The organism is Nostoc sp., from assembly GCF_036917135.1.
Lineage (GTDB): Bacteria > Cyanobacteriota > Cyanobacteriia > Cyanobacteriales > Nostocaceae > Nostoc.
The window spans coordinates 1-115,343 of sequence record NZ_JBALEA010000073.1 but is presented as its reverse complement, the minus strand read 5'-3'; the positions used below and the strand labels follow the sequence as shown (position 1 = coordinate 115,343).

The 115,343-nt window shown below is 41.9% G+C and carries 94 protein-coding genes, 2 tRNA genes, 1 other RNA gene and 2 pseudogenes (1 of these 99 running past the window's edge); 53 read left to right on the top strand and 46 right to left on the bottom strand.

Annotation, left to right across the window (positions count from 1 at the left end; all coding sequences use genetic code 11):
- Nucleotides 1–270, top strand: the final stretch of a protein-coding gene (locus tag V7K50_RS22950) for a pseudouridine synthase (protein ID WP_334964023.1). Its footprint begins 489 nt before the window's first position; 270 of the gene's 759 nt are visible here — the last part of the coding sequence; its start codon lies beyond the left edge, outside the window; its stop codon occupies nt 268–270.
- 29 nt (nt 271–299) lie between these two features.
- Nucleotides 300–1,112 carry a helix-turn-helix domain-containing protein gene (locus V7K50_RS22945; RefSeq protein ID WP_334964021.1) on the top strand — a complete coding sequence of 271 codons (813 nt, stop codon included), beginning with the start codon at nt 300–302 and terminating at the stop codon, nt 1,110–1,112.
- A 143-nt stretch (nt 1,113–1,255) separates the two neighbouring features.
- Here the strand turns inward: V7K50_RS22945 and malQ are convergent, their stop codons facing one another.
- Complete coding sequence (gene malQ / locus V7K50_RS22940) at nt 1,256–2,764, bottom strand: 4-alpha-glucanotransferase (protein WP_334964019.1); 1,509 nt, start codon at nt 2,762–2,764, stop codon at nt 1,256–1,258.
- A 184-nt stretch (nt 2,765–2,948) separates the two neighbouring features.
- On the opposite strand from malQ, the gene V7K50_RS22935 reads away from it, so the two are divergent.
- The 4 genes from V7K50_RS22935 to V7K50_RS22920 all read left to right on the top strand — a co-directional run bounded on the left by V7K50_RS22935 (nt 2,949) and on the right by V7K50_RS22920 (nt 5,333).
- Nucleotides 2,949–3,380: an NUDIX hydrolase gene (locus V7K50_RS22935; RefSeq protein WP_334964017.1), complete on the top strand. Its 432-nt coding sequence runs from the start codon at nt 2,949–2,951 to the stop codon at nt 3,378–3,380.
- 77 nt (nt 3,381–3,457) lie between these two features.
- Nucleotides 3,458–3,634: a hypothetical protein gene (locus V7K50_RS22930; RefSeq protein WP_334964015.1), complete on the top strand. Its 177-nt coding sequence runs from the start codon at nt 3,458–3,460 to the stop codon at nt 3,632–3,634.
- Between the two features lie 6 nt (nt 3,635–3,640).
- Entirely contained in the window at nt 3,641–4,585 is a 945-nt protein-coding gene (locus V7K50_RS22925) for an SMP-30/gluconolactonase/LRE family protein (protein WP_334964013.1), read from the top strand.
- A 187-nt stretch (nt 4,586–4,772) separates the two neighbouring features.
- The gene (locus tag V7K50_RS22920; RefSeq protein WP_334964042.1) at nt 4,773–5,333 is read left to right on the top strand and encodes an antibiotic biosynthesis monooxygenase; all 561 of its coding nucleotides are present in this window, start codon (nt 4,773–4,775) and stop codon (nt 5,331–5,333) included.
- Between the two features lie 21 nt (nt 5,334–5,354).
- Here V7K50_RS22920 and V7K50_RS22915 read toward each other — a convergent pair whose 3' ends face one another.
- From V7K50_RS22915 to thrB, 4 genes are all read right to left on the bottom strand, one after another.
- Nucleotides 5,355–5,960, bottom strand: a complete 606-nt coding sequence (locus V7K50_RS22915) for a Uma2 family endonuclease (protein ID WP_334964011.1) — start codon at nt 5,958–5,960, stop codon at nt 5,355–5,357.
- A 130-nt stretch (nt 5,961–6,090) separates the two neighbouring features.
- Nucleotides 6,091–7,704 carry an NAD(P)H-quinone oxidoreductase subunit 4 gene (locus tag V7K50_RS22910; protein WP_334964009.1) on the bottom strand — a complete coding sequence of 538 codons (1,614 nt, stop codon included), beginning with the start codon at nt 7,702–7,704 and terminating at the stop codon, nt 6,091–6,093.
- Nucleotides 7,705–8,169: 465 nt separating this feature from the next.
- Nucleotides 8,170–8,679, bottom strand: a complete 510-nt coding sequence (locus tag V7K50_RS22905) for a hypothetical protein (protein ID WP_334964007.1) — start codon at nt 8,677–8,679, stop codon at nt 8,170–8,172.
- 29 nt (nt 8,680–8,708) lie between these two features.
- Nucleotides 8,709–9,623 (bottom strand): homoserine kinase, encoded by a 915-nt coding sequence (thrB, locus tag V7K50_RS22900; RefSeq protein WP_334964005.1) that lies wholly within the window; start codon nt 9,621–9,623, stop codon nt 8,709–8,711.
- 106 nt (nt 9,624–9,729) lie between these two features.
- Between thrB and V7K50_RS22895 the strand changes: the two genes are divergently transcribed.
- The 5 genes from V7K50_RS22895 (at nt 9,730) to V7K50_RS22875 (ending at nt 13,798) form a co-directional block, all read left to right on the top strand.
- On the top strand, nt 9,730–9,855 hold the full coding sequence (locus V7K50_RS22895; protein WP_334964003.1) for a hypothetical protein: 126 nt from the start codon (nt 9,730–9,732) through the stop codon (nt 9,853–9,855).
- 333 nt (nt 9,856–10,188) lie between these two features.
- A complete protein-coding gene (locus V7K50_RS22890) occupies nt 10,189–11,067 on the top strand; it encodes a M48 family metallopeptidase (protein WP_334964001.1) in 879 nt (292 codons plus the stop codon).
- A gap of 308 nt (nt 11,068–11,375) precedes the next feature.
- Complete coding sequence (locus tag V7K50_RS22885) at nt 11,376–12,308, top strand: hypothetical protein (RefSeq protein ID WP_334963999.1); 933 nt, start codon at nt 11,376–11,378, stop codon at nt 12,306–12,308.
- A gap of 22 nt (nt 12,309–12,330) precedes the next feature.
- The gene (locus V7K50_RS22880) at nt 12,331–13,476 is read left to right on the top strand and encodes an alpha-hydroxy acid oxidase (RefSeq protein WP_334963997.1); all 1,146 of its coding nucleotides are present in this window, start codon (nt 12,331–12,333) and stop codon (nt 13,474–13,476) included.
- A gap of 238 nt (nt 13,477–13,714) precedes the next feature.
- A tRNA-Leu gene (locus V7K50_RS22875) sits at nt 13,715–13,798 on the top strand.
- A 387-nt stretch (nt 13,799–14,185) separates the two neighbouring features.
- Here the strand turns inward: V7K50_RS22875 and V7K50_RS22870 are convergent.
- Nucleotides 14,186–15,442, bottom strand: a pseudogene (locus V7K50_RS22870) (IS4 family transposase); the annotation flags it as partial.
- Between the two features lie 1,300 nt (nt 15,443–16,742).
- Here V7K50_RS22870 and V7K50_RS22865 point away from each other — a divergent pair.
- Nucleotides 16,743–17,540, top strand: a complete 798-nt coding sequence (locus V7K50_RS22865) for a WecB/TagA/CpsF family glycosyltransferase (protein WP_334963995.1) — start codon at nt 16,743–16,745, stop codon at nt 17,538–17,540.
- A gap of 421 nt (nt 17,541–17,961) precedes the next feature.
- Nucleotides 17,962–18,033, top strand: a tRNA-Gln gene (locus V7K50_RS22860).
- 91 nt (nt 18,034–18,124) lie between these two features.
- Here the strand turns inward: V7K50_RS22860 and V7K50_RS22855 are convergent.
- The gene (locus V7K50_RS22855; RefSeq protein WP_334963993.1) at nt 18,125–18,604 is read right to left on the bottom strand and encodes a hypothetical protein; all 480 of its coding nucleotides are present in this window, start codon (nt 18,602–18,604) and stop codon (nt 18,125–18,127) included.
- 688 nt (nt 18,605–19,292) lie between these two features.
- On the opposite strand from V7K50_RS22855, the gene V7K50_RS22850 reads away from it, so the two are divergent.
- Nucleotides 19,293–20,471 (top strand): EcsC family protein, encoded by a 1,179-nt coding sequence (locus tag V7K50_RS22850; RefSeq protein WP_334964039.1) that lies wholly within the window; start codon nt 19,293–19,295, stop codon nt 20,469–20,471.
- 95 nt (nt 20,472–20,566) lie between these two features.
- On the opposite strand, the gene V7K50_RS22845 is transcribed toward V7K50_RS22850, so the two are convergent.
- Nucleotides 20,567–21,601 (bottom strand): pentapeptide repeat-containing protein, encoded by a 1,035-nt coding sequence (locus V7K50_RS22845; protein WP_334963991.1) that lies wholly within the window; start codon nt 21,599–21,601, stop codon nt 20,567–20,569.
- Nucleotides 21,602–21,669: 68 nt separating this feature from the next.
- Nucleotides 21,670–22,491, bottom strand: coding sequence for a pentapeptide repeat-containing protein (locus V7K50_RS22840; RefSeq protein ID WP_334963989.1), 822 nt, complete (start codon nt 22,489–22,491; stop codon nt 21,670–21,672).
- Between the two features lie 1,158 nt (nt 22,492–23,649).
- Here V7K50_RS22840 and V7K50_RS22835 point away from each other — a divergent pair.
- The 4 genes from V7K50_RS22835 to fabD all read left to right on the top strand — a co-directional run bounded on the left by V7K50_RS22835 (nt 23,650) and on the right by fabD (nt 28,548).
- The gene (locus V7K50_RS22835; protein WP_334963987.1) at nt 23,650–25,131 is read left to right on the top strand and encodes a leucyl aminopeptidase; all 1,482 of its coding nucleotides are present in this window, start codon (nt 23,650–23,652) and stop codon (nt 25,129–25,131) included.
- A 300-nt stretch (nt 25,132–25,431) separates the two neighbouring features.
- Nucleotides 25,432–26,454, top strand: a complete 1,023-nt coding sequence (gene plsX / locus V7K50_RS22830; protein ID WP_334963984.1) for a phosphate acyltransferase PlsX — start codon at nt 25,432–25,434, stop codon at nt 26,452–26,454.
- Between the two features lie 85 nt (nt 26,455–26,539).
- Nucleotides 26,540–27,532: a beta-ketoacyl-ACP synthase 3 gene (locus V7K50_RS22825; protein ID WP_334963983.1), complete on the top strand. Its 993-nt coding sequence runs from the start codon at nt 26,540–26,542 to the stop codon at nt 27,530–27,532.
- A 134-nt stretch (nt 27,533–27,666) separates the two neighbouring features.
- Nucleotides 27,667–28,548 (top strand): ACP S-malonyltransferase, encoded by an 882-nt coding sequence (fabD, locus tag V7K50_RS22820; protein ID WP_334800990.1) that lies wholly within the window; start codon nt 27,667–27,669, stop codon nt 28,546–28,548.
- A gap of 526 nt (nt 28,549–29,074) precedes the next feature.
- On the opposite strand, the gene V7K50_RS22815 is transcribed toward fabD, so the two are convergent.
- Nucleotides 29,075–34,504, bottom strand: a complete 5,430-nt coding sequence (locus V7K50_RS22815) for a trifunctional serine/threonine-protein kinase/ATP-binding protein/sensor histidine kinase (RefSeq protein ID WP_334963982.1) — start codon at nt 34,502–34,504, stop codon at nt 29,075–29,077.
- A gap of 114 nt (nt 34,505–34,618) precedes the next feature.
- On the bottom strand, nt 34,619–40,066 hold the full coding sequence (locus V7K50_RS22810) for a trifunctional serine/threonine-protein kinase/ATP-binding protein/sensor histidine kinase (RefSeq protein ID WP_334963980.1): 5,448 nt from the start codon (nt 40,064–40,066) through the stop codon (nt 34,619–34,621).
- A 273-nt stretch (nt 40,067–40,339) separates the two neighbouring features.
- Between V7K50_RS22810 and V7K50_RS22805 the strand changes: the two genes are divergently transcribed.
- The 7 genes from V7K50_RS22805 to V7K50_RS22775 all read left to right on the top strand — a co-directional run bounded on the left by V7K50_RS22805 (nt 40,340) and on the right by V7K50_RS22775 (nt 48,165).
- Nucleotides 40,340–40,978: a lysophospholipid acyltransferase family protein gene (locus V7K50_RS22805; protein ID WP_334963978.1), complete on the top strand. Its 639-nt coding sequence runs from the start codon at nt 40,340–40,342 to the stop codon at nt 40,976–40,978.
- A gap of 260 nt (nt 40,979–41,238) precedes the next feature.
- A complete protein-coding gene (locus V7K50_RS22800) occupies nt 41,239–41,547 on the top strand; it encodes a DUF2288 domain-containing protein (RefSeq protein ID WP_334964037.1) in 309 nt (102 codons plus the stop codon).
- A 106-nt stretch (nt 41,548–41,653) separates the two neighbouring features.
- Nucleotides 41,654–44,155: an endonuclease MutS2 gene (locus tag V7K50_RS22795; RefSeq protein ID WP_334963976.1), complete on the top strand. Its 2,502-nt coding sequence runs from the start codon at nt 41,654–41,656 to the stop codon at nt 44,153–44,155.
- A gap of 14 nt (nt 44,156–44,169) precedes the next feature.
- Nucleotides 44,170–44,397: a hypothetical protein gene (locus tag V7K50_RS22790; RefSeq protein WP_334963974.1), complete on the top strand. Its 228-nt coding sequence runs from the start codon at nt 44,170–44,172 to the stop codon at nt 44,395–44,397.
- A 791-nt stretch (nt 44,398–45,188) separates the two neighbouring features.
- Nucleotides 45,189–45,794, top strand: a complete 606-nt coding sequence (locus V7K50_RS22785; RefSeq protein ID WP_334800976.1) for a DUF3038 domain-containing protein — start codon at nt 45,189–45,191, stop codon at nt 45,792–45,794.
- A gap of 233 nt (nt 45,795–46,027) precedes the next feature.
- Nucleotides 46,028–47,671 carry a DUF4335 domain-containing protein gene (locus V7K50_RS22780; RefSeq protein WP_334963972.1) on the top strand — a complete coding sequence of 548 codons (1,644 nt, stop codon included), beginning with the start codon at nt 46,028–46,030 and terminating at the stop codon, nt 47,669–47,671.
- 209 nt (nt 47,672–47,880) lie between these two features.
- Nucleotides 47,881–48,165, top strand: a complete 285-nt coding sequence (locus V7K50_RS22775) for a YiaA/YiaB family inner membrane protein (RefSeq protein ID WP_334963970.1) — start codon at nt 47,881–47,883, stop codon at nt 48,163–48,165.
- 372 nt (nt 48,166–48,537) lie between these two features.
- Here V7K50_RS22775 and V7K50_RS22770 read toward each other — a convergent pair whose 3' ends face one another.
- From V7K50_RS22770 to V7K50_RS22760, 3 genes are read right to left on the bottom strand one after another with little or no spacing between them, the layout of a single operon-like run.
- Nucleotides 48,538–48,999 (bottom strand): ferredoxin, encoded by a 462-nt coding sequence (locus tag V7K50_RS22770; RefSeq protein ID WP_334963968.1) that lies wholly within the window; start codon nt 48,997–48,999, stop codon nt 48,538–48,540.
- A complete protein-coding gene (locus tag V7K50_RS22765) occupies nt 48,999–49,385 on the bottom strand; it encodes a DUF1257 domain-containing protein (protein ID WP_012406942.1) in 387 nt (128 codons plus the stop codon). The genes V7K50_RS22770 and V7K50_RS22765 overlap by 1 nt, the downstream gene beginning before the upstream one ends.
- A gap of 39 nt (nt 49,386–49,424) precedes the next feature.
- Nucleotides 49,425–49,634, bottom strand: a complete 210-nt coding sequence (locus V7K50_RS22760; protein ID WP_334963966.1) for a DUF2997 domain-containing protein — start codon at nt 49,632–49,634, stop codon at nt 49,425–49,427.
- 733 nt (nt 49,635–50,367) lie between these two features.
- Between V7K50_RS22760 and V7K50_RS22755 the strand changes: the two genes are divergently transcribed.
- Together V7K50_RS22755 and V7K50_RS22750 are read left to right on the top strand one after the other, a co-directional pair.
- Entirely contained in the window at nt 50,368–50,955 is a 588-nt protein-coding gene (locus V7K50_RS22755) for a protein-tyrosine phosphatase family protein (protein WP_334963964.1), read from the top strand.
- 192 nt (nt 50,956–51,147) lie between these two features.
- Nucleotides 51,148–51,837 (top strand): SAM-dependent methyltransferase, encoded by a 690-nt coding sequence (locus V7K50_RS22750; RefSeq protein WP_334963962.1) that lies wholly within the window; start codon nt 51,148–51,150, stop codon nt 51,835–51,837.
- A 54-nt stretch (nt 51,838–51,891) separates the two neighbouring features.
- On the opposite strand, the gene V7K50_RS22745 is transcribed toward V7K50_RS22750, so the two are convergent.
- Nucleotides 51,892–51,996 carry a hypothetical protein gene (locus V7K50_RS22745; protein WP_334964035.1) on the bottom strand — a complete coding sequence of 35 codons (105 nt, stop codon included), beginning with the start codon at nt 51,994–51,996 and terminating at the stop codon, nt 51,892–51,894.
- A 364-nt stretch (nt 51,997–52,360) separates the two neighbouring features.
- Between V7K50_RS22745 and V7K50_RS22740 the strand changes: the two genes are divergently transcribed.
- Both V7K50_RS22740 and V7K50_RS22735 read left to right on the top strand, forming a co-directional pair.
- Entirely contained in the window at nt 52,361–52,615 is a 255-nt protein-coding gene (locus V7K50_RS22740) for a DUF4160 domain-containing protein (RefSeq protein WP_334963960.1), read from the top strand.
- Nucleotides 52,578–52,847 (top strand): DUF2442 domain-containing protein, encoded by a 270-nt coding sequence (locus V7K50_RS22735; RefSeq protein ID WP_334963958.1) that lies wholly within the window; start codon nt 52,578–52,580, stop codon nt 52,845–52,847. Before V7K50_RS22740 ends, V7K50_RS22735 begins: the two co-directional genes overlap by 38 nt.
- Before the next feature lie 145 nt (nt 52,848–52,992).
- Here the strand turns inward: V7K50_RS22735 and V7K50_RS22730 are convergent, their stop codons facing one another.
- From V7K50_RS22730 to V7K50_RS22720, 3 genes are all read right to left on the bottom strand, one after another.
- A complete protein-coding gene (locus V7K50_RS22730; protein ID WP_334963956.1) occupies nt 52,993–53,238 on the bottom strand; it encodes a hypothetical protein in 246 nt (81 codons plus the stop codon).
- A gap of 110 nt (nt 53,239–53,348) precedes the next feature.
- Entirely contained in the window at nt 53,349–54,722 is a 1,374-nt protein-coding gene (locus tag V7K50_RS22725) for a GTP pyrophosphokinase (protein ID WP_334963955.1), read from the bottom strand.
- Nucleotides 54,709–54,897, bottom strand: coding sequence for a DUF6888 family protein (locus V7K50_RS22720; RefSeq protein WP_334776064.1), 189 nt, complete (start codon nt 54,895–54,897; stop codon nt 54,709–54,711). Before V7K50_RS22720 ends, V7K50_RS22725 begins: the two co-directional genes overlap by 14 nt.
- Before the next feature lie 208 nt (nt 54,898–55,105).
- Between V7K50_RS22720 and V7K50_RS22715 the strand changes: the two genes are divergently transcribed.
- The 8 genes from V7K50_RS22715 to V7K50_RS22680 all read left to right on the top strand — a co-directional run bounded on the left by V7K50_RS22715 (nt 55,106) and on the right by V7K50_RS22680 (nt 63,663).
- The gene (locus V7K50_RS22715) at nt 55,106–55,957 is read left to right on the top strand and encodes an ABC transporter ATP-binding protein (RefSeq protein ID WP_334963954.1); all 852 of its coding nucleotides are present in this window, start codon (nt 55,106–55,108) and stop codon (nt 55,955–55,957) included.
- Entirely contained in the window at nt 55,914–56,768 is an 855-nt protein-coding gene (locus V7K50_RS22710) for an ABC transporter permease (protein ID WP_334963953.1), read from the top strand. The genes V7K50_RS22715 and V7K50_RS22710 overlap by 44 nt, the downstream gene beginning before the upstream one ends.
- Before the next feature lie 19 nt (nt 56,769–56,787).
- Nucleotides 56,788–57,252 (top strand): MarR family winged helix-turn-helix transcriptional regulator, encoded by a 465-nt coding sequence (locus V7K50_RS22705; RefSeq protein ID WP_334963952.1) that lies wholly within the window; start codon nt 56,788–56,790, stop codon nt 57,250–57,252.
- Nucleotides 57,218–58,486 carry an MFS transporter gene (locus V7K50_RS22700; protein WP_334963951.1) on the top strand — a complete coding sequence of 423 codons (1,269 nt, stop codon included), beginning with the start codon at nt 57,218–57,220 and terminating at the stop codon, nt 58,484–58,486. The genes V7K50_RS22705 and V7K50_RS22700 overlap by 35 nt, the downstream gene beginning before the upstream one ends.
- A gap of 307 nt (nt 58,487–58,793) precedes the next feature.
- On the top strand, nt 58,794–59,627 hold the full coding sequence (efeU, locus tag V7K50_RS22695) for an iron uptake transporter permease EfeU (protein WP_334963950.1): 834 nt from the start codon (nt 58,794–58,796) through the stop codon (nt 59,625–59,627).
- Nucleotides 59,628–59,657: 30 nt separating this feature from the next.
- Nucleotides 59,658–60,845 (top strand): iron uptake system protein EfeO, encoded by a 1,188-nt coding sequence (gene efeO / locus V7K50_RS22690; RefSeq protein ID WP_334963949.1) that lies wholly within the window; start codon nt 59,658–59,660, stop codon nt 60,843–60,845.
- A gap of 253 nt (nt 60,846–61,098) precedes the next feature.
- Nucleotides 61,099–62,358 (top strand): iron uptake transporter deferrochelatase/peroxidase subunit, encoded by a 1,260-nt coding sequence (efeB, locus tag V7K50_RS22685; protein WP_334963948.1) that lies wholly within the window; start codon nt 61,099–61,101, stop codon nt 62,356–62,358.
- Nucleotides 62,359–62,412: 54 nt separating this feature from the next.
- On the top strand, nt 62,413–63,663 hold the full coding sequence (locus tag V7K50_RS22680; RefSeq protein ID WP_334963947.1) for an adenylate/guanylate cyclase domain-containing protein: 1,251 nt from the start codon (nt 62,413–62,415) through the stop codon (nt 63,661–63,663).
- Nucleotides 63,664–64,063: 400 nt separating this feature from the next.
- Here the strand turns inward: V7K50_RS22680 and V7K50_RS22675 are convergent, their stop codons facing one another.
- Nucleotides 64,064–64,456 (bottom strand): hypothetical protein, encoded by a 393-nt coding sequence (locus V7K50_RS22675; RefSeq protein WP_334963946.1) that lies wholly within the window; start codon nt 64,454–64,456, stop codon nt 64,064–64,066.
- 897 nt (nt 64,457–65,353) lie between these two features.
- On the opposite strand from V7K50_RS22675, the gene V7K50_RS22670 reads away from it, so the two are divergent.
- Entirely contained in the window at nt 65,354–67,078 is a 1,725-nt protein-coding gene (locus V7K50_RS22670) for an ABC transporter ATP-binding protein (RefSeq protein ID WP_334964033.1), read from the top strand.
- Nucleotides 67,079–67,218: 140 nt separating this feature from the next.
- Nucleotides 67,219–68,607, top strand: a complete 1,389-nt coding sequence (locus tag V7K50_RS22665; protein WP_334963945.1) for an LCP family protein — start codon at nt 67,219–67,221, stop codon at nt 68,605–68,607.
- Nucleotides 68,608–68,930: 323 nt separating this feature from the next.
- On the opposite strand, the gene V7K50_RS22660 is transcribed toward V7K50_RS22665, so the two are convergent.
- The gene (locus tag V7K50_RS22660; RefSeq protein ID WP_334963944.1) at nt 68,931–70,937 is read right to left on the bottom strand and encodes a S9 family peptidase; all 2,007 of its coding nucleotides are present in this window, start codon (nt 70,935–70,937) and stop codon (nt 68,931–68,933) included.
- A gap of 198 nt (nt 70,938–71,135) precedes the next feature.
- On the opposite strand from V7K50_RS22660, the pseudogene V7K50_RS30800 reads away from it, so the two are divergent.
- A pseudogene (locus V7K50_RS30800) lies at nt 71,136–71,231 on the top strand (Txe/YoeB family addiction module toxin); the annotation flags it as partial.
- A 177-nt stretch (nt 71,232–71,408) separates the two neighbouring features.
- Here the strand turns inward: V7K50_RS30800 and V7K50_RS22655 are convergent.
- Nucleotides 71,409–72,887 carry a protein adenylyltransferase SelO gene (locus tag V7K50_RS22655; RefSeq protein WP_334963943.1) on the bottom strand — a complete coding sequence of 493 codons (1,479 nt, stop codon included), beginning with the start codon at nt 72,885–72,887 and terminating at the stop codon, nt 71,409–71,411.
- Nucleotides 72,888–73,009: 122 nt separating this feature from the next.
- On the opposite strand from V7K50_RS22655, the gene V7K50_RS22650 reads away from it, so the two are divergent.
- Entirely contained in the window at nt 73,010–73,684 is a 675-nt protein-coding gene (locus V7K50_RS22650; protein ID WP_334963942.1) for an SMI1/KNR4 family protein, read from the top strand.
- 83 nt (nt 73,685–73,767) lie between these two features.
- Here the strand turns inward: V7K50_RS22650 and V7K50_RS22645 are convergent, their stop codons facing one another.
- The 7 genes from V7K50_RS22645 to V7K50_RS22615 form a co-directional block, all read right to left on the bottom strand.
- On the bottom strand, nt 73,768–74,160 hold the full coding sequence (locus tag V7K50_RS22645; RefSeq protein ID WP_334963941.1) for a hypothetical protein: 393 nt from the start codon (nt 74,158–74,160) through the stop codon (nt 73,768–73,770).
- Between the two features lie 268 nt (nt 74,161–74,428).
- On the bottom strand, nt 74,429–75,004 hold the full coding sequence (gene rimJ, locus V7K50_RS22640; RefSeq protein ID WP_334963940.1) for a ribosomal protein S5-alanine N-acetyltransferase: 576 nt from the start codon (nt 75,002–75,004) through the stop codon (nt 74,429–74,431).
- A 581-nt stretch (nt 75,005–75,585) separates the two neighbouring features.
- Entirely contained in the window at nt 75,586–75,753 is a 168-nt protein-coding gene (locus tag V7K50_RS22635) for a hypothetical protein (protein WP_334963939.1), read from the bottom strand.
- A gap of 62 nt (nt 75,754–75,815) precedes the next feature.
- Nucleotides 75,816–78,347: a cell division protein HetF gene (gene hetF, locus V7K50_RS22630; protein ID WP_334963938.1), complete on the bottom strand. Its 2,532-nt coding sequence runs from the start codon at nt 78,345–78,347 to the stop codon at nt 75,816–75,818.
- Between the two features lie 1,526 nt (nt 78,348–79,873).
- Nucleotides 79,874–80,608: an FHA domain-containing protein gene (locus tag V7K50_RS22625; protein ID WP_334964031.1), complete on the bottom strand. Its 735-nt coding sequence runs from the start codon at nt 80,606–80,608 to the stop codon at nt 79,874–79,876.
- Nucleotides 80,609–81,239: 631 nt separating this feature from the next.
- Nucleotides 81,240–82,844 carry a serine/threonine-protein kinase gene (locus V7K50_RS22620; RefSeq protein ID WP_334963937.1) on the bottom strand — a complete coding sequence of 535 codons (1,605 nt, stop codon included), beginning with the start codon at nt 82,842–82,844 and terminating at the stop codon, nt 81,240–81,242.
- A 466-nt stretch (nt 82,845–83,310) separates the two neighbouring features.
- Complete coding sequence (locus tag V7K50_RS22615) at nt 83,311–84,138, bottom strand: phytoene/squalene synthase family protein (RefSeq protein WP_334963936.1); 828 nt, start codon at nt 84,136–84,138, stop codon at nt 83,311–83,313.
- Nucleotides 84,139–84,921: 783 nt separating this feature from the next.
- Here V7K50_RS22615 and argS point away from each other — a divergent pair.
- The 3 genes from argS to V7K50_RS22600 all read left to right on the top strand — a co-directional run bounded on the left by argS (nt 84,922) and on the right by V7K50_RS22600 (nt 87,864).
- Nucleotides 84,922–86,676 (top strand): arginine--tRNA ligase, encoded by a 1,755-nt coding sequence (gene argS / locus V7K50_RS22610; RefSeq protein ID WP_334963935.1) that lies wholly within the window; start codon nt 84,922–84,924, stop codon nt 86,674–86,676.
- 125 nt (nt 86,677–86,801) lie between these two features.
- On the top strand, nt 86,802–87,365 hold the full coding sequence (locus V7K50_RS22605; RefSeq protein ID WP_334963934.1) for a Uma2 family endonuclease: 564 nt from the start codon (nt 86,802–86,804) through the stop codon (nt 87,363–87,365).
- Between the two features lie 37 nt (nt 87,366–87,402).
- A complete protein-coding gene (locus V7K50_RS22600) occupies nt 87,403–87,864 on the top strand; it encodes a cobalamin biosynthesis protein (RefSeq protein WP_334963933.1) in 462 nt (153 codons plus the stop codon).
- A gap of 123 nt (nt 87,865–87,987) precedes the next feature.
- On the opposite strand, the gene V7K50_RS22595 is transcribed toward V7K50_RS22600, so the two are convergent.
- From V7K50_RS22595 to V7K50_RS22555, 9 genes are all read right to left on the bottom strand, one after another.
- Nucleotides 87,988–88,341 carry a phage holin family protein gene (locus V7K50_RS22595; RefSeq protein ID WP_334800335.1) on the bottom strand — a complete coding sequence of 118 codons (354 nt, stop codon included), beginning with the start codon at nt 88,339–88,341 and terminating at the stop codon, nt 87,988–87,990.
- A 300-nt stretch (nt 88,342–88,641) separates the two neighbouring features.
- Complete coding sequence (locus V7K50_RS22590; RefSeq protein WP_334963932.1) at nt 88,642–89,640, bottom strand: peptidoglycan-binding domain-containing protein; 999 nt, start codon at nt 89,638–89,640, stop codon at nt 88,642–88,644.
- A gap of 154 nt (nt 89,641–89,794) precedes the next feature.
- Nucleotides 89,795–91,066 carry a M16 family metallopeptidase gene (locus V7K50_RS22585; protein WP_334963931.1) on the bottom strand — a complete coding sequence of 424 codons (1,272 nt, stop codon included), beginning with the start codon at nt 91,064–91,066 and terminating at the stop codon, nt 89,795–89,797.
- Between the two features lie 217 nt (nt 91,067–91,283).
- Entirely contained in the window at nt 91,284–92,549 is a 1,266-nt protein-coding gene (locus V7K50_RS22580; RefSeq protein WP_334963930.1) for a M16 family metallopeptidase, read from the bottom strand.
- A 144-nt stretch (nt 92,550–92,693) separates the two neighbouring features.
- Entirely contained in the window at nt 92,694–98,132 is a 5,439-nt protein-coding gene (locus V7K50_RS22575; protein ID WP_334963929.1) for a trifunctional serine/threonine-protein kinase/ATP-binding protein/sensor histidine kinase, read from the bottom strand.
- A 113-nt stretch (nt 98,133–98,245) separates the two neighbouring features.
- A non-coding RNA gene (gene ssrS, locus V7K50_RS22570) (6S RNA) lies at nt 98,246–98,429 on the bottom strand.
- 60 nt (nt 98,430–98,489) lie between these two features.
- The gene (locus tag V7K50_RS22565) at nt 98,490–99,644 is read right to left on the bottom strand and encodes a 5-(carboxyamino)imidazole ribonucleotide synthase (RefSeq protein WP_334964029.1); all 1,155 of its coding nucleotides are present in this window, start codon (nt 99,642–99,644) and stop codon (nt 98,490–98,492) included.
- Nucleotides 99,641–100,132 (bottom strand): pentapeptide repeat-containing protein, encoded by a 492-nt coding sequence (locus V7K50_RS22560; protein WP_334963928.1) that lies wholly within the window; start codon nt 100,130–100,132, stop codon nt 99,641–99,643. The genes V7K50_RS22565 and V7K50_RS22560 overlap by 4 nt, the downstream gene beginning before the upstream one ends.
- Before the next feature lie 487 nt (nt 100,133–100,619).
- Nucleotides 100,620–100,772 carry a lmo0937 family membrane protein gene (locus tag V7K50_RS22555; RefSeq protein ID WP_334963927.1) on the bottom strand — a complete coding sequence of 51 codons (153 nt, stop codon included), beginning with the start codon at nt 100,770–100,772 and terminating at the stop codon, nt 100,620–100,622.
- Nucleotides 100,773–101,247: 475 nt separating this feature from the next.
- Here V7K50_RS22555 and V7K50_RS22550 point away from each other — a divergent pair, with 475 nt between their 5' ends.
- Nucleotides 101,248–101,571 carry a hypothetical protein gene (locus V7K50_RS22550; protein ID WP_334963926.1) on the top strand — a complete coding sequence of 108 codons (324 nt, stop codon included), beginning with the start codon at nt 101,248–101,250 and terminating at the stop codon, nt 101,569–101,571.
- Between the two features lie 118 nt (nt 101,572–101,689).
- Here V7K50_RS22550 and V7K50_RS22545 read toward each other — a convergent pair whose 3' ends face one another.
- Entirely contained in the window at nt 101,690–102,175 is a 486-nt protein-coding gene (locus V7K50_RS22545) for a protein tyrosine phosphatase family protein (protein WP_334963924.1), read from the bottom strand.
- 648 nt (nt 102,176–102,823) lie between these two features.
- Here V7K50_RS22545 and V7K50_RS22540 point away from each other — a divergent pair.
- Together V7K50_RS22540 and V7K50_RS22535 are read left to right on the top strand one after the other, a co-directional pair.
- On the top strand, nt 102,824–103,318 hold the full coding sequence (locus V7K50_RS22540; protein WP_334963922.1) for a GNAT family N-acetyltransferase: 495 nt from the start codon (nt 102,824–102,826) through the stop codon (nt 103,316–103,318).
- A gap of 113 nt (nt 103,319–103,431) precedes the next feature.
- Nucleotides 103,432–104,040: a TetR/AcrR family transcriptional regulator gene (locus tag V7K50_RS22535; RefSeq protein ID WP_334963920.1), complete on the top strand. Its 609-nt coding sequence runs from the start codon at nt 103,432–103,434 to the stop codon at nt 104,038–104,040.
- Nucleotides 104,041–104,054: 14 nt separating this feature from the next.
- On the opposite strand, the gene V7K50_RS22530 is transcribed toward V7K50_RS22535, so the two are convergent.
- Nucleotides 104,055–104,753 (bottom strand): gamma-glutamylcyclotransferase, encoded by a 699-nt coding sequence (locus V7K50_RS22530; RefSeq protein ID WP_334963918.1) that lies wholly within the window; start codon nt 104,751–104,753, stop codon nt 104,055–104,057.
- A gap of 295 nt (nt 104,754–105,048) precedes the next feature.
- The gene (locus V7K50_RS22525) at nt 105,049–105,798 is read right to left on the bottom strand and encodes an SDR family NAD(P)-dependent oxidoreductase (RefSeq protein ID WP_334963916.1); all 750 of its coding nucleotides are present in this window, start codon (nt 105,796–105,798) and stop codon (nt 105,049–105,051) included.
- Between the two features lie 127 nt (nt 105,799–105,925).
- Between V7K50_RS22525 and V7K50_RS22520 the strand changes: the two genes are divergently transcribed.
- Entirely contained in the window at nt 105,926–108,148 is a 2,223-nt protein-coding gene (locus tag V7K50_RS22520; protein ID WP_334963914.1) for an FdhF/YdeP family oxidoreductase, read from the top strand.
- Between the two features lie 293 nt (nt 108,149–108,441).
- On the opposite strand, the gene V7K50_RS22515 is transcribed toward V7K50_RS22520, so the two are convergent.
- Nucleotides 108,442–108,891: an orange carotenoid protein N-terminal domain-containing protein gene (locus V7K50_RS22515; RefSeq protein WP_334963912.1), complete on the bottom strand. Its 450-nt coding sequence runs from the start codon at nt 108,889–108,891 to the stop codon at nt 108,442–108,444.
- A 341-nt stretch (nt 108,892–109,232) separates the two neighbouring features.
- Between V7K50_RS22515 and V7K50_RS22510 the strand changes: the two genes are divergently transcribed.
- The 3 genes from V7K50_RS22510 to V7K50_RS22500 are packed head-to-tail and all read left to right on the top strand — an operon-like array spanning nt 109,233 to nt 110,575.
- Nucleotides 109,233–109,922 carry a Uma2 family endonuclease gene (locus V7K50_RS22510; protein ID WP_334963910.1) on the top strand — a complete coding sequence of 230 codons (690 nt, stop codon included), beginning with the start codon at nt 109,233–109,235 and terminating at the stop codon, nt 109,920–109,922.
- Between the two features lie 25 nt (nt 109,923–109,947).
- Nucleotides 109,948–110,286, top strand: coding sequence for a type II toxin-antitoxin system RelE/ParE family toxin (locus V7K50_RS22505; RefSeq protein ID WP_334963908.1), 339 nt, complete (start codon nt 109,948–109,950; stop codon nt 110,284–110,286).
- Complete coding sequence (locus V7K50_RS22500) at nt 110,279–110,575, top strand: helix-turn-helix domain-containing transcriptional regulator (protein ID WP_334963906.1); 297 nt, start codon at nt 110,279–110,281, stop codon at nt 110,573–110,575. The genes V7K50_RS22505 and V7K50_RS22500 overlap by 8 nt, the downstream gene beginning before the upstream one ends.
- Nucleotides 110,576–110,699: 124 nt before the next feature.
- On the opposite strand, the gene V7K50_RS22495 is transcribed toward V7K50_RS22500, so the two are convergent.
- The 4 genes from V7K50_RS22495 to V7K50_RS22480 form a co-directional block, all read right to left on the bottom strand.
- Complete coding sequence (locus V7K50_RS22495) at nt 110,700–110,954, bottom strand: type II toxin-antitoxin system RelE/ParE family toxin (protein WP_334963904.1); 255 nt, start codon at nt 110,952–110,954, stop codon at nt 110,700–110,702.
- A 60-nt stretch (nt 110,955–111,014) separates the two neighbouring features.
- The gene (locus V7K50_RS22490) at nt 111,015–111,281 is read right to left on the bottom strand and encodes a prevent-host-death family protein (RefSeq protein WP_334963902.1); all 267 of its coding nucleotides are present in this window, start codon (nt 111,279–111,281) and stop codon (nt 111,015–111,017) included.
- A gap of 164 nt (nt 111,282–111,445) precedes the next feature.
- On the bottom strand, nt 111,446–111,964 hold the full coding sequence (locus V7K50_RS22485; protein WP_334963900.1) for a GNAT family N-acetyltransferase: 519 nt from the start codon (nt 111,962–111,964) through the stop codon (nt 111,446–111,448).
- Nucleotides 111,965–112,182: 218 nt separating this feature from the next.
- On the bottom strand, nt 112,183–113,364 hold the full coding sequence (locus tag V7K50_RS22480) for a serine hydrolase domain-containing protein (protein ID WP_334963898.1): 1,182 nt from the start codon (nt 113,362–113,364) through the stop codon (nt 112,183–112,185).
- Nucleotides 113,365–113,506: 142 nt separating this feature from the next.
- On the opposite strand from V7K50_RS22480, the gene fdhD reads away from it, so the two are divergent.
- Entirely contained in the window at nt 113,507–114,349 is an 843-nt protein-coding gene (gene fdhD / locus V7K50_RS22475) for a formate dehydrogenase accessory sulfurtransferase FdhD (protein WP_334963896.1), read from the top strand.
- Between the two features lie 113 nt (nt 114,350–114,462).
- The gene (locus V7K50_RS22470) at nt 114,463–114,981 is read left to right on the top strand and encodes a hypothetical protein (protein ID WP_334963894.1); all 519 of its coding nucleotides are present in this window, start codon (nt 114,463–114,465) and stop codon (nt 114,979–114,981) included.
- Nucleotides 114,982–115,154: 173 nt separating this feature from the next.
- Here the strand turns inward: V7K50_RS22470 and V7K50_RS22465 are convergent.
- The coding region (locus tag V7K50_RS22465) for a hypothetical protein (protein ID WP_334963892.1) at nt 115,155–115,343 on the bottom strand (189 nt) is incomplete at its 5' end.

Here is a 115,343-nt window from a genome sequence, read left to right as displayed (position 1 = left end):
AGAAAAACCAGAGCCGCTAAGGTACATCTCATAGAACGTTATACCGAGCAAAGCCTTTTAGAAATAGTGTTGCAGGAGGGAAGAAATCGTCAAATTCGCCGTATAGCCCAACAGTTAGGATACCCAGTAATTCAGCTGCATCGGACTGCGATCGGCGCAATACAATTACAAACTCAAAAAGAAGCCTTTTTGTCAGAGGGTAAATATCGTTTCCTCAACGATGATGAGATTCACTTTTTGCAAGAGCAGATAACGCAACCTAATTATTGATTCAGCAGAGTTAAGGAGAGTCAGCAGGCATGAAATGGCTAAGAAAGAAGAATAATCACCAGCCATCACTTTCATTAGAGGAACAACGAGCCGAAAGGTTGGCAGAAATGGGCGCTCAACTTTGGGCATTGCGGCAAGAACAAGGTTTATCTCTAGAGCAAGTGGTTGCATTAACCAGAATTCCCCAGCGATTATTGCAGGCGATTGAAGAAGGTAATTTAAAGGATCTGCCGGAACCAGTCTATATTCAGGGTTTGATCAGGCAATTTGCCGAAGCTCTAGGCTTGAATGGAGTAGAATTTTCTGGCACTTTTCCGATCAGTTCTGCACAACTGAACCCCGGAAGTATGGGTAATACTTCACCCCTTGCTCAACTACGTCCGATTCATCTTTATTTTCTTTACATCTTGCTAATTGTATGCTCTGTAAATGGCTTGTCTCAGTTATTAAATAACGCTGTACTACAAGCAAGTAATGGCCAAAACCAGCCATATCCAAAACAAAAGTCCGTTGTCAAACCAGAACTAGCCCAACAAAAAGAGTCAGCAGAAATCCAGCCGATCAGCGATACTCTTAGCGGTGTCCAGCAGAGTCAGGCAGTACAGATTGGTGTCACCTTGAAAGCATCATCTTGGATTCGCGTAGTAGCCGATGGCAAAACCGAGTTTGAGGGTACTTTACCAGAGGGAACTCACCGGATTTGGAAAGCCCAAGAACAACTGACAGTGAAAACTGATAATGCTGGTGGTGTGTTGATGAGCGTCAATCAAGAGAAAGCGAAGGAAATGGGAGAGCCGGGGAAAGAGGAAGAAGTTAGGATTGCTGCCAAGCCTAAGTTTTGAGATGAGGGAGATGAGGGAGATGAGGGAGATGAGGGAGATGAGGAGGATGAGGAGGACAAGGAGGCATTTACTGCTCTCTCTCCCTTATCTCCCCCTGCTCCCTCATCTCCCCATCTTGCCCTACCCCATACCCCACTCACTCCTTACTGGGCTTGCGGGGCGCGTCCATTAAGTTTGGTAAGAACTTTTAAGCGATCGCCTAATTCGTCTCTTAAGGCTCCTGTTTGATAGCGCCACTCCCAGTTACCCTCAGCAATACTGGGAAAATTCATTCGTGCTTCGTTTCCTAATCCCAAAATATCTTGCAAAGGAATAATCGCTTGGTTGGCTATGGAACTTAAAGCTAGGCGAATTAAATCCCAGTGGACACCTTCAGGGCTGATACAACCTAAATAAAGCCATAAGTTTTGCTTTTCGTTGTCATTAGCCGTGTTGAACCAGCCGATGGTTGTGTCATTATCGTGAGTACCAGTATAAACTACAGCATTTCGTGAGTAATTAAATGGTAAAAATGGATTAGCGGGATCAGAACCAAAGGCAAACTGCAAAATTTTCATTCCCGGAAATTCGTATTTGTCTCGCAGTGCTTCTACCCCTGGTGTAATTACCCCCAAGTCTTCTGCCAAGACAGGAAGCTTACCCAACTTCTGCCTAATTGCTTCAAAAAAAGCGTCTCCAGGTGCTTCCACCCATTGGCCATTCATCGCAGTTTCTTCACCTTTGGGTACTGACCAATAAGCCTCGAAGCCCCGGAAGTGGTCAATGCGAATTATATCTACATAATCCAGCATGGCCTCAAAGCGCTGTACCCACCATTTAAAGTCTTGTTTTTGCAATTGCTCCCAGTTATAAACTGGGTTGCCCCACAATTGACCAGTGGCGCTAAAGTAATCTGGTGGGACTCCTGCCATTTGAGCAACTTCTCCCGTCTCTTCGTCTAAGCAAAAGATGTCGGGATGGGCCCACACGTCGGCACTATCATGAGCTACGTAGATGGGGATATCGCCGATAATGTCAATGCCCCGCATATTGGCGTAGTTTTTCAGGTTTGACCACTGCCGGAAAAACTGAAATTGGATGAACTTGTAATAAAAAATATCGACCTTGAGTCGGCTCTCTACCTGAGCTAATGCTTCTGGTTCGCGCTTGACAAATGCCGGTTCCCATGCATTCCAGCTTGCACCATTGTTAGCATCTTTCAGTGCCATAAATAAGGCGTAATTATCTAACCAATAGGCTTTACTGTCGCAAAAACCTTCAAACTCTTTATGCTGGATAGGTGTAGCATTGGTTTTAAAGTTTTCACAGGCTTTTTTGAGTAGCCTAATCTTAATTGGCACAACCTGCTCGAAATTTACCTTTTCTACCGGAAATCCTGGTAAATTAGCAAAGTCTTCTTCAGCTAGCAAACCCTCTTCTAGGAGTTTTTCTGGGCTAATCAGCAGGGGATTTCCTGCCATTGCCGAGTAGCACATATACGGAGAATTTCCGTATCCAGTGGGGCCTAAGGGTAAAACTTGCCAATATTGTTGATGGCTCTCTTTGAGAAAATCAATGAAGCGATAGGCTTCTAAGCCTAAATCCCCAATACCAAATCGACTGGGAAAGGAAGTAGGATGCAGCAAAATGCCACTGGATCTAGGAAAAGGCATATTTAACCTGAGTTATGAGAAAGAGCGATCGCATCGAATTTATCATGCTACGTTCAGCTTTGAAAGCTGGTGGTAGTAGGGAGTGGGGAGTGGGGGGCAAAGAGAATAAGTAATGCCCAATGCCCCATGCCCAATTCCCAATCTTTAATTAATCCAAAATCCAAAATCTAAAATCCAAAATTCCATGTCTTACCGAAATCCTACACCGACAGTTGATATCATCATTGAACTAGTAGATCGACCTCATCGGCCAATAGTGTTAATTGAAAGACATAATTTACCCTTGGGTTGGGCTATTCCTGGTGGTTTTGTAGATTATGGAGAATCTGTAGAAGTGGCGGCGCGGCGAGAAGCTGAGGAAGAGACGGGTTTAAAGGTGGAGTTAGTTGAACAATTACTGGTGTATTCTGACCCCGATCGTGATCCGCGTCAGCATACCATTAGTATTGTGTTTTTGGCGACAGCTACGGGGGAAGTTGTAGCTGGGGATGATGCGAAGGGTGTAGGTATTTTTGAGTCTTGGCGTGTGCCTAGTAATTTATGTTTTGACCACGATCGCATTTTGCGCGATTATTGGCGATATCGGCATTATGGGATACGTCCGAGGTTGGGGTAAGAGGAACGAACCGCAGAGGCGCAGAGAACGCAGAGAGTGGAGGGGAGAGGAATATCTGTAATTCCCCAACATCCAGTTTGGGTAAAGGTTCTGTAGAAATCGGTTGGTGTTGGGAGGATGTCAAAGCCAAGATTCTAACGCTAAGGCTTGCACCTGTTGTCGTCTATTTGGCAACACTTGCCGATGGCGGAGCGCAAGGACTGTTTTTTGCAGAGATACGAAAGTTTGGTAGCCTGATTCAATTACAATGGTAGGTTCACATGGGAAATTTCGCAGTTTTACCACCTATTTACGCAGATAAGCCGATTGAATTAGCACCTGCTAAAATTATTACCTCGTTCCCGATCAATACTTTTTTGGAAAATCTAGCGATAGCTGCGGCGGGCTACTCCTACGCACCAGATGGCACAATCTTTGTAACTAATCACGAAGTTGGCGAGATTGTTCGCATTAGTCCAGATGGCAATCAGCAGATTCACGCCACTGTTGAGGGCAAGGTGAGTGGTCTTGCTTTCACTACTAACGGGGGTTTGGTGGCAACAGGCTGGAATGCTGATTCTATACCAGTGGTTTCGTTAGTTGCCAATGATGGCACTGTGGAAACTTTACTGACACTGCCAGATGCCATATTTCTCAATGGCATCACTCCACTTTCTGACACTCAGTATTTGACAGCAGATTCTTATCGGGGTGCAATTTGGCTGATTGATATTGCTCAACGCCGGGGGTCAATTTGGCTAGAAGATCCAATACTTGCTCGTAGCAATTCGGAAAACGTCACTCCGGCGGCAAATGGTTTGAAGCGCTTTGGTGATTTCCTCTACGTTTCAAATACGGAAAAAATGTTGCTATTGCGGATTCCGATTGATGCTGCAAATCAACCAGGTGAGCCAGAAATATTTGTTGAGCAAACTAATATTGACGACTTCGCCTTTGATGTGGAAGGCAATCTTTACGGAGCGACACACATTTATAACAGTGTGATCCGAATTGCAAAGGATGGAAGTACTACTATTATCGCTCAAGCCGAGGCAGGTGTAATTGGCAGCACAGCCGTAGCTTTTGGTCAAGGTGAGAGCGATCGCACCGCGATTTATGTTGTCACCAATGGTGGAATGTTTTTACCTCCACCTACAGGTGTAGTTCCTGCTAATGTTGTTCGGCTTGAGGTGGGAAAAGCTGGATATCCGAATTTTAGATTTTAAATTTTGGATTTTGAATTGAAAAGCATTCGAGTGAGTTGTACTGAGGTTTGTCGAAGTACAAATCACTCGAAGTCCAAAATTTCAAAATGTTTTACAGCAAGCAAATTGATATTCGCTCCCCAAAAAACAAGCTACGCGAAAAAATCTAAAATCTAAAATCTAAAATTGATTGGTATAACTAATGGAGATGGAACAGGACGATCAATTTGTAACCGTAGTTATTACACAAGTTGTCAAACCAGGATGCGAAACCGCTTATGAAGCTTGGTTAAAAGATATTACCAGGGTTTCGAGAACCTATAGGGGTCATCTGGGAACAAATGTGATTCGTCCGCAGCTTGGGGTACGAAACGAATATGTGATCATCTTTCGGTTTGACGGTTATGACAATTTAAAGGTGTGGATGACATCACGCGATCGCGAATATTGGCTGGATCAAGGTAAACATTTGGTTGAATCTGATCCTGATGTTCAAGAAATCTGTGGATTAGAAGCTTGGTTTTCTCTTCCTGGTCAACCATTAAAAACTCCACCGCGCTATAAAATAGCCTTCCTAACTTGGGCGGCTGTATTTGTGTTAATTAATTTGTTGAATACATTTGTAACGCCTCTGCTTCGCGGTTTACCTCCCTTAATTATTTCCTTGATAATTACGATTACTATGGTTTTGCTATTGACATATATTGTTATGCCTAGAGTTAGCCGTTTGTTTAGTAGGTGGCTATATCCTAAATCACGAAAAACTTAGCCATTGAAATGACTTTAACCCCTACCAAACCTGACTTAAATCCAAAACAAACCCAGGTAGCAACGGTTCACCATAAAGTGTCTTAGGATTATCTAATACCTCAACTGCAATATTAGGACGATAAATAAAAACTCGGCGTTGTTTTCTATCAATTAACCAACCAAGTTGTGTCCCATTATCAATATACTCTTGCATCTTGTCTTGCAAAATTCGTAAATTATCGCTTTCAGAACGCAATTCAATCACAAACTCAGGACAAATCGGTGCAAATTTTTTTCGCAGTTCTGCGGGTATCGCTTCCCAGCGATCGCCTTTTATCCACGCTGCATCAGGCGATCGCACTGCACCATTAGGCAAAGTAAACCCACCACTGGAACCAAACCCTACACCTGTACCATCTTGCTTTGTCCATACCCACAACTGCCCAACTAAGTTAAAGTTGCGTTCATCAGTATCGGAACCAGTAGGGGGCATAATCACTAATTCTCCAAAAGCATTACGTTCAATGCGAAAATCACCGTTTAGCTGACAAAACTCATAAAATTGATCGTCGGTTAGTGCGATCGCAGGTTGCAATTGCAAGACCATTGGTATAATTTCTGTGGCTATAGCTAAGTTAATGGTCATAATTCATATTTTGGGGCTTCACCTGTCTTTAGGATATATCTTGGCAAAATTTTAGGGGTGGTTTCGTAACCACCCCTTTATTCCCCTGAATATTTAGAATTTACTTGCAGCCCCTTAATGGGAAGTTAATTTACTCAGAAATATTAATCGAACTTTCAACTTGAGAATTAGCCAATGTTGGTGCAGAGAAAATCCGCGAGTACAGACTTGATGGTTGCTGATGGGCAACAACTGGCAGAACTTGACGAGCATGGGCGGCTAATTCTACTGCCTTCACATCATAAGTCTGCGTTGCCAACTTGGGATAAAACCCAATACCGATGATTGGCAGCAATAAACAAGCGGTAATAAATATTTCGCGGGGTTTGACATCAGATATTACAGCATCCAAGTGCAATTCTTGACTTTGCTCTCCGTAGAACACTTGACGCAGCATCGATAGTAAATAAATCGGTGTCAAAATCACGCCAACGGCTGACAGTAGCACGACTACAACTTTAAAGCTGGAACTGTAAACATCACTGGTGGCGATACCCAGAAACACCATCAACTCACCCACAAAACCACTCATTCCCGGCAAGGCGAGAGAAGCCATTGAACCAATAGTAAATAGAGCAAAGGTTTTGGGCATTACCTTAGCCATACCGCCCATTTTATCCATCATCAAGGTGTGGGTGCGATCGTAAGTCACGCCAGACAAGAAGAATAAGCTAGCAGCAATCAAGCCGTGGGAAACCATTTGTAGCACTGCACCGCTAATACCCAGTTCTGTGTAAGAGGCAATCCCAATCAATACAAACCCCATGTGGGCAATTGAAGAGTAAGCCAAGCGGCGTTTGAGATTGGTTTGAGCGAAGGCACAGCAAGCACCGTAGACAATGTTCACTACACCCAAAATCGCTAACACTGGGGCAAAAGTCACATGGGCATTTGGCAACATTTCCACATTGAAGCGGATGAGAGCATAACCACCCATTTTTAACAACACACCAGCCAAAATCATTGAACCGGGTGCTGATGCTTCACCGTGGGCATCAGGTAGCCAAGTGTGTAAAGGGAAAATCGCCAACTTCACACCGAAGGCAATTAAGAAACCTGCATAAACCAACAATTCCAAGGTTTTGGGGTATTCTTTCATTCCTAGAGTCGCCATGTCGAAGGTGACGGTATCTCCAGAGAAGGCAAGTGCAAAACCGGCAATTAAGATAAATATTGATGCGGCGGCGGTGTAAAGAATGAATTTAGTAGCGGCATAACGGCGGTTTTGTCCTCCCCAAATGGAAATCAGCAGGTAAACCGGCACTAACTCGATTTCCCACATTAGGAAGAACAACAGCAAATCTTGGGCGACAAATACGCCAAGCTGGGCACTGTACATCACTAACATCAAACCATAAAATAATCGCGGCTTGGTAGTAACTTTCCAAGCCGCGAATATTGCGAGGGTATTTATTAAGCCTGTCAGAAGTAGCAAGGGCATCGATAAACCATCAACCCCCACCGCCCAATGCAAACCCAGTTGCGGTATCCAAGGATAGTTTTCTACAAGTTGGAGTGTTGAACTCTGGAAGTCGTACTTATACCAAAAGGCATAAATCATCAGTGCAAAGTCGGCCAAAGCAACTCCCAAACCATACCAACGGACAGTTCTACCTTCTTTGTCTGGGATTAGGGGGATGGCTAAGGCAGCCACCAATGGTAAGAGGATTATGGCTGTTAGCCAGGGAAATTCAATAGCATTCATCACTTCTGACAATCAATTTGCTTTCTCGCTTTTAGTTACATTATATTAAGAAATTTTGACTTTTGTAACCTTTAATGGAGTCTAAAAGATTAAATTTTTGCTTTTCCATAAGAATATATACTCATCGAATGTCACTTTTCCAGGATAAATAAGAATAAATACTTATCGGATTTTGACGTTTTCTATTTTAAATGTAAACTTTTGCAACGTCAACAAAAAACGGTAGCTAAAGCCACCGTTACATTTTATTGGTTAAGCCCAATTGTTTATTGGATGCAAACGAAAAGACTAAATCATTGAAGAAGAATTCAGAAGTCAGAATTCAGGAGTCAGAATTAATGAGTGGGGGATTCAGACCCACCACTAAATCTCCGATTGAGTGGGGGACTTAAACCCGTTTATTCATCCGCCACTCGCACAGAATTCAATTCTTAATTCTGGCTCCTGACTCCTGAATTCTGTTCGTTAAACAATTCGGTTGACAATTGTCCACACTTCCCCATCTGAGCGGACATAGGGGACGGAGATTGTTTTGAACCCGGTAATGAAAGGCTTGTAATAAATCTGCCAATACATTGGACTGAGTTGATTGGCACAAGCTTTCAGAAAACGGACTTCTGTCGCTAGTTCTCCCGCTAGCTGATTAATGCGTTCAGCATGAACCTGTGCGACTTCTTTCGCTTCCTCTAGCTGCTGTTGTTGAATAAGTTGTTTTGATTGAACTTGCGATCGCACTAATTTACCTTGTTTTTGTTTGATCTTGCCTTCTAACGCTGCGATCGCCGCATCTATGCCTTGGAGTTCAACTGATAATTGGGCATTTTCTCTGGCTTGACGGCGGTAAGCTTCAACCATTGCCTGGGGTGAATCATTCTCGCCAGAAATTACATTATTAATAGTGAGTGCAGCGCGTTCTTCTAAAAGAATCTGAATTTGAGAGTTAAGCGCCACCATTTCAGCCTGAATTTGCTCCATAAATCGAGTTCTAAGTGCTGAGTAAAATATTAAAAGCTTTTTGCGCCTTGGATATCGAGAGAGAGCGATCGCACTTCGGCTGTAATTCCTTCTTCTTGCCAAGCAGCTAACATCGCCGCCTCCACAGCTTTCGAGTTTAGTTTATCTGTCAAAGCTAACAGTGTCGGACCCGCACCACTAATTACCATACCATAAGCACCAGCACTAACAGCTGCGATGTTGACAGCATCATAACCAGGAATCAAAGCTTTCCGATAGGGCTGATGCAATCTATCTTGCAAAGCTGTTTTTAACCATTGTCCGTTACCAGTTTCTAAGCCGCGCAACAATAACCCCAAATGTGCTGTATTGAAAATCGCATCGGCGCGACTTACTTCAGTTGGAAGAACGCCCCGCGCCTCGGAAGTGGAAAGTTCAAAATTAGGAATAGCCACAACTGGTACAATATCTTTATGCCAGGGAACATCACAAATTTCCCAAGTTGCACCACTGGTAGCAGCGAGACGACATCCTCCCAAGAAAGCTGGAACTACATTATCAGGATGTCCTTCCATTGCGATCGCTAACTCCATCAACTGCGACTGACTCATCGGCGTACCCTCAAGTTGATTAGCAGCAACCAACCCACCAACAATTGCTGTGGCGGAACTACCCAAACCCCTCGCCAATGGCACACCTAACTTAATGTCTATTTTTACAGTCGGCGGTGTCTGCTCTATATGTTGATAGAATTTGACAAAGGCTTGGTAAAGGAGATTAGTCTCATCGGTTTGGACTCCTTCAGCTTCCGTACCAGTGACATGAATCGTTAGCCCACCCTCTTCTAGGCGAGTGAACTTGAACTCGTTATACAGCTTTAAAGCTGCGCCGATGCAATCAAAACCAGGCCCCAAATTCGCAGTTGTGGCGGGAACAGTAACGGTGATGGCAGAAACAACAGACATTGGTAAAACTCACGAATCATCAACCAGCATCTCATGTATTGGTAGCATTTCGAGCCAAGTTTTTAATTTACTGTTCCTTAATACATCCTCCGAGCTTTGAGTCGTAGTGGTTGTAGCTCAGGCAAAATTCTACTATGGAAATTTAAATAGTTGGATTGTGCGATCGCTCGAACTTGAACTTGCTGCACGTCGAGGTGGATTCCGTGAGTCGTCACCCAATTTGGGATTTTAGATTGACTCCATGCCTAAAGTAACTTGAAAAGCCAACCAAACCAATGCACCGAGTAACGGAAATCCAGATTATTTCAATATAAATTCAGAGTCATATAGCGGTTCTCGTTTACGTGAGTTACACCCGTAGGGGCACGGCACTGCCGTGCCCTTACACCTTGCGATATAATCTTGTACCGCATCTGAATGGGAACCGCTATAAGGGTTTGAGAGAATGCGATCGCAAAATCCCAAAAATCCTGCTCCCCCGACTCAAATCGTTATACTAACTGTGGGAGGCTGTTTATCCATCCAGCCAGATTCTATAGTTGTGTTTTTTATAGCTTGCTGAACTATGTCCTTATTAAAAACCCCGCTCATTGGTTTAAAAGCTGACTCATTTCGTCATCCATTAGACCTCGAAGCTACCAGAACCCTCAAGCAGATACCTGGCATAGATATGTTAGTGCGAAATTGGCTCGGGCCAATGGCAGAACAGGTTTTCTATGTAGAAAATATTGCCTCCAGTGTTTTGGTGGGTGAAAAGCAACTGCCCAATTTATACAAGCTGTTGTTAGATGCCTGTAAAATCCTAGACATAGATCCTCCCCAGTTGTACGTCCGGCAACATCCGGCTCCCAACGCCTATACTTTTGCTGTGCGGGGTAAGCAGCCCTTCGTTGTGCTACACACTTCCCTGATTGATATGCTCACACCGGAAGAAATACAGGCAGTAATTGCCCACGAGTTGGGGCATCTCAAGTGCGATCATAGTGTTTACTTGACCCCTGTAAATTTACTAATATTAGCTGCGGCCATTGTGCCTAATGTCGGAACCTTCGTTGCCCAAGCCATACAGACACAGCTTTTAGAATGGGTACGTTGTGCTGAGTTTACTTGCGATCGCGCCGCATTACTAGCAACCCAAGATCCCAAAGTTGTCATGTCAGTGTTGATGAAACTAGCTGGTGGTTCCCCCATCTTAGCGCCACAACTTAATCTTGATGCCTTTATTGACCAAGCCCGCGCTTACGATGATATTAGCAAGACAGAACTGGGTGAAATGGTCAAAACTGCTCGTACAGCCCAATTAAGCCATCCAGTACCAGTACTGCGGGCCCGAGAAATTGACCGATGGGCAAGCAGCACAGAATATCAAACTCTGTTACAAAGTCACGGGCTGAAGTCTACTGATAAGGAAGTTGCACCCAAAGGCGGATGGCGCAATTGGTAGAGCTACTAATCACAACCACTTTTTTGTGAATCGCACAGGTACAATTTACCGTAAGTAGTAGGCGAACTCCAGAAAATGCGATCGCACTTCCTGGAATTCCATATCTTGCACCGGGCATCTGGAAGTCACGGCTACACGCGGGTTTCAAACCCTTAATTTTGCCTTAGTCCGCGTAGGCGGACGAAAGTTTGTATAGCCGCGATTTCTAATCGCCAGGGCTAGGTGGAAGATATAAGCTAGGCGATGTCTATAAGAGGCTACACCTACGCACTCATGTAAAATACTGATACAGCCAAAAAAATCAGCTAATGACTAGGTTTCTGTACGACCAGTTTGCAAAAGACTATCTTAAAGAATTGTTACAACCATTGGGAGAAGTAGAAACAAGTCGGAAAGTTCCGGCAGAAATCCGAGAGATTGATGTTTATTTTGTCCCTTCACTCCAATCCACAAGCGATACAATAGAATTAGGGCTGTTAGGAAAACTTGCGGCTGAACCTGCACTAATCGAACCATTTAGAAATGCGGCTACAATTGCAGAAATTCGTAGTTGTATGAATAAGTTATTTGATATTTTCGCGGAATTAAAACGTCAGACTAAAGGTGATAAAAACCGGATTGCAGAATCAGACTTACCACGTTTATGGATTTTTTCACCTACAGCTTCTGAATCTATATTGGCTGGTTTCAGAACTAACCTAGATGAAGAAAATTGGGCAATAGGAGTACATTTTTTAGGGGATTATTTTAGAACAGCAATTGTGGCAATTCACCAATTACCCTGTACAGAAGAAACACTATGGTTGAGAATTTTAGGTAAGGGAAGAGTTCAGCAACAAGCTATAGATGAACTAGAAGCGCTTCCCCAAAATAATCCCTTACGTTCCAAAGCAATTGATTTATTATTGAATTTAAAGACTACCTTAGAATTCAATCAAAATATAGACGAAGAGGATAGAGATTTAATTATGCGCTTATCACCTATTTACGAGCAAAAATTAGCCGAAGCTAAACAGGAAGGAATTCAGGAAGGAATTCAAGAAGGAATTCAAGAAGGAATTCAAGAAGGAATCCAAGAAGAACGTCGTAATGTGATAGAAAATTTATTGCGAGTTCGCTTTGGTTCTTTAGATGCAGAATTAAGAGTAATTATTGAACCTTTATTGGCATTATCTCCAGAAGAATTTACTCCTTTATTACTGCAACTCTCCAGAGAAGAATTATTAGATAGGTTCCTTTAGAATAACTCACTCGGAGATACTGGTGTCTACCTACTTATCCAACAACGATCGCTTTCAACCCATTAACCTTTTTGAGTACGAAAAGTTAGCACAAGAGTGTCTGTCTCAAACGACACTTGACTACTATAGCAGTGGCGCTTGGGACGAAATCACCTTGCGAGATAATCGTGCTGCCTTTGAGCGAATCAAGCTGCGGCCTCGGATATTAGTCGATGTCAGCGATGTCTACGACGGGCGTAGCTGCCGCAATCTAACTACCTCTATTTTAGGACAACCCCTGCAACTACCTTTGTTAATTGCACCAATGGCTTTTCAGTGTCTAGCCCATCCAGACGGAGAAATCGCCACCGCCCTAGCAGCCGCATCAGCTGGTGTGGGCATGGTGTTAAGTACAATGGCAACCAAGAGTATTGAAGAAGTGGCGACAGGATGTAATCAGTTTCCAGATTCTCTGCGCTGGTTCCAGCTTTACATCCATAAAGATCGGGGATTAACTCGTGCTTTGGTAGAAAGAGCCTATAAAGCAGGCTACAAGGCACTTTGTCTGACTGTAGACGCACCTGTTCTCGGACAGCGCGAGAGAGATAAACGTAATGAGTTTGCCTTACCCCTAGACTTACATCTAGCTAATCTTGCCACCATCTCAGGACTAGATATTTCCCATGAAAAAGGCGAATCGGGATTATTTACCTATTTTGCCCAACAGCTAAACCCCGCAGTCACTTGGCAGGATTTGGAATGGTTGCAGTCCTTATCTCCCTTACCTTTAGTCATCAAAGGAGTTTTACGGGGAGATGATGCTGTGCGGGCAGTAGAATATGGAGCCAAAGCAATAGTTGTTTCCAATCATGGTGGCAGACAACTTGATGGTGCGATCGCTTCAATAGAAGCCCTAGCTGAAATCGTCGCCGCAGTGGATGGTAAAGTAGAAGTGCTATTGGATGGAGGCATTCGTAGAGGCACAGACATTCTCAAAGCTCTGGCATTAGGAGCAAAAGCAGTACTAATCGGACGACCGATTTTGTGGGGACTAGCAGTAGCAGGACAAATCGGCGTATCTCATGTCATCTCACTCCTACAAGATGAGTTAAATGTGGCAATGGCACTTAGCGGCTGTGCCAAACTACAGGATATTGACCCTAGTTTATTGACCTTGCCACACCTTTAAACCAGAGAGTTCTTAGATTAACCCTCTTTTATTACTCTCGTCAGATTTTCCTTGTTCCCAGGCGAAACCTGGGAATTCATTCATTGAGCCAGACGCTCAATGTCTGACTGAAGGCAGTAGCCCCTAATTAGTCATTCCCATACAAAGCATTATGAATTCCAGCAAAACTTTCAGAATTAATTTTCAGGCTTGTTACAAAATCACTTAATTAGAGTACAATAGTTAAGATGACATATAAGGGCGGGTGGCGGAATTGGTAGACGCACCACACTCAAAATGTGGCGGCCTTGCGGTCATAGGAGTTCGATTCTCCTCCTGCCCACTACCAAACAACAAATAAAGAGGTTAAAAAGTTATGCGCCTCAAAAGATGGGAATCTCCCCGTAAAGAAGGCAGAAACGATAAAGGTAGAGGTGGTTCTGCGAGGAAACGACAACTCAAAAAGCAAAGGCAAATGTTACGACAAAGACTCAAAGAAAGTAATAAACCAGACAATAACAAAAACGAGAGACAGGGGGAGATAAGTTTATCTTCCCCTTATTTTTTGGGTTTTTATTTCATAAAAAAATAAAATTTAGGGATTTTTTATTGAAGAAGAATTCAGGAGTCAGAATCAAGACGCTCGTTGCGCTAAAGCGTCTCCCCTTGGGAGAAGACTCGCTATCAGTCGGGAATCATCTGTGAGAGGTTAAGGTAATTGCACAAATGTCCGTGAGGGTGCAGGAAAAGGGGATAAATCTAGCCTGGAGACTGGCTTTCGGAGATATTTAACCACGCCTAAGTCTTGATTCTCTCTTTCTGCGAAGTACTTAATCGGGTCATCCGCTTTGCCTTTATCATTTGCGACACTAAAATGGTACAAACCTCGAAAAATCATCTCCAAAGAAATGCGGTCAAAGGGTAGAGATAATTCATCAGCTACCGCATCTCCCAGGTCTACTAAAACTGCATAAAATAGCCAAGTAGCCCACACTTGTAATTTGATACCATTAATAGAACCAGTCCACAAATAAGACAGCCCCAATAAACGTTTTACGGAGTAAAAAGCTTCTTCAATTCTCCATCTTCTTCGATATAAATCTGCGACAACGTAAGGAGGTAATCTGTGGGGGTCGAGGACAGAAGTAATATAATAATAGCTAGTTTTACCAACTTTTATCTCGATGAAACGTCAAGTCAGTACTGGTGCGCCACCACGACCAGTACCAAGTTGAATCAATCGGTCTTTAATAGAATGGTCATAGCTAAAAATCTTTATATATTTAATAGATGCTTTGGCTTTTAAACGAGTAATAAAATGGACTTCTTGATTAATCAGTTGTTGTAAAAACTGGAAATGATAGAAACCTCTGTCGAGTAAAATTAAAGTCTTAGCAGTCACTAAATTGAGTAATGCAGATTCAAAATTTGTGTCTGAAGCAGCAGGATTAGTGTGAAACCAAACTTCGACAGGTAAACGAGTAACTAAGTCAATAACTGTACAAATTTTACCTGCTAGTTGCCCTGTTTTCAAGTCTTCCAGGCTTTTTAACTTACGGAATAAGGCTTCTAGCGTTGAGCCATCAGCAATCCAAATTCGTTCAAAATTACAGAGTGCAAATTTAACACTATCTGGTAATGGTCGCTGAAGCCGTTGTTGCCAATTCAGTTGTAATTGAGGTAGTAAATCTTTAAAGACTCGTTCAAATAATTCCGAAGGAAAAACTAAAAACCTTTCTGAGAGTGATTGTTGGGCAACTTTGGTGACTTGACACCATAAAAACCCTTCTCGTGCTAACAAACGATTTAACTCCTGAACACCAGGAACTTGTCGCCACAATAACGTTAATACTGCTGCCACCATTAACGATAAATTCAGAATCCTGTCTCGACATCCTAACTGCTTATAATACTTTTGTTGTGCAAAAACTGCTGGAGTTAATAAAGCTTCTAAGTGTTTAGCGTAGGCGTAGCCCGCCGAAGGCATCGCTTCGTTATCTATAGTAGGAGTATGATGTCGGTGTGGGTGGTCAGAGTTTTGTTTCGGTCGTTTAGGCATGGTGGTAAACCAAACTTTTCATTACCTCGTTTGAGCATTGAATTTACCTAACAATGTTGCCCACTTTTTACAAAGTTATTCTGTCGTTACAATACTTTTTCATGCCTTATTTAAGCTGTCAAAGACGTTAAAGATAATGATAATCAAATAGAGGGGAAGTATGCGAGCGTCGCTCGCATACTTCCCCTGTCCACCGCACGATTATCATTTTCAAGAAGACTATTTTGAGTATTTTAACTGGTTGACAAAATGCACTTTATCTTAACCTTTCACGGATGGTCGGGAATTCAGACCGCGCAGGAATTGAAGACCATCAAATTGAAAATTTGGTGGTGGTCTTAAACCCGGTTATTCATCCGCCAGTCATACAGAAAACATTGCTGAATTCTGACTCCTGACTCCTGAATTCTGTTCGATAAATTTGAAAACTCATAAGAGAAAATTATTATCGATTCTTTAAAATATACTAATTTGAAAGACTAAAGCTCTTGCTACGAGTCAATTTAATTAATTTTAGATTGCTTAACATAGTTTGATTTTTTATTGCCCACTTACAGCAGATTGCGCTCTAATCGAATAGACGTAGAGACGTAGCACTGCTACGTCTCTACAAAGTTTTGGGTTTTATATATGTACTTCATTTACCTGAAATCTGCTGTATACCATTTCTTTGTGAGGCTACGTCAAACCTCTTTAACTTCTTTCTTTGTGTCCTTCTCTACGAGATGCTGCGCCAATGCGGTTCGTTTTTCTTTCTTGTACTTAAATCCTAATATGGTTTAGCGCCTCTTCATGAATGACTGGTATTACTTAAGTATATACTTCCGTATCGAGAACAGTATACTGAGTGTGTAATCCTTTGGTTTACTGTACGAGTATATGTTATAGATATTGCGTAAGTAATACGTAATCATGGGATTTTGTCCCAATTGTAATGCTTGCATGAACCAATCAAAAATTAATTATGAAGAAAGCATGAATTTTCTGACATGGCTTCTTAAATTCCTAGCTTAAAACAGTAAGCTAGGACACAACAGCAAAAAATTCTAATTCTAGTATTACCGATTAAGCAAAAAGTACACTTAACAAGGCGATTGCACCTCCATGTGTTAACTTCCAACGATGACACAACCCTACAAAAAGTCATGAGTCATCCAATCCGAGTTATTAAATATTCGGAATGGTCTAGGTAATCTATGGATTTTTTTCTTGGACACAGGAGTTATTGATGGTGGCGAGAGTGCTTCTACCTACTAAAAAAGTGCTAGATTTTCCTATTACTGCTTTAAGGTTTGACGACCAGATACAAACAATGCTTAAGTGGGGGAGTAGACATGAGAGTAAAACTGTATACGTAGCCAATGTACACATGCTCATTGAAGCTCATTGGAATCCAGACTTTGCCACAGTATTACGAAATGCAGATATAGTTACTCCTGATGGTATGCCTCTGGTATGGATGATGCGAAAAATGGGAGCTATTTACCAAGATCGTGTGGCAGGGATGGATATCTTATTAGCATTATGTCAGCGAACTCAAACACAAAATCTTAGTATTTTCTTTGTAGGTTCCCAAACAGAAATTCTTTCGAGGATGCGAAAAAGGTTAGAGCAGGAATTTCCGCAGATGAAGATTGCGGCGATGGAACCTCTACCCTTTCGTCCCCTGACTGAAACTGAAGATGAAGCTTTGATTCAAAAAATTAACTCTAGTGGTGCCAGCGCCGTCTTAGTGTCTTTGGGATGTCCCAAACAAGAAAATTGGATAGCTCAACATAAAGGTAAAATACAAGCTGTAATGATTGGACTGGGAGGAGTTTTCCCAGTTTATGCAGGAATTCACAAACGGGCACCTCGCATAGTTCGAGACTTAGGACTTGAATGGCTGTATCGATGGATTCAAGAACCGCGCCGACTTTGCGGACGCTATGCTAGGACCATTCCACTCTTTATATGGCTAGCTACAAAGCAACTACTATCATCAAGTCGTATTGCTGCGGTCTTCCTTCACGAAACTGGGGATTAACGAAAAGGAAATACGGTGAGACCGAATGGCCTGAAAAGAAATGATCTAGCTGCCCCTAGCTTTAAATATCAAAGCTAGGGGCAACTTCTAGGAAAACAGTTGGAACGACATTAGCGACATTAGACTTCTTGCATAAATCAAAAAAAAGAACCCCACTCCGCCTTTAACTTACGTCAAACTCTCCCCTCCCCGCTTGCGGGTGGGGTGTTAGGGACTTTTGCAAGAGGTCTATTAAGGAAACGTGAGTTTGACGATATAGCCAACAAAGATTCAAGGGTTCACCCCAAACTTCTGAAAGAGACTAATTGCAAGGATTCCAAGCAAGCAATGTCCGGCGATAAAACCCATTATCTAAAATCAACCATTAAAGTACTTGACATAAACCCCGGACTAAATGCTATATTAACTAGAGTAAAGTCATTGGGGCGTCGCCAAGTGGTAAGGCAGCGGGTTTTGGTCTCGCCATCCCTGGGTTCGAATCCTAGCGCCCCAGTTAATCTGAAAGACAGGCACAAAAGCCTGTCTTTCAGAGTATTTAATTGCATATTTAAGATGTGTCTCAATGCATTTGAATTCTCTAAATGTTACTTATCAGGCGATTTTAGAGCTTGATCTAGAATCTGCCGAGCCTGTTCTGCTTTAGAACGGGCTTCCTGGTAACGCACATTAGCTTGGGCAAAATTTTTGAGAACTTTAAAACCTTCCTTGAGTCGAGTAATTTCTTCTTCTGTCACGGAATCGTCGGTGAACAGAACATCAACTGCTTTACGAATTTCCAACGCTTCAGATCGTGACTCCTGAACTTTCAGCTTCAGCGTGGCCAGATTACTCAGAACCTGAACAGCTTGTGTAATAGTATCCTCACCACTAGCAGTATCAATAGTTGACTCTTTAACTTCAATCAATTGTTGAGGACCAAATCCTTCTTCCAGTTCCGTGGGTAGCTTACCTGCATCCATCAGTTCCATCAACTGATCCATTGCTTTATCACGAGCTTTGACCGAATCCTTTCCAGAAACAGTAAGGATAATTTCTGGGCTTTGAGCGAGAGTGTATTGAACCATATTTGAGCAGAAAATTTGCTGGTTAACCAAGCTGAGGCAAATAATTATAACACGTTGCGTGTCGGGTCATTTGTGGGGTTATCGCAAATTCAAGGGTTTAAGACCCCCTACATCTTCTATATGTATAGCGCTTCTCGAATGGAAGCAATATACTTTTGACCTCTCTCCTAAAAGGCTATCCATTACCCGGATCTTTCTTAACATTTGTGAGAGTATTGACTCAGGTTTTTATAACCCTTATTGGTTCGTTGTTTATTCTCAATAAAAACGCAGTTTTAGCGAGAATATTAAAAGCGAATTTGTCAAGTATGCCTAACTATTCAGTGTCTAAGACGGTTATAGAGCATAGGTTTCAAGATTGTTAAGAAAGATGTGACTAATGGATAGCTCCCAAAGGGAGAGGCTAGCGCCAAGGGAGAAGGACGCATTCGTGCAGCGTCTCGTAAGAGTTGGACACAAAGAGAGAGAAAGAAGGAAAGAAAATTTGGCGCAGCCTCACAAAGAAATGGTATTAAATCTTGCTCGGTATAGTGACAAGGAAAGCCTTGTATGACAAGCTTCTAGGCAGATTAGTTGTTCAAAAATCAAATAAGAGTCCTATATAACTTGTACTTGTAGGGAGATGTCAAGTCACTCACTCTTTCGCTACAAGTTTAAAGAGAGAGGCTTTACAGGATGGTGTCAAGCAATGGTAGAAAAACCCCAAGAAATAGACGTGAATAAATTAGTTAATTCACCCACAGGAACTTCAGAAGTAGGAATCCAGGCTCAATCATCAGTAGAAAATGAACCGTCTACATTAGAGTCTTTTATTGAAACTATTGCTCACACTGGCCAAGCAATTTTAGGCACAGCAGTATTGGTGGGAGAAGCTACAGCGAAAGAAACACATAAGTTAATTGAGCAAACAACTCAAACGAGCGGCCAGGTTGTGAATCGCCTCAGCGAAAATTGGCTGATTAGAAAACTATCTGGAGTATTAAATCTAAGTTGGCTAATTGGTACTACTAACCTTGTTGATTTGGAAAAAGCAGAGGCGGCGGTAAACAAGCTTAAGCAAAAGTATCCCCATGAATCACCCAGTCAGATTGCTCACCGAATCATGGTGGAAAAAGCAACTCAAGCAGCCACAGTTGGATTAGCCACTAGTATTTTGCCAGGAATAGCAATTGCATTGTTTGCAATTGATTTAACAGCAACAACAAAATTACAGTCAGAAATGCTTTATCAAATTGCATCTGTCTACGGGCTAGATTTAAAAGATCCGGCGCGTAAAGGTGAAGTTTTGGCAATTTTTGGTTTGGCTTTGGGTGGAGAGCGTCTTTTAAAAGCTGCGGGATTAGGCTTGCTGCGAAATGTGCCCTTGGCGGGTGCGGTAATTGGAGCTAGTTCAAATGCGACAATGATCTATTCATTGGGGTATGCTGCTTGTCGATTTTACGAAGCCAAGCAGGATGAATCAACATCTCTGGCATCGCCAGAGACATTGGCAACATTAAAAGCTGAAAGTGAAAAGTATCTGGAAAGTGCGATCGCTCAACAAGCCATCATGGATCAAATCTTAGTTCATATAATCCTTGCTAGTCATCCAGAAAAGACTTGGAAAGAAATTTTACCAGAATTAAAAGCTCTAAACCTAACTCCTACCTCGTTGGATGCCATTGCCCAAAATATCAAATCACCTCAGCCTTTAGATATATTGCTCAATCAACTGAATCGTGATTTTGCTATACCCTTGTTGGCTCAGTGTTACAAAATTGCCCAGCTTGACAATCAGACTACAGCAGTTGAGCAAGAAATAATCGGAGCGATCGCTAAAAAATTTCACATTGACACAAATGCAATTGGGGCATTGAGCAGGATGTAAAATACAGCCTTTCGCCTGACTTTCGCAGACAAGACATCTACAACTTCCCCAATTTGTGAGGGTTTTTAGCCGTCACGATCAAATTACTTGATTACTCAGCATTGGTTGGGATTTTCTAAAGGCAAGCCCAGTTGTTTGCGAAATTCTGGACTATAGCAGGCTCCCTCCCAATTTTCGGCTGCTTTTAACTTTTGAAGAGTTAGGTGACGAGTGCTTTTGAGGTTGGCACCCTTGAGCTTGGCACTTTCAAAGTTAGTACTTTCAAAGTTAGTACCTTCAAGGTTGGCATTTTCAAGGTTGGCATTTTCAAGGTTGGCATTTTCAAGATTGGCATTTTCAAGGTTGGCATTTTCAAGGTTGGCATTTTCAAGGTTGGCGTTGGAGAGCTTGGCACCTTGAAAGTTGGCGTTGGAGAGCTTGGCACTTTGAAAGTTGGCGTTGGAGAGCTTGGCACTTTGAAAGTTGGCACTTTGAAGGTTGGCACTTTGAAAATTGGCACTGGAGAGATTTGCACCGGCAAAATTGACATCAAATAAGTCGGCATCTTCCATTTGGGTACTTTGTTTGAGGCCAACACTCTTGAGGTTGGCACGTTCGAGGTCGGCATGTTCAAAGTTGGCGCGTTCGAGGTCAGCATCTTCAAGGTTGGCACTCTTGAGGTCGGCACTCTTAAGGTCGGCACTGGAGAGATTGACATCTTCAAGGTTGGCATTGCTGAGGTTGGCATTCTTGAGGTCGGCACTGGTTAGCTCGGCACTCTTGAGGTTGGCACTCTTGAGGTTGGCACGTTTGAGCTTGGCACTCTTGAGGTCGGCACTATTGAGGTTGGCACTCTTGAGGTTGCTATCTTCAAGATCGGCACTATTGAGATTGGCACTCTTGAGGTTGGCACCTTCAAGGTTGGTATCATTCAATGAAATATTATTCAGGATGTTGCCAGCCTTAACCAGTTTTTCCAATGCTTTAATTCTTTCCGTACTGTCTTTTTGTCCTTGAAGAGCTTCAACAGTATCCAAAAGTTGTTTTATTTCTATCTTTTTATATATAACATTTCCCACAAATATTACTAAAGCCACGAGGAGAATAGAAGCAAAACCAATTGAGCTAGAGCGATTATTTTTGATTTCCATAATACTTTGCTAAATAAACTGGAAAGCTTCCCTCTTCAGACACAACTTCAACTGCACAAGAAAATTGGTCAGCATTGGGTATGATTTGCTGGAGGTAAGCCTAGTTGTTTGCGAAATTCTGGGTCGTAGCAAGCTCTCTCCCAATTTTTAGCTGCTTTGAGCTTTTCAAGAGTTAGGTTTTGGGCACCTTGAAGGTTGGCATATTGAAGATTGGCACCTTCAAGATTGGCACCTTCAAGATTTGTACTCTTGAGATCGGCATTTTCAAGGTTGGCATCTTGAAGTTTGGTATATTCTAGGTTGGCACTCTTGATGTTGACACCTTGAAGGTTAGCACCTTGAAGGTTAGCACCTTGAAGGCTAGCACTACTGAAATTGGTACTGCTGAGGTTAGCACCTTGAAGGTGGGCATCTCTGAGATTGACACTGGTTAGATTGGCACTACTGAGATTGGCATTGCTGAGGTTGGCATTGCTGAGGTTGGCACTCGTTAGGTCGGCACTGCTGAGGTTGGCACTCTTGAGGTCGGCACTGCTGAGGTCGGCACTCTTGAGGTCGGCATTTTTAAGAATGGCACGTTCTAGCTTAGTACCTTTGAGGTCGGCACTCTTGAGGTCGGTATCTTCAAGGTCGGCATCTTCAAGGTTGACACTAGAGAAATCGACATTATTCGATGGAATATTATTCAGGGTGTTATCAGTCTTAACCAGCTTTTCTAGCGCTTCAATTCTTGCTGTACTGTCTTTTTGTTCTTGAGCAACTTCGACAGTATTCCAAAGTAGTTTTATTTGGATCTTTCTCACTACAAAAAATACCGCAAATATTACTAAAGCCACAAGGGGAATAAAAGCGAAACCAATCGGTCTAAAGCGATTATTTTGTATGTCCATAATACTTGATTGAATAAACTCACAAACTCAACTTGATTCTACTAGGTTTACAGTTTCTTCCTTTAGAAATGCCTTGGCTTCATTTAGCTTTTTCTCTGGAAGCAAATAATCCGTTGATTCATTGGCTTGTATTATAGAAAAGCAAAAACTCTTGAATATGACTTAATCACTTCGGTAATTTTACTATTATCAGTTCTGGATTATCCCACAGACTATTAATGGAAGCAACAGTTTCGTTTTAATTGTGCTGATTTCGATAAATAAAGCCTTTCAAAACTCTTTGTTATAAACGGGTTAGCACGGAAAAACGATATATTCATGGGAAATTAATTAATAAAGCCCCTGGAATACGTGGTGAGGTAATGAGGATAACTTAATGATCAGTAAAAGGCAGGTAATATCACCTGAGAAAAATCAATAAACGCATTGTAGGTAATACTTGCATATCTAATTGACGAAAATATGACGAAATCATGACGAAAGTGTGGCGATATTGATGAGGCTGTAAACATAAAAAGTAACAACTTATTGATTTGTTGTATATAAAATTAATCACATCCTGAATGTTTCTATCTGAATATTGGGAAATACAGCAGATTGCGCTCTAATCGAATACACGTAGAGACGTAGCAGTGCTACGTCTCTACAAGGTTTTGGGTTTTATATATGTACTTCATTTACCTGAAATCGGCTGTGATGATATTATAAAAATGTGGTTAAAGACTTGCAAAAAAGTCTAATCACCAAGTTAAAACCTCTGCAATAATGTCTCTTAAATCAATATTTTTAGTCCTTCCTATTTGTTATAAATGCGAGTAATTTTAAGTACAGACTTACCTGATAAGTCCGTGTAATACAAGAGTAATTAACTGAATTTCTTTGGCGGCATCAGTAACTGGTGTATTTATAGTTCTCAGTATAGACTGCTTGGAATGGTTTTGGATTGACTACCCCATCGGTAAAGAAGACGAATAGGAAGGTTTATTTACACGAGCATGGCGTACCACCCTACGCTGAATATGTTATTAGCACATCAGCTAAAGAAGACAACTCTCCATTAAAAGAAGTGAATATATCTGCTTCCCCAGTCCCCTCACCATGAAACCAGAATTTTGAGCAATACTGGTACAGGAAGGAATATTTACACAAAATCCCAAAATGAAAATTCAACCTAGTGATCAGCCTTTGCTAGAGTGGGCAGGCGATAGTTTGGCAATTGGATTATTTGAAGATGCAGTGGAGTTAACCGGAGAACTGGCGACTTTAGATCAAAAGTTTTCTGGAGTCTTAAAAGAACTGATTGCCGAAGAAGAATTTAAAGGTAAAGCCAACAGCACTATTTTCATCCGTGTAAATGCTGGTAGCCCAGTACGGAAATTGATTTTAGTAGGTTTAGGAAAACCAGAAGCCCTAAACTTAGATTCTCTGCGTCGCGCGGCGGGGGCTGTAGCCAGAGTGGGAAAAAAGCAAAAAAGCAAAATTCTGGGATTTAGTTTTCCATTATGGAATAACGATCCAGCAGCCAGTGCCCAAGCGATCGCAGAAGGTGTGGAATTAGCACTTTACCAAGACATTCGCTTTAAATCAGAACCAGAAGATAAAGGTTCACAAATAGAAACCGTAGATTTAATCGGATTCGGTGGACAAGAAGCCGCCATCACCCGCGCCAATCAAATCGTTTCTGGGGTAAATTTGGCACGTCAGTTAGTAGCAGCGCCAGCCAACGCAGTCACACCAATTACTTTAGCCGAAACTGCTCAAGCGATCGCGAAAGATCACGGTTTACAACTGCAAATTCTGGAACGAGAAGACTGTGAAAAGTTGGGTATGGGTGCTTTTTTGGGAGTAGCCCAAGCTTCTGATTTGCCACCGAAATTTATTCACTTGACTTATAAGCCAGAAGGTACACCTAAAAAGAAACTTGCAATTATTGGTAAAGGTGTAACCTTCGATTCCGGCGGACTCAACATTAAAGGTGCTGGTAGCGGCATCGAAACCATGAAGATTGATATGGGCGGTGCAGCTGCCACCTTGGGCGCAGCCAAAGCAATTGCTCAACTCAAGCCAGATGTTGAAGTTCACTTCATTTCGGCGGCCACTGAAAACATGATTAGCGGTCATGCCATGCACCCTGGAGACGTTCTCACAGCATCAAACGGCAAAACAATCGAAGTGAACAACACTGATGCTGAAGGACGTTTGACCCTAGCAGATGCCTTGGTGTATGCCGACAAACTGGGCTTAGATGCGATCGTTGATTTAGCCACCCTCACAGGTGCCAACGTCATTGCCTTGGGTGAAGATATTGCTGGTTTGTACACTCCCGATGATGGTGTCGCTTCCCAAATCCAGAAAGCGGCTGAAACTTCAGGAGAAAAGATTTGGCGGATGCCAATGGAAGAAAAATATTTTGAAGGGCTAAAGTCTGGTATTGCGGACATGAAAAATACAGGGCCGCGTCCAGGTGGTGCAATTACTGCTGCCCTTTTCCTCAAACAATTCGTCAAAGAAACCCCTTGGGCGCACATAGATATTGCAGGACCTGTGTGGACAGATAAAGAAAATGGCTACAACGGCGCAGGGGCAACTGGCTACGGCGTTAGGACGCTAGTTAATTGGGTAGAGGAGAGTGGGGAATAGGGAGTGGGGAGTGGGGAGTAGGGGGATGAGGGAGATGAGGGAGTGAGGGAGTGAGGGAGTAAATTCTTCCCCATGCCCCATGCCCAATCCCCAATACTTCGGCTTCGCTCAGTACAAGTCCCCAATCCCAAATACTTCGGCTTCGCTCAGTACAAGTCCCCAATCCCCAAATTCGTGCTATGTTGAGCTTGCCAGCAAAACTGTTGCAATAGTAACAGAAGTAATTTGGCGGTCAGAAAGTTAAGCTTTTTTGGCAAAGCCATCTGGTAGAATTTGTAAGGTTTCTAGAAGCTGTGAGCAATGGGATCGACTCGCGTAAGGATCGCAATTGACGCAATGGGTGGGGATCGCGCACCCGGTGAAATCGTTGCTGGCGCATTGCGAGCAAGGGAAGAATTGGGTGTAGATGTATTACTGGTTGGTGATCCCCAACAAATAGAAGCTGCCTTGCCGCCAAAAACAAATTTAGGGCAGGTAGAGATCATTCCTGCTGAGGAAGCGATCGCAATGGATGAGGAGCCTTTAAATGCAGTTAGACGCAAACGCAAGGCTTCCATCAATGTGGCGATGGATTTAGTCAAGCAGCAGAAAGCTGATGCTGTATTTTCTGCCGGACACTCTGGGGCAGCAATGGCATCAGCTTTGCTCCGCTTAGGACGATTGCCGGGAATTGAACGCCCAGCCATCGGGACAGTTTTTCCCACAATTATTGCTGGTAAGCCAGTGCTGGTACTTGATGTCGGCGCAAATGTAGATTGCCGTCCCAAATTTTTAGAACAGTTTGGTGTTATGGGATCGGCTTACAGTCAGTATGTCTTGGGTACAACCGAACCCAAGGTTGGTTTACTGAATATCGGCGAAGAAGACTCTAAGGGCAATGACGCAGCCGTTCGCGCCCACCAAATGCTCCGCGAAAATTCCCAAATTAATTTTATTGGTAATGCCGAAGGGCGTGATGTGCTTTCTGGTCGCTTTGATGTGATTGTCTGCGATGGTTTTGTGGGCAATGTATTATTAAAATTTGCCGAAGCTGTCGGAGAAGTGATTCTGCAAATTCTGCGGGAAGAATTACCCCAAGGATTGCATGGTCAAATTGGTTCAGCACTCTTAAAACCAAACCTGAAGCGGATTAAGCAAAGGATGGATCACGCAGAACATGGTGGTGCCTTGCTCTTAGGTGTGGCAGGAGTCTGTTTGATCGGTCACGGTAGCTCCCAAGCTCCTTCAGTTTTTAATGCAATTCGTATGGCCAAAGAAGCTGTTGATAGCCAGGTAATACAACGAATTCAGTCCCAGTATATTCTTGAGCGCGAGGGCGGTTAGTCATTGGTCATTAGTCATTGGTCATTAGTCATTTGTAAAGGACAACTGACAAAGGACAAAAAGCTGATAGCTTGGGAGATTAGGAGTGCAAAACTTAGGCGTAGCAATTACCGGAAGTGGCTCGGCAGTACCAATAACTTCCTTACATAACCAGACATTGAGTGAACTAGTTGAAACATCAGACGAGTGGATTACCACAAGAACGGGAATTCGTCAACGGCGATTAGCATTGCCATCTGAGTCCTTGAGTGTACTCGCTACTGCCGCCAGCAGTCAGGCGATCGCAACTGCGGGAATTAAACCAGAAGACCTAGACCTGATTCTGCTAGCGACTTCCACCCCTGATGATTTGTTTGGTAGTGCTTGTCAAGTACAGGCACAATTGGGAGCCACCAACGCAGTAGCCTTTGACTTAACTGCTGCCTGCTCCGGCTTTGTGTTTGGTCTGGTTACAGCAGCCCAATACATTAGAACAGGTGTCTACAAAAATGTACTTTTGATCGGAGCAGATATCCTCTCTCGCTGGGTAGATTGGCAGGATCGGGGCACTTGTGTATTGTTCGGTGATGGTGCAGGGGCAGTAGTATTACAGGCTGCCAAAAGCGATCGCTTATTGGGATTTGCCCTTAAAAGTGATGGCACTCAAAACCATCACCTCAATCTTGCATACAGAGGCGCTTCCCAAGAACTGCTCCCCGGTGTAAATATCACTAAAGGCACTTATCAACCGATTACCATGAACGGCAAAGAAGTCTACCGCTTTGCAGTCCAAAAAGTGCCAGAAATCATTGATAAAGCTTTATTTCAAGCCAACCTTAGTGTTGACCAAATAGATTGGCTGGTGTTGCATCAAGCCAATCAACGGATTATTGATGCCGTCGCCCAACGCCTGAACATCCCAGAACATAAAGTTATCAGTAATCTTGCCCAGTATGGCAATACCTCAGCTGCTTCGATCCCCTTAGCTTTAGATGAAGCAGTAAGGCAAGGTAAAATTAAACCCAATGACATCGTTGCTGCATCCGGCTTTGGTGCTGGACTTACCTGGGGCGCGGCAATTTTTAAATGGGGAAGGTGAAGAATTAGGAGTTAAGAGTTAAGAGTTATAAGTTAAGAGTTATGAGTTTTAACTTCTAACTCATCACTTCTAACTCCTCACTTCTAACTCCTCACTCCTAACTCCTAACTTTTCACTTTTATGATCAATGACCAATGACTAAAACTGCATGGGTGTTTCCCGGACAAGGTTCCCAAACACTGGGAATGGGAATGGATTTATTAGATATACCGTCCGCCAAAGATAAGCTTGCCCAAGCTGAGGAAATTTTGGGCTGGTCTGTAACTGAAATTTGTCAAAGCGAAGAAGAAAAGTTATCAAAAACGCTCTATACCCAGCCAAGTCTTTATGTGGTAGAAAGCATTCTTGCTGATCTGCTTCTAGAACGTGGACACCAGCCAGATTTACTTGCGGGCCACAGTTTGGGAGAATATACTGCTCTTTACATTGCGGGTGTCTTTGAGTGGTCGGCTGGTTTATATCTAGTAAAGCGTCGTGCTGAACTCATGGATAGTGCCGTCGGTGGGATGATGGCAGCTTTGATGAACTTTGACCGCGAACAGTTAGAAAAAGTCATTGCCCAAACGCCTGATGTGGTAATAGCAAATGATAATAGTTCGGTTCAGGTGGTAATTTCAGGTTCTACTGAGGCTGTACAAGCGGTGATAACTCAAGTTAAACCAAAGCGTGCTATTCCCCTAAAAGTTTCTGGAGCATTTCATTCACATTTCCTAGCACCGGCGGCGGCACAATTCCAAGAGATTTTAGAATCTGTGGAATTTCAGCCCGCGATTGTGCCAGTGTTGTCTAATGTCGAACCAATTCCGTCTATTGATGCCGAAATTTTAAAGCAACGTCTAAACAAACAAATGACGGGTTCTGTAAGATGGCGAGAAATTTCTCTGCAATTACCAGCCAATGGTATCGAGCGAGTAGTGGAAGTTGGCCCTGGTAAAGTTCTAACTGGCTTGATTAAACGTAGTAGCCCTGATTTAATATTAGAAAATATCCAGAGTGCTGCTAATTTGCCTGCTTAACAAGAAAGAATACAGCAGATTGCACTCTAATAGAATACACGTAGAGACGTAGCAGTGCTACGTCTCTACAAGATTTTGGGTTTTATATATGTACTTCATTTACCTGAAATCTGCTGTAAAGGTGCGGCTGGTGGATCAATAAACGGCTTTAAATACCCCAATTATTGATTCTAACTCCTGATACCAATTTAATGTGAAGTTGCACATATCTTGATCCCCCTAAATCCCCCTTAAAAAGGGGGACTTTGATTCCTTCCCCCCCTTTTTTAAGGGGGGATCAAAAGGTTGTGGGGCTAGGTTATAAGACTTGTGTGTACACCGTAGCCTAAGAGGGAGAGACTTTGAATTTTCCTCCTTCCCGGGACGAGTTGGGGGTTAGGTCAATCGTTAACTTTTCCACATAACGTGAAAAGTCAGATCCTAAACCTGTGCCTTTACCAACAGCTTTCGTAGTAAATAAATGTTTATGAACTTCGTTGACAACTGCTGTTTTACCAATTCCCTATCGATGCCTTCAAACATCTGGTCAGATTGGAATCTCAATAATCAATTCAGTTCCTTTATTTGGGATGCTATCACAGGTTAACTGACCTTTGTGTTTATCTACGACAATCTCATAGCTAATAGATAGCCCTAAGCCTGTACCACTTCCTATCGGCTTAGTAGTAAAAAATGGGTCAAAGATTTTCTGCTGCACCTGTGGTGTCATTCCCGAACCGTTATCAACAAAGCGAACTATTACCGTGTTGTGATCTGTGGGTTCGGTGACAATGCGAATTATCGGATTCTCAGTTGTTTTTTTATTAAGTACTGCATCTTCTAAAGCATCGATCGCATTCAGAATCAGATTCATAAACACCTGGTTCATTTCTCTGGCGTAGCATTCTACCAACGGCAGATCGCCATATTGCTTGACGATTTCAATCGCCGGACGTTCTGCATGGGCATTGAGTCGATGTTGCAAAATCATTAAGGTGTTATCAATGCCTTCATGGAGATTCACAGCCTTGTATTCTGATTCATCCAAGCGCGAAAAGTTACGTAACAATAGAATAATTTGTCGAATCCGTTCCGAACCTACTTTCATCGATTTCAGGATGTTATCTAAATCCTCTTTTAAGAAGTTAAAATCTACAGTTTCTAGTTCTGTTTGCAGAGATTCTGGTGGATGAGGATAGTGAGATTGATAGGTATTTAATAAGCACAATAAGTCTTGTATGTGTTGTCCAACGTAATTTATGTTCCCATAAATAAAACTAATCGGGTTGTTAATTTCGTGAGCAATTCCTGCTACTAGTTGTCCCAAAGCCGACATTTTTTCACTTTGCACCATCTGTGTCTGGGTGCGATGTAATTCTTTTAAAGTCGTTTGCAGTTGGTCATTTTTTTGGTTTAATGCTTGGGTGCGATCGCTAACCCTGTTTTCTAGTTCCATATACAAACAAGCATTCTCTAAGGAGATTGCTACTTGGGACATTAATAGATGCAAAATTTCCAGGCGATCGCGGGTGAACGCTCCTACTGTCAGGCTATTTTCTAGGTATAAAATGCCAATCAATTTGCCTTGGTTGAGAATTGGCGCACAGAGAATACTCTTGGGTGAATGGTGCAGCATATAAGGATCAGCCCCTAGGGTTGAATCGATGACTGCATTCTCAATCACAGCCAAGGTGAGAGTATTTTTGACCCGATTGATCAGGGTGACAGGTACTGTTTGACCATCATCAAAAGCTAGCGATCGCAAGACAACAGCAGGCTGTTCGAGTTGGGAAAGTGCCTCAATTACCCAGCGTAGCCCGTCGTAGACATCGCTTTTTGGCATCAGCAAAGCACATTTATCAGCACCGGCACTTTCGAGTATCACCTGAAGTAGGGTAGAGAGTAATTTCTCCAACTCAATTTCACTGGAGAGCGATTGAGAAGCTTTGAGAATAGTTGCCAGATCGAGGGCTTCTGAGAGGCTATTATTACTAATGGTGAAATTTTGGAGGGTGTTAGAGGAGATCGGAATCATCGTTTCTGTAGATGTGAAAGATGGTTGCTGTTTTTGCCAAATTGTGACGAGGAGTTGGGGATAGCGGGTTTCTAAATCAACCGCTTTCGCTTTTGCTCCCCAACGGGTGTAACAATAATAAGCTTCAGTCATGTAGACTTGAGCGATTTTTTCTTTGCCCCAATAGAGATAGAATTTGGCGGCGAGTTCGTTGGCTAAAGCTTCTTCGTTGAGATATTGATTTTCTTTGGCCAGGGCGATGGCGCGATCGTAGAGAGCGATCGCCTCTGGATATTTCTTCAGTATCCGAAATTGTTCTGCTTCTACTAGTAGAAACTTATGTTCGTGATTACTTGGAGCGTGAAATGCCCATTTCTTCAGTTTTTTCTGATTCCCTTTGACGTGCTTGAGGAGTTGCTGACGTTCTGAAGATGAGACATTTGGATAAACAGCCAACCGTGCCAGGGAGTCGTAAAGGTAATGTACGACTGTGGACAATGTTGATACACAGCTATCATAGTAAAGTTTTGCTACCTTTGCTTTTTCAACGGCTTCAGCATACTCCTCAAACAAGTAATGCAAGTATTGTTGATGAACATAGCTGAAGAACAACCCGGAGTTATCTTTGATAGCTTGTTGCATCGGAATTGCCTCGGCAACCTGATAACTTTCCCCCGACAAGATGCTGGGATTGTGAGTCTGACCTAAAAGATTTAAGGTAGCTTGATGATGGATTTGCAGGTAGATTGAGCCATTTTTCTGATTCAACGGGGCGATGGCCGCCATCAGCGATCGGATTATTTGTTCGGTGTCGCTTAAGTATTTTCCTGTCCAATAGTGGCTGTAAGAATAGATCACCGCCGACCAAGTTGCATACTCGACATCTCCCGTTTCTAGCCCTGTTTGGTGAGCCTCTAACAGCGATGGAATGGTGTCTTTTACAGGTTCGCGCCAATGGCTGATAAAGGTAGAGTTCGTGAAGAGGGTTTGTGCCTGGGAATCAGTGGCGTGAAAACGCTCTAACACTTGCAAAGCCAATTGTCCAAACTCATAACCCCCTTCAATATCAATTAGCACACCGCAAAGAATCATTCCATACCAAGCGTAGGCAACAGCTGAGAGGGCTGTATTCCCGTAGCAAACCGATAAATTAATCCGCTCAAAGACAAATAGCGGCATCAACTGGGGAGCGCAGACATAAGTTGCAGACACCGTACTCGATAAAATTCGCATCACAGCCAGCGCCTTGGGATTGCTCATCTTGGGCAAGTTGATCAACTGTGCTGTTTTTTTATTACCCAAGATCAGCTTAGTTTTCGCTAATCCCAGCAAGACATCGATTTTAGTCGGTTGTTTAGGAAGCTGAATGCCCAACTGCTGTAGCACATCTAGGGCAGTAGAAATAGCATCTTGCATCTGGCTTTGAGCAATGTCAGCCAATATTTTGGTCTCATAGGCACTAACTTTATCGAGTAAGTTTCTAGCATTTTGCAGAATTAAGGCAATTAGTCGATCTGTCTGCTCAAATTGGTTAGATATGTAAGCGACTCCAGCGCCTAAATCATACAGTGCCAAGGTCAAGGGATAGTTATCTTGCCATTTTGTATCTGGCAGTCGGTCAATGCCCTTGCTAACAAAGATGAAAGCAGCATCAAAGGCAGCAGAGGCTTTGGCAGCTTTACCCGCCTGCAAGTTGAGGGTGGCAAATTCATACTGGGCTTGAGGTTCGATAATTAGCTCGGCGGCTAAGTTGAAATGACCGACAATATCAAAAATTCTTTCCTGACGCTGGGTTTCGCTACTGTTGCGAACTAGTAGTGTACCGATTTCTAGATGGGTAATTTGTTTTTGGTCGTCAGGAATTAGGGAATAGGCAGCTTGCTGGATGCGATCGTGTAAAAATCGATAAGTCGGATTGGCTGCGGCATGAGAAACCGATTGAGTGTCAGACTGAATAAAGAACTTATAAATTTCCGTATTGGGAATAATCAGCCCTTCTTGCAAAGCTTTCCATAAATCAGCCGCCGTTGCTTCTAATGATTGTTCTGAAACCATCGCCAGGGTATTTAAATCAAATTGTGCCCCAATACAAGCCGCTAGTTTCAACACATTCTGAGTCTGGTTCGGCAACTTTTGCAATTGCATTGCCATAAACTCCACCACATCATCAGTGAGTGCTAAGGCTCTGACTTGAGCGATATCACACTGCCAATATCGCCTTTTGGAGTCAAAAGTAATCTGTCCATCTTCGTACAATGCTTTCAGAAATTGGGTGGTAAAAAAAGGATTGCCTTTGGTTTTTTTTAACACCAATTCCGTCAACGGTTGAGCTAGGGATAACTCGCAATTCAGCGTATCTGCCACCAACTGATTCAGATCCACTAAACTTAACGATTGCAGTGTAATGGTATTAACCACTGCCCCAGCTTTGACGATTTCATTTACAGTCAGGATGAATGGGTGAGTCGGTGATATTTCATTATCCCGATAAGCACCTAAGATTAATAAATATCTGGTTCCATCCATCAACAATTGCAGCAATTTCAGCGATGCAGAATCTGCCCATTGCAAATCATCTAAAAACATCACTAAGGGATGTTCTCGGCTGGTGAAAATTTGCACAAATTTCTGCATTAGCAGATTGAAGCGATTTTGGGCAGCAGTTCCCGATAGTTCTGTGGCTGGGGGCTGTTTGCCGATAATCTGCTCTAGGAATGGAATGACATCAATTAAGACTTGTCCATTGTCGCCAACAGCTTCGAGAATCTTGGTTTTCCAGGTTTGTAGTTGTGCATCTGATTCTGAAAGGAATTGTCCCATTAAGTCTCGAAAGGCTTGAACAAAGGCGCTAAAGGGGATGTTGCGCTGAAACTGGTCATATTTGCCTTTGATAAAGTAACCACGTTGCCTCACAATGGGTTTATGAACTTCATTCACAATGGCAGTTTTTCCAATACCAGAAAAACCTGCTACTAGCATTATTTCTGTACTACCTGTGCTGACTTGTTCAAAAGCAGCTAATAGTTGAGTAACTTCTTTTTCTCGACCATAGAGTTTTTCTCTGATGGTAAAGCGATCGCTAATATCTCGCTCTCCTAATGTAAAATATTCAATGTTTCCAGTGGCTTGTAATTTACTTAGACAAATCTCTAGATCATGCTTGATTCCCAATGCACTTTGATAGCGGTCTTCGGCATTCTTAGCGATTAATTTACTGATAATTTCAGATAGAACTAACGGAATATTAGGATTTATTTGATGGATTTCAATGGGAGCTTTTGCCAAGTGGCAATGCACCAATTCCATCGGATCATCGGAGATAAATGGTAATTGTCCCGTGAGTAATTCATAAAAGGTGACACCTAATGAGTAGAAGTCACTGCGGTAATCAATTCCCCGATTCATCCTTCCAGTTTGCTCTGGCGAAAGATAGGCAAGTGTGCCTTCTAGAGCATTGGCATTTTGGATATTTTGGGTTTCTCGTGGTAGTAAAGATGCAATACTAAAGTCAATTAATTTAACTTGTTTAGTTTCAGGATTAATTAAAATATTAACGGGTTTAATATCTTTATGAATAATTCGCTCGTGGTAGAGTACATCTAAGGTATTGCACAATGCGATCGCTATTTCTAAAAACTCCATCAAAGATTCTACCTTTCCCCTCACTCCCCACTCCTTTAGAGAAATCCCCTTAAAGTCTTCCATTACCAACGCATAGCCATTTTGGTAGGGTTCCAGGCTGTAGGTTTGGATAATCAGAGGTGAGTTGAGATTTTTGGCAATGGTGTACTGATTGCGAAACTGTAACAATTCGCTGAAATTGGGATAAGGATTTTTCAGCAGTTTAATCACTACAGGTAATGAGTCGATTTCTCGATACCCTCGATAAACCAGAGTTCTGGAACCATTGTAGAGTTCTTCGCTGATGCGATATCCGGGAATATTGACAAGGGTGCTAACCATACAGCTAAATCTGTGAAACTTCCAGATTTAGTATTCCCAAAAAAGATCCCCGACTTCTTAAAGAAGTCGGGGATCTGAAACCCTCGCTGGAGAACAAATCAAAATCGCCAAAAATCATACCGAAATTTCAATGATAAATTCTGTACCCTCACCTAGAATCGAGTTAAAAATCAATTTTCCGCCGTGGGTTTCTTCAACAATTTGCCGAGCGATCGCTAATCCTAATCCCGTTCCTTTACCCACAGCTTTTGTAGTAAATAAGTGGTCAAAAATCTTTTCTTTTACTGATTCACTCATCCCCTTACCATTATCAGCGATTGTAATTTTAACTAGATTATTTTCGACTGAAGTTGTAATTGTAATGCAGTTAGGATTAGCTTTAATTTCTACAAAGCTGCGTTCGGTATTAGATTCTTCTAATGCATCAATGGCATTTGCTAAAAGATTCATAAATACCTGATTTAATTGACCAGGGAAGCATTGAATTTGAGGTAAATCACCATAGTTAGTGACAACTTCAATGGTAGGATGTTGTTCATTCGCCTTAAGACGATGTTTGAGAATTAGGATAGTACTGTCGATACCTTCGTGGATGTTAAATGGTACTTTGTAGTTTTTGTCAGAACGGGAGAAGGTGCGGAGACTGGTGCTGATATTTTTCAGGCGATCGCACGCCATAGACATAGAATCAATCATCTTGGGTAAGTCTTCTAAACTATATTCCAAGTCTATTTTTGACTCGTGGCCTTTGATTTCCTCACTCTTGTTAGGGAAATTTTCTTGATATAATTTTAAGTGTTCGATAATATCACCGAAGGTAGGTTTAGCTTGTTCGAGACTGGCAGAAATAAAACCGAGGGGATTATTCATTTCGTGAGCTACACCAGCAACTAAATTACCCAAGGCAGACATTTTTTCACTTTGCACCATTTGTAATTGGGCGTTTTGCAAATCAGTTAGCGCTTGTTCTAAGTCTTGGGATTTTTCTTGTTCTTGGGCATAAAGTTGGGCATTTTCTAGGGAAATTGCGGCTTGAGCGCAAAGTAAGTTTAGCAGTTCGACGCGATCGCTAGTAAAAGCTCCCGTAACTAAATTGTTTTCTAAGTACAATACGGCAATCAACTTACTTGCATGCAAAATCGGGCTGCACAAGATACTTTTAGGCTGATGTCGGTGAATATACGAGTCATTGATTAATTGTGGATGCAATGTGGCATCAACAATCACGGCAGGTTGTAAGGTGCGTTTGACAGTATGAATTAAGCTAACTGGGACATCAGGTGAGTCTTCAACAGACTGTGGGTTGAGCAACATTGGGTAAAAATCGATTTTGGCAGCCTGTTTCTGTACACCGTTTTGGGAAAGCTGTGCTAACGCCTTAATCAGTAAATTACCTGACTCTGCAAGCATGAACACACACTTATCGGCTCCGGCATTTTCAATGACGATATGTAGTAATACTGAGAGCAGTTTTTCGAGTTCGATTTCTCCAGAAAGAGTTTGAGAAGCTTTGAGAATGGCGGCTAAATCTAAAGCAAGAGAGATGTTGCTACTGCTGCAACTGATGGAGGTGAAATTTCCCAAGGCAGAGATAGTTTCGTAAGTGCAGAACGGAGAACAGGTTTGCTGTAATATCGGAGCAAGCAGTTGGGAATAGCGTTGTTCCAAGTCGGCGACTTTGGCTTTAGCTCCCCAATTAGCGTAACAATAGTAAGCTTCCTGCATATATCCAGCAGCAATTTTTTCTTTGCCCCATTCCAGATAGAATTTGGCAGCCAGTTCGTTAGCTAGTGCCTCTTCATTTACATATCCATTGACTTTAGCTCCAGAAATAGCTCGATCGTAATAGGTGATCGCTTGTAATTTATTGTCCAAGACTCGTTGCTGCTCCGCTACCACTAAATCCCATTTATGTTGAAAATTCATTGGTGCGTGGCTTGCCCATTTCTGCATTTGCTTTTGGTTTTTCTTGATTTGATGCCATCGCTTTTTAGAGGGCAATAGTTTGTCTTGAGAAATAGCAGCTAGGTATATTAATGACTCATAGAAACAAAAAAGCCCCTGAATGTACATTGCCGTACCTGCTGCCCACACTTCTCGACCTTTTTGAATAGCGATCGCAGCTTGGGGAATCTGATCAAACAGATAGTCAAGAATTCCTTGATTTGTATAAGCAAATAATAAACCTGTCTTATTAGCATCTTCCTGTTGCTTTTCCTCCATCTCTGCCAAACAATATAGCTTCCCTGCCAGTTGAGCAGCATTTGCCGATTCTCCTAGCAAGTTCTGTACTGTTTGCTGGAAAATTTGCATATATAAAAACGCTGCATCTTGATTTAGCTTGGCGATCGCTTCACTGTAAATCTGGAAATTTTGCTCAACTTCTGAAAGCTGATTACCAACAAAATAAGCATTCATACAATGGGTCAAAACTGCCCAAGATCCATATTCAATATCACCAGTTTCCAGTCCTATTTGATAGCTTTGCAGTAGAGGCGTAATAGTATCTTTTATATGTATTTTCCAATTAGAGACAAAATTATAAACTCCAAAAAGTACCTTTGCCCTAACTTCCTTAGCATCAAATTTATCGACGATTTTAAGAGCCAATGCACCAAACTCATATCCAGTATCAATATCTTGCACCACTCCACACATAATTAGTCCATACCAAATATAGATAAATGCCGATAGGCTGCTATTACCATGTTGAGCAAACATTTTTACCATGCGGAATACCAAAATCGGCAATAGATTTGGAGAGGCGATATAGCATGAAGATAGCATCTTGGATAAAATTTTTATGATGGCTATCTTATCAATATCCTGCATTGCTGGTAAGTTTTCTAAAGACTGAATTGATTTGCCGAATAATACTAATTTTGTCTCGAATAAACTCAACAGAATTTGGGGATTTTGTGGGTTTTTAGGGAATTTTATCCCAAATTTTTCTACGAAAATCAGGGAAGTCTGTACGGCTTCTAAAGCATGATTTTGAATGACTAAAGCTTGTAGCCTAGTTTCATACACCGTCACCTGATCGTGTAATGAGCGAGCATTGGCAATCACTAAAGAGATAATCTCCTCCATTTTTTGGAAGTCACCGCTCAGGCAAGTTGCTAAGGCTAACTGGTTAGCAATTTCTAGGGCTAATTGATACTGACTTTGCCAAGCATTATCAGCTAACAGTCTTTGCGCTGCCCTGAGATAAGTAACTGCGTCACTATAGGCGGTTGCCGCATTCGCCTTTTTCCCGGCTTTGAGATTAAGATGGGCAATTTTTTCCCCTTCTCTGGGGTCTATAATCAGCATGATTCCTTGATTAAAATGGTTGGCGATCGCAAAAATATTTTCATCACGGTCAGCAAACATGGTGTTGGAAAGTAACAATCTGCCAATTGCCAGATGCAGATTATTTCTTTGATCGTCATAAATCAAGGAATAGGCGGCTTGTTGTGCGCGATCGTGTAAAAAGTGATAGGTCGGATTAGCTGTCGGATCAGAAACCGAAACACTGTCAGACTGACTAAAGAACTTATAGACTTCTGTATTCGGAATAATTAAACCTTCTTGTAATGCTTTCCATAAATCAGCTGCTGCCTCTTCCAGGGATTTTTTGGAAATAATCGCCAAAGTCTGTAAATCAAACTGCGCCCCAATGCAAGCTGCTAGTTTGAGAATATCCTGAGTCTCCACTGGCAATTTCTGCAATTGCAGAGCCATAAATTCCACCACATCATCAGTGATGGCTAAGGCTTTCACTTGAGTAAGATCGCACTGCCACCCCCCTTGTACACCCACGGAAGAGGACTGAGGGAAGGCAAAGCTAATTAGATGGTCATCATGCAAAACTTTGAGAAATTGTGTACCAAAGAAGGGATTACCCTTAGTTTTTTGATGTACCAATTCTGTCAAAGGTTGGGCGAGAGATAATTTGCAATTGAGGGTATCTGCCACCAACTGATTCATATCCCCTACACTCAAGGGTCGCAATGTAATAGTATTAACTACTGCCCCAGTTTTGATCATGTCATCCACTGTCAAAACAAATGGATGCACCGGCGAAACTTCATTATCCCGATATGCACCCAAGATTAATAGATATCCAGTTTCTTCTATCAATAATTGCAGCAATTTTAGTGATGCGGAATCTGCCCATTGTAAGTCATCTAAAAATATCACGAGGGGATGTTCAAGGCTTGTGAAAACTTTGATAAATTTCTGCATCAACAAATTGAAGCGATTTTGTCCGGCACTCCCCGATAGTTCTGTGGCTGGGGGTTGGGGGTCAATAATTTGTTCTAGTTCAGGGATTACATCTATTAAAACTTGTCCATTATCACCCACAGCTTCGAGAATCTTGGTTTTCCAAAGATTTACTTGACTGTCTGATTCTGATAATAGTTGTCCCATCAAATCTCGGAAGGCTTGAACAAAGCCAGAAAAGGGAATATTGCGTTGAAATTGGTCATATTTTCCTTTGATAAAATAACCGCGTTGCCGCACAATCGGTTTATGAACTTCGTTGACAACTGCTGTTTTACCAATGCCAGAAAAACCTGCTACTAGCATCATTTCCGTTGCACCAAGGCTGACTCGCTCAAATGCTTGGAGTAGATTTTCTACCTCGGTTTCTCGTCCGTAGAGTTTTTCAGGGATGATGAAGCGATCGCACACATCCCTACTCGCAATTTCAAAACTCTCAATTTTACCAGAAAGTTGTAGTTGAGACAAACAGTTTTCTAAATCAAATTTCAGTCCCAATGCACTTTGATATCTGGATTCGGCATTTTTTGCCATCAATTTCATGACGATATCACAAATTACTTGGGGAATCTCTTCTCTATTCCCTAAAAGTGGTGGAAGTTTGGCAATATGACAATGTACCAACTCCATTGGATCGTTTGACTGAAATGGTAACTCTCCTGTTAGTAATTCGTAGAAAGTCACACCTAATGAATAAAAATCAGTCCGATAGTCAATCCCCCGATTCATTCGGCCTGTTTGTTCTGGGGAAATATAAGCTAGTGTCCCTTCTAACACATTGGGATTAATTAGTGTTTGGGTTTCTCGTGGTAGTAAAGATGCAATACTAAAGTCAATTAATTTAACTTGTTTTGTTTCGGGATTAATTAAAATATTGGCGGGTTTAATATCTTTATGAATAATCCGCTCTCGATACAATACATCTAAGGTATTGCACAGTGCGATCGCTATTTCTAAAAACTCTTGTAGAGACGCGATATATTGCGTCTGGTCAGAGGTAAAATAATCTTTAAGAGAAATCCCTCCAAAATCTTCCATCACCAACCCATAGCCATTTTGATACGCTTGGAGGCTGTAAGTTTGAATGATTAAGGGTGAATTGAGATTTTTGGCAATGGTATACTGATTGCGAAACGACAAGAGTTCGCTGAAAGTAGGATAAGGGTTTTTCAGCAATTTAATCACTACAAGTAATGAGTCAGCATCTCGATAACCGCGATACACCAAGGTTCGAGAACCGTTGTAGAGTTGTTCGCTAATTTTATATCCAGGAATGCTGACTGTAGTGCTAACCATACTGCTAAATCTGAAAGGTTTCTAGATTTAGTATTCCCAGACGGGTAAAGCAATTTATAATCGGCCTGGCGATCGCTGATCAGAAAAATGCCGAAAACCCTTGATAAGCAAACACATAGTGCCGTAATTCGTACTTTTCCCAAGGGGAGACGCAAGCGCGAACAGTCCCTTGGTTGAAAACTAACAGTAGCCTTTAGGCTACATTCGATATGGTAAAATACTCCAATCAGTACAAGATTTAAGCTAAATTCAGTTTAATTTGAATTATCTTCTGTGGATAAAAAGCGCGAACCGTTTATCAGTCTGGGACTTTACCACGCCTTAAAATGGTCAGTGATCAGCCCCATGTTTCACACTTACTTTCGGGGTAAGATTTATGGTGCAGAAAATGTCCCCCAATCAAGGTCATTGGTGATAGTGAGTAATCACGCCAGTTACTTTGACCCGCCAATTGTTTCCATCTGTGTACGTCGTCCAGTGGCGTATATGGCTAAAGAAGAGTTATTTAATATCCCCATTTTGGCGCAAGGAATTAGATTGTACGGTGCTTACCCGGTAAGTCGGGGAAATGCCGATCGCAGTGCTATCCGTTCTGCCCTAGAATATCTCAATAACGGTTGGGCTGTCGGTATTTTTTTACCAGGTACTCGCACCCCAGATGGTCGAATTACAGACCCCAAAAGAGGCGCATTGCTGCTGGCGGCGAAAGCAAAAGCCCAAATATTACCGGTGAGTGTTTGGGGTACTGAGGAGATTTTACAAAAAGGATCGTCGCTACCTCGCTCAGTTCCCGTCACTGTGAGAATTGGTAACTTGATTGATGCTCCCAGTTCCACTAATAAAGGGGAATTGGAGGCGTTAACACAAAAGTGTGCCAGGGTAATTAACGAAATGCATGATTTGGGACGGTGAAATCAGAAGTTGAGTTAGGAGTTAGGAGTTAGGAGTTAATGAATAGTAATTAATAAACTATTGTGAAAATATTTTAACCGCCAGGGACTTGATTCCCTCGCTAATAGCAAAAGTCCGTTGAAAGAGACTAAAACTACTGTGATTAGTCTGTTTAAAGCTAATTGAGCTATTAGCCAGAAAATAAATTTTCGGGCGGGTGTTCGACTTTTGCAAGAGGTCTAATGTAAAATAGTTTGTTAGCCAAGACAAATTGGGGAATGATGTCGGATTTGAGAGCGGAACTAACAGAAATTTTGGATGAGGCAGAGTGGGAGTGGCTAATTCCTCATGTACAAAGAGATGCAGTAGTTTTGGTGGCACCGGAGTTAAACTTGGTGGATGTTGGAGTAGCGATCGCCAGCGATCACATTCCATCAGTAGAACAATGGATTAATGAGCAATTAATTACCAAACCCACGACAGTACAGGTGGGAGAATGGAACGTTGATCGCAGTAAGCGATTTCATACCCTCATCGTCCAGCCTTACGTTTTGGTGCAGGAAATGGTCAATCCAAAAATGTCAATCTAAAATCCCAAATGGATTGACTATTGACTAAAGCAAAATTTTCTCCTTTAATATTTACCCATCGGGGAGCTATAATTGTTACGATAATTTCAGATTAGATGTTGAAACCTTGATCCAATCTGAAACCTTAGAACTATTAGAATGGCATCGCCTCTGCCAGCATCTTGCCACCTTCGCGGCAACAAAGCTGGGGGCGACAGCTGCGCGTCATCTGAAAATACCCGATTCTCAGACTCAAAGCGAACAGTTGTTAGGGCAAACCAAAGAAATCTACCAACTGGAAACTCGCCTCACCACAGGACTGTCATTTGAGGGAATTCAAGATATTGGCGATTCCTTAGAACGGGCAGAACGCAGTGGAGTTTTGACAGGGGATGAACTGTTAGCGATCGCCACCACCCTCGCTGGTGCCAGAAATTTGCGCCGTGTCATTGACAACCAGGAAGATTTGCCGATATTGACCGGTTTGGTTGCCGATTTGCGGACTTATCCCGAACTAGAACAGGAAATCCACCGTTGTATTGATGAACGCGCCCAGGTAACTGATCGCGCTAGTCAAAAATTGGGAGAAATTCGCACAGATTTACGGCGATTACGCAGCCAAATTACTCAAAAACTGCAAAATATCTTACAGGCAAAATCTGGCGCAGTTCAGGAACAGCTAATTACCCAACGGAGCGATCGCTTTGTCATCCCCGTAAAAGCACCCCAAAAAGATGCCATCCCCGGCATTGTCCACGATACCTCTACCAGTGGTGCTACGCTGTACGTAGAACCGAATTCAGTAGTGCCCTTGGGCAACCAACTACGGCAGATCATCAGGAGAGAACAAGCCGAAGAAGAAACGATTCGCCGCGTTTTGACAGAACTTGTAGCCGCAGTCAAACCAGATTTAGAGAGGTTGTTAGCGATCGCTACCACTTTGGATTTGGCAACCGCTAGATCACGATATAGTTATTGGTTAGGAGCGAACCCCCCACGATTTATCCAGCGCGAAGATCGGGAAATCATTACCTTACGAAATTTACGGCATCCTTTGTTAGTGTGGCAGCAACAGCACGAACAAGGACAACCAGTAGTTCCTGTAGATTTGCTGATTAGTCCGCAAATTCGGGTAGTGACAATTACTGGGCCAAATACTGGCGGTAAAACTGTAACCTTAAAAACTTTGGCATTAGCAGCATTGATGGCGAAAGTGGGTTTATTTGTGCCCGCCCGCGAACCAGTAGAAATACCTTGGTTTGATCAAGTGTTGGCAGACATTGGCGATGAACAATCCTTACAGCAAAGTTTATCCACATTCTCTGGACACATCCGCCGCATTAGTCGGATTTTAGAAGCATTGGGGACTGGGGACTTGGGACTGGGGACTGGGGACTTGGGACTGGGGACTGGGGACTTGGGACTGGGGGCTGGGGACTTGGGACTGGGGACTGGGGAAAAGGAAATTCCTAATCCCCAATCCCTAATCCCTAATCCCCAATCCCTAGTTTTACTCGATGAAGTTGGCGCAGGTACCGATCCAGTAGAAGGTAGCGCCTTAGCGATCGCCTTATTGCAATATCTCGCTAACCATGCCCAGCTAACCATCGCCACCACTCACTTCGGCGAACTCAAAGCCCTAAAATACGAGGACGATCGCTTTGAAAATGCCTCTGTAGAATTTGATGAAAGTACTCTCTCGCCTACTTACCGTCTGCTGTGGGGCATCCCCGGACGTTCTAACGCCTTAACCATTGCCCTGCGCTTGGGATTAAAACCAGAAGTAGTAGAACAGGCAAAAACCCAAGTAGGAGAGGCCACAGATGAAGTTAATCAGGTGATTGCTGGCTTAGAAGCCCAACGCCGCCGCCAAGAAACCAAAGCTGCCGAAGCCCAAAGTTTGTTGCAGCAAGCGGAACGTTTATACAAAGAAGTATCCGCAAAAGCCGCAAGTTTGGAGGAAAGGGAAAGCAGTTTGCGGGCTTCACAAGAAGTAGCAGTGAAACAAGCGATCGCCCAGGCCAAAGGTGAAATTGCTCAAGTAATCCGCCGTTTGCAAAAAGGTACGCCCACAGCCCAAGAAGCTCAACAAGCTACCACTGCTTTGAATCAAATTGGCCAGCAATATCAGCCAGCAACGCCAGCCAAACCAAAAGTTGGATTTATGCCCAAAGTAGGCGATCGCGTCCGTATTCCCAAACTTGGACAGATTGCCGATGTAATTACCGCCCCCGATGAAGATGGAGAGTTAAGCGTTCGGTTTGGGCTAATGAAAATGACTGTGAAATTACAAGACGTAGAATCTCTAGATGGTCAAAAAGCCGAAGCGATCGTCAAAGCCAAACCAGCCCCACCACCAGTAACCCCACCACCGCAAACTGTCCCAGAAATTCGGACTTCCCAAAATACCATCGATTTGCGTGGTAAACGGGTGGCTGATGCCGAATACATTTTAGATAAAGCCATTTCCGAAGCTACAAGCCAACTCTGGATTATTCACGGGTACGGTACTGGTAAGTTGCGGTTAGGTGTCCACGCCTTTTTGCAACAGCATCCCAGAATTAAGAACTACGAACCAGCAGAACAAGCAGATGGGGGCAGTGGTGTTACCGTTGCTCACATCAAATAAAGAGCAGGAATGCGATGTTACTTGAACTCAATCAACTAATTGTTAGAGCCGGTCATCAGTTGTTGATTAAAGATGTCTCCTGGTCGGCATACAAACGCATTTTAGCAGAATTGGGAGACAATCGCAGTTCTAGGATAGGTTACAGTCAAGGGGTGCTGGAAATAATAGCTCCATTACCAGAGCATGAAGTAGCTAAAGTTATTATTGGCGACTTGGTAAAAGTTTTAGGGACTTCCAAATAAAAAAATATTCCAAAACCGACGCAAAAATCCTCTTAATCTCTCCTCCCTCTGTGTTCTCCGCGTCTCTGTGGTTCGTTTTTTGGAATAGAGATGTGTGTACACCGTAGCCTTAGAAAGGGGAGGGTTAGGGTGGGGTATTTTTGTACCCCACCAACTCGCAATCTTCTGTATTTAACCGAACCTGATATTAAGTCTCAAAAGGCTTATTCAGAATGGATTATGGAGAAAAGGCAACATATACAGGGCGTATATTACCAACTAAGTTGGAAAAAGTAATAGGTCAACATCTTCAAACGCTAACTTTATCAAACTTTTAAGTTTGTCCTCAGTTGAATAGAAGCATCAATAGTCCTGATGTTGCCTAGCCTATCCTCAAATAATAGGCTGCACATCAGCGAAAATGGGGTGGGATGATGGAAAGCAGCAATAAGCGCCTTTAGCAAACAGGCAAAAGATTTGTATAGTAATTATGTATACATGAACACCAAGTAATAAACATCAAGAAATTTCAAAATTTAAAGCCGCAAATAAATTAAGAGGTATTCTAAATAATTAGCGTTTAGCATTCAAAACAATAGTTTATTTATACTCTTGTACGGAACTAGCAGCGAAAGTCGGGTAAACCTTAACTAGAATTGATAATTTTCTACTTTGTCCAAAATAAATTTTCATCTAGAGTAGGACAAAGATACCTGCTGTTTACCACATAGAAAATAGGAAACCAAGCTTGATGCTTGAGAGTCTGGTTTCAAAATGGGTAACAGCAACATCCCCTATCAGCTTGATCACCTATGCTAAAAGTTATGCACTCGGCCGCCAACTCAGCCACTCCAAATTCCCAGTGGGAGGATTTAATCAAGCTTCCAGCCCCAAACACAGTTCAATGGGATAACATCAAAACCCAATTAGACTTGGTGCTGTTGGCGCTAGAAACCTTAACTGGCATTGGTTCAGAGGCTATGCTTTCGGCGGCAACTGATCTGAATTTAGAGTCAAGAGTGCCAGACCGCGTAGCTTTATGGCGATTGCGCCAATCAAATCCCCTACGTAAAGGTCAAGGAGGGCGGAAAAAGCTAGATGTCGAAGAAGCGCGATCGCTTGTTCTGATCATCTGCTACCTAGCCAAACAGCACCAGGAATTGATTCGCCGCGCTGTTGGCCTGTTGGAACAAATGGCAGAAAATAACCGGGAACCTCACCAGGCTGCTTTACTTGGAGACTATATTGATGCTTTTTGCAACACCTACCAAGAGCGGATGGAAGAGGACGAGCAAATCTCAACGGATTTACTAACCAACCTGGCACTAAAACTGCTTGTAGATTTACTTTTTTACAGCGCTACTGGTGGGCATCGCCGTCTCTGGCTAGCACTTATAGACCGTTCGACAAAATTTTAAATTTTAGATTTGAAATTCCTCAACCAAAATTCGCTTGTGATTTGTTTGCTAGGTAAGGATTCCCTTTTGATGTTCGCTAGCCCTTGGGCGATGCACTATCAGCACTGCTTCCTCCTTGCACACCAGTTTGGATAAGGGAAGGAACCTGACAAAGTTCTGTTTCAACTTTTCTTTGCAAGCAACTGGCTCAACTTTTTGCAAAATCCCAAATAGTCTTCCTCGCAGTTCCTGCTATGCCTCTATCAAATTCTGTCATTCGTCGCTACACACCCCCGACTTGCACGCTAGAAGTATTCGCCCAAAGCTCACCTCTGTCCCGTTGGATGGGGAAAACTGTCCTTAAACACCTAAGCTTTGAGCTACGTTTTGATGATCCCCGACTACCAGAAGAAAACAGAGTGCCAATTCGAGGCGATCGCGACCAACTCGAAGCTTTATATGATGCTGTCACCAACTATGTACAGCAATTTCTCCAACAGCCTCCAGAAAGCTTTCGGGTCAGTTTCTCCACTCAAGATCAGTCAAGCACAACACTGGATGAACCGGAATTAAAGTCTTCAACAAAAACATTAAATTCCTTTAGTACCCAAATTCCAGGGGCAAGTATCCGCTTAGAACCCAGTGGCTATTTAAATCACAATTTAGTTCTCGGTTCTCTCGCCAACCACTCATCTGGCCCCGTAATTAAACTCAGCCTGCTACAACTATTTGATTTAGCAAGTGCTTTAGATGAATACTCGACTGATGTCATGGCACTCCCAACTCTCAACAGCACGAGTTCCACTCTGAGATTCCCTGCTTGGGCACCTGTTGCCGCAGTATTAGTATTAGGTGTAGGTTTTTTACCAGTTACTTTGCAATATGCTAACAACATTAGGGAAAAGCAACAGCACACAGCCAAAACAGCAGATCCAGCAGCAGTAAAGATTGCTTTAGAACCTTCACCCCCACTAAACTTTCCCACGCCTGAAGCTGGACTCACCACGCCATCAGATAATTTGCTAGGTTCTACCCCTCCACTTCCCACATCCACTTTGCCCCAAGCACCTCTAACAGTCCCCAGTTCTAGTTTCTCTCCATCGCCACCTTTAAATCTAAATAAGGGACTGACAATATCTCAGGGGACGACTTCAACCTTTCCCAAGAATGGTGCGATGCCAACTCTACAAGACGCTCCGCCAAGGGCGAGCTTTTCTAACGCACCATCTAGCAAAATTCCCGGAAAGGAAATTGCCATATTACCAAATCTAGAACAGAACCTTACAGGGTCAACTCCCCAAGTTGGTGATCTCCCTCATCGGCGGAATTTGCCACCCAGACTATCTTCTAACGCAGGCAGCTTACCAACTAATATCTCACCAGTAGCCCCACCTTCTCTTGACACCATACCCAATAATAGTGGTGGACTTAATCAACCCACCCCATTAAACTCACAACAGCTAGACGAAACAATCAATTCCTTACAGCAATCTTCTGCTGGAGAGAAACCGACTTCAAAACTTTCCTCCTCTAGAACTGCGGATAATAATCCCTTTATCGATCAATTAGGGAATGTACGCAAAACTCCCACATCTACAGAAGTGGCTACTGGCACATTATTTGATACACCTCAAGTAGCAGAAGCTAGAGAATACCTAAAAAAACATTGGCAACCTCCCACTGGACTAGCAGAAACATTAGAGTACAGTTTGATGGTCAGTGTTGACGGCACAGTTGAACGAATTTTTCCCCTCAATAAGGCAGCAAGAGAATTCATTGATAGCGCTGGGATGCCTAGAGTTGGTAAACCTTTTGTTTCCCCCAATACACGTGGACAAAATGTCAGAATTCGAGCTGTTCTCAGTCCTGATGGCAAGGTGCAGACTTTTCCAGATTAATAAGTCAATTAATTCGTTTGATGCCACTTGTAAAACTGGTACAAATCTTGTGCCAGTTTCTACTTACTCCAATTGCTCTTAAGCTTGTCTTTCCCAGTCCAGTTACCAAAGTGGTCTGACTATTGATACCAGTAAAGATACCAGTCAATACAATTACTGTTAACACCAATGCGACTTGGTATAAATAACTCATATCAAAAGTAGGAAATATGCAAACAATTGGTACTCAAAAAGACAGTCCAGCTTGGGTTATTCAAACTTGGGCAGCTTTTGTGATTTCTATTTCTATGACCACCTTTGGCATTGTCAACTTACCTGTAAATGGCTGGGTAAAAGGCTTTATCGGTATGGGTATGGCTTTCTCTGTTGGCTCAACTTTTACTTTGGCAAAAACTACTAGAGACTTGCATGAAACTAGGAGATTAACCGCTAGGTTAGACGAGGCAAAAGTAGAAAAATTGCTTTCACAACACGATCCTCTAAATTTCAAATGAATGGAGTTAGGGACTGACAAATAAAAAAATACTCAACTACTTATTGTGGGGTGGGCGTCTCGCCCGCCCTTGTATACGGGCGGGCGAGACGCCCACCCCACAAGATTGGGTAATTTATTTCTTGTCAGTCCCTTATAGCGGTTCTCGTTCACGTGAGGTACACCCGTAGGGGCAATTCATGAATTGCCCCTACACCTTGCGATCTAATTTTGTACCGCATCTGAGTGGGAACCGCCATATACCAATTTTGGATGAACAGGCTTTAGAAAAAAGCTGTTTCAGCAATATAAAACTTGATGTGATCTAGACAATGACGAAAACAAAAGGACTGGATATACCAGTCCTTTATTATATTGATTTAACTTTTTTATCTTAATAACGGGATTTTTTAGTCTTTAATTTTTGCTTTTTACGCCGATGTTCCCCAGCCGCAACTGCCTGTTCTACCGGATAACCCACTACAGGAATTACCTGATATTTGCGCTCTTCTTCTAAATTTTTCAGTTCAGTGTAATTAACCCAATGAATGCAATCAACTGGACAAGTGTCAATTGCTTCTTGGATAATTTCCTCACCGTCCCCATCTTGCCGAACCACCCGCGATCGCCCATAATCTGGTTCAATGTAAAAGGTGTTACGGGCAACATGAGCGCAATGCTTGCAACCGATACAGGTGATTTCGTCAACGTAAACACCATTTTGGCGCAACACACCACCCAATTCCGGCTCTAAACCAGAACGTTCTGGGGCATCCCGTAAAAAACCCCCTAACTCTGGTTCCAAACCGGAACGGTTATCTTCTTGTTCTTCGGGCAACGGCAGAAAATCAGCCATTACGCACTCCAGCGCTGTACTACTAAGCGAATTGAACCATCTTCATTTTTTTGTTGTTCAGAAACTTGAAAGCCAACACGAGCGGTTTCTTTCACAACTGTTTGATAAGCATAACGCTGTGTTACCTGGCGCAAAAATCCGTCTACAGACAGGTCTTGTTGCCAATATTGCAAGTCAGCTACCAATTCATATTCCTTGCCATTCCATCTAAAGCCGATGTCGTAGCCATTTTCCTGCTCAATACTAACTTCCGCAGGATGGGTTTGACCGCGATAGCCACGGACTTCGCGTGGACCGGGTTTCCAGTCTACGCCCAATTCAGTCAAAGCATCTTTCAAAGAATCAAGGTTACGGATTTGAGTCTTAATTTGGCTAAAGTGTGACATGGTGGTTGTGAATTAATAACACTAAACTACTGTGAAAACTTACCAATCGCTGTAAGTGCTGTGTGTATTCGCCACATTAGATTGCTGCACCTTGGCGGCGAAATATTCTGAGGTTGGCTCATGATTAAGTACTTGCCCCAGCTGTGCCTCTATAGCTGCTGTAACTTCAGCGCAAGAATTACCAACAATGCCAGTGACTTTCTCTTGTACCCGACCGTCTGGATAAATTATGAACTCTAATGTCTCCATTCTTTTGGCCAACCAGGATAAGTACGCTTAAATTGTACTGCCTTAGCAGAAGGCTACAAATATAGCCCTAGGAACATTTTTAGATACAAACTTGCCATTTGTTAACTAATGTTCCATGTTTCAACATATATATCTCAGAATCTTTACAAAACTTATCAATATTATAAGCACACGCATCAGTATTTAGTTAGTTTCTCTTAACCTCATTGATTAGTCAAGGTAACTACTGGAGCTAGCTAAGTAAGCTGCAAAAGTCCTAAAAATAAGCATTAGAGGTAGTATAGCCAGCAAGACAATTCACAAAAATATAAAATTTATTGAAAAACTTTATTATTACCGTGCGATTTAGCTTATTATCTTAAGATTTTCCAGGTAGGTTTGATGCAGTGCAGCGTCAGCCTACAGCAAGATAGCGAGGTATACTTACGTAGACATCGCATTAGGTCGAATGGCACTAAGAAAAGATACAGCCTTTGCTCTGACTGGTTCCCTGCCTCTATGCAGGGAACCCATTATGGGAGGCGGAGCCTCCCATAGCTTGACAAGAGGCAGAAGCCCACTTTATATACATTCCCAGCCTGGAGGCTCTTAACAAGACGACACAAGCCTTTGGGCTTTTCTTTGTGTCATTCGCATTAGGTCTTTGATTAATAACTTTAGCTTGCATTGAGTGCGATCGCTGTTGGTGAGATTTATCAACCTCGACTCTAGACAGTTAAATATGTACAAAAATATGTACATATTTGCCCCAGCTTGGGAAAAGGAGCAAATCGTCTTTGGTGCTGCACGACCTGGATATACTGACAATAATGTTCAGGATTGGATAGAATTCATGAAGCGCCAAAATATCAAGCGTGTTTGCTGTCTTCTTGATGAACAACAGCTAGCTTCTTACTCCAATCTTCTAAACATATACAAACAGGAATTTGGGAATCAGGTAGTTTGTTGGGCACAAATTGCAGATTTCCATTTATCTGATTTAGAAACCCTCACACAGAAAATACTTCCTTTCTTAATAGAAGCTGATAAACAAAATGAGAAAGTTGTTGTACAATGTTCTGGTGGAATTGGACGTACTGGACATATTTTAGCGGCATGGCTAGTTAGCGTCCGAGGATTATCAAATCAAGCTGCAATAAATGCTGTCAAAAGAACAGGTAGAAATCCTTATGAAGCTGCGTTAGCGTTGGCGGAGCGTCTCGTAGAGAAGCTTACCGAAGGTATCGCTGCTGTATTTAGAGGTAGAAATCCCTTGACAGTTGCAAAAGAGCTTGACGTGCTTCTGAATGATTGCCGTCTCGCAGTGAATAAAATATTTTGATGCTATAGGACTAGTATTTGATTTTTGAAATATACGTAGGGTGTGTTATGCCGTAGGCTAACGCACCAAAACCTTCGGATGGTGCGTTAGGTCAGCCGTAACACACCCTACAAGACTACTAAGATTTTTTCAGAAATCAAATATGATTCCTATATTATCCTGTTTAATCAGTCTATTGATGAGGTAAATTCTATGGCAATGGTTCTAGATAAAGTAGTTCCTTTTGGGAGGTCAATGGATGAATATATAAAAATATTCAATTTAACAAATGCAGATTTAAATAAAAGAATTGTTGGGATTGGGGATGGGCCAGCAAGCTTTAATGCAGAACTGACACGTCTGGGTAAAAGTCTAGTCTCTGTTGATCCACTATACCAATTTTCTGGTGATGAAATATTGCAAAGATTTAATCAAGTAGTAGATAACATCATTAATCAAGTCAAGGCTACATCGAATGACTGGGTATGGAGCTATCATAAATCTCCAGATGATTTGCGACACAATCGAATCAAAGTTATTCGAGAATTTCTGTCTGATTATGAAAATGGCAAAAATAGTAATAGATACGCAGTCGGTGAATTACCAAAATTAGCTTATGAAAATCAAGAGTTTGATATAGCGCTTTGTTCGCATTTATTATTTTTATATTCAGACCATCTCGATTACGGTTTTCACTTAAATTCAGTAGGTGAGATGTTGCGTATTTCTAAAGAAGTTAGAATATTTCCCCTGATAACTTTAATGTGGAAACATTCACAACATTTAGATGGAATAGTTAAATATTACACTTCAAAAGGTTATAAAATAGATATTGAAAAGGTTGAATACGAACTCCAGCCTGGTGGGAATCAGATGTTGAAAATAACCAGAGATGTTATATAACTCGTAGCCATAAAGAATTGGTATAACCTCAGGTTTATAGAATTATTAGGCATATTATTCAGCAAACATTTCAGCCAAGGTATCTAAAACTGCTTTTGGTTCATCAGAGTCAATCTGACCTAGCTTTTTGACTAATCGAGTTTTGTCAACTGTACGAATTTGATCTAGAACGGTTCACCAATACCACTTTGTTCCAGCAGAAGTTTAGGAATGCGGATATAGGAATCCTACTTGAATCTTGCTCAGTATACTGAGCGAGAAAGCTTTGTATCTCAAGCTTCTAAGCAGCTTAGTTGTTCAAAAATCAAATAGGAGTCCTATACCTTGAGAGTTCCCGATTTTAACAATACGGGTTCTAATTGCTGTTCCCATGAGAATAGGTTTCCTAATTTGTAATTACATTGTGATTACTAACCAGGATTTTGTCAATAATTTTTAATGCGATGCCTATGGCAGTAAACTACGCGCTTTCAAATATATGTGTAATAAAAAACAATAAATAGCTTTGGTGTAGTCTTGAAGTATGCCAACAATTTTAAGAATTTATGCCTACCGGTTCTACTTTTACAGCCATGAACCTAATGAGCCACCCCACATTCATATTGATCGGGATGACTCAACAGCTAAGTTTTGGCTTGAACAGGTCAGTTTATCAAGTAGCATTGGCTTTAGCCCCAAAGAACTGCGAAAATTAGAAGGGTTAGTACAAGAAAATCAAGCAAAACTTTTGGAGGCTTGGGATGGGTATTTTGGCAGTTCGGGCGGACGAGAGAGTTAAAGATGTACGTTTTACTGAAGAGACTATCAGTGTTGACTTGATGGATGGACGAACAATCACAGTGCCATTAGTTTGGTATCCCAGGCTGCTCAATGCTACTCTTGAACAACGATTAAAATGGGAAATCTGCGGGGGTGGCTACGGTATTCATTGGGAAGAAATTGATGAAGACCTAAGCACAGAAGGAATGCTACGTGGCGCACCTGCACCAAGAACCAAAGTGGTAAGTTAAGTGATCGCACTTAAAATTACCAGATGCGATGTCTACGACGGGCTACGCGCACTTTTTTCTTAACTGGGTTTATCAGACTCAAACGGATTCCACAATCTCATTTGTGTAATCCAACGGAAATCATCTGTATTTCTTGTGATCAAAGTTAGTCCATACACCCTTGACGGGTTTTTTGCTGCCAAATAACTGGATCAACATCAGTCAAAGCTTGATTCACAGCAAGTTTTTCTAATATTTCAGCCATTCTTCGTCCCCGTGCTTGTTTATCTATGACTGATTCATTTTCCAGCAATGTAACCTGAACTGGGATTTGTTGCTCTCCCAATGTAGGTATATCATCAATCCACTCTAAACGACTTCCTTTCAACCAAGCTCTGAATGTTTTTAGCATTATTTCGCTCTCTACTTTCTATCTATCTTGGCATTGCTCTGAAAACTACAATATACAATAAGCGATCGCCAGATTGTCTATATTGTCTAGTACGCTCTTATTGCCTCAAATCATAAATTTGACACATTAATTTCTTTATATGTTTTCAAGATACGATCAGCAAGTTGTTTAAATTGTTCTTCAGTACCTATATTAAGAGGAAACAACTTTAGACGCTCTATTATATCAGGCGCATTCCCTATCAAAGCTAATTTGATATAACAAAGATATATAAATGCTACTTCACAAGTAATAAAGCCAAAGTTATTTCTATTGCTTCCACTAATCCATAACACAGCGAATTCTATAATTTGGTCTCTATATTGTTCTAAATCTCTTTTGATTTCCTCAAGAGTAGAGAAACCTGAAAAAAATAGGCGCTCGATTATATCCGATTCAACACCTTGATTGTAGAGAGGTACATTTATTTTAGTAGATATAGTGTTACTTATTTGCTTAACTAAAGCTTCTCTTTGTATAAACTCCTTAATTGACTCTATATCAATTCTTACATTATTCAAATTATTTTGATTTATACTATCTTCTATCTGACCTTTGTACTCCTCAATGTCATTACGAATATGTTTAAATTCTTCATCAGCAAGTTCGAGAAGTCCCGCAAGACGATAAAATCTTCGCTGAATTGGTTGGGGAGGTGAATTTTTGCTTTTGTATCCAAGCTGATGTTCTATCTCAGCCCAAATATGCTGAAGATTTGAACGAATTTGTATTTCAAAACGAAAATCTGAAATTAAAGTATTTTCAGTTAACTGACCTCGATTATCAGACAAAGAAGCTACATAATGAAGTGAAAGATAGCCAAAACTATTGGGTTCTAGAGCTTTTCTTTTATCAATAGAATTTTGCTCATCTATCTTAAATTCAGATTCAATAATTTTTGCAACTTCATCAACAGTATCAGAATAAAGAGTGATGACTCGAAAACCAACAATATCAGTTATATCTCTTAAATAAGAGTACTTGTTTTTACGTTCTATTTTCTTGCTAAGGCTATCCTTTGATTTTATTCTTGAAACTATAGTATGAATATTTGCTTTATTTGGTTCTAAAAGATCATTTAAAAGTTCTTTTACCTTTGTTTCAAGTTTATGGAGTATTATCTGGCTGTTATCATATTCATTGAGAATGTCATTCTGCACGTTATCATTCATCGTTATCACGTTCAGTATAGTAACTTGATCTTTCGGTTCCAATGCTGTGTTAGATGGCTGGTTGCTACCATTTATTGAGGCTTCTAACTTTTGACGAATAGCGACCTGAACCTTTTCATCAAAATCAGGGTCGTTGAGAGATGCAATAATTCTGAGTGGACGTTGGTTAATTCTGTTTAAGTACGCCTGAAATGCTGTTTCATCTTTACGATGTTTGAGAAAATACTCTCTCAACTCGGCATTAGACATTGCATCATAGTTAACGCGGCTCATCAGCAAACTCCCCGTTGGGTAGAATTTGAAACTCCAGTTCTTCGCTATAACCAGCTAATAAATACAGATTCCGAGTGCGATTATCAACACAAACAAGATGTATCGGCTGAAGCATAACATAAGTCAGTTGATAGGCGATGCGGTATAGACTCTCTAGCTGGGCAGCAGTAGGCATTCTGAACATTTCCTCACCTATTAACTATCCTAGCAAGTCTTTGCGCTCAATTTGTCAGTGATACTTCGCCCATCAATAACCTCGCTGCCATTATACTGAGTTTCCTTTTACTCTGATTCAGATTTTTGTAACAAGTCTATTGACTTCAGACAAATATATTGAGAGACTAATAGTTAGCTTAACTAATTAATAAAAGTGCATCAAAGTTGTGACAATACTGACGGGAAAAATAAATCGGTCAGAACCTCCTAGCGAGCCAAAACCGTTGATTTTGGAAACTCAGGGACTCACACGCCGTTTTGGTAAATTAACGGCTGTTAATAACCTGAGCATATCTGTGGAACAGGGTGAAGTATTTGGACTGCTTGGCCCCAATGGAGCAGGGAAAAGTACAGTTATTAAGATGTTGACAACATTACTGCCTCCCAGTTCAGGGACAGCAACTCTGGCTGGCTATGATGTGACTCGTCAATCTAATCCTGTGAGACGGGCGATCGGCTATGTACCCCAGGCGCTCTCTGCTGATGGTAGCCTCACCGGTTACGAAAATCTCTTAATTTTTGCCAAGCTGTATGGAATACCTGCCAAAGGACGCGATCGCCGCATCTATGAAATCTTAGAATACATGGGTTTGCAAGATGCGGCGAAACGCTTGGTACGAAACTACTCTGGTGGGATGATCCGCAAGTTGGAAATCGGTATATCAGTTTTACATCAACCCCAAATTCTGTTTCTTGATGAGCCAACTGTGGGATTAGATCCCATCGCTCGAACTCAAGTATGGCAACTTGTGGAACAACTCTGTGCTGACTACGGCACAACTATATTTTTAACAACCCACTTTTTAGAAGAAGCAGACATCTTGTGTAACCGAGTGGCGATTATGCAGCAAGGTGAAGTGGTAATTACAGGGGCACCAAGCGACTTAAAAGCCTCTTTAGATCAGCCTAACGCAACTTTAGATGATGTCTTTATTTACTATACAGGCGACCAGTTAACATCAGGAGTCAACTACCGTGACACAGCAAGAACCAGACGTACTGCTCAACGGTTGGGTTAAAACCCCAGCTATACAACGAGGAAATATCATCTCTGCAATTAAAGAGCTAGTTACGAAAACCCTGGCGATCGCAGAATTGGAAGTGCGTAAACTCCGCCACGATCCCACTGATTTAGTAGTTCGATCTGTGCAACCAGCATTATGGCTCCTGATTTTTGGGCAAGTTTTCTCCCGAACTCACGCGATTCCTACAGGAAACTTACCCTATTTAGACTTCATTTCTGCTGGCATTTTGGCTCAGAGTATTCTATTTGTGGCAATTTTCTCTGGTGGGATGACCCTAATTTGGGAGCGAGATTTAGGGATTGTACATAAATTTCTCGCTAGTCCTACACCCCGTGTGGCGATGGTTTTGGGTAAAGCTCTAGCCTGTGGAGTGCGGTGCTTATCCCAGGTAGTATTCATCTACGCATTGACATTTTTATTAGGTGTCAAACTCAATCTTCATCCTTTAGCTATTCTCCAAGTACTAGTGATAGTCATACTGGGGGCGGGTTCATTTTGTATTTTTTCCTTGATTATTGGCTGCTTGGTGAAAAGCCGAGAAAGGATGACGGGTATTGGACAATTGTTAACCATGCCGTTATTTTTTGCTAGTAATGCCATTTATCCGATCTCGCTGATGCCTAGTTGGTTAAAGTTCATTTCTCATTTAAATCCCTTGACTTATGAGGTTGACGGCTTACGCGGCAGTATGCTGCTGAATGGCACTAGCATCTACGGCTTTGGTCTGGATTGTACAATTCTCTTATTGACATTAATAATTTTGGCCATCATTGGTGGAAAACTTTATCCACGGGTGGCCATGTAATCAGGAGAACAACAAGCCCATGACCTTGGATAAACCTGCAACTTCCGAAGAATGTGCCGCTAGGGTAATGGAAACAGTTCCATTAATGATGCGGTTTATCCGAGCGGATATGCGTGCCCATAGTGCCGCCTTTTTATCTATACCTCAGTTGCGATCGCTAGCATTTATCAACCGTAATCCTGGGGCTTCATTATGTGAGTTGGCAGAGCATTTAGGTGTCACCTCAGCCACAGCATCAGCAACTATAGAACGCTTGGTACAACGCGACTTCGTGCAACGGATTGCTCATCCTAAAGAGCGGCGGCGGGTGCTGCTCAATTTAACTGAAGATGGAAAACATCATCTCAAGCAATCCCAAGATCAAACTCGCGCTCATATTACCGACTTGCTAAAAGGTCTGACAGAAGACCAAATTTCCAACATTGAAGAAGGCTTAACTCTACTAAAAAATGTCTTCGAGCAAACAGAACTCAAAGCCCCATAACTCTGAGGTTGCACAGCACGATCCCTTTGCAGCCTTTAAGTTCCGAGATTATCGGCTATTTACCATTGGACGGTTAGTGCTGTTCGTGGGGTCGCAAATGCAAACTGTAGCCATCGGCTGGGAACTCTATGAGCGGACTAACTCAGCGATCGCTTTAGGTGGTGTCGGGCTGGCGCAAGTCTTGCCAATGATTGCTCTCACCTTAATTGTCGGCCATGTGGCCGATCGCCGCGATCGCAAACTGATCATGTTACTGTCGGTGATGTTGCTAGCTCTCTGCTCCCTGGCTTTGGCAGTGCTTTCCTATACTAAAGGGGCAATTTTTCTAATTTACGCCTGTTTGCTATTAACAGGAGTCGCTAGGGCTTTCCTCAGACCTGCCAGTGATGCTCTGATGTGGCAGTTGATACCTGTCAGTGCGTTTACCAATGCAGCCACCTGGAATAGTAGTAGCTTTCAGTTAGCCGCAGTCATCGGTCCAGCCTTCGGAGGATTTGGGATTGCGCTGTTCGGAAATGCTACAGGCGTATATGTGCTAGCTGCGATCACGGCGTTGCTGTGTTTTATTTTAACGCTGGCGATTCAAGAGCAAAAAGCTATCCGCTCAACCGAGCCAATTTCATTCAAAGCCCTTGCAGCCGGTGCTAAATTTGTTTGGCAGAATCAGTTGATTTTAGCAGCAATCACCTTGGATATGTTTGCTGTATTGTTGGGTGGTGCGATCGCCTTGCTACCCATCTTTGCCAAAGATATTTTACATGTGGGGCCAGTGGAGTTGGGATACCTACAAGCAGCCAATTCCATCGGTGCTTTGACTATGGCCATTACTCTGGCGTATTTACCACCATTACGCAAAGCCGGTCCAGCCTTATTGTGGTCAGTGGTTGGCTTTGGGGTTGTCACAATTATCTTTGGACTTTCTCGTTCCTTTTGGCTGTCTATGTTGATGCTGATTCTTGGTGGCGTATTAGATAGTATTAGCGTTGTGATTCGCCATACATTAGTTCAAATCAGAACACCGGATCATTTGCGCGGTCGGGTTGCTGCTATTAATAGTGTGTTTATTAGTGCCTCCAATGAATTGGGGGGCTTTGAGTCCGGCTTAACAGCAGCTTTGTTTGGCCCAGTGATTTCAGTTGTGGGTGGTGGAATTGGCACAATTGTAGTAGTAATTGCTACAGCCATGATTTGGCCGGGAATTCGGAAGTTAGGGGCTTTGCAGGAGTACAAGTAGAAGTACGTATCAATTATTTTAACGTGAGTTCGTTGCTCCCCTCTCCGTGTCGGAGAGCGGCTGGGGGAGAGGTCAAATAAGACTTGTCGAACTCACGTTATTTTAATTCCTTCAAATCACAAGACTCAGATCCCCGACTTCTCTAAGAAATCGGGGATCTGGTTGTTAACTGTTGCAGTCCTTTATCCGAAAATTTATGCTTCCAGGATTTTCGAGATTTTTGAACTCGCGCTTATATACAAATGTTCTCAAGTAAGCTATTATTCTCATGATGATTTGATAGTAATTATAGTTAATAAGGTTATCCATGCTTTTTCCCTTCTTGATCATGTTCCGAGAGGGCGTTGAAGCTGCACTTGTCGTGGGGATAATTGCCAGTTATCTCAAGCAAACTGGTCGTACCCATTTGATGAAGTCAGTTTGGATTGGCATTGCCCTAGCGACTTTTATTTGTCTAGCAGCTGGGATTATTTTGCAAATAACCAGTCAGGAGTTTCCGCAGAAACAACAAGAACTATTTGAAGCGGTAATTTCCATCGTTGCAGTTGGGGTTCTCACCTGGATGGTTTTCTGGATGCGCCGTGCAGCCCGTTCTATTAAAGGCGAGTTACAGTCTCAAATTGAAACTGCCATTCAGTCGGGGGATAAATGGGGAACAGCACTAGTGTGGATGTCATTCTTTGCAGTCCTGCGGGAAGGTTTGGAAACAGTAGTGTTTCTGCTAGCCACGTTTCAGCAAAATTTGGGACTTCAAGCTCCGGTGGGGGCATTGTTTGGATATGCAGCCGCATTAGCCGTTGGTGTAGGCATCTATCAGGGTGGTATCCGCATCAACTTGAAGCGATTTTTTAAATGGACAGGAGCCTTTATTATCCTGGTTGCTGCTGGACTCTTAGCAAGTGGGGTGAGATCCTTTCATGAAGCCGGAGTCTGGAATTTACTGCAAACAGTAGTATTCGATGTTAGCGGGATACTTCCCAAGAACGGGTTTATCGGTTCACTATTGACAGGATTTTTTGGCTATAACGATGCCCCCACCCTCAGCGAGGCGATCGCCTATTTTGGCTATCTAATTCCTACCATGTCGCTGTTCTTCTTAGGGGAGAACGTTGGACAGAAGACTACAGCAAGACATTCTTAGCTACTTCAATAATTTTTAGGAAAATACAAAATGAAAAATGTTTTAAAGTATTCAACAATTATCTGTCTAATTGCCTTGACAGTAGCTGCTTGTGAATCCAACAAATCAAGCGATACTTCCGCGAGTAATTCTCCAGTCGCAAAAGTAGCCAGTGATACTTCTAGCAGCAACTCTGTGGAAACTGCTTTGGCTGTGACAGATAAAGGTTGTGAACCCAATCAACTGACAGTAACATCGGGGCAAAACAGCTTTGTGCTGACCAACAAAAGCAGCCAACCTTTGGAATGGGAGATATTGTCTGGGGTGAAAGTCATTGAAGAAAAGGAAAATATTGCTCCTGGCTTCGTTCAGAAACTCAAAACCAATCTCGAACCGGGTGAGTATGATATGGCTTGCGGTTTACGCAGCAATGCCAAAGGAAAACTGACTGTGAAGGCAGGAGGAGATACTCAAGCCAAGGGGACTGTAGATCAAGGTCAATTAGTCGGTGCGATCGCAGAATATAAAGTCTACGTCACCAAAGAAGTTGACCAACTGGTTGCTAAAAACAAGACCTTCACAGATGCTGTGATTGCTGGCGACCTTGCCAAGGCTCAGAAACTCTACCCCTCTACTCATGTTCACTGGGAACGCGCAGAACCAATAGCTGAATTGTTCTCCGATCTCGACAAAAGCATGGATTCCCGTGCTGATGACTTTGCCAAAAAAGAGGCTGACCCACAATTCACCGGATACCATCGCCTAGAGAAAGCTTTATTCCAGGACAAAACGACAAAAGGCATGAAACCTTTTGCCGAAAAGCTACAGAAAGATGGACTAGATTTACAAAAGCGTATTGCCACCTTGACCATTGAACCGAAAAACATGGTTGGCGGTGCTGCTGACTTGATTGAAGAAGTGGGTAAAACCAAGATTTCTGGAGAAGAAGACCGTTACAGCCATACTGACCTCTGGGACTTCAGCGCTAATGTCGATGGTTCCCAAAAGATTGTGGAGTTATTGCGCCCCGCCATCCAAAAAGCCAACCCAGAACTACTGGCGCGTGTAGATGCAAATTTCACCAAAGTTGACCAAGGACTTGCTAAATACAAAACCCCTGATGGTGGTTTTGCTACCTACGACAAGGTGAGTGAAACAGACAAGAAAGAGATGAAAACAGCGATCGCATCTCTTGCTGAAGATTTATCTCAGCTGCGGGGAACTTTGGGAGTTGAGTAAAAAGGAGTCAGAATTCAGGAGTCTTCCAAGAAATAAATTATCCAAATAAACGAACCACAGAGACACAGAGAAGCCAGTGCGTTGGGCGGGTTCCCCGACTTGAAGCAACTGGCGCAACACTGAGGAATAAGGAGGAGAGAGTTTTTTGAGTATTTTTTATTTGGAAGTCCCTCATACACACACTCGCACACAATTCATTCTGGATTCTGAATTCTTCTTCGGTAATTTTTGAATCATTCTAGAGGAGGAAACTATGTCTAGTTCAGAGCAACCAACTTTACGCATTACTCCCCGCATCAGGCGTCGTGATTTGCTCATTGGCATGGCAGCAGCAGGAGGAGTAGCAGCTTTGACCAGTTTGGGTTATCGCTCTCTTTCGGAAACTACCGAAGACCCATCTGAAGAGACTGTGCCATTTTTTGGTATTCACCAAGCAGGTATTATTACCCCTGCCCAGGCTTCGGCCTTAATGGTGGCATTTGACACAACTGCTAAAACCAAAGCGGATTTGGTGAGGTTGTTTAAAACCTTGAGCGATCGCATTCAGTTTCTCATGGCAGGAGGAACACCCAAATCACGCGACTCCAAATTTCCACCCAGTGATTCGGGAATTCTTGGCCCTGTAGTGGCTCCCAATAACCTCACCATCACCCTAGCAGTGGGTGATTCGCTGTTCGATAACCGTTTTGGACTTGGCAAATTAAAACCCAAGCGGTTAAACACTATGCCAGGTTTTCCCAATGATCAACTTGACCCAGATTTGTGTCATGGGGATATACTGCTGCAATTTTGTGCCAATACTGAGGAAGGGAACATCCACGCTTTACGGGATATTATCAAGAATCTGTCTGATTTGATCACTCTGCGTTGGCAAATAGAAGGTTTTCTGCCGCCGAACACTCATAAAAAGCTTGGCAAAACCACAGTGCGAAACCTACTTGGTTTCAAAGATGGCACAGCAAATTTAGATGCTAGCGATGAAAAGTTGATGAACCGGATTGTCTGGGTACAGCCAAATAACGATGAACCAGCTTGGACGGTAGGGGGAAGCTATCAAGTGGTGCGCGTGATCCGCAACTTAGTTGAACACTGGGATCGTACACCACTACAGGAGCAACAGACAATTATTGGACGCAGTAAGGATTCTGGCGCACCTTTGGGGATGAACCACGAGAAAGATATTCCCAATTATGCTCAAGATCCCAAAGGTAAACAAATCCGCCTAGATGCTCATATCCGCCTTGCTAATCCACGCAAATCAGAGTTGGGTTTGATTCTGCGGCGTGGTTTCAACTATTCACGCGGGTTTGACAAAGCTGGACAGTTAGACATGGGTTTGTTGTTTGTTTGTTTTCAGGCTGATTTAGAAAAGGGTTTTGTGACAGTGCAAAATCGCTTGATTGGGGAACCTTTAGAGGAGTATATTCGCCCTATTGGTGGTGGATATTTCTTCGCTTTACCTGGTGTTAAAGCTGTTGGAGGTTATCTTGGTCAGTCACTACTAGAAGTGTAGACTGAATAAATAGTAAATTATTCAGACTTGAGTTAAAAGTCTAATTCCCATAATATGACCAGCAAATTTAGCACCAATCTATACTCCCCAGCCTTATTTGATATCACCCAAGATATCATCGGGACATTACCACTGAAACTAATTAAAGAGTGGTTGGAGAGTGAGCAAACTCCAGAAGCCGCCTTAAAGTTACTGGAACCATATAAAGTTACAGGTTATAGCGTATCTTCTGACTCTGCTGGACTAACCAAGTTGACTAAGCAAAAGGGCTTGCTGGAAATTTTGGCAATCATTAACCAGCCCAAAGAAATTGTCTATAGCTTTGGCAGTACCATTGGTGGCAAGGGAGTTGGTATTTGGGCTGCTGACAATACTCAAATGTTTTATCCGACATCTGTTACTCCAGAAACTATTTTGTCTTCACTGCTAACGGTTCAACAGGAAATTAGCAAGCGTTGCCAAATTAAAATCGGGTTGGGCGCACACTATGGCGAATTCTACTACATTAACGGTGGATTGTATGGATTAGAAGCAGATGCCATCGAAGAGGTTGCTGAAAATGAAACCGAAGGTGGTGAGATAGTTATTAGCCAAGCCTTTTATGACCTATTGCCAGCTAACCACAATTTCACTATTACTCAAAGAAGCGAATTATCAACAGAGATAGGCAATATTTTCCGCGTGGTCGATGGTCCGAGTTTAGCTGATGTGCCGCCTTTAAATACCCAATATCCGATTCCCTATTCTGAAACTTTTTATGCTGACTTGGTAGCTTATGAAAGCCGACTGACTGATAGCAACTTTGGGAAACAGTTAGCTGATAAGTACTTGCAAAATAAAGTTGTTGTCCTAATTGAGCGCGAAAGTCAAGAAGCGGAAGCTCATGAAACTGCTTTATTTACTAATCTGTCACTTTCTGCTGTCATTAAAGATGTCGGATTGCGTCTTTTAGAGCAAAACCAAGGTACAGAAATTAAGGTAGTAGGTACTATCGGAATTTATGCTTTTGATGAGGCTAGTGTGGCGCTCAACTTTGTCCAAGCATTACGCCAAGAATTTGCAGCCAAAGGTATTGCTACTCGTATTGGTATTGATGCCGGCCCAGTTTTAATTTTTGATTTAGCACTCGGTGGTAGAGACATTGCTGGTAATCCAGTGAATGTTGCTTCCAAAATGGCTCAAGATAAAGGTCAGTTTGGCAAGTTTTATCTGAGTAACACTTTGAAAGATTTTTTGGATGTCAGCCAATTTACAGAAATTAAATATACAGTTTCTGGTGTGGAATTTACTATATACGAAGGTTAATTCAACTCTGCTCACCGTGACGGTAGTTAGCAGCTTGTGATCACAGAGATTTAGCAAAAGCGATCGCACCAGCGAACTGCGCGAGTTCTTGCCTTGCAGCTACTAAATTCTAATTTACGAGAGTGGTAAGCTAAAAATCTTTTAATTTGCATCCTCCAAAAAATAAATCTCTTGTGGGGTGGGCAACATGAGCGCCCTAGTTGTGCAATCTTATTTGCGCGACAGCTTAGATAACATTTGTCCCACCCCAGCAAGAGATAACAATTACAATATCGTAGCTTTTGCATAGGATGGGATTTTTTTAGCGAAAGTTGCACATTGCCTAATTCAAAAGTAGACAAACCCAGAGTTTTGCGATTATGTCTAACTTAAATTTGCTCTTAAAGGTATGCAATTGCCACTAATGAGTTGGGATACCACCGCCACTAGCACCAAAATTTGGTATACTGCCATTTGTGGAAATCCCATACTTAGCAAAGTCAAAGCTGCCAGATGTTGGAATACCATACTTGGCAAAATCGAAGCTGCCAGATGTTGGAATACCAGAGCTACCCAAATTAAAGCTGCCTTCTTTGGGAATACCATACTTGGCAAAGTCAAAACTGCCTTCAGTTGGAATACCATACTTAGCAAAATCGAAGCTGCCTTCTTTGGGAATACCATACTTAGCAAAATCGAATGTACCAGCCGTTGGGATGCCAAAAGCGCCTCCAGGTGCGAAAGGATCGCTAAGATTGCCAGGATGAAGACTATCAAAGCCGTTAGCAGAAAAAGAATTTGGATCAAATGCCATTAGAGTTAATCCTCCTATTAGGACATAAATTTTGCGTAATCAAGAAATGTCAAGAAGGCACAATTCGGATTCCTTCATGACTTTTGTTTTTCTAATTACTAATCTGGAGCCTCTTGGACTGAATTACAGAGTTTTTCAATGAAGTTGACTGACAAAAAAACCTGTAATTAACACTAGTTACGCAAACAAATATATAAAAAGTTAACTAATTTTTACAATGAAAAATATTTAGATGCTTGTGTCAAATCTTTCGATACTTTTTCTCGTGCAATTTGCAGGATAACCTGATTTAAATTTGTATAAATCGGACTTGACAAATTGGCTTATTGCTTATCTTGTTTGTGACAAAAATCGAGATTTGACAGTTGTTGAATATCAACCCAAATCTTAACAGCGAAATACTTTAGACTGATCTCCATACAGCACTTGACATTTTGGCGTAGGCGTAAGCTGTCGCACAAATAAGATTGCACAACTAGGGCGCTCATGTTGCCCACCCCACAAGAGATTTATTTTTTGGAGGATGCAAATTACAGCAGTTTTCATGTATTTGAACCACATCTGTCGTAGGGGCACAGCATTGCTGTGCCCCTACGACAGATGTGGTCTATTTACCTGAAAATAGCTGTAAAAGATTTTTAGCTTAGTGCGTCGTAGACATAGCTTTAAGTTTTCGCCAATAGGCATCTCCAGAAATTAAATATGCGTTACCCAGAACCCTTGTAGAGACGTAGCAGTGCTACGTCTCTACATTCTTAATGCTCTGAGGCTGGGAACGAGACAACCTAAACTGTTCCTCTGGTGATTTTGCCATGTCACTTTTTAGTGAACTGTTCAGAAACTCCCCAAAAACTGCTAGCGTCAAACAAAGTAAAATATCGTTGTGGACGTTACAGCTTGAAAACTCGTTCTAATTACTGGCTACTGCTACCTTATATCCAACTCCAGTGGAAAACTATCACCAAGGGACTTATTGGCATCTTGGGATACGTACTGGCAACATTAGTGTTGATCAATCTTGCCGGTAAATTGGCAATTCCCTTTGCCCAAGGTAATGTAGTAGCGATCGCTCAAATAACTGGCAGCTGTGCCTTAGTCTTTCTTGTCAGAGGCTTGTTTCAGTCTATACAAGATATGTATATGGCGAAAGCGGCTTTGCGAGTTGCTTTTTATCTCCGCCAGCAAGTCTACGCCCATCTGCAAAAGCTAAATCTCAGCTATTTTGAAACGGCAAAAGCAGGTGATTTATCTTACCGCCTCACGGAAGATGTTGACCGCGTTGGCGAAGTGGTAAATAAAGGATTTCACGACTTTATCCCCTGCATTTTGCAGTTGGTGGCAATTCCGATTTACATGATTTACCTAAATTGGCAACTGACACTCGCAACAGTCATAGTTGCACCACTGATGGGTATTTTAGTCGGTTGGTTTGGTGAACGCTTACGCAAGTATTCCTTAAGAAGTCAAAATCGCGTGTCGGGTTTATCAGCCATCCTCGCGGAAGTTTTCAACGGGATTCGTTTGGTACAGGCTTTTGCTGCCGAAAATTATGAAATCGCCCGCTTTGGCCATGAAGCAGAACGCAGTCTCAAAGCCAAATATTCAGCCGAACAGCTAAAAGCGATTCAGATTCCCATTATCGGATTTTTGGAAGCCTTAAGTGCCTTATCATTATTGATTGTGGGAGCTTGGCAAATTTCCCAAAATAACTTGACAGTGGCGAATTTTTTCAGTTATCTGGCGGCGGCGGCGCTGTTAATTGATCCCATTGGTCATACTACTAACAACTACAACGAATTTAAGCAGGGTGAAGCATCTGTTGACCGCGTTTTTGAATTGATGGCAATTCAGCCGACGGTGATTGAAAAGACAAATGCGATCGCTCTCCCCCCAGTCAATGGCAAAGTAGAATATCGTCATATTTCCTTCGCTTATAAACCAGGTGAACCCGTATTAAAAGATATCAGCTTATTGGTATCGCCAGGTGAAGCGATCGCACTTGTGGGTGCTTCTGGTGCTGGTAAAACCACATTTGTCAACCTCCTACCCCGTTTTTACGACCCCGAAGTTGGTCAAGTCTTCATTGACGATGTTGATATTCGAGATGTGAAGTTGCATAGTCTGCGGCGACAAATTGGCATTGTTCCTCAAGAAACCATCATGTTTTCGGGGACAATTGCCCAAAATATCGCCTTTGGACAAGATGTTTTTGATATGGAAGCAGTTAAAGAGGCGGCAAAAATTGCTAATGCCCATCAGTTTATTAGCCAACTCCCAGAAGGTTATCATACCTGGGTGGGCGAACGTGGGGTAAACTTATCTGGTGGACAAAGACAAAGAATTGCGATCGCTCGTGCAGTTCTCCTCAATCCCCAAATCTTAATTCTGGATGAGGCAACATCAGCCTTAGATTCTGAGTCAGAAGCACTGGTACAGGAAGCGCTGGAAAGATTGATGGAAAAACGCACAGTATTTATTATTGCTCACCGTTTATCCACAGTTAGGCGGTGCGATCGCATTTTAGTTCTCGAACAGGGTCAAATTGTCGAATCGGGAACCCATGAAGAATTGTTAGCCCTAGAGCGTCGCTATGCACGGTTTTATGCTCAACAGTTTAGCTAGTCAAAAGAGGGAGTGAGGAATCTCACTTCTTTACTCAGGGCAGCCACATCTAAAGTAGTCTTGACCGTGAGCCGCCATATCCAAGTGCGAGAATTCCGGGTTAGACTATGGCAATTAATTTTATATGTAGTGGGTGAGAAGTGAAAGGAAAAAATAATCCCAAGAAATCCCAGCTGTTAAAACAGCCATTTGCTTTAGCAATCGGTGCGGCATTAGTAGCTGCAACTTCTGGGGCAATTTTCTCCTCGTTTGTGAGTTTAACTCCCTTAAAAAATGACGTTACTATCCATCTGCCTGGTAGTTCCAAAAGTGTCACAGGTGTCATTCCTGCAACTCTAGATCATCCTGTAAATATTTTGATTCTCGGTATCGATAATTCTGGACATCCCCACGAGAAAAACTTTACTCCTGCCGAGGCATTAGCAGGCAATAGCGATACTATCCTACTCGCACAAATCATGCCAGATTCTCACTCGATTAATATATTATCTATTCCTAGAGATACTCTCGTTAGATTTTATGGAGTTGGTGTAGATAAAATTAATGATGCAAATGTGCGTGGTGGAACAAAACAAGCAGCCCAAAGTGTAAGTCAGCTATTAGATGATGTATCAATCGATCGTTATGTGCGCCTGGATACAGAAGGTTTTATTCATTTGGTGGATGCCTTGGGAGGGGTTGAAGTTAATATTCCCAAAAAAATGGATTATGTAGATCATTCACAAAACCTCAGCATTCACTTTTTAGCAGGTGTACAAAAGTTGAGTGGGCAACATCTAGAAGAATACATCCGTTTTCGTCATGATGCGTTAGGTGATATTGGTCGAGTGCAGCGACAACAACAAGTTCTTAAAGACATCCTACTTACGCTGCTTCAGCCACAAAGCATTACTAAATTACCTGAAATTTTAAAGGTAGCTCAAGATAATATAGATACTGATTTATCTATTAATGAAATGTTAGCTATAGCTCAAGCTCTAGCTCAAAGCAATCACCATAATTTTATGCTCCTGCCAGGGCGTTTTAGTGAGAAAAGTGAATACAATGTTAGCTACTGGATTTCTGACCATAAAGCTACTAGTAAAATTCTCCAACGTTATTTTGATTTTAATAATGCAGAAGTAAAAGAAGATGACAAAAATTTAGTAGTGCCGCAAGGCATGAAGATTTTTATCCAAAACGCAACCAGACAACCCGAAGCTGTAGTCAAAGTCACATCTTTACTCGAAAAACACGGTTTCAGGAATATTTTTCTTTCTAGTCATGAAATTGATACTGATATAGAATCTGCCAAAAAAACCAGAATTATTGCTCAACATGGAAATCCTGAAGCAGCCAATGCAGTTGAACAAGCTCTTGGTGTCGGTGATGTAGAAGTTGCTTCTTTAGGAGATATTGCATCTGATGTCACTGTTGTCATTGGCACAGATTTGACTCGTTCCATTTCTGAAAATAATTCCACTTCTATCAAACAGAATTTGGGATTGCAGACTAGACAAAAATACGGAAAACTTGTTAGTGGTAAATAAGCACTTCCGTATTTAATTTGTATAATTATGAGAGTCAATTTTTTAACGAACCGCAGAGGCGCAGAGAACACAGAGAGAAGGAAGAAATGCTTAGGGACTTCCAGATAAATAAATATCCCATCGCTTTTAAGGCAGGGGAGCAGGGGGCAGGGAGCAGGGGGAGAAAAAGCCGTTTTGAAGGAGTGAAATTGGATAATTTATTTCTTGGAGTTCCCTTAACTGAACCGTATTGCCCTATAGTTGCCTTCGCCCTTGGCGTGCCGGAGGCATTATTCTATTCGCCAGGGGTAGATATATTTTTACAAAGGTGTGAGTGTTGATACTCACAAGCCATGCTTGCCATACCAAGTAAGATAACGTTGTAGGCGATCGCGCTGGTAACTCGGCTTGTTAATACCGTGGGATTGCTCAGGATAAATAATCAATTGAGTATCAACCCCTAAACTTTTGAGTGCGTCATACATCTGCTCAGAGTTCTGCAACGGAATAATAGTATCGCGATCGCCACTCAGAAATAGTGTTGGCGTGAGAATTCGGTCGGCATGCAGGAACGGAAAGGAAACTCGTAGCCAAGTATTGAGGTTTTTCCACGGTACGCCCAGTTCCTGCTCGTAGTCATAAAACTCGTTAGTACCGTATCCTGCCAAAAAATTGGAAATACTAGCTCCACTTACCGCAGCTTTGAAACGGGTATCTTGGGCGATAGTATAGTTTGTTAAGATCCCACCGTAGCTCCATCCACCGATTCCTAACCGAGATGGATCGGCTATCCCTTGTGCCTCAACGTAGTCAACAGCAGCAAGCACATCTTGGACATCTTTATTTCCCCAGTCAGCGTAAATAGCCTTTGAAAACGCTTCACCCCGTCCCGAACTACCCCGTGGATTAACTGCAACGACAACATAGCCGTGAGCTGCAAACATCTGCCAGTCAAACATAAACTGGTTTGTGTACTGCCCGACTGGGCCACCATGAAGCTGAAGGAGTGTTGGGTATTTCTTTCCTGGTTGAAAATTTGGTGGTTTGACTAAGAAACCGTGGATTTGGGTGCCATCTTTACTCTTGAAACTAATTTCTTCCGTGGTTCCTAATAGAAATTGGGCAAGCAATTCCTGGTTTTGGTGCGATATTGAACGCAGTTCACTTCCTTTAAGGGTGAAAACCTCACTTGGTTCCTGTGGCATTGAGGATAACAAGACAATCCTATCGTCCCCCCCGAAGTCAAAGGCGCTGATATTTCTACGTCCAGCTAGCAATCGCTCTATCTTGCCGCCTGCTACTGGTACTTTTGCGAGGTGAACATTACCATCGTCTTCCAGCAAAAACAGAATTGATTTGCCATCAGATGTAAAGCGTGGCTTAACAACATTGCGATCAAGATTTGCTGTTAACAAACGTGGAGTACCTCCTTCCGTTGGAATAACCGCAAGATGGTAAACGGCGTACTCAAGTAGCTTTTGAGGGCCTCCTTGTAGGTAGGCTATTAACTTGCCATCTGGACTCCAAACAGGTCGGCTACCCCAGGAGGGATCGCAATTGGGATTTTCATTGGTAGTTATTTGACGTACTTTTGCTCCTGGTTGGGCAACGATAGTATAGACATCCCAATTGTTATGGCGACGAAAATCAACACCACCCTTGCTAACAAAAGCAATCTTGTTCCCATCTGGAGACCATTCGGGCAAATATTCATTAAACTCGCCTGGTGTCAGAATATCTGCTTTGTGAGTTGCTAAGTCAAACAGGTAGAGATGTTGCCGACTTTTTTCGACATATCCTTTAAAGCGATCAATGACAATTGGCTGTGCGGTCTTTTGTTCGTTGTGAGTTTTTTGGGGTGGATCTTCGGCGATTACAGCTAGTCGTTTGCCGTCGGGCGACCAAACGAAATCAGAAACACCTCTGGGAAAATCTGAAATCTTTTGTGTTTCTCCATCGGCAAGGTTCAGCAGCCAAATTTGATTGCCTTTACTCTCAGACTGACGACTGGAGAGAAAGGTCAGGTACTTTCCATCGGGACTGAAACGAGGGGAACTTTCGCTATCTTTGCTGTTAGTTAATTTTCGGGTGCGGGAGCCATCCCACGAAGTTATATAAATATGGTTGTTGACAGAATCATTCTTGATATCGGTACTATTCACTGTATAGGCTATCCAGGCTCCATCGCGAGAAATTTGCGGTTCGCTGACTTGGTGAACAGCAGACAGATCCTCTAGGGTAATCAGCCGCTTGGACGTTGCCTGAACGTTGAGACTCATATTGATCAAACTCATACTGATCAAAGCAGCGATCGCAACACAAGCTAATGCCAGTTCCCGGAACCTTTTCATTTTTGTTGTAAAAATTAGGATTTTACTTGATCAATTTCTGTTATGTTACGATCAAAGCATCAACCTGTACAGATCAAAAGAAGAAATTCCAGCAACTCTAAAGCAAAGAAAAACAGTATTTCAACCTGAACTTTTAGAAGACTTAAAATTTTGGGTGGGAAATGATAAACAAATTATCCTTAAAAGTACTTAGATTCTAATACTTGCTCTCGCCCTTCAACACAAGAGCATAGAATTTTATATCTTGTAAAAGATAATGAAATAAATTTTTTACCAGATCCTTATCATTATTAACTATTAATTATCCCAAAATATAAGTAGCATTATTTAGTTTTAGGATTTTTGACACCAAGTGAACGGTATTGAGTTATAAGAGTGATCAGGAAATCAGTTTGCTTATTGCTATATTGACAAGAAAGGAGAGGGGCAAAGTGAAAAATGATTTTCGTTACAAGCTTTGCCCCATACTAACTATCTCCTAGACTGAATTACCTTGATTAACTCATAAAAAGGTTGCCAATTATCTTCCTGAGCAATTGCTTCCCAAGTCGATTCAATCACAGGTCTTAATAATGCCGTTTTGGGATTATGAACAGCTAGAGTTTGGGCAATTAAATCGGTGTCGCAGCTACGCCCGTCGTAGACATCGCTATCAAAATCATTCAAGATTTTATGGTATAATATACACCAATCATCAAAAAATCCTGAAGCACCCGGTACTGGCACAATATCGGAACTATTCATCACAAAACCTGGTTCATCTCGCCATTTAGATGAAAAAGTGCGAGCCATCTCATAAAAGAATTGGTGATAACCAACTTGGCTCTCTTTCAAAAACTCAATCGTTAGATTCAAAAGTTCTTCAGCTTGTGGATGTGGCAATTCCACAAAACCCAACTTTTTCAACATCAAAGAACTGTATTCAGCTTGATAATACTCATCAAACTTAGCTAAAGCAGTCTCCAAATCGCCTTTATCAATGATTGCCTTAAAGGGTTCCTGGAGCATTTCTAAATTCAGCTTGCAAATAATTGGTTGATTACTGTAACAGTAGCGTCCAGAATAATCAAAATATGCAGCTATAAAGTATGGGTTATAAGTAGGGATAAATGCGTAAGGGCCATAATCAAAACTTTCTCCCGTAATCGACATATTATCGGTATTCAGGACTCCATGACAAAAGCCAGCCGCCATCCACTGAGCTACTAGTTCTGCAACCCGTTTAACTAATTCGGCGTAAAACAGAGCATATTTATCTTCTTCAGTACTTAACTGTTGATAATACTGCTCAATTACGTGGTCTAACAGTTTCTTAGTTAAATCTGGACGCTGGAAATAGTGCAGTCGCTCAAAAGTGCCAAACCGAATATGAGAACTACTCATCCTCACCATCACAGATGAACGGGTAGGCGAAGGTTCATCGCCCCGCCAAAGGGGTACACCTGTTTCAATCATACTCAGACAGCGCGAGGTACGTACACCCAAGTAGTGCAGTGCTTCCGCAGCCAAAACTTCCCGCATCCCACCTTTGAGCGTCAACATCCCATCGCCACCACGGGAGTAGGGCGTTCTCCCAGAACCTTTCGTGCCAAAATCGTACAATTCGCCATCATTGGCGCGTACTTGCCCGTAGAGAAAGCCTCTACCATCACCCAACTGTCCGTTATATTCACCAAATTGATAACCGTGGTAACGCAGCGCCAACAAAGGTTTTCGACCCTGAAATTGCCCAAAAGCTGTGATGAAATCTTCGTCTTTCACTACTTGACGGTCTAGACCAAAACGGGGTAATAGTTCATCGTTACGCCAACGCAGGAGGTGTTGGGGGAATTCCGCAGCTGCAACCTCGTCGTAGTAATCGCCGCCTAGAGATTCTAAAGCGCTTTCGTAGTTGAGGGTGAGAAAAGGATTGTTAGAATTTTTGTAGTTTGGAGTTTCAGCCAGAGTCATTACGAGCAAAGCTTAATTCATTCTTCTCTTAATACTACCTCTGGCTTCTGCATCAGCATAGACGCAAAAAGCGATCCATATCTAAAATATGACGGTGCTACTATCAAAATCTGGAATGCATAATGAACAAAGTTTTGCAATTAAAGAAAAAATTGACTCAATTAGCTATTTTAGACGCTACATTTGAGGTTTTTGGCTCAGAATCACACCAATATCAATTTAAACCTTGTTTGAGTAACAAAGATATTCAAGTGTTTGAATCCAGATACAATATTACACTACCGAGTGAATATCGAAACTTTCTCTTAGAAATTGGTAATGGTGGTGCAGGGCCAGGATACGGGTTATCTGGTTTGTTGGGAATTGAGTATGAAGATGTCATTCCAGAAAAAGTATACCAAGAAAACTACGAAATCCTCTCTAACCCATTTACTTTGACAAAAGCATGGAATGATCTAGATTTGATTGTCAATAATAATACAAGTTCTGTTACCAACAGTGATGCTTACTTTGATGATAAGTTTATTCAGGGCACTCTCACCATTACAAATTATGGTTGTGGAATTTATGCGATGTTAGTCATTACCGGGGAGCAGTCAGGAAAAATTTGGATAGATGACCGTACTAATGATAATGGGATATATCCTGCTTCTTTGAGTTTTTGTCATGCTTTCCATAACCCCGACCCTGATGATTTTCCTAATAGCGATGAAGAGCAACCTCTGGGTTTTTATGATTGGTATGAAGACTGGCTCAACCGAAGTTTGAATCAAATCCATCAGTCTTCGGAAACTTAACCTTAATTAAATAAAGCTAATTTTTGTTTTTTAATTGGTTGTGATATTCCTGAAGTAGCTGCTACTATATTTGAGCTTTCTTGTTATATCTGTGAAGATAGAATTTTTTTAACTCGCAGGTTATAAGTTTGCAAAATTGATTTAACGTGTTTATGTTGCTCTTGATTCAGACCCAAAGATTTTAACACTATTCTGACTCTCTGACGAGATTGTATTGCCTTAAATTTAGTAGCTTGGGACGGATTTAATAGAGCCTCAATATCCTTATCTCTTTGCTGACGAGCCTCTTTGATTTGTAGGCGTTGTTGCTTTGTGAGTTTGATTTGCTGCTCTGATACATGACTCGTCTGAGTTTTTAAGGGTAGTATAGTCACAGAATTTGAAACTGGTGCTGCTAAGACAACTCCGTGTAAGATAGTCGCAAAAGCGAAGATACTAGAAAAGAGAGATAAGAGCTTTATAGAATTAATGGACATTTTGAAAAACTCCTCAATCATTTGATAAAATTGCACGCATCGGCTTAAGCAAACCTTAATAACTGAGCTAGGTAGTGAATAAATATTACTATTGCATTTGGTTGTGGAGTTTTTGTGTATTTATTATGAAGTTGTTAGGACTTATGCAAAACTACACGCGATAGAGACAATTCATGAATTGCCCCTAAGAAGAAAATCATTCTTTTCAGCTATTGTTTGCGTAAGTGCAGGTTCCTATGAATTTGTAGATAAGGATACTCAGCAATTCTTAAAATTTAGGTGCTTGCCAGTTAGGATTTGTAAGACTTGTCAGAATATGATCTTCCCATTGCCCATTAATTAATAAATAGTCTCTAGCATATCCTTCAATGACAAAACCAAGTCTTTTGAGTACATTGCCACTGCGCCGATTGTGAGGCATATAATTAGCCATGATGCGGTGAAAGTTTAACTCTTGAAATACATATTGAGTTGCGGCTTTTAGCCCTTCTGTCATGTATCCTTTACCTTGTTTACTTTCCGCAAGGCTATATCCCACATAGCAGAAATGAGCGGCTCCTCGGACAAAATTACTAAAATTGACTGTTCCAATAATTACGGCGGGATTTTTTTGGGTAAAAATAAATAATTTTAACGATTGCCCATTGAGAAATTCTAGAAAACTATTCTCTATCTGATACTGCCAATATTCTTGAATAAAAAAACCATCATCCCAAAGAGGGTAGAATGGAGTGAGATAAGTTTTATTATCAGTGAAGTATTTAAGAATTTTGGGTATATCTTCATGGATCGCTACTCGTAATAATAGGCGATCGCTTGTAATTAGTGGCAGTTCTGATATCATACACTAATGGATTAACTGGATCTATTCTGGGCGCATAGCTTATATTTTGTAAGTTTTATCATACTTGCGCCACTGGTCTAATATTTTTTTCAGAAATAGTGAAGCTATAAGGGACTGACAAGAAATAAATTACCCAATCTTGTGGTGTGGGCGAGACGCCCACCCCACAATAAGTAGTTGAGTATTTTTTTATTTGTCAGTCCCTTATAGCACAATACAGTTCAGTTAAGCATTTCTTCCTTCTCTCTGCGTCCTTGGCGTCTTGGCGGTTCGTTAAAAAAATTGACTTTGTAATAGAGTTTTAGCCTTAACCCAAGCGTATTGCCTTATAGCAGAAATCAGCAAAATTTGGATTTACACCACGTATATCTGCACTAGCTAAATTAGTACCTTAGAAGTTGCTAGATTAAAAATATATACTTTCTAAATTCGCATTCACGAGATTTGCTCTTAGTTGTTCCTAATCAGATTTGACAAAAATGGTACTAGAACAGTTGCCTTTAATTGGCAATATTATTAAGCAGTTTCAAGGCAAAAAATAAAAGCCCTGACGAACAGAATTCGCCCTTTTCACTGTGCCCCTACAAACTGCCTGTATTGTATGGAATTGAGAACTGCTGTTTAATCAACCGCGATCGCTCCACTGCAAGATAACCACCAATACTTACGTCTATTGCTACAACATAATTATCCTCACGAGGGCGTTGCCATCGTCTTTGGTGCAGGAGTTTATCCAAATGGTACACCAACGCTGATGCTACGCGATCGCGTTTCTGCTGCTAATAAAAGCATAAATCAAACAAATTACGAATTATTCTTGACCTTTTTCCTGAAGGAGCGATCGCCAATCTTCAATGGACTTCTCCGTCCACAGCCAATTTTTAGCTAATTTATCTACCTGGAAATTTGCTCGATCAGACTTGAGAACCAATTGCCGCAACTTGATCGCTTTATTCAGATATTGTGTCTTCTTACCATTAGATGGACTAAGTGCAGATTTATACATTCCCATCGCTAAACCAGCATAAGAAGTTAAACCATCTTCAGACAGTACTGTACTTGTGGATGTTGAATCTGGATTCTGCTCTTTGAGAGCTAAATTAATCGCCTCAAGCCAAGAGTAATTGGCTCGATTCAGATTTCCTTCTGCGTAGTAGGCAAATCCCAAAGCGTTATTATATAAAACTGATTCTGGTTTAGCTTTTGCAGCATTTTCCCAGTAACGGCGGGCATCATCGACGCTATAATTGTTGTCTCCAGTTTGGATAGACTGCCAAGCTAATCGTCCCTTGTAAAAGTTCACAGATGGATCGTCAGCTTGTTTATTGGGAATTAGTTTCAGGGCACTTTCTGCCGCAGCTAGGGCGTTACGATTGAGTAATTCTTCTACAGCCAATAACCCACTTTGCAAGTCGCCCTGGCTCAATTTTTCCGTAGCGGTGGCGGTGACAATTCCAGTCGCGGCTGTTTCTAAATCGATATTTTGCTGTTTTTGAATAGGTCGAGAATCGGGTAGAGACTGGGTGGGAATTCCTGGGATGTTAGGCAGAGTTACTTGGGGTCGATTTTGCCACCACCAATTTAGAGCGATCGCAGCTGCTAAGGTACTGATTCCCACAACGCCCATAATCGGCCACAGCTTGCGGCCTTGAGTACGAGGTTTTGGTACGGATGGTTGCGATGCCTGGGTTGGGCTATGCCTACGCGAAAAATCAGAATTTTCCCAATTTCCTTCAAAATTCCCAGCAGTTTGAGGTGACACAGGTGGGACTTCTCCCCATAAATCTGCTTCCTCTTTCAGGGAATTCATTTCCTCTGAAAGGCGCCTTTGCTGAAGACTATTTTCACGAATTTGTTCATCCAGTTCAATTGGAGCTTTTTGGTTATCTAGCTGACGAAACAAATCCGAAACGATCGCCGAATCTTCTTCATAGCTTGGGTCATCATACTCAATTTCATCAACGAGATCGCCCCAAGTATCTTCACCCAGCCAGTCTAACCCAGAAGAGTCACGCGTCAAACCAGAAGGAATCATAATCATGTCCTCCATTCCTAAAGGCATCTCGCTATCATCAGCCATAGCAGAGTACATCGTGGAAGTTATCCCTAAAGGCGAACCATACTGGTTCAGCAATTCTGCACTGTGGGATACTTCAGTTTCCTGGCTGAGAAAACCGTCAAATTCTGGCTGGAGATACAAAATCGGTAAAGCCCAGTACATCTGGTGAGAACCATAAGCAGAAATTAATCCTTGGCGCACCCGACTGACGCACAAATCTACTGGATATCCCTGACTCAAGTTGCGGTAAAATAATTGTGTAAGGGTCAACGCCACTTCATCAGGAATCCGTTCTGACATCGCCAAAACGCTTCTAATTCCGCGCTTCACCAAAGTTTCTGCTAAGTTACGTTCCCCAGTGTCTCCAGAGGCATCGGACGCGGCTCTATATGCCCCCAAGCAGGAATTAAACACTGCCATTTGGATGTTATTGTTGACGAGCAAACCAGCCAAATCGTCCCCAGTCAAGATTTCCGTTAAGCCAGTTCTGCGACTAACAAGATAAATTTCTCCGCCATTAGCGCCTAAGTTACTATGACCAGAGTAGTGTAGAACGTGATACCTGCCTTGTTCTAAGGCTTGGGTCAGTTCTTCCCGTCCTGGTTGATCTAATACAGTCAGTTCAATTTCTGGGAAACGATTGCTATCTTCAGCAAGTCTTGGTATTTGACGTTGAAGTTCCGCTTGCAGTTTAATCGCTTCCTGTTTTTGTAAGTCAAGACGCACTTGGTCTGAGGGAGAAGCAATTACCATCAATACTTTGACACCACCTTGTTCTCGTGGTGTGGGCATATTTAGGGATCGCAAAGGCGAAGCCCCCGAAATTCCACTTTGGAAGCGAGAAAAAGCCACATAAGGCCCAGTAGCCAAAGGGCGATCGCCTGCGTGCATCACTTCCCAAGGCAGACGAGCTAACCTAGTATCTTTTAGCCCCAAACGTAAGCGTAGTACTTGTTGATGGTTCTGGGCAATACCTTGGGCAGTAATCCAACTATCCCTGAGAGTGCCTTGAAAAAGGGCATTATAAAATTGTTGACCCAATGCCACCAAATTAACAGAGTTTCTGGCGATATCGCTTTCGTGCCCGCTAGAGAGGAATGGATCTCCTTGTAACACCGACTTCAACGGGTCATTCATCAAATGCCCAGCAGCCATCAACCAATCAGCTATAGGCCAAGTCACCAATTCTTCTGCCAATGGTACCCCAGGCGCGACTTGTTCCGTCCGCACCAAGTAGTCATTTTGCCCTACTGGGGTTACGGAAATATGGAATTCCTGGGTCACAACTTCTCCTGTCCGCCTCCTAAATCTGGTTTGAAACGCGAAAGTTTCAAGTCGATTTTTCGCTCCGTCTGATAATTTAGATGCATCCCGCCCCGGAATGTTTCTGATTCGGTGCTGTTTTGGTTTTTCCTGCCTTTACAACTTTATCCGGATCGGATTACTTGGGCTTAGAACACTTAATTGGTAGATGCACCTTGATCTTCAACTCCCCTAGTTGGCTAACACCCACTGGGGGTTTTTTTCAATTTTGGCAAACAACAGCAACTGCTGACGCAGATATTCTCTACCAGAAAATAGTGCTTAATCCTAGAATACTTGATTAGTAGATGGATGTCCCTTGATCTTTAATATCCGCTCTGGTTTTTTTGCCACAGGCCGACAATCAATTCTCTCATGAATTTATCCGGAGCGTGGTGGTTAAACCTAGAACATTTAATTGGTAGATGCACCCTGATAACTAGCTCCCCTGGTTGGCTAACGCCCACTAGGGGGTTTTTTTATGAAGATTTAGTACTGTTGATTAACCTTGACACCCCAATTTTGTCAGGCAGCGCACCGGTCATTTAATTGGTAGGACTGTCCTGATAACTAACCCCTCTGAAGGTTTTTCTCTGATAAACAAACAGCAACAACTTCAATTTCTGCTAATTTATCCGGTAGCTACCCATTTGCTTGAGAAAAGATTATTGGTAGATGCACCCTGATAACTCACTCCCCTAGTAGGCTAACACCCACTGGGGGTTTTTTTATTTACGTAGTAGGCGTAGCCCGTTGTAGACATCGCCATCAACCTTAATTTAGTTCATTTTCTCCCGAAGATGCTGGCTGCCCCTAGAAAAGATTATTGGTAGATGCACCCTGATAACTCACTCCCCTTGTAGGTTAACACCAACTGGGGGTTTTTTATTAAAAAAAATAACTGACCTTTGTACAAATTCATCCGGAGTATGGTGTTCAACCTGAGAACATTTAAGTGGTAGATGCACCCTGATAACTAACTCCCCTGGTTGGCTAAGGCTCACTGGGGGTTTTTTTTTGGTCATCGCTTTAGCATTTCCTGCCCACATAACTGGAATGCACCACTCAGAAATGTTGCTACTGCTGATAGACCTTGAGTATCCTCCTGTTGCCAGGATAGAGGATAACCTGCTTACTCAATCCCTGAATCGCTTTCTTTTTATTGTCAGCTAGAGATGCCACTCTAAAATGATTGCTATGATATTTAATCACATTCTTAATTTTTTTTCTATATTTTGACCTTTAACTAATTCTCTGACTTTTCACGGTATCTGGAAAACCTCGCTTCTATTTCTCTCTCCTAAGAAGAGAGAGACTTTGAATTTTCCCCTTCCCGCAACGAGTTGGGGGTTAGGGGGTTAGGTGTTTCGTGGCTTTTCCACATAACGTGAAAAGTCAAAACTAATTCTTCTGGGGGTTTATTTTTTAGCCAAAACCTAAGCAGTGTTGCAAAGAAATATTACTCAGTACTCCTGAAGCAATTGAAAACTGCTAGAACTTGCTATTTTTTAACTGGGATTAGACGGTATTTCTCTGCTAAAAAAGCGGTCTAAAATGTCTGATTTCTGTTCGGAACTGAAGCTTTCATAACCATTTTCGAGATTTTCAACTAGTCCGTAATTTCTGAAAATCTCTAAATTATAATCCGATTTTTCACTTAGAGGTTTTTGTTTATTCTGAGAACAAGTAAGCATTTCTACTAGATGATCATTCTTTTGATGGACAAGCTGTATCAATAAATCCATTCCGACAGTTGGCAAAACGCGGCACGTATAGTTCACAAAGAAATCGAAAGTCATATTGCCTAGACGAATGCGATCGCCATCTTTGAGCTTGATCGGTCGAACAGCGCGATCGCCATTTACAAAGGAGCCATTGGTACTGTTGAAATCAATTAAGTAAAAACCTTGATTGTTAATATGTTGAATAGCAGCGTGGCGACGAGACATATAGCTATCAGCAACACAAATACCGCTAGTCCGATTCCGGCCTATTGTCCAGATTCTCTGTGGCTGTCGTAAACTTTGAGTCTCATTATCACACAAGTTCGTTATCAAATAAACAGCAGCAGTATCCACTACAGCGTGTACGTAACACGCCTTCACTCTCGTCAACGACGGTTGAGATAGGTTTTCTAGCTGAAGAATTTCATCTAGAAGGCTGCTGTGGTGTTCATACAATTTGAGAAATACCTGATATAAAGTTAATCGCCGTTCTATTTCTGTTTGTGCAAAGTCAGCCATTATACGTAAACCTTGTATTACCTGATTTCGGTTGTGAATATTCTGCTTCAGCCTAGAATCAGGGATAATTGATTTTTCGCTTTCCGCCGCCATCTGAAAACGTGAGTGGCTTAAGAACGTTATATTTTGCAACTTTTAGGTGCGATATTCCCTGTCGTTTCTAGTGATAAAAAGCATCATAATAACTTTTTAAAGATATTATGATGCTTTATTGTTTATTGTAAATAATCATTTGTTATTTGTAACAGATAGAAGTCATAAAGATTTAATAAAGAATTGCCAATTGTCTGCGTGTTTTTGCTAGATAACTGGATATTTCTTAAAATTTGTGAGAGCGAGCGCTATTGAGCAACCCAAGCATTATATATATTTGGATTTGGTCAATTGTGAATAATCAGGGCTGATTTTCCAAGCTAGGGAGAAAATACAGGGTTTTAGCAAAGATATCAAAGTGTATTACATCCAAATGAGAATCGCTCTATTTAATATTTTAAAAAGCAATCCGCTTTGTGTTGCTAAGATTTTGCCCCAGAATATCCATCAACACCCCTTCAAAAGTCTTGCTCTAATTCCATCATTTTTAAAGATGGAGTTAGAGCAAGCAAGTGTCTCCCAAATTAAAACTTTCAACTTATAACAAGCCTCGTTTACCATTGGGGCGTATGGTCATCCAGTTTGTTTTTGCTAGTGCTAGCTGCTCATCAGAGATTTTGGCATTAGTGAGATTAGCACCACACAGATTAGCCCCTCGGAGGTTAGCATTGCTAAGATAAGCGTTGCTAAGGTCTGCGCCTCGTAGGTCTGCCCCTTCTAAATCAGCATGGTTAAAGTATGCTTTGCTCAAATTAGCATCCTTAAGATTTGCTCGAGTTAGACTGGCTCTGCCAAAGTCACTATTATGTAGATTAGCTCCTTGGAGATTGGTTTTTTGCAATTGAGCGGAATGGAAATTTGTTTGGGATAAGTCAGCACCTTGCAGATTCAGCAAGTTTAAATTGTGTAGAGCAAAATCCCGTCTTCCCTTCAGATAGGCTGTTAATAAACCTTGACTATCTAACTTCCGCTCAATTTTATAATTTTGAACTTGTGAACTATTACTGTCGCTGTTAGCTAAAGTGGTTGATTTGCCTATCCCAGAACCCTGGTGTAATCCCGCCGCTTCTGCTGCCTTGGCTCGTCTAGCCCGAATTGCTGCCGCTACCTGTGCCACTCCTGTATTGCTAGCAGCAGTAGAAGGGTTATTAGATAAAACAGCAGAATTTTCCAGGTGGTTGTGTGTTCGGTTTTTAGATCCACTATCAGATTTAATCAGTAAGCCCTTTGCTAAACTATCTAGGTATGGTTCTATTTCTAACGCTCTGAGAACTTCTTCGGCTGACTGATAGCGATTACGTACAGACACCTCTAACATTTTTCGCAATACATTGCCTAAGTGATCGCTCACTTGCACAATCTGCTCCCACATCATCTCGCCAGTGTTGGGATTGTAATCTAAATCTTTAGGAGTTTTGGTAGTCAGTAAATAAATGCATGTCACGCCCAGTGCATAAATGTCACTGGCGTAGACTGGACGCATAGCCATTTGCTCTGGAGGCGCAAAGCCAGGAGTACCAATGGCATAGGCAGTTAATGCTGTCTGTCCTGATGGATTTGTTGTACCTTGGCTGATTTGGTTTTTGACGGCACCAAAGTCAATGAGTACCATTCTGGCATCTTGACTGCGGCGAATTAAGTTGGCTGGCTTGATATCACGGTGAATCACCTTTTGATCGTGGATGTATTGCAGTAGTGGCAAAATCTCGCTCAAAAATTGCTTGACTCCAGTTTCGCTCAAGATGCCGTTAAGTTTGACCTCCTCTTGCAAGGTATCACCACTGATGTATTCTTGAACTAAATAAAATTGTTCATGATCTTCAAAATAGTCCAACAATCTTGGTACTTGGGGATGATTGCCAATCTTACCTAGAGTTCTAGCTTCTCGCTCAAAGAGTTCTCTAGCCATCTGTAAAACGTGTGGGGAACTCCCTGATGGGCGTAATTGCTTGATTACGCAGCTCGGTTCGCCTGGTAAACCTTGATCATTGGCTAAGAAGGTTGCTCCAAAGCCACCCTGACCTAATGGTTTGATCACCTGATAGCGATCGCGCAATAGTAGTTGTGAGCCACAAGACTGACACCTTTGGCTAAATACCAAATTTTCTGGATTGGGACAGGTAGGACTTAAGCAGTAGCTCATGCACTCTCAACTCGCTGCGCGAATAATCACGGGGAGCATTATACTCCCTTTCAATTATTTAGATATTAATCAACTCTTGCCAGGTAATTTCTGCTGGAAATCCTTTAAAGAGTTCCTAAAGTTTAACTGAGATTACGTAAATCGAACGCGAAAATCAGATGATTTATTATACTTGTAGTGATAAATAGTGTCTATGCTACTTTATCGTAATCCGTAATGCCTAATGATGCTCTCTTAAGGCTTGCTACAGTTAGCGTGCGGCTCTACTGACTGGCTATAGCGGTTTGCAGTTGAATCCAGACCAAACTCGGGGACGGGGGATAAAGCTTGTCGCCCAGATGTAAGTCGTAGTAGTAGAGGACGTCAGAAATCTACTATTACGCTTTCTGTTGGACTCTTACCCACACTGATCTGACGGTTCAGTGTGGGTAGTTCACTATTGTCTCCATTAGTCGTTAAGAGACTATTAGCTGGCTTTCATGTTCACACTAATCTGTTCCATAAGTGCAAAAACATCACTGCGGCTGAGTTTCTCTTTACCATTAGCAAGGGCATCAAGAGTACCATTGGCCAAGGTTAAGGGAATTTGGCAAAAATCTAAGGCAGGGCCAGAAGGAAGGTTTTTGGTATAAGCTTCTGCCAGGGCTAGATTGCGCCGGGCATACTCTTGCATATTTTCTGCACTCCAACCTTCTGGGAAGAATTCTACCCCACGCCCCAAATCTTCAGTATGATTACGCAGGATGTTAACTGCTTGTAAACCCCGACCAAACCCAATGGCCTGGGTACGGTTGGTTTGTGTTCCATCGTACCAAGTCCATAAGTCCGAAAGTAACAATCCCACTGCACCAGCAGCCCCAAAGGTATAACGATCCAAATCAGATTCTGTGTAAATTTTCCAGTTTCTTTCTGCCCAATAAGCCATCCGGTCTGCCATTGCAGCAGTGGCATCCCAAATCCGAGGTGCAATAGTGTCTGGTGCTAGCAGAGACCATTCTCTAATGCTCAAGGTGACTTCTTCTAATGAGTTCTCATACCCACTAAATCCTGCAAAAAAAGCATCTATAGGAAAGCCATCAACTCCTGCCTGTAATGTCAGACTAATGGTTCTTAACAGCTTTGCTTTAGTAGCGTTATCTAGTTCGGGATGATCTTCAATTTGATCAATAGCACGCATACACAAATATGCTGATGCTATTGCTTCTTGCAATCCTGGGGGTAAAAGACTAATTGGGATATAAAAAGTTCGGCTAGTTTCTTTGAGGATTTGCAATGCATCTCTACGTAAATTCATGTTTTCACTCCCCGCTTGATTTTTGCACCACATGAAGTTTGCAGTTTTTTGATGATACTGGATATAGTTTTGACTAAACCTTAAAAACTATAGACTATAAGATACGCTAGTATTTCATCTGAAAATTAATAGTTTTTGGTGTTGCAATTAACAAAACTCTCAAATTTATGAAAGTCTAGTCTAGTATATATGTTTTTGGTGGTAAAAATGTGTGAAGTGTAGTTTGATATAGCTTTCATAAAGTTTTGGTATAGATATAAAGAATTATGGTAGTATTTGCTTGAATATCGCAAAATTTTTCCATTAGCAAACATCCATTTTCGGGATTTGAAAGCGTTTGAAGTCTGCGTTAATCTAACTAAAAAAGTGCAATTGTTGTATATATAAAGACAATTGAGGAAAAGCTGACAACGGATAATGGCATCTGTACGCACCTTTAGATGCGTACAGTGCTTTGCTGAAGAGTTAGGATGAGTTAAATTGGACACAAAAAGCTGCGGCGGGCTACGTCTACCCTCATTAGAGATTGATATTAAGTGACCAGAACCTAGAACCAGAAGTTCCCGTATATTTACTAGATGGTTTATTCGACACACTACCTTTGATTCCACGACTCTTCAGATGTAGGGATTTTTTTCAATACTTTATCCACTATCTGCAAATAGCTGATAGCTGATGACAACCCTCCATCATTGGGGGTTGTTAATATCCCTGGATACTTTAGAGTGAAATAATCAAGCTTTTCTAGAGCGACATTCCCCCTCTCACAGATAAAATTTATATATGAACGCTACACAAGAAAAACTAAAATATCAGGTAGAGCAGGCAATAGTTGCGGCTTTTGGCGCTGACTTCGCTGGAGTAGATCCCATTTTGGTTCCTGCTAGCAATCCTAAATTTGGCGATTATCAGGTGAATGTGGCTTTATCCTTGAGTAAAAAGTTAGGATTGCAGCCAAGAGCGATCGCAGGTGCGATCGTTGATAAGCTAGATGTATCGGAAATCTGTGAACCACCAGAAATCGCTGGGCCAGGATTTATCAATCTCAAGCTGAAAACCGCATACTTAGAAGCACAACTCAACGCCATTCAAGCTGATCCCAGACTGGGAGTTCCAGCCGCGAAAACGCCGAAGCGGGAAATTGTGGATTTTTCCAGTCCGAATATTGCCAAAGAAATGCACGTCGGACACTTGCGTTCGACGATTATTGGTGATTCCATCGCCCGGATTTTAGAATTTCAAGGACACGATGTACTACGGTTAAATCATGTCGGTGATTGGGGTACGCAGTTTGGAATGTTAATCACCTATCTGCGGGAAGTTTACCCAGACGCTCTTACCACTGCTAATGCTTTAGATATTGGTGATTTAGTCTCTTTTTATCGCCAAGCTAAACTGCGGTTTGATGCAGATGAAGTTTTTCAAGAAACAGCACGCCAAGAAGTTGTCAGATTACAAGCAGGTGCAGAAGATACACTCCATGCTTGGAAACTGCTGTGTGAACAGTCGCGGCGGGAGTTTGAAATAATTTATCAGTTGCTGGATATCAAGTTAACTGAACGCGGGGAATCTTTTTATAACCCTTTACTATCCGGCGTTGTGGAAGATTTAGATAAATCTGGGTTGCTGGTAGAAAATCAAGGGGCGAAATGCGTTTTTTTGGAAGGGTTTACAAATAGAGAAGGTGAACCTTTGCCGTTAATTGTGCAAAAATCAGATGGCGGCTATAACTACGCCACAACAGATTTAGCATCCCTGCGGTACAGGATTCAGCAGGATCAAGCAAAGCGGATAATTTATGTAACTGATGCTGGACAAGCAAACCACTTTGCCCAATTTTTCCAGGTAGCACGCAAAGCCGGATGGATTCCCGATGATGTGGAATTAGTGCATGTTACCTTTGGGTTGGTATTAGGAGAAGATGGGAAAAAGTTTAAAACTCGTTCTGGGGATACTGTGCGGTTGCGGGATTTATTAGATGAAGCTGTTTCTCGTTCTCATACAGACCTAAAAGCTAGAGTACAACAAGAAGAACGCCAAGAAACTGAAGAATTTATTAATGAAGTTGCTAAAGTGGTTGGCATCAGTGCAGTTAAGTATGCAGACTTAAGCCAAAACCGCACCAGTAACTATATCTTCAGCTACGACAAAATGCTGGATCTCAAAGGTAATACTGCGCCCTATATGCTGTATGTTTATGCCCGAATTCACGGCATTAGCAGGAAGGGTGATATTAACTTTAAAGAGTTGGGAAATAATGCTGTTTTGTTGGAGCTTGAAACAGAATTAGCGCTGGCGAAATATTTACTTCAACTGGATGAAGTTATTAGTAGTGTAGAGCAAGACTTGCTGCCTAATCGTTTATGTGAGTATTTGTATGAACTGAGTAAAAAGTTTAATCAGTTTTACGATCGCTGTCCCATATTACAGGCCGAGGAACCACAGAGGACATCCCGCTTGATTTTATGTGATTTGACTGCTAGAACTCTGAAGTTGGGATTAGATTTGTTGGGAATTCGGGTATTGGAGAGAATGTAATATTTTTTTAACGCAAAGTTACGCTGAGGTAGCGCAAAGGTACGCAGAGTAAGAGTTAAGTTAAAGCTTCTTTGTGTACTTTGCGGTTTGTTAATTATAATTGCTGGATTTGGAGGCGATCGCTTATGGTACGGACACCATCAAAAAATATAACTTTGGCGGAGTTTCTGAAGCTACCAGAAACGAAACCCGCTAGTGAATATATCAATGGTGAAATTATTCAAAAACCAATGGCACAGGGAAAGCATAGTACAATTCAAGGTGAAATGGTTAGCACTATTAACTTAACGGTAAAGCCCAAGCGCATTGCACGAGCGTATTCAGAACTGCGGTGTACTTTTGGTGGAAGGTCAATAGTGCCAGATGTTTCTGTGTTTACTTGGCAAAGAATTCTTCGTGACGAAAATGGTCAAGTTGCCAATGTATTCAAAGCATCTCCCGATTGGACTATCGAGATTCTATCACCTGACCAAAGACAAACGAAAGTTACAAAAAATATTTTGCATTGCCTGAATTATGAAACACAAATGGGCTGGCTGATCGATCCAGAAGAACAAACGGTATTTGTATACATCCGCAATCAACAGCCGGTCATGTTAGATGAACTAGATGCTTTACTCCCTGTGCCAGATTTTGCAAGTGACTTGAGGCTAACTGTAGGAGATTTATTTGCTTGGCTGTTGGAGTAAACCAAATCCTGACGAATTGAATAAGGAAATAAACCAAGTGCAACAGGTTTTATGGGTGGGAATCGGTTGTAAACGGGGAACATCATGGGAGTTGATTGATGGGGCGATTGAGCAAGTGTTTCGAGAAAATCAACTTGTTCCAAGTGCGATCGCAGGTATTGCTACCATTGACACTAAAGCCTCGGAAGTTGGTTTAATAGAATTTTGCCACCTCCGAAATTTGCCCCTGAAAACTTTTTCTGCCCAAATGCTTCGCTCTGTCTGCGTCCCCAACCCGGCGACAATTACTGACCAAAAAGTAGGTACACCGAGTGTAGCAGAGGCAGCTGCTATTCTTGCAGCTACTCAACTGACATCGTTGACTATTTTTCCCTTTACAAACAGGGAAGAATTGCGGGTAAGTTTCTTAGTTCCTAAAAAAGTTTTCCAGCTACAAGGGCAACCGGGAGCGGTAACACTAGCTGTTGCCCAAGCTTTAAATATGAGTATTACAATTTAACGCCGTGTGCAAGTTTCCCTCAAACCTAACCCCCAGCCCCTTCCCTACCAGGGAAGGGGAGCAAGAATCAAAGCCTCTTGACCTTTCGGGGAGAGGAATGGAAGCGGGGTTTTAATAATTTTTCTAGTCAACAACTCTCAAAAAATAGTTAATTACGCTAGAAACAATTGCTAGCACAATTGAACCTAATAAAGCAGGTAAAAAGCCCTGAATCTCAAAACCATAACCAGGAGTTAGGGCACTGGCTAACCAAAGGGTTAAGGCGTTGATCACTAATGTAAATAAACCAAAGGTGAGTAAGGTAATCGGAAACGTTAAAATCTGCAAAATTGGTCTAATAAATGCATTAACCAGACCAATAACAAAGGCAGCTACCAGGGCAGTCACAAAATTCTTGATAAAGAATCCTGGAACGATATTAGCAGTAATAAATAATGCCACTGCACTACCTAGCCAAGTTAATAAAAAGTGTTGCATAAGTTTTTTTAGAGGAATTAGCAGTTTAATTAATTTGACTATTGCCAGTTGTGATCTATAACACCATCAGGCGCAATTGGATCTAGCTCCTAAATTTGCTGTACTCTTTGGTCAGCCGAAAAGCAATGAAATTTTTCAGCGATCGCATCGAGAGATACTTCTAATGGGTGTATCTTTATCCTATTGCAGGATGTGCCACGAATTAAATTCATCAAAGTGGCAAAATTCGTACAGGGGTTTCTCTGAGTCGAAAAACCTCTGTATCTAAAAGTGGTTATCTAGCCCTAGCAAGTTCCAAGGTTAACGCTGTTGGGGCGATCGCCGCAAAAGAACCTCCCAGGTAGAGCCACCAACTACACCATCAGCCTCTAAACCATAGCGCTGTTGTGCAGCTTTGACGGCTGCCTCAGTTGTCACGCCAAAGTCTCCATCAGCATCGCCTTTCAAGTAACCAAGCTTTTTCAGTTGTTGTTGCAACTTCACAACTTCCGAACCATGTAATCCTAGACGCAAAATTGGTAATCCTTCTGAGGTGTATTGAATACCAGGGGTTCGGGTAGTAGTTGTGTTTGACTGAGTTCGAGTAGTTGATGTAGTACGATTTGGGGTTTTCTGTGTGCTGGAAGTTGTAGTTTTTCTTGGGGTAGCAGGTCTTGGCTCAGGGTTGGTCGGAACTTGTGCTACAGCTTTTTTTGGGGTAGTAGGTTTTGGTTCAGAGCTAGTGGGAACTTGTGTTACGGGGTTGGGGTTAGGATTTGCAACGTTGGTGAGGTTACTAGCCTGGCTTGGAACAGGAAAATTTGTAGCTGAGTTAAATCTTGGCTGGGATGAAGGGATGGTTGATGCTGCTACTGGTTGATTAGGGAAAAGTCGTTGCCAAGTGCTGGCATCAACAATGCCATCTGGATTCAAGCCAGCTGCTTGTTTAAACCGGGCAACAGCAGTGGCCGTATTCTCACTGTATATACCATCTACGGCACCAGAGTAAAAACCCAAAAGTTTCAGCGCTGCCTGAAGTTCAGACACGCGTTCACCTTGGCTACCAACTTTGAGGATCGGGCGGTTGATGCTATCTCCAGGATTTACTTGGGCAATTTTTTGTGGCGCAGCTATTGATACTACAGGACAGAAGACGATGAGCAGAGGTGTCGTAGAGAACAAGAGTATTTCAATCGCTGATAAAGATTTAGACCTCTTTGGACACCAACCCTTTTGCCCTTTTTCCATTCTACAGCGATTTACAGTTGGGTCTAGTAATTTTAAGTAACTCAAAATACTTGCTGTCAGGCTGCCTTGCATGGAATTTACTCCCAGAATATTCTCATGCTAATGGTACAGCCGCTTGGCCTAAAAAACAGCTGCTCCATTTACGATGTCTACGACGGGCGTAGGTGCGGCACATAAAATAGGCCTGCTACCTAAATCTAATTAAAAATGAGGAATTAGAGCAAGGCTAGGCGATTGCACCATTAATTGCTTCTTCTTGACCAACTAAAGACAAGTAAGGCTCTTGTAAATACTTACAAGCTGAAGCGATCGCATCCTGGGCAGTCACAGCCGCAATCAATTCTTGAAACTTGGTGTCAAAATCAATTCCTAAGCCCAAAGTTTCATACCAGCCGTATATTTGAGCAATTTGCCCGTTCGTTTGTTTACCCAAGGCATACTGTCCCAGAATCTTGTTTTTAGCAGCTTGAAGGGAGCTTTCAGATACTTCGGTGGTAGACAATAAATCTACTTCTGTACGCAGTCCCTCTAGGGCGATGCTGGTATTCTCCGGTGCTGTACCCATGTAAACTACAAATGAGGCTGGAAATAGCCTTGTGGAGTAAAAGGCGGATACTTCGTAAGCTAAACCTCTTTTTTCCCGCAATTCGACAAACAAGCGACTAGAAAGACCATTTCCCAAGTAGGTACACAGCAACTTCAGGGCGGCGTAATCAACAGAATTAACCGATGTTCCTAAATAACCGAGCATTACGATTGATTGTTGTGTCTGTACTGGCTTCAGCCTTACCTGCGGTTCCACCTTAATTTCAGGTAAATTTAGTATTGGCAGTTCTTGGGCTGGCGCTTGCCAATCAGCAAAAACTTCTTCCACTAATGCTACGGCATCTGTGGGTGTGACTCTCCCAGCAATACTAATTACTACATTATCTGGACGGAAATAAGTTTGGTGATACTCCACTAAATCCGCACGAGTTAAGCGGCTCATGGTGGATTCATCTCCCAGCACTGACATGGAGTATGGGTGATTTTGGTACATTACCTGCCGCATTTGTTCAAAGGCGACATTGAACGGTTGCTCTTTTTGGGAACGAATATCTTGGAGTGCTAAACGCCGTTCTAGTTCCACTTGAGTTTCGGGAAAAGTAGGCGATCGCAAAATCCGTCCTGCCAATGTTAAAATTTCCGCAAAATCGGATGTTACCGTTTTGAAAGATAGCAAAAAATAATCAGTGCTGGCATCTGTGCCCAAACTCGCTCCTACAGACTCAACTTTCTCGGCAATTTCTAAACTAGAAAGTCCATCGCATCCCTTTGTCATCACAGCTGAGAGCAAATGTGCCAACCCTGCTTGCTCTCGGTTTTCGTTACAACTACCGGCACGCACAAAGATTCGCGCTGCAATAATATCCGCAGCAGGGTTTTCTGCCACCACCACGACAATGCCATTGTTCAATACGGTACGATGGATAGGCGATTTTTGCAGCAAGGTTGTCATTTATCATTTGTCCTTTGTCATTTGTCCTTTGTCATTTGCCCAATACTTCGACTTACCTCGGCTCCCTTCGACTGCGCTCAGGGCGAGTCGCTCGGCACAAGTCGCGGTTCCTGAGCGTAGTCGTACCACTTGCCTACGGCACGCTACGCGAACGTGGAAGCAAGCTACGCGTAGCGTCTCGTAGAGAAGGGCAGTACAAGTGCCCGATGCCCCATAACTAACACGGTTTAAGCACAGTAACCGCGTAATTCTCCGGCGATAGATACTGTTTAGCTAACTTTTGCAGTTCTTGGGTATCAAAAGACTGAATCTGCTGGGGATATGTCACAGCTAATTCAGCTTGAGCAATGGTATTGTAATACCCATAAAGCCCCGTTAGCTGATTTGGCGTTTCGGTAGAAAACGCATACTCATTACATAGCAGTCTACGTGTACGGGCAAGTTCCTGTTCACTAATTCCTCTAGTCTGCAAATCATCTAAATGGGCACAAATTAAAGACTCAACTTCCTCCAGATTTTCTGGTTCCAACCAAGCAGTTATTGTAAATAAACTTGATTCCCGTTGTAGAGAAAAACTACTGCAAATTCCCTGTACCAATTGCAAATCTTCTCGCAAATCACGCACTAAACGCGAAGTCCGTCCTTCTGCCAATAACACCGACAACAAATCTAAACCATAGCCAGTACGGATTTCTTCTACTCCGGGTACCAGCCACGCCATCAATAATCGTGCTTGCTCTATGCGTGGTAAACACAGTTCTTGACGGTGAATACCTGCGATCGCTGGCTTTGCCACTTTCTCAAACTGCGGACAATTCGAGCGTTCGGCAAAATCAGCAAATGAACTATTTACCATTTCCCAAGCTGGTTGCTGGGCTATACCGCCGGCAATTACCACCGTCATGTTTTCCGGCTGATAGTGGGCGTGGTGAAAACAGCGCATTGCTTCTGGTGACTGCTGCATCAGTTCTTGCTCAGTACCCAACACCGAACGTCCGTAAGGGTGATGTGGATAGATGCTTTGAATCAGAGTTTGAAATCCTATCCAGTCGGAATCGTCTTGACAAGAGCGAATTTCCTCTAGCACTACATCCCGTTCTCGGCTAAATTCATCTTCTGGAATTGCCGCATTGAGTAGTAGTTCTCCCAAGTAGGGCAGAGTATCTTTTAAATAAGGGGCAGCTGTGGTGAGTGAATAATGAGCGTAATCATAGCTTGTTGCCGCATTACTCACGCCACCCCGGTTTTCAACTTTGGAATCGAACATTCCAGGGGGTAGCGTCGCCGTACCTTTAAAAATCATGTGTTCTAAAAAGTGCGCCATGCCGAACCAAGGTTCTGGCTCTAGGCTGGCTCCAGCCCGCACCCAAACATCTGCCACAACTACAGGAGTGGTGGGAATTTCTTGATGAATAAAAGTTAAACCACTCTCTAGTCGGAAGACTGAGGCTGGAAATACGGTATTAGTTAGTTGTTTTAACAATTTTTTGTAGTTTTAACCACAATTTCAGATAATTTTTTTATCTTAACTCTGAACGATACCTCATTTAGAATCAAGTTATACAGATTTTGTAGAATTGTGCGATCGCTGTTCTTTGCACTACCGAAAAATTAGAAGCGTTATGCATTAAAACACTGGAATCTCAATAACAAATTCTGTTCCTTCACCAAGCACAGAATTGCAACTCAAACGTCCATCATGGGTTTCCTCGACAATTTGCCGAGCGATCGCTAATCCTAATCCGGTTCCTTTCCCAACCTCTTTAGTTGTAAACAGGTGATCAAAGATCCTGGCTCTAATCTCTTCTGGCATCCCCTCACCGTTATCTTTGATGCGAATTGTTACCGTATCTTGGTCATTGGATACTTCCGTGTGAATCAGTATTTGCTGATGATTAGCTTGCAGTTGGGCAAAAGAAAGTCCCTGAATGGAGGTATCTAAGGCATCAATGGCGTTGGCGAGAATGTTCATAAATACTTGATTTAATTGTCCTAAAAAGCACTCCACTGGTGGTAATTTTCCGTATTTGCTGATGACTTCGATCGCTGGACGTTTTTCGTTAGCTTTGAGGCGATACTTCAAAATCAACAGGGTACTCTCAATCCCTTCATGGAGATTACAAGCAACTTTTTCGGCTGTATCGGCTCTGGAGAAGGTACGGAGACTGGTACTAATATCTTCAATGCGATCGCTTGCCACTTTCATCGAACTTACTAGCTTTGGTAAATCTTCAGTCAGGAATTCTAAGTCAATTTTTTCGCTATGCTCAATGACTGCGATCGCTGGATTGGGATAATGTTGTTGGTAGCATTGGATATGAGCAAGTAAGTCTTGAGTATACTCTTCGGCATTGCTGAGGCTGCCTTTGAGAAATCCAATCGGATTATTAATTTCATGTGCCACCCCAGCAACTAAATTGCCCAAGGTTGCCATTTTTTCATTTTGCACCATCTGTAATTGGGTATGCTCAAGTTCTTGTAGCGATCGCTCTAACTGTTGGGCATAATTTTGAGATTCTTGATAAAGACGGGCATTTTCTAGAGAGATGGCAGCTTGAGCGCATAGCAGTTGGATAACTTCGGTGCGATCGCTCGTAAATGCACCAATTGTCAAAGGATTTTCTAAATATAGCAGCCCGATAAGTTTACCCTGATTTAATATCGGCGTACACAACACACTCTTAGGTTGTTGCTGGATGAAATATGGATCGGCAATAAAATTAGTTTGTGCTGTTACATCATCCAGCACAACAGTTTTTAAGCTATTTTTAACAAAGTTTACCAGTGTAATGGGAATGCCTTCGCTGGTTGACAATGGTACAGATCCCAGAGTAACTCCTTCATTGATGGTGGCTACAGCTTCAACCACTAAGTTGTCTTGTTGGAGTACCAGTAGCGCAGCTTTTTGTGCCCCAGCATTTTCCATCACCACTTGCAAAAGGCTAGTGAGCAACTGCTCTAATTGAATTTCACTGGAGAGAGCTTGTGAGGCTTTAAAGATGGTAGCAAAATCGATGGCTTCAGAAATACTGGTGCTAGAAAGATTTGTGTGGATGGTTTCATGTGGAAATGATGATCCATCAATGGTTGAACTCAGTTGAAAGCGATGATGCTGCCCTTGTAAGATGGGAGCCAAGAGTTGAGGATAACGTTTTTCTAAATCCTCAGTTTTGGCTTTAGCGCCCCAACGAGCATAGCAGTAATAAGCTTCCTGCATATAAACTTGAGCGATTTTTTCTTTGCTACAGTCGAGGTAGAACTTGGCAGCTAGCTCATTGCTCAAGGCTTCTTCTTGAATATATTCATTTTCTTTCGCAAGATAAATGGCGCGATCATATAGTTCCATTGCTTTGTTTTTTTGCAACAAAATTCGATGCCGTTCTGCTTCGACTAAGTAAAATTTGTGTTGATGGTTCATTGGGGCATGATGCGCCCATTTTTTCAGCTTTTTTTGATGAGACGTTACTTTTTTCAGAATCTGTTTTTGCTCGGTAGCTGTTGCTGTTGCATAGAGAGTTAGTTGGGTTAGCGCCTCATAAAAATAAACTATTGGGACAATTGCCGCCGATGTTACCCCATCTAAATAGGTGATTGCCTTAATTGCTGCCTCAGATGCTTCGGTATAATTTTCAAACAGGTAGCAAAGTATTAGTTCATTGGCATAGCTAAAGCTTAATCCCGTGCGATCGCCTGCTTGCTCTTGTAATGGGCGAATAGTTTGGGCATCATAAACAACACCTGATAAGTAACAGGTATTAGTAGATCCCAACAAATTCAAAATGGCTTGACGAAATGAATTAATATATGTCTGAGGTTTTTCTTGTCTAAAATTGCTGTAGACTTCAGCATAATCACCCATCTGTTTTTCTAATTCAGTCAATTCCTGCCCCATCAAATATCCATGAAAACTACAGGTATAGCTAGCCCAAGCAGCATATTCAATATCTCCTGTTTCTAACCCCACTTGATAGGCTTCAATTAAAGGTGCAATTGTGTCTTGAAGGGATTGATGCCAGTGATTAATAAATGTTTGAACAATGAAGAAGGTTCTAGCTTTGAATTCCTTACTATGGAATTTTTCGAGAACTTGTAATGCTAATTGACCAAATTTATAACCTGTCTCAATATTTCCCAGAATGCCACACTCAATTAATCCATACCAGGCATAACCGAATGCAGATGCTGCCGCATTGCCGTATTGCATTGATAAATTGACTTCGCTCAAAATGATTGGTGGCAGTAAATCTGGACGAGCAATATAAGCCGTTGAATTTGTACTAGCCAGAATTCGGATTGCTGCCAGTTCTTTGCCCCCTGTCATGTCAGGTAAATCAATCAAACTTAAGGGAGATTTACCTAAAAATCGTAATTTTGTTTGAGCTAAACTGAATAAAGTTTGCGTTTGATTCGCTTGATGAGATAGTTTGACACCTAAGAGATTTAGCAGTGCGATCGCAGTTTTAATCGAATCATCAAAACGACTCTGAGCTAAATAAGATTGGATTTGGATTTCAATCGCTTTCACCCGATCTAGTAAGACGTTAGCATGTTGTTGCACTTGCTTAACAAATTCTTCTACCTGCTCAAACTGTCCCATAAGATAGGCTGCTGAAGCCGCTTCTTCATACAAGGATAATGTGAGCAAATACTGTTGTTGCCAGCTATCTGTTCTTAATAGCTGAATACCGCAACTGATATATTCGATTGTATTAGCATAAGCAGTGGATAATTTAGCTTTTTGCCCAGCCAGTAAATTTAACTGTGCTAATTGATCTCGGTCAGACTGTTGAGTGATTAGCTTTACACCAATATTCAATTGATTAACAATCTCAAAGATTCTCTCTTCCTGCTTCTTAACAGGTATTTTTCTTAATAGCAGTTGACCAATTTGCAGATGGATAGATTGCTTTTGTTCTTCTGGTATTAACGCATAAGCTGCTTGTTGAACGCGGTCGTGTAAAAATTTATAGTTTACAGTTAACGAACTTTGTAATAAATCCTGTGTTTCCCGCCCGACATAGAATTTGTAAACTTCACTTTGTGGCAAGATTAATCCCTCTTGTAATGCCTTCCAGAGAAATGTTGCTGTTTCAGTTTCGGAATTTTCCGAAACCATTGCCAATGTTGCCAAATCAAATTGATTACCAATACAAGCCGCTAATTTTAAAACATTCTGCGTTGATTCTGGCAATTTTCGCAACTGTAATACCATAAAATCAACCACATCATCTGTTAGGGATAACGCCTTCACCTGGGCAATATTACACTGCCAGCTTCCGCTCTCTAAATCAAATTTAATTAGCTGGTCTTGATGCAGCGCTTTGAAAAATTGTGTACTAAAAAATGGATTACCCTTGGTTTTCTGATATACTAATTCTGTTAGTGCGTATGTAACTTTTAGTGAACAGTTTAGGGTGTCAGCAACGAGTTGATTTAAACTTGTTTCACTCAGAGGAGCTAATGTAATTTTGTTAATGTTAGCATTGGCTTTGGCGATTTCATCTAATGTCAACATCAATGGATGGGCAGGAAAAACTTCATTATCTCGATAAGCTCCAATTAATAATAAATAGCCTGATTTTGACTCATTCATTAGTAACTGGATCAACTTCAGCGATGCTGAGTCTGCCCACTGTATATCATCTAAAAAAATGACTAGGGGATGTTCTTTCGTAGTGAATACTTGAATAAATTTTTGTAATAATAAATTAAACCGATTCTGAGCTGCACTTGCTGAAAGTTCTGTTGCCGGTGGTTGTTGACCAATAATTTGTTCTAGTTCGGGAATTACCTCAAGAATAACTTGCCCATTTTCACCCAGCACTTGTAAAATTTTATTTTTCCAAGTTGACAAATGGGCATCACTTTCACTCAATAATTGCCCCATTAAGTCTCGAAATGCTTGCACAAAAGCAAAAAAGGGAATATTCCGATTAAATTGGTCAAATTTGCCTTTGATAAAGTAGCCCCTTTGCTGGACAATGGGTTTGTGAACTTCGTTAACAATTGCCGTTTTACCAATACCAGAAAAACCAGCCACCAGCATTAGTTCTACCCCTCTCAGTCCCTCAGGGGGGTTGGTAACGCGGTCAAAGGCTTTGAGGAGAGTTTCAACTTCATGCTCACGGCCATAGAGTTTTTCTGGGATAATAAAGCGATCGCACACATCCCGTTGAGCAATTGAGAAACTGACAATTTTCCCCGTTTCCTTGAGTTGAGCCAAACAATTTTCTAAATCATATTTCAACCCAAATGCACTCTGATAGCGGTCTTCGGCATTTTTCGCCATCAATTTGCTGACAATAGATGAGAGTACAGGCGCAATTTGGGGATTAATCTCATGTACTAAAGGCGGAAGTTTGGCAATATGACAATGTACCAATTCCATCGGATCGTGTGATTTAAATGGTAATTGTCCTGTTAGTAACTCGTAAAAAGTTACACCTAAAGAATAAAAATCGGTACGGTAATCAATCCCCCGATTCATCCGTCCAGTTTGCTCTGGAGACAAATAACCGAGTGTCCCTTCTAGCACATTTGGACTCATCAGAATTTGAGTTTCTCGTGGCAACAGAGATGCAATACTAAAGTCAATTAACTTAACTTCTTTAGTTTCTGGATTAATTAAAATATTGGCAGGTTTAATATCTTTGTGAATGATCCGATTACGAATTAGAATATCTAATGCATTACACAGTGCGATCGCAATTGGTAAAAACTCTTGTAGAGACGCGATATATCGGGTCTCTACAGAGGTCAAATAATCTTTGAGAGAAATTCCCCCAAAGTCTTCCATCACTAACGCATAGCCATTCTGATAGGGTTCCAGACTATAGGTTTGGATGATTCCAGGTAGATTCAAATTTTTGGCGATGGTGAACTGGTTGCGAAACTGTACCAATTCACTGAAGCTGGGATAAACAGTTTTCATCAGCTTAATCACCACAGATTTTTGGTCAGTTTTTCGATTAGCACGATAAACTAAGGTTCTGGAACCATTGTAGAGTTCTTTGCTAACGTGATATCCGGGAATGCTGACCATAAGACTTAATTCTTGAAACCTCATTATCTAGGTTTCCCAAAAACATGGCAATTTTTACTGTCAGTTCGCTCATTTTAAACAGACTTCACATAATTAAAGCTCCCAAATTCTAATTGACTTTGGGAGCTAATAATTTTAAGTTCACCGCGACGCCGTTTTACCTAAGTTTATGACCTGGGTTTATCCAGGTGGGAACCTAAATTCCTCGTTTAAAGTTTCCGGATACATGCCCGGTATACTGCCACGAGAACAGTTGACTCCCTTGTCATTAAAGGCATAGATCAAAAAACTTGATGGCAGTCACCAACGTCGTAGTGCAACTCACTCATTATAGCTTTTCAAAAGATGTTGTGTGTTCTACATCGAAAGTTTATGTTCAATTTACCTGGGATACCAGATAGATTCTATGGTACGGGCGATGTGGTACGCGGATTCTCTATTCTGATTATCTAGCAAAACGGTGACATGTCCTAACTTTCGCCCCGGACGTGATTCTGTCTTCCCATACCAGTGAAGGTGCGCTTGGGGAATTTCTGCTATTTGTTGACGCTGGCTTTGGTAATCGCTGTGAGAATTTTCATATCCCAGTAGGTTCACCATCACAGCGCCAGCGCACTGCAAAGCCGGATTTCCTAAAGGTAAGCCAGAAATGGCTCTGAGATGTTGCTCAAATTGAGAAGTTTTGCAGGCGTCAATAGAAAAATGTCCAGAATTGTGGGTACGGGGCGCAATTTCATTTACCAGAATTTTGCCATCAGTACTGAGAAATAGCTCAATTCCAAAAATTCCTACTACTTGTAGGCTATTTAATAGAGTATGTGCGATCGCTTCTATTTGTGCTACTTGATTGGGCGTAATCTCGGCTGGCGCAATCACCCGCCGACACACTTGTTGTTCTTGCTGGGTTTCCACTACTGGGTAAGTGACAATTTCTCCCTCTACAGAACGCGCCGCAATTATTGCTAGTTCTCGTTCAAAAGGGACAAATTCTTCTAACAAGAAAGGTGATTCATTGAAATTTTTTGTTGTAGTTTCATCACTTAGCTTTTGCTGTAAAGTAGCAAAATCCTGAATTATGAAAGTACCTTGGCCGTCATAACCGTGACGGCGAGATTTGAGGACTGCTGGAAAACCGAGATATTCTATTTTTGATTTGATATTTTCCACCTCGTCAAGGGCGAAAAATTGAGGAACTGGTAAACCTAAATCGCGTAAATAGCAACGCTGATGATATTTATCTAAAAGAGGGGCTAAAGCTTCTAATCTGGGACGGAAACAAACGCCTTGCTGTGCTAAAAGAGATAAAGCTTGCAGGTTAACAAATTCGTTTTCAAAGGTGATGACATCGCATTTTTTAGCTAATATTTCTGTAGCACTAGCATCATCTACCGCAGCGAAAACGATTTCCTGAGCAATTGACACGGCGGGGTCGTGTTCGCTAGGAGTTTGTATTACCAATTCTAACCCTAGCTTCTGTGCTGCATCCGCCATCATCCAGGCTAGTTGTCCGCCACCAATTACACCAACACGCTTCATTGACATCCTAGAGAATCACGAGTTTGCACGCCTGTTTTGGAATTCACACCACTGGCTTTACCACACAGTTCTTTGATTTGTGCCCTATCCAAAATTGCATCTGTAAAATCTGCACCGTCTATATTCACATCATTAAATATGGCGCGGAGCAAAAGAGCTTCTTTGAAAACTGCATCGCTCAAATCTGCCTTAGTCAAGTTTACCTGATCAACCATTGCATTCGTTAAATCTGCTCCGTGGAGATTTGCTTTTGTCATCACCGAAGCGCTCATGACTGCTCCGCGTAAGTCAGCGTTTGTAAAGTTAGTCAGTTCCATATTGGCGTTAGAAAACTCCGCAGCTTGCAAACTCTGTCCAGAAAAATCACGTCTTGACAACTCTGCATTGCTAAATGACAGTGGATGAGTCCAGTCTACTGCCATTGCGGGATCAGCCACGCACCAGATAATAATTCCGAGAAGGAACGCCAACCCTTGTTGCCAAAACATATTGAGAGCCAATTTGGTGTCTAATCACTGCATTTAAGCTTACCGCATTTGAATATGTTCGTAGTCAGCGATTCATCGCTCAAAACAAGGATTATCAGGACTAAAGTCCTGACTACAAACTTTAATTTATTTACGCCTAGCTACCTAACTCTCCCTAGCTTAATATTTTGTAACGCAAACAGGGTGGATGCGTAGCCTGTGGTAGACATCGCTTCTCACCTTGAGCTAGAGAGTTGCAATATTAGGAGCGATCGCTTTGCCAACACCAAAGGCGATCGCACTTAATGATATGACGTTTTAAGCAACTGAGGTACACACAAATCTTTTTTACCAAGGATAGTAACTTTGAGAACGTATAGCGGTTCCCATTCAGATGCAGTACAACGTTACATCACGAGGTGTAGGGGCACGGCATTGCCGTGCCCCTACGGGTGTACCTCACGTAAACGATAACTGCTATACCTCACCAGGTCGGCAACCACTATCTTCACACATCACGTGCTTTGAAAAAATTATAGATCGCAAGGGCAATAGCCAAAAGCAACACTGCATGAATTAAATTTCCGGCTATATGAAGTGCCAGCCCTAATGCCCAAAAAGCAACCAGTACAACAACAATACCCCAAAGTATACCAAACATATATTTGCTCTAAGTCAAGTAAGTTTTAATTTGCTCATATATCTTACTGCCAGTTTCACTTTGATTCTATTTACCTTCAGAGAGGTATCTAAAATTTAAGTTATCAGAAAAATATTTATATGGACTATGCCTAACCTTGTTGATTTGTTTACAATTCTTCATTTTGAGATTTAAATTTCAGGATATAAAGATTTTTATTAAGCAGTAATACTCACTAGCTTATTTACAATTCTTGACTTTCGATTTTTCAAGTAAAGTTTGTTGTATTTTGAAGTAACTAGCCCCAATAAACTGTTAATCTGTTAATTAATGAAAGCAAAGTTGGAGCGTAATTATATGCGTCTCAACTGCTTAACAAAGCTTAAAATTTTCATAACTAGCCTTCATTTTATAGCGATTAGTTAATTCTTCAGGAATCTCCAAGAGTTTATATTCACCAAGCACACAACTTCCACAAACCGAACTCCCAAACCCGATGATGAATCACTACTCACTTCAATGGATCGAGGCATGGTGCCAAGAAAATGGCTGGACGGATTTATTTGTCGAGCGGCGTAACAACTTTTGGGCTTTCCCTCCGGGTGGGGTAATGCCAGAACCAATTCCAGTTAGTGTTCTCAGATTGATTAAAGCCGAAAAAGGACTGACTTTTGAAGAGCGAATGTGGTCAATATCCGCAGTAGTTGGCACAATCATCGCTGTTGTTTTTACCTTTTGGCTTCAGTCGCCAATGCCATTAGTTTTCGCTTTTGCTTTTAATGCCGTTACAGTGGCTCAATTTGAACTTGAAGATGCCTAAATTCTTATTTTTGGCTTCGCTATTAAAAACTGTTCTTGTTTGTTACTATCAGCAAGAACAGTTTTTAATTTAATGATTTGTATAGCAAGCTTTGTAAAAATTAACAATCACTAATACCTTAAGAACAGCTAGCAGATATAGCTATCTTTGCGTGTTTGTTAACGTAGTCCACAAATAATTGCTTCAATCGGGGACTAACGCTGGCGTGTTCAAAGAATCCAAAGCCTAGATTCCTCGCTCTTGCTAAGGTTTGCTCTGGTGTTAATCCTTCCTGGATAGCGATACTTAAGAGCGCAATTCCAGTTGAGCGCATCCCGGCTGCACAATGCACAACCGCCGGTTTAGGAATTTGTTCCAATATGGTGAGGATTTTGGTAATCACCTCTTCATTCAAATTTTTCAGATCCACCTTGAGTGGAACGTTTTGATAATACAGCCCCAATGCTTCCGCTACTTTTTGCTCATCCTGGGAAAATCCTAGCTCATCAGGCGATCGCAAATTTAGAACTGACTTAAAACCTTCTTGGATAGCTTGCTCAAGCTGTTTGGGTATGATTTGTCCCGTGGTTGTCAAGTTTTCGTTAATCTGTATGGCGTTGATCACATTCACTCCTTTTGACTTTCTAATGTCTTCTGGCTTGCTAAATACTCTGATCAGCAAGCTTTAAGAAGATATTCAAATTAAACACAGCAAAATTAGCCAAATATCATCAGATATTGCTTTATTACTTCAAAATTAGTCTTTGGAAGTAGGCTGTTTTATTGCTTAATCCATAATATACGGTTTCTCGATAGATTCGAAGGTGATTAAAGCTTATTATACTTATTGCCGATGTAATTACCGTAACTTATATTTCAGGAGTTGAGAATTTAGCTAGTTGATGTGTTGTGATGTCTACGATGGTCACTGAGCTTTGTCGTACCACTTGCCTACGGCAAGCTACGCGCAGCGTCTCGTAGAGAAGTGCGGGCTACGCCTCCGGTCATAAGTTACAATTTAAAAGAAATACAGTATAATTCAATACGTTTGGGTTGCGCTTTGCTTAACCCAACAAAGCCCCAAAAATGTTGGGTTTGGTTCCTCAAACGAACCTACACATTTCAAGGTTTTTGGCGCTAACCCAAGCGTATTGCAGTATAATTTCTACATTGATGTATCAAATATTTTCCTGATTCTTTAACTATGAAGTTTGAGTAAGTTTAGATAAGTATTTTAGAGCAGGCATATAATCTGAATGCCAGCCTTGAATAGATGAACACTAACGAAATATCTCTCCGACGTGCCCAAGAAACAGATGCGTGGGTGCTGAGTGCAATTCATATTGCTGCTATCAAAGCTCTACCTGCAACTTTGTACACCCAAAAAGAACTTTTAGCTTGGCGTAATTACCGTGACAAACCTGATGGTTCAAATATCTTGAAGAGTATGAAAGTCGAAACTTTGTGGGTTGCGATGGAAGGAGATGCTGCTATCGGTTTTGCTAGTTTCATTATTGATGAACTCATCGGGCTATATGTCCATCCTCAATATCAAGGTAAAGGAATTGGCCGTGCTTTAGTTCAACATTTTTGCGACGAAGCAATTGAGCAAAGTATCGATAAGGTAATTACAACTGCTAGTCTTTATGCCGAAGGGTTTTATTTACGACTGGGATTTACTGCAATTAAAAGAGCGCCTCATTATTTAAGAAGTGGGGTAGTTGTTCCAGTTACTAAAATGAGTAAAACATTAAGGACTTCCAATTAAAACAAATCTCCAAATTGATAACTGCTAGGATGGCAATACCTTGTTTTACAGAAGGTTAACACAACAACTTTTTCTACATGACCTATTATGTAAGTAAGTACTTGCCAGCACAAATGAATAAAACCATCCGTTCATCAACTCTCACCCGTACACGTTTGATAGAAGCTGCCTCACAGGTATTTGCTAGTTTAGGTGTTCAAGGAGCAACTACCCGTGAAATAGCTCGTGTTGCTGGTGTGAATGAGGTGACTTTATTTCGCCACTTTGCTAGCAAAGAACAACTTCTGGGAGCAGTAATGAAAAATGCTTTGGCACTCCAGACAGAAGCCCTTGCATACCCTGAAGCATGGACGCAGGATCTAAAAATTGATTTAAGACAGTATGCCCATCTCTACAATAATATGCTAGAGGCACAGGAAGATTTAATTCGTACCTTCATTGGAGAGGCTAAACGTCATCCTGATGCAGCGAAACAAGTGATTCAAGAAGCTGTCAAGCCTTTAGGGGAAAAACTCATAGCTTACCTGCAATCGAGTCAGAAACGAGGCATCGTCAGAGCAGACCTTGATCCATTTCCAGCAGTCGATATGTTTACAGGAATGCTGTTAGCTGGAATGCTATGCCGCAGTGTAAAATTCAATCAAGGTAGTTATAGCTGTGAAGACTATATTGAAACCTGTGTAGATATTTTTGTGCGCGGTATCAGTGCCACTCCCCTTTAGTTGTCAATTAAAGTTTAGATTCCCGATGCCGATTGATCTAAAAGTGCTTGTTGTTTTGCCAACACTTGTTTGCGTAACAAAAGTAATTGTCTATCTTTAATGCCTTCTGCCATCAATCCCTCGACAGTTTTCATCAAATAATCAGCACAGGAACCCAATTTTCCTGATGCGGTGGCAATGCTATTAACAGTGGTTGTTAATGGTATCTGATGAGCGTATCTGGGATGTTGGCGATTGGCAACAAAAGCGATCGCAGGGAATTCCTGCGTACCATCAAACACCTTCACCCAACGAGCAACATAGACACCAGCTAACATCTCTCGTCGCCAAATCAGCAGTAATTCCGATGGGACATCAGCAGCAGCAATGCGATAAATAATACCACGACAACTACCGCCGCGATCGAGTCCTAAGAGTAATCCGGGATTTTTGGGAGTACCGCGACCGAGAATCATCCATGTACAAAAGCGCCGATGCCAACCATAAATGATCCCAGAACGGCGCTCTGCGTATGTAATTAGGGGATTCCATATCAGTGAACCGTAGGCAAATATCCAAATATCAGAATTCGGTGGTTGCTGTTGTAGTGCTTCATCGAGCGATCGCTCTAACTCATCTTCGCTCAGGGTAGTTAACTTGATTCCAGAGTGTGATGCATCTAATAGTCTCGTCTGGATGTTTCCGGCTTCGAGGTCGCTACGACTCAGTGACATAATATAGGATATTCAGTAATTTCACTATCAATCTAAGAGGTTGTTTGAAAAGTTGTAAAGTATACTCAAAACCCCGCTTCCATTCCTCTCCCCGAAAGGTCGAGAGGCTTTGAAACCCCCATTCTCTTGTAGGGAAGGGGGGCTGGGGGGTTAGGTTTTTGAGGCTTAGATGTTACCAAAAAAAACTTTTCAAACATCCTCTAAGATAAGTTAATTATCGTATAATTCCCTTTCCCGTTTTAGATTTTAGATTTTAGATTTTCCTTAAATCCAAAATCTAAAATCCAATATTGAATTAATGTTCTTGTCCAGTTGGTCGAATGAGGATTTCGTTGACATTAACGCGCGGCGGTTGCGTCAGGGCATAAACGATCGCAGCAGCAACGTCTTCGCTTTGCAGAGGTTGAATTGAATTGCGTCGTTCTTGAATCCGTTGTTTGGCAACGGGATCGGTAATTTGGTTGTCAATTTCCGTATCCACCAAACCAGGCTCGATAATGGTAACACGAATGTTGTCTTTGTGGACTTCTTGGCGCAATGCTTCCGAGAGGGCATTTACACCCCATTTTGTAGCATTATAAACACCAAGACCCGCCCGCGCTGTCCGGCCAGCCACCGAGGAGATATTGACTATATGCCCGGATTTTTGCGCCTTAAATAGAGGTAAAACAGCGTGAGTGGCATATAGCAGTCCGAGTACATTCAGGTCGAAAGATCGCCGCCAATCTGAGCTATTTCCGGCTTCAATGGTACCGAGTAAGGCAATCCCGGCATTATTCACAAGGATATCGACCGTTCCCAATTCGGCATTTGCCTTTGCCACCAAGTTATTTACCTGGGTTTCATCAGTTACATCGGTGACAATAGGCAATGCCTTGCCACCACTAGCTTCGATACGTTCTGCTAATGCCTGAATGCGATCGCCCCGCCTAGCAGCGAGTACTACTGTTGCTCCAACTGAAGCCAAAGCGATCGCGGTTGCTTCTCCAATTCCGGCTGAAGCGCCAGTGATAATTGCTACTTTTCCTTCTAATTTACCTGTCATCGGATTATCTCACTCTTTAGTTATTGGGCATGGGGCATTAATTATTCCTCTTCTGCTCCTTGCTACTTAAATGCTACTAAAAACGCTAGTCTAAAAGAATCACCACATAGCATCTATTTAGTGTGTCATGTTACCCAAACCCAAGAAATATTGGACACCCCAGCACTGGGCAAGTTGGAAGCCCTTTGGCATTGGCGAACAGTACCCCAACAATTATTGGGAGGTGTTTCGGGCAATTTGGCTATCTCGTGACAAACTACCTTATGCGTGGAATATCCTCGATAAAGGTGTGTGTGATGGTTGCGCTCTCGGAACAACGGGGATGAAAGATTGGACTTTAGATGGTATCCATCTGTGCAATGTCCGATTGCGGCTATTGCGGATGAATACTATGCCAGCTTTTGACCCTGTACTATTAGCGGATGTCTCGCAGTTGCAAAAGCAAAAAAGTGCCCAATTACGAGACTTGGGGCGGCTTCCTTACCCGATGATCCGTCAACGCGGGGAAAAAGGCTTTCGCCGTGTTAGCTGGGATGAAGCTTTAGGGGTAATTAGCGATCGCATTCGCACTACCACACCAGACCGTCTCAGTTTTTATGTTACCAGTCGCGGTACCGTTAATGAAACTTACTATGCCACCCAAAAAGCCGTCCGAGCAATGGGAAGCAATAATATAGATAACGCCGCCCGCATTTGCCATTCTCCCAGCACGGCGGGACTGAAAGCTGCTCTCGGTGCTGCGGCTACCACCTGTTCTTATAAAGATTGGATTGGAACTGATTTATTAGTCTTCATTGGTTCCAACGTTGCCAATAATCAGCCTGTTACCGTCAAGTATCTCCATTACGCCAAAAAAGCTGGAACTAAGATTGTAGTCATTAACACTTACCGCGAACCAGGAATGGAGCGCTACTGGGTACCCTCAATTGTAGAAAGTGCTGTTTTCGGTACAAAGTTTGCCGAAGACTTTTTCTTAATCAATATGGGCGGGGATATAGCATTTTTGAATGGCACTATTAAACATATAATTGCTAACAACTGGGTAGACCAATCATTTATAGATTTGCACACAGTTGGCTTTGCTGAACTCAAGGCATCCTTAGAAAGCCAATCTTGGGAAGAATTAGAGCGGCTTTCTGGTACATCCCGCGAGTCAATGTCCGCCTTTGCCAAAATGGTCAAAGAAGCGAATAAAGCCGTATTTGTTTGGAGTATGGGCATTACCCAACATGAATGCGGTGAAGATAATGTGCGAAGTATCATCAACTTAGCTCTCACCAAAGGTTTTGTTGGTCGGGAAGGCTGCGGTTTAATGCCAATTCGCGGACACTCTGGGGTGCAGGGTGGTGCAGAGATGGGATGTTACGCCACAGTATTTCCTGGTGGTAAATCTATCACTCCAGAAAATGCTGCCCAATTGAGTCAACATTGGGGCTTTGAAGTGCCAGCAACTAAAGGTTTAATTGCTCCAGAAATGATTAACGCCGCACATCAGGGAGAATTAGATGTATTATTTTCCGTGGGCGGGAATTTTTTAGAAGTACTGCCAGAACCAGATTATGTGGAAGCGGCGCTGAAGCAAATACCCTTGCGGGTACATATAGATATTGTTCTTTCCAGCCAAATGTTAGTAGAACCGGCTGATACTGTGGTACTTTTACCTGCGACGACTCGCTACGAAATCCCAGGGGGAGTCACAGAAACTAACACCGAACGTCGGGTAATTTTCAGTCCAGAAATTCCGGGTTCACGCATTGGAGAAGCGCGTCCAGAGTGGGAAGTATTTTTAGAATTGGCAAGGCGGGTAAAACCAGATTTGGCAGATAAGCTGATGTTTGCTGACACTGCTGCTATCCGTCAAGAAATTGCTCAAGTTGTCCCCCAGTATGCTGGTATTCAACACTTACAGCAAGCTGGCGATCAATTTCAGTATGGTGGCTCACATTTATGCTTTGGTTGGAATTTTCCTACAGCCGATGGTAAAGCACACTTTGGGGTATTATCGCCACGCCAAAGAGAATTACCAGAAGGTTATTTTTTATTAGCAACCCGCCGGGGCAAACAATTTAATAGTATGGTGCAGGAACGCAAGGATGCCATTACTGGGGCAATGCGAGAGGCGGTACTAATGAATGCTGCTGACGCGGCACAGTTGGGTTTAAAAAATGAGGATAAGGTAATTGTGAAGAATGAGTTAGGTGAGTTATCCTGTCAAGTCTATATTGCCCCAATTCAGTCAAGGAACTTGCAAGTACATTGGCCAGAAGGGAATGTGCTGTTAGATAAGAGTAAGCGATCGCTCGAAGGTGTACCTGATTATAATGCGATCGTGCGGTTGGAAAAAATCTGAATCAAGTCTCATTTTCCCAGTTTTAACACTCCCAGCAGCATATCCATTAACTTGCATCAAGACTACCGCAGAGATACTCATCTTTGCGGTAGTTCTGAGTTAATCACTATTAAAGTAGAGCAAAATGCCCAGGTCTAGCTTACAGCAGTTTTCATGTATTTGAACCACATCTGTCGTAGGGGCACAGCATTGCTGTGCCCCTACCGCGTGGTCTATTTACCTGAAAATAGCTGTAATTTGTGACTTTCAGTTATCCCCAATTCTAGATAGCTATTGAGAGTTCTTAAACTTACCTAACCCATCGCTTCCACTGCACTCAGCATGAAATTAATCCGTTGCTCAAACTCTAAATTTTTGACCAATGCGACAAATTCATCCGTTTCACCAGGAAGTTGATAGTCGGACGGCACTTGGATGATGGTTCCATCCTCCATTCCTTGTGCTAGCAGAAACCAAACGTCTAATTTGGCATTGGGACTTAGACTATTATAGGTTTGGCTGATATCGTTAGCTGCACCATTAATAATGTCGCGTTGTGCTTGCAGTTGCTCTTCTTTAGACAAGTCCAGGAATTTATCAAACACTGCTTTGGCAAGAGCTTCAACGCTTAGAGGAGGTGCTGGTTGTAGCTGCTCTTTAAGATCGAGATAACCGAACCAAAGTAGGGCTAGCTGAGTATCTACATCAAAGCGTTGAAAGGTTTCTAAAGCTGGTCTTGTTGCTTCATCAACTGTGTAAGTCATAAAAAACTCCAACTAAGTTAAGGGTATTCTGATTTCCTCAGTGACTCACTGAGAAAATTGCTTTCAGTACTTCATACAACTTAACGAACAAATGCAGATAGATAACCCTACTTAGGGTAGGTATAGGACTTATTACATAAGACAGATAAAGATAACTGAAATTGCTAGTTACAAAAATGCCTGCTTCGATGTATATGAAAGCTAAGTAACGTCTTTGACTCTAAGCGATCGCTCGAAGGAGTTCCTGATTATAATGCAATAGTACGCTTAGAAAAGCAAACCTAATATTAACGCTTGACCACTGCTACGCTCAATTTCATATCACTCCAAAACTTGCAGCCATGTCTGTCGCCAAAGATTTTGAAACCACAGAAGATGTGATATTTCCACCAGGGGATTTAGAAAGTAACGAACCACCATTGGAAACATACCTACATTTGCAGCAAATGCTGTTATTGATCAAATGCCTTGATTGGTGGTGGCGAGACCACGACAACTTTTTTGCTGCCGGCAATCTTAGCATTCATTACAGTCCACGCCAGCATAAATCCCAAGACTTTCGGGGGCCAGATTTCTTTGTTGTATTGGATACTGAACGTAAACCCCGTGATAGTTGGGTTGTTTGGGAGGAGGACGGCAAATATCCTAATTTGATTATAGAACTGCTTTCAAAGTCAACGGCAGCGATTGACAAAGGCTTAAAAAAACAAATTTATCAAGATATCTTTCGCACCCCGGAATATTTCTGGTTTGACCCCAGAAATCTAGAATTTGCTGGGTTTATTTTGTTGGGTGGTACTTATCAACCGATTGAACCCAACCCACAAGGATTGTTGTGGAGTCAGCAGTTAAGTTTGTATTTGGGCGTTCATGAAAACCAATTGCGCTATTTCAATGCGGAAGGACAGTTAATGCCTACACCTGAAGAAATTGCACTATCGGAAGCGGAACACGCCGAACAAGAAAGACAAAAAGCGGAACGCCTAGCAGCAAAGTTGCGAGAATTGGGTATTGACCCAGATACGATTTAAAGTATGTAGACTTACTCTAAAAATTATGGAAGCTCAACCAAAGGAGGTTAGGAATTATTTAACATATAACGGTATCAATCCTTTTTTTGAGTGGTTTGACTCTTTGCGAGATAGAAAAGCAAAGGCTAAAATCAGAGCAAGGCTTGACCGAGTAGAAGCAGGTAATTTTGGTGATTGTAAATCAGTGGGAGATGGGGTTTTTGAACTGAGAATAGACTACAGTTCTGGTTATCGCATTTACTTTGGGCAAGAAGGGTCAGCAATTATTATTCTTTTGTGCGGTGGTGATAAAAGTACTCAAGAAAAAGATATTGATAAAGCAAAAGAATATTGGGAAGATTATAGGAGTAGAGATAATGCCTAAAAGTGCAAGCTATCACGAAAAACTGATTGAAGACCTCAAAGACCCATTAGAAGCAGCAGCTTATATTGAAGTTGTCTTAGAAGAAGGCGACCCGAAAATGTTAAGTAAGGCGCTGAAAAATGTGATTGAGGCAAAAGGTGGAATTGAGCAATTTTCTGTGCAATTTAACCAAGTTTATGACCAACTCGAACACATATTATCCGAGAAAGAAGAAATAGAATTTTATTGCCTGAATGCTTTGCTGGATGCGTTAGGGTTGCATTTTGCGGTAACAGTTAAGGTAAGCTGAAAGCCTTAAATGCTAAACTTCATAAGTCTCAATGCAAGAAAAAAGAATTATAACTTTCCCCTCTATTTTCCCGCTTACTACGGGAAGATGACCCTCAGGCGATGAAATATCAAAATTAACTTCTTTACTCAGAGTCTTCACCTAAATCAGATTGGCGACTGTTGCGAACATGAAGAATTGCTACAACATTTTCTTCAACGACAAATAAAACTCGATAATTTCTTCGTTTTCCAACCCAGAGTTGTCGAATTTCACGACCAATCACTGGTGCTTCTAGTGCTATACTACAGCGATTAGGAAATTCTTGAAGGGAAGCGATCGCGTCTTGAAGTTCATAATACCAGTTATTGGCTAATTCAGCACTCAGATTGTCGCACATCCAATGATAGGATGTTTCGATTTCTAAGGAAGGCAGTGGGTTGAATCATAACCTGGTAACTCATGGGCGAGGCGGAATGCCAAGTTTGTGTTGTAGGGTTGCCAAGGCTTGTTCAGCAGGAATTCCTTCACCTTGCTCAAACTCATCTAGTCCTTTACGAATACCTACTATCGTTTCTAGATAATCAATGCGTTCTAAGAGTTCTTTGTATGTGGCTAGTGGCTGTTTTTGGGCTGTTTTGAGTGATTTCAAAAACCCAAGTAGATCCTCTAGTAGTTCGTTTGGAGTGTTGTCAATTTCTTGTAATAGCAATTCTTTGATCGTCATTACAGTTAATGGATGAGACTTATATTTATAGTATAGCGATGCCTGCGGCGGTAAACTATGAACACTCTAAATTTTCCCAGAGAGAAGAAATAGAATTTTATTGCCTGAATTCGCAGTTAATTGTGAAATATTTGACTTTCTCAAACTCAATTAATATTAATCTATCAGGATTTGCGGTACTGGACTTCGTGGTTCAATTCATATTGGTTAGACTCAACATTTTTCAAAATTTTTGATTTGACAAATCCTAGATTATGCAGCAAAGTTATAGAACGGTGATTTTCTACATCAACTTCAGCACGAAAAACAAGATTTTGGTATGTCTCAATTAAATAATTAATCATACACTTCACCGCTTCACGTGCATAACCTTTTCTCCAGAAATTAGGGAAAAGCACATATCCAAGGATTGCACTATTATCTATAGTAATTGTTGCCTGAACATATCCAATGTAGCATTTCTCTACAACAGACCAGACAGCCCAATTCAACCAAATCTCTGTTCCATCTGGTGATTGACGACGTGCCAACACTATATAGCGATCGCGAAGCGATTGAATGCTTTGTGGTCGCACATCTTCGATAAATTTGTATATACTCGCACTCTGTAATCCATTAAAAAGTAGTTCGGCATGATCCGGTTTTAGTGGTTCTAAACAAAGTCGTTGAGAGTATATTTTCATCTTGTAATCTAGATGTGTGCTAACAAGCTACACCGAATACTTTAGACTAACTCATCTTCAACAGAAACCAGCAAAGCCAAAAGCAAAGCCAAAAGCTCTACTTATTTTACTAGATCAATGTCAAGATATTATTTGAGTTTCAATTTATTGTCAAATATTTGACTTTAGCAAGCTCGGTTAATTTAGCATTTTCTCACAAATGATTTAGGATTACTATATCATTTATTCTCAACAACATCTAGACCTGTCCTAGCTACTGATTTAATATCAACATCCTGATTGTTTAGCAGCACTATTATGGTGGTATTTTGATTGGGGAGATATGCAAGCAATGTTGTGAAGCCATAAGCTATACCACTATGCCCAATTGCTTTTGCTAAAGGAGATGAAAACCGTTCTACACCTAACCCATAGCTATAACCTTCGCCATTATCTTTAAATTTCAGCATTTCTTTCATCATCTGCGACGAAAGTAAGGTTTTTTTGACAAATAAGGCTTTGGCGAACTTGGCTAAATCCTCTGCTGTTGAAACCAATCCGCCATCTCCTAAACCATTGCCATCATTGACTTCGGCGTAGCTCTCTAGCTTACCACGCTTATGGCGATCGCCATAACCTGTAGCCACTTCTCCAATTGTCGGTTCGCGCAGTTCCGTGAAGGTATGTTTTAATCCTAATGGTTTTAAAATCTGACTGCGGATTGCTTGGGCGAGAGTTCCTTTGGTGATATTTTCAACAATCAGTTCCAAAAGAATGTAGTTACCATCTGTATAAATAAATTTTTCTCCGGGATTTGCACGCGGTTGTTCTTGATACATATACGGAATAGCTTCTCTAGCTGTCCAAGGGTGTGAGCGACTTCTTTTGGCTGTAGCTTGAATAAACTCTTTTGTTTCTAGGTATTCTGCAATACCACTGGTATGGTTGAGCAGTTGACGAACTGTAATTTTGTCGCTGTTGATAATATGAGGACTGATGTCTCTTGGTAAGTAGGTTGCGATCGCCCGATCTAATTCTATCTTCCCTTGCTCTACTAATTTCAGCACAACCACCGCCATAAAAGTTTTACTCATACTGGCAATAGAAAAGCCATCTGTGGTTTTCATCCGGGCTTTAGTTGACAAGTCATTTACACCAGATGCTCCTAGCCAAGAACCTTTAGGTGTAGAAATATACATGACTCCCCCAGGGATTTTCTGTTCTACAACTATCTCATTTAAAAGTTTCTGTAGTCGAGAACTTTTTCCGACAGTGGAGGTAGATATAACTTGTTTAGCAAAAGATTTTTCAATTACTCTCTGACTAATGTTATTACCCACTAAGTATCCTGCAAAACTCAGGGAAATTACGAAGACTATTGCCAATAAAATTTTTCTGAAAACCAAAAATTTTAGGTTCATTTTACTTCCTAAACAGAAACCTAGCGATCTTGCTCAACGGCACAAAGTAGTTGGTGAGCATCAAAGAGACATCTAATATACAAATAGCATTACTCTGTTTCCAGATTAGTATCAAAATTTCAATTCACCAACTCTCATAAATATGACAACAACAACTAAAAGCAAAACCAAAGCCACTGTTTGGGTAATGGAAAAAGGTCAAGTCCGACCTCGTTTAGATCATCTCACTACTGAAGAGCCTTTAGAAATTCGTCTTGTTCCTTTCCAGAAGACGGTAGCTGTAACTATGCGGACACCAGGAGCAGATTTTGAACTGGCTGCTGGTTTCCTTTACAGTGAAGGAGTCGTTAGCCGCAGAGAAGATATCCGACGGATAAGTTACTGCGTAGATGAATTAGTGGATGGTGAGCAACGCCATAACATCGTCAATGTAGAACTACGGGATGGGTTGATTCCAGACTTACAGCCATTGGAGCGTCATTTTTACACTAGTAGCGCCTGTGGGGTGTGTGGTAAAGCTAGCCTTGAGGCTTTGCGTCTGCGGGGATGTCCAGTGATTCCTTCAGGGCCAACAGTAACACCTGAGATCATTTACAGTTTACCAGACAAGCTCAGGGCTGCTCAAGGTATCTTCACTGCTACAGGGGGTTTACACGCTGCGGCTACCTTTGATACTCAAGGACAACTGTTAAACCTATGGGAGGATATTGGGCGACACAATGCTTTGGATAAATTGATTGGTACAGCTTTGCTCAGTGATGAGTTGCCTTTAAATAATTGTATTGTGCTGGTGAGCGGACGCTCTAGTTTTGAGATTTTGCAAAAGTCTGCAACTGCTGGAGTTCCCATTGTCTGTTCTGTTTCCGCTCCCAGTAGTTTGGCGGTGTCTGTTGCCGAGGAGTTCGGGATTACCTTAATTGGATTCCTGCGCGGAGAACGGTTCAATATTTACACTGGTTTGCAAAGAATAATCGGTGCTGAATAACACGAATTTATTTTTTTCATTCCTCAGTAATTACCCTGACTTTAATTTCGCCAATTAATTAGTAAAATCTAATACGATATCAAATCAAATTCAATATTTCTTCGGTTACGAGTATGATTTCGTTTAGACCTTTAATTTTGATTCTAGGCACAAGTATTAGTTTACTGCCTCTGTTGTCCAACTGGTGCGTCCAAGCACAAAATCAATCACAAAACATTGAGCTAAAACTTTATATTGAAAACGAGCAAAAACAAAGCTGTCCAGACAAAGTGATTGTCACTCAAAAACCCCATCCTTATCAAGAAGGTAGTTTTTCCACAGATGGCTCTGTTAACCTGAGTGCCTATGCCAGTAACATCTCTGTTCAAGCCAGTAATAGCTTTAGTGTTACATGGGTTGGGACACTAAAGCCTAAATATGCTAAATGCTTTGCTTCTGCTGGAATGACTAAGGTTGATGGAGAAGACTATTCTGGAAAGATTAATTATTTACGGATGCACTTTGTTAAAGGTAAGGTTTACTTCATCTTAGATTTGGCTGGCGGCTATGATCCTAATGATTATCCTCTAGCAGTGCTAAAAAACAGTTTCAAGAATGGCAATCCTACCTGGACTTGGGGTGGAACTGACTAGTAAGCTGTTCCACATTTAAATTGCATAATTAGGGCGGGCAAGATGCCCACCCCACAAGAGTTATATTAATTTTCATATTTGCGGTGCGTAACGCTGGTTTGACAAAGCTAAATTGCTGCAATCATGGAAACCCATTTATTGTATTTGGGAACCCATTTATCGTATTTGGGAACTCATTTATCGTATTTGGGAACCCGTTTATCGTATTTGGGAACCCATTTATCGTATTTGGGAACCCATTTATCGTATTTGGGAACCCGTTTATCGTATTTGGGAACCCATTTATCGTATTTGGGAACCCATTTATCGTATTTGGGAACCCATTTATCGTATTTGGGAACCCATTTATCGTATTTGGGAAC

What these genes read in the sequence shown, in the direction of transcription:
- V7K50_RS22675 (WP_334963946.1), bottom strand. Translation starts at nt 64,456, where the DNA reads ATGGCATTTGATCCAAATTCTTTTTCTGCTAACGGCTTTGATAGTCTT.
- V7K50_RS22515 (WP_334963912.1), bottom strand. Translation starts at nt 108,891, where the DNA reads ATGACTTACACAGTTGATGAAGCAACAAGACCAGCTTTAGAAACCTTT.
- V7K50_RS22760 (WP_334963966.1), bottom strand. Translation starts at nt 49,634, where the DNA reads ATGGAGACATTAGAGTTCATAATTTATCCAGACGGTCGGGTACAAGAG.
- V7K50_RS22755 (WP_334963964.1), top strand. Translation starts at nt 50,368, where the DNA reads ATGTACATATTTGCCCCAGCTTGGGAAAAGGAGCAAATCGTCTTTGGT.
- V7K50_RS22920 (WP_334964042.1), top strand. Translation starts at nt 4,773, where the DNA reads ATGGAACAGGACGATCAATTTGTAACCGTAGTTATTACACAAGTTGTC.
- V7K50_RS22840 (WP_334963989.1), bottom strand. Translation starts at nt 22,491, where the DNA reads ATGGACATACAAAATAATCGCTTTAGACCGATTGGTTTCGCTTTTATT.
- V7K50_RS22555 (WP_334963927.1), bottom strand. Translation starts at nt 100,772, where the DNA reads ATGTTTGGTATACTTTGGGGTATTGTTGTTGTACTGGTTGCTTTTTGG.
- V7K50_RS22500 (WP_334963906.1), top strand. Translation starts at nt 110,279, where the DNA reads ATGCCTAAAAGTGCAAGCTATCACGAAAAACTGATTGAAGACCTCAAA.
- rimJ (WP_334963940.1), bottom strand. Translation starts at nt 75,004, where the DNA reads ATGATATCAGAACTGCCACTAATTACAAGCGATCGCCTATTATTACGA.
- V7K50_RS22865 (WP_334963995.1), top strand. Translation starts at nt 16,743, where the DNA reads ATGGTGGCGAGAGTGCTTCTACCTACTAAAAAAGTGCTAGATTTTCCT.
- V7K50_RS22700 (WP_334963951.1), top strand. Translation starts at nt 57,218, where the DNA reads ATGTCTTCGAGCAAACAGAACTCAAAGCCCCATAACTCTGAGGTTGCA.
- V7K50_RS22495 (WP_334963904.1), bottom strand. Translation starts at nt 110,954, where the DNA reads ATGTGCGACAATCTGAGTGCTGAATTAGCCAATAACTGGTATTATGAA.
- V7K50_RS22530 (WP_334963918.1), bottom strand. Translation starts at nt 104,753, where the DNA reads ATGTCACTGAGTCGTAGCGACCTCGAAGCCGGAAACATCCAGACGAGA.
- V7K50_RS22660 (WP_334963944.1), bottom strand. Translation starts at nt 70,937, where the DNA reads ATGAAAAGGTTCCGGGAACTGGCATTAGCTTGTGTTGCGATCGCTGCT.
- V7K50_RS22470 (WP_334963894.1), top strand. Translation starts at nt 114,463, where the DNA reads ATGATTTCGTTTAGACCTTTAATTTTGATTCTAGGCACAAGTATTAGT.
- V7K50_RS22730 (WP_334963956.1), bottom strand. Translation starts at nt 53,238, where the DNA reads ATGCTAAAAACATTCAGAGCTTGGTTGAAAGGAAGTCGTTTAGAGTGG.
- V7K50_RS22650 (WP_334963942.1), top strand. Translation starts at nt 73,010, where the DNA reads ATGAACAAAGTTTTGCAATTAAAGAAAAAATTGACTCAATTAGCTATT.
- V7K50_RS22770 (WP_334963968.1), bottom strand. Translation starts at nt 48,999, where the DNA reads ATGGCTGATTTTCTGCCGTTGCCCGAAGAACAAGAAGATAACCGTTCC.
- V7K50_RS22480 (WP_334963898.1), bottom strand. Translation starts at nt 113,364, where the DNA reads ATGAACCTAAAATTTTTGGTTTTCAGAAAAATTTTATTGGCAATAGTC.
- V7K50_RS22705 (WP_334963952.1), top strand. Translation starts at nt 56,788, where the DNA reads ATGACCTTGGATAAACCTGCAACTTCCGAAGAATGTGCCGCTAGGGTA.
- V7K50_RS22680 (WP_334963947.1), top strand. Translation starts at nt 62,413, where the DNA reads ATGACCAGCAAATTTAGCACCAATCTATACTCCCCAGCCTTATTTGAT.
- V7K50_RS22720 (WP_334776064.1), bottom strand. Translation starts at nt 54,897, where the DNA reads ATGCCTACTGCTGCCCAGCTAGAGAGTCTATACCGCATCGCCTATCAA.
- V7K50_RS22485 (WP_334963900.1), bottom strand. Translation starts at nt 111,964, where the DNA reads ATGAAAATATACTCTCAACGACTTTGTTTAGAACCACTAAAACCGGAT.
- V7K50_RS22490 (WP_334963902.1), bottom strand. Translation starts at nt 111,281, where the DNA reads ATGACGATCAAAGAATTGCTATTACAAGAAATTGACAACACTCCAAAC.
- V7K50_RS22785 (WP_334800976.1), top strand. Translation starts at nt 45,189, where the DNA reads ATGCTAAAAGTTATGCACTCGGCCGCCAACTCAGCCACTCCAAATTCC.
- V7K50_RS22925 (WP_334964013.1), top strand. Translation starts at nt 3,641, where the DNA reads ATGGGAAATTTCGCAGTTTTACCACCTATTTACGCAGATAAGCCGATT.
- V7K50_RS22935 (WP_334964017.1), top strand. Translation starts at nt 2,949, where the DNA reads ATGTCTTACCGAAATCCTACACCGACAGTTGATATCATCATTGAACTA.
- V7K50_RS22575 (WP_334963929.1), bottom strand. Translation starts at nt 98,132, where the DNA reads ATGAGGTTTCAAGAATTAAGTCTTATGGTCAGCATTCCCGGATATCAC.
- V7K50_RS22525 (WP_334963916.1), bottom strand. Translation starts at nt 105,798, where the DNA reads ATGACAGGTAAATTAGAAGGAAAAGTAGCAATTATCACTGGCGCTTCA.
- V7K50_RS22835 (WP_334963987.1), top strand. Translation starts at nt 23,650, where the DNA reads ATGAAAATTCAACCTAGTGATCAGCCTTTGCTAGAGTGGGCAGGCGAT.
- V7K50_RS22780 (WP_334963972.1), top strand. Translation starts at nt 46,028, where the DNA reads ATGCCTCTATCAAATTCTGTCATTCGTCGCTACACACCCCCGACTTGC.
- V7K50_RS22815 (WP_334963982.1), bottom strand. Translation starts at nt 34,504, where the DNA reads ATGGTTAGCACCCTTGTCAATATTCCCGGATATCGCATCAGCGAAGAA.
- V7K50_RS22915 (WP_334964011.1), bottom strand. Translation starts at nt 5,960, where the DNA reads ATGACCATTAACTTAGCTATAGCCACAGAAATTATACCAATGGTCTTG.
- V7K50_RS22885 (WP_334963999.1), top strand. Translation starts at nt 11,376, where the DNA reads ATGACTAGGTTTCTGTACGACCAGTTTGCAAAAGACTATCTTAAAGAA.
- V7K50_RS22655 (WP_334963943.1), bottom strand. Translation starts at nt 72,887, where the DNA reads ATGACTCTGGCTGAAACTCCAAACTACAAAAATTCTAACAATCCTTTT.
- argS (WP_334963935.1), top strand. Translation starts at nt 84,922, where the DNA reads ATGAACGCTACACAAGAAAAACTAAAATATCAGGTAGAGCAGGCAATA.
- V7K50_RS22550 (WP_334963926.1), top strand. Translation starts at nt 101,248, where the DNA reads ATGATGAATCACTACTCACTTCAATGGATCGAGGCATGGTGCCAAGAA.
- V7K50_RS22910 (WP_334964009.1), bottom strand. Translation starts at nt 7,704, where the DNA reads ATGAATGCTATTGAATTTCCCTGGCTAACAGCCATAATCCTCTTACCA.
- efeO (WP_334963949.1), top strand. Translation starts at nt 59,658, where the DNA reads ATGAAAAATGTTTTAAAGTATTCAACAATTATCTGTCTAATTGCCTTG.
- V7K50_RS22750 (WP_334963962.1), top strand. Translation starts at nt 51,148, where the DNA reads ATGGCAATGGTTCTAGATAAAGTAGTTCCTTTTGGGAGGTCAATGGAT.
- V7K50_RS22615 (WP_334963936.1), bottom strand. Translation starts at nt 84,138, where the DNA reads ATGAATTTACGTAGAGATGCATTGCAAATCCTCAAAGAAACTAGCCGA.
- V7K50_RS22845 (WP_334963991.1), bottom strand. Translation starts at nt 21,601, where the DNA reads ATGGAAATCAAAAATAATCGCTCTAGCTCAATTGGTTTTGCTTCTATT.
- V7K50_RS22800 (WP_334964037.1), top strand. Translation starts at nt 41,239, where the DNA reads ATGTCGGATTTGAGAGCGGAACTAACAGAAATTTTGGATGAGGCAGAG.
- V7K50_RS22810 (WP_334963980.1), bottom strand. Translation starts at nt 40,066, where the DNA reads ATGGTTAGCACTACAGTCAGCATTCCTGGATATAAAATTAGCGAACAA.
- V7K50_RS22505 (WP_334963908.1), top strand. Translation starts at nt 109,948, where the DNA reads ATGGAAGCTCAACCAAAGGAGGTTAGGAATTATTTAACATATAACGGT.
- V7K50_RS22595 (WP_334800335.1), bottom strand. Translation starts at nt 88,341, where the DNA reads ATGCAACACTTTTTATTAACTTGGCTAGGTAGTGCAGTGGCATTATTT.
- fabD (WP_334800990.1), top strand. Translation starts at nt 27,667, where the DNA reads ATGACTAAAACTGCATGGGTGTTTCCCGGACAAGGTTCCCAAACACTG.
- V7K50_RS22590 (WP_334963932.1), bottom strand. Translation starts at nt 89,640, where the DNA reads ATGCAAGGCAGCCTGACAGCAAGTATTTTGAGTTACTTAAAATTACTA.
- V7K50_RS22775 (WP_334963970.1), top strand. Translation starts at nt 47,881, where the DNA reads ATGCAAACAATTGGTACTCAAAAAGACAGTCCAGCTTGGGTTATTCAA.
- V7K50_RS22520 (WP_334963914.1), top strand. Translation starts at nt 105,926, where the DNA reads ATGTTACCCAAACCCAAGAAATATTGGACACCCCAGCACTGGGCAAGT.
- efeB (WP_334963948.1), top strand. Translation starts at nt 61,099, where the DNA reads ATGTCTAGTTCAGAGCAACCAACTTTACGCATTACTCCCCGCATCAGG.
- V7K50_RS22585 (WP_334963931.1), bottom strand. Translation starts at nt 91,066, where the DNA reads ATGACAACCTTGCTGCAAAAATCGCCTATCCATCGTACCGTATTGAAC.
- V7K50_RS22945 (WP_334964021.1), top strand. Translation starts at nt 300, where the DNA reads ATGAAATGGCTAAGAAAGAAGAATAATCACCAGCCATCACTTTCATTA.
- V7K50_RS22510 (WP_334963910.1), top strand. Translation starts at nt 109,233, where the DNA reads ATGTCTGTCGCCAAAGATTTTGAAACCACAGAAGATGTGATATTTCCA.
- V7K50_RS22855 (WP_334963993.1), bottom strand. Translation starts at nt 18,604, where the DNA reads ATGGTTCAATACACTCTCGCTCAAAGCCCAGAAATTATCCTTACTGTT.
- V7K50_RS22790 (WP_334963974.1), top strand. Translation starts at nt 44,170, where the DNA reads ATGTTACTTGAACTCAATCAACTAATTGTTAGAGCCGGTCATCAGTTG.
- V7K50_RS22560 (WP_334963928.1), bottom strand. Translation starts at nt 100,132, where the DNA reads ATGTTTTGGCAACAAGGGTTGGCGTTCCTTCTCGGAATTATTATCTGG.
- V7K50_RS22740 (WP_334963960.1), top strand. Translation starts at nt 52,361, where the DNA reads ATGCCAACAATTTTAAGAATTTATGCCTACCGGTTCTACTTTTACAGC.
- V7K50_RS22620 (WP_334963937.1), bottom strand. Translation starts at nt 82,844, where the DNA reads ATGAGCTACTGCTTAAGTCCTACCTGTCCCAATCCAGAAAATTTGGTA.
- V7K50_RS22765 (WP_012406942.1), bottom strand. Translation starts at nt 49,385, where the DNA reads ATGTCACACTTTAGCCAAATTAAGACTCAAATCCGTAACCTTGATTCT.
- V7K50_RS22905 (WP_334964007.1), bottom strand. Translation starts at nt 8,679, where the DNA reads ATGGAGCAAATTCAGGCTGAAATGGTGGCGCTTAACTCTCAAATTCAG.
- V7K50_RS22645 (WP_334963941.1), bottom strand. Translation starts at nt 74,160, where the DNA reads ATGTCCATTAATTCTATAAAGCTCTTATCTCTCTTTTCTAGTATCTTC.
- fdhD (WP_334963896.1), top strand. Translation starts at nt 113,507, where the DNA reads ATGACAACAACAACTAAAAGCAAAACCAAAGCCACTGTTTGGGTAATG.
- V7K50_RS22850 (WP_334964039.1), top strand. Translation starts at nt 19,293, where the DNA reads ATGGTAGAAAAACCCCAAGAAATAGACGTGAATAAATTAGTTAATTCA.
- V7K50_RS22605 (WP_334963934.1), top strand. Translation starts at nt 86,802, where the DNA reads ATGGTACGGACACCATCAAAAAATATAACTTTGGCGGAGTTTCTGAAG.
- V7K50_RS22535 (WP_334963920.1), top strand. Translation starts at nt 103,432, where the DNA reads ATGAATAAAACCATCCGTTCATCAACTCTCACCCGTACACGTTTGATA.
- malQ (WP_334964019.1), bottom strand. Translation starts at nt 2,764, where the DNA reads ATGCCTTTTCCTAGATCCAGTGGCATTTTGCTGCATCCTACTTCCTTT.
- V7K50_RS22735 (WP_334963958.1), top strand. Translation starts at nt 52,578, where the DNA reads ATGGGTATTTTGGCAGTTCGGGCGGACGAGAGAGTTAAAGATGTACGT.
- V7K50_RS22625 (WP_334964031.1), bottom strand. Translation starts at nt 80,608, where the DNA reads ATGGCTGACTTTGCACAAACAGAAATAGAACGGCGATTAACTTTATAT.
- V7K50_RS22725 (WP_334963955.1), bottom strand. Translation starts at nt 54,722, where the DNA reads ATGAGCCGCGTTAACTATGATGCAATGTCTAATGCCGAGTTGAGAGAG.
- V7K50_RS22890 (WP_334964001.1), top strand. Translation starts at nt 10,189, where the DNA reads ATGTCCTTATTAAAAACCCCGCTCATTGGTTTAAAAGCTGACTCATTT.
- V7K50_RS22565 (WP_334964029.1), bottom strand. Translation starts at nt 99,644, where the DNA reads ATGAAGCGTGTTGGTGTAATTGGTGGCGGACAACTAGCCTGGATGATG.
- V7K50_RS22540 (WP_334963922.1), top strand. Translation starts at nt 102,824, where the DNA reads ATGAACACTAACGAAATATCTCTCCGACGTGCCCAAGAAACAGATGCG.
- thrB (WP_334964005.1), bottom strand. Translation starts at nt 9,623, where the DNA reads ATGTCTGTTGTTTCTGCCATCACCGTTACTGTTCCCGCCACAACTGCG.
- efeU (WP_334963950.1), top strand. Translation starts at nt 58,794, where the DNA reads ATGCTTTTTCCCTTCTTGATCATGTTCCGAGAGGGCGTTGAAGCTGCA.
- plsX (WP_334963984.1), top strand. Translation starts at nt 25,432, where the DNA reads ATGGGATCGACTCGCGTAAGGATCGCAATTGACGCAATGGGTGGGGAT.